General features: G+C 69.1%; 116 protein-coding genes and 2 pseudogenes (1 of these 118 cut by a window edge). 56 read left to right on the forward strand and 62 right to left on the reverse strand.

What is annotated here, in order from left to right; genetic code table 11:
• Window positions 1-382: 382 nt before the first annotated feature.
• Window positions 383-1612, forward strand: a complete 1230-nt coding sequence (locus tag EV192_RS26055; RefSeq protein WP_132119895.1) for an HNH endonuclease signature motif containing protein — start codon at window positions 383-385, stop codon at window positions 1610-1612.
• A gap of 396 nt (window positions 1613-2008) precedes the next feature.
• Here EV192_RS26055 and EV192_RS26060 read toward each other — a convergent pair whose 3' ends face one another.
• From EV192_RS26060 to EV192_RS26075, 4 genes are read right to left on the reverse strand one after another with little or no spacing between them, the layout of a single operon-like run.
• Complete coding sequence (locus tag EV192_RS26060) at window positions 2009-2572, reverse strand: GTP-binding protein (protein WP_132121382.1); 564 nt, start codon at window positions 2570-2572, stop codon at window positions 2009-2011.
• Window positions 2573-2600: 28 nt separating this feature from the next.
• The gene (locus tag EV192_RS26065; RefSeq protein WP_132119897.1) at window positions 2601-3101 is read right to left on the reverse strand and encodes a DUF742 domain-containing protein; all 501 of its coding nucleotides are present in this window, start codon (window positions 3099-3101) and stop codon (window positions 2601-2603) included.
• Between the two features lie 6 nt (window positions 3102-3107).
• Window positions 3108-3575, reverse strand: a complete 468-nt coding sequence (locus EV192_RS26070) for a roadblock/LC7 domain-containing protein (RefSeq protein WP_132119898.1) — start codon at window positions 3573-3575, stop codon at window positions 3108-3110.
• Complete coding sequence (locus EV192_RS26075) at window positions 3572-6475, reverse strand: sensor histidine kinase (RefSeq protein WP_165960614.1); 2904 nt, start codon at window positions 6473-6475, stop codon at window positions 3572-3574. Before EV192_RS26075 ends, EV192_RS26070 begins: the two co-directional genes overlap by 4 nt.
• A gap of 435 nt (window positions 6476-6910) precedes the next feature.
• Here EV192_RS26075 and EV192_RS26080 point away from each other — a divergent pair, with 435 nt between their 5' ends.
• Genes EV192_RS26080 through EV192_RS26090 form a run of 3 tightly spaced genes read left to right on the forward strand, consistent with a single transcriptional unit; the run spans window position 6911 to window position 9772 of the window.
• Complete coding sequence (locus EV192_RS26080) at window positions 6911-7309, forward strand: DUF485 domain-containing protein (RefSeq protein ID WP_132119902.1); 399 nt, start codon at window positions 6911-6913, stop codon at window positions 7307-7309.
• Window positions 7306-8874 (forward strand): solute symporter family protein, encoded by a 1569-nt coding sequence (locus EV192_RS26085; protein WP_132119905.1) that lies wholly within the window; start codon window positions 7306-7308, stop codon window positions 8872-8874. Before EV192_RS26080 ends, EV192_RS26085 begins: the two co-directional genes overlap by 4 nt.
• 49 nt (window positions 8875-8923) lie before the next feature.
• The gene (locus EV192_RS26090; protein ID WP_243727086.1) at window positions 8924-9772 is read left to right on the forward strand and encodes a class I SAM-dependent methyltransferase; all 849 of its coding nucleotides are present in this window, start codon (window positions 8924-8926) and stop codon (window positions 9770-9772) included.
• Here the strand turns inward: EV192_RS26090 and EV192_RS26095 are convergent.
• Together EV192_RS26095 and EV192_RS26100 are read right to left on the reverse strand one after the other, a co-directional pair.
• Window positions 9763-11109 (reverse strand): pyridoxal phosphate-dependent decarboxylase family protein, encoded by a 1347-nt coding sequence (locus EV192_RS26095; RefSeq protein ID WP_165960671.1) that lies wholly within the window; start codon window positions 11107-11109, stop codon window positions 9763-9765. The two genes, EV192_RS26090 and EV192_RS26095, sit on opposite strands and share 10 nt — an antisense overlap.
• Window positions 11066-12373, reverse strand: coding sequence for an MFS transporter (locus EV192_RS26100; RefSeq protein ID WP_132119911.1), 1308 nt, complete (start codon window positions 12371-12373; stop codon window positions 11066-11068). The genes EV192_RS26095 and EV192_RS26100 overlap by 44 nt, the downstream gene beginning before the upstream one ends.
• A gap of 100 nt (window positions 12374-12473) precedes the next feature.
• On the opposite strand from EV192_RS26100, the gene EV192_RS26105 reads away from it, so the two are divergent.
• The 6 genes and pseudogenes from EV192_RS26105 (at window position 12474) to EV192_RS26125 (ending at window position 17131) form a co-directional block, all read left to right on the forward strand.
• On the forward strand, window positions 12474-12944 hold the full coding sequence (locus EV192_RS26105) for an NADPH-dependent FMN reductase (RefSeq protein WP_132119913.1): 471 nt from the start codon (window positions 12474-12476) through the stop codon (window positions 12942-12944).
• On the forward strand, window positions 12941-13399 hold the full coding sequence (locus EV192_RS26110; RefSeq protein WP_132119915.1) for a flavin reductase family protein: 459 nt from the start codon (window positions 12941-12943) through the stop codon (window positions 13397-13399). Before EV192_RS26105 ends, EV192_RS26110 begins: the two co-directional genes overlap by 4 nt.
• 54 nt (window positions 13400-13453) lie before the next feature.
• Window positions 13454-14704 (forward strand): cytochrome P450, encoded by a 1251-nt coding sequence (locus tag EV192_RS26115; protein ID WP_132119917.1) that lies wholly within the window; start codon window positions 13454-13456, stop codon window positions 14702-14704.
• Window positions 14705-14735: 31 nt separating this feature from the next.
• Window positions 14736-15815: pseudogene (locus tag EV192_RS26120) on the forward strand (type III PLP-dependent enzyme); the annotation flags it as partial.
• A 60-nt stretch (window positions 15816-15875) separates the two neighbouring features.
• Window positions 15876-16268, forward strand: a complete 393-nt coding sequence (speD, locus tag EV192_RS56010; RefSeq protein ID WP_243727151.1) for an adenosylmethionine decarboxylase — start codon at window positions 15876-15878, stop codon at window positions 16266-16268.
• Window positions 16265-17131: a spermidine synthase gene (locus EV192_RS26125; RefSeq protein ID WP_132119921.1), complete on the forward strand. Its 867-nt coding sequence runs from the start codon at window positions 16265-16267 to the stop codon at window positions 17129-17131. The genes speD and EV192_RS26125 overlap by 4 nt, the downstream gene beginning before the upstream one ends.
• On the opposite strand, the gene EV192_RS26130 is transcribed toward EV192_RS26125, so the two are convergent.
• The 5 genes from EV192_RS26130 to EV192_RS54045 all read right to left on the reverse strand — a co-directional run bounded on the left by EV192_RS26130 (window position 17115) and on the right by EV192_RS54045 (window position 19534).
• Entirely contained in the window at window positions 17115-17465 is a 351-nt protein-coding gene (locus EV192_RS26130) for a DUF3817 domain-containing protein (protein WP_132119923.1), read from the reverse strand. The genes EV192_RS26125 and EV192_RS26130 overlap by 17 nt on opposite strands.
• Window positions 17465-17815, reverse strand: a complete 351-nt coding sequence (locus tag EV192_RS26135; RefSeq protein ID WP_424923383.1) for a hypothetical protein — start codon at window positions 17813-17815, stop codon at window positions 17465-17467. The genes EV192_RS26130 and EV192_RS26135 overlap by 1 nt, the downstream gene beginning before the upstream one ends.
• A gap of 63 nt (window positions 17816-17878) precedes the next feature.
• Window positions 17879-18661, reverse strand: coding sequence for a lytic transglycosylase domain-containing protein (locus EV192_RS26140; RefSeq protein ID WP_424923384.1), 783 nt, complete (start codon window positions 18659-18661; stop codon window positions 17879-17881).
• Window positions 18662-18703: 42 nt separating this feature from the next.
• Window positions 18704-19198 carry a helix-turn-helix transcriptional regulator gene (locus EV192_RS26145; RefSeq protein WP_132119927.1) on the reverse strand — a complete coding sequence of 165 codons (495 nt, stop codon included), beginning with the start codon at window positions 19196-19198 and terminating at the stop codon, window positions 18704-18706.
• 174 nt (window positions 19199-19372) lie between these two features.
• Window positions 19373-19534: a hypothetical protein gene (locus tag EV192_RS54045; RefSeq protein WP_165960615.1), complete on the reverse strand. Its 162-nt coding sequence runs from the start codon at window positions 19532-19534 to the stop codon at window positions 19373-19375.
• 295 nt (window positions 19535-19829) lie between these two features.
• Between EV192_RS54045 and EV192_RS26150 the strand changes: the two genes are divergently transcribed.
• Window positions 19830-21290: an alpha/beta hydrolase gene (locus tag EV192_RS26150; protein WP_341770899.1), complete on the forward strand. Its 1461-nt coding sequence runs from the start codon at window positions 19830-19832 to the stop codon at window positions 21288-21290.
• Here the strand turns inward: EV192_RS26150 and EV192_RS26155 are convergent.
• Complete coding sequence (locus tag EV192_RS26155; RefSeq protein WP_132119929.1) at window positions 21271-22404, reverse strand: acyl-CoA dehydrogenase family protein; 1134 nt, start codon at window positions 22402-22404, stop codon at window positions 21271-21273. The two genes, EV192_RS26150 and EV192_RS26155, sit on opposite strands and share 20 nt — an antisense overlap.
• Window positions 22405-22449: 45 nt before the next feature.
• Between EV192_RS26155 and EV192_RS26160 the strand changes: the two genes are divergently transcribed.
• From EV192_RS26160 to EV192_RS26190, 7 genes are all read left to right on the forward strand, one after another.
• The gene (locus EV192_RS26160; protein WP_132119931.1) at window positions 22450-23115 is read left to right on the forward strand and encodes a TetR/AcrR family transcriptional regulator; all 666 of its coding nucleotides are present in this window, start codon (window positions 22450-22452) and stop codon (window positions 23113-23115) included.
• A 170-nt stretch (window positions 23116-23285) separates the two neighbouring features.
• On the forward strand, window positions 23286-23906 hold the full coding sequence (locus EV192_RS26165) for a hypothetical protein (protein WP_165960616.1): 621 nt from the start codon (window positions 23286-23288) through the stop codon (window positions 23904-23906).
• Window positions 23903-24502 carry a hypothetical protein gene (locus tag EV192_RS26170; RefSeq protein WP_132119935.1) on the forward strand — a complete coding sequence of 200 codons (600 nt, stop codon included), beginning with the start codon at window positions 23903-23905 and terminating at the stop codon, window positions 24500-24502. Before EV192_RS26165 ends, EV192_RS26170 begins: the two co-directional genes overlap by 4 nt.
• A 51-nt stretch (window positions 24503-24553) precedes the next feature.
• On the forward strand, window positions 24554-26815 hold the full coding sequence (locus EV192_RS56015; RefSeq protein ID WP_132119937.1) for a sensor histidine kinase: 2262 nt from the start codon (window positions 24554-24556) through the stop codon (window positions 26813-26815).
• 44 nt (window positions 26816-26859) lie between these two features.
• Window positions 26860-27483: a response regulator gene (locus EV192_RS26180; RefSeq protein WP_132121388.1), complete on the forward strand. Its 624-nt coding sequence runs from the start codon at window positions 26860-26862 to the stop codon at window positions 27481-27483.
• 356 nt (window positions 27484-27839) lie between these two features.
• Window positions 27840-28472: a response regulator transcription factor gene (locus tag EV192_RS26185; protein ID WP_132119939.1), complete on the forward strand. Its 633-nt coding sequence runs from the start codon at window positions 27840-27842 to the stop codon at window positions 28470-28472.
• 153 nt (window positions 28473-28625) lie between these two features.
• Window positions 28626-29114, forward strand: a complete 489-nt coding sequence (locus tag EV192_RS26190; RefSeq protein WP_132119941.1) for a Pvc16 family protein — start codon at window positions 28626-28628, stop codon at window positions 29112-29114.
• 1 nt (window position 29115) lies between these two features.
• Here the strand turns inward: EV192_RS26190 and EV192_RS26195 are convergent, their stop codons facing one another.
• On the reverse strand, window positions 29116-29601 hold the full coding sequence (locus EV192_RS26195) for a hypothetical protein (RefSeq protein WP_132119943.1): 486 nt from the start codon (window positions 29599-29601) through the stop codon (window positions 29116-29118).
• 175 nt (window positions 29602-29776) lie between these two features.
• Here EV192_RS26195 and EV192_RS26200 point away from each other — a divergent pair, with 175 nt between their 5' ends.
• Together EV192_RS26200 and EV192_RS26205 are read left to right on the forward strand one after the other, a co-directional pair.
• Window positions 29777-30838, forward strand: a complete 1062-nt coding sequence (locus EV192_RS26200; RefSeq protein WP_132119945.1) for a GNAT family N-acetyltransferase — start codon at window positions 29777-29779, stop codon at window positions 30836-30838.
• 75 nt (window positions 30839-30913) lie between these two features.
• Window positions 30914-31942 (forward strand): LacI family DNA-binding transcriptional regulator, encoded by a 1029-nt coding sequence (locus tag EV192_RS26205; RefSeq protein ID WP_132119947.1) that lies wholly within the window; start codon window positions 30914-30916, stop codon window positions 31940-31942.
• Here the strand turns inward: EV192_RS26205 and EV192_RS26210 are convergent.
• Both EV192_RS26210 and EV192_RS26215 read right to left on the reverse strand, forming a co-directional pair.
• Complete coding sequence (locus tag EV192_RS26210; RefSeq protein WP_132119949.1) at window positions 31939-32370, reverse strand: ABC transporter permease; 432 nt, start codon at window positions 32368-32370, stop codon at window positions 31939-31941. The two genes, EV192_RS26205 and EV192_RS26210, sit on opposite strands and share 4 nt — an antisense overlap.
• The gene (locus tag EV192_RS26215) at window positions 32367-33068 is read right to left on the reverse strand and encodes an ABC transporter ATP-binding protein (RefSeq protein ID WP_132119951.1); all 702 of its coding nucleotides are present in this window, start codon (window positions 33066-33068) and stop codon (window positions 32367-32369) included. The genes EV192_RS26210 and EV192_RS26215 overlap by 4 nt, the downstream gene beginning before the upstream one ends.
• Window positions 33069-33261: 193 nt before the next feature.
• Between EV192_RS26215 and EV192_RS26220 the strand changes: the two genes are divergently transcribed.
• The gene (locus EV192_RS26220; protein ID WP_132119953.1) at window positions 33262-33642 is read left to right on the forward strand and encodes a VOC family protein; all 381 of its coding nucleotides are present in this window, start codon (window positions 33262-33264) and stop codon (window positions 33640-33642) included.
• Window positions 33643-33649: 7 nt separating this feature from the next.
• Here the strand turns inward: EV192_RS26220 and EV192_RS26225 are convergent, their stop codons facing one another.
• The 4 genes from EV192_RS26225 to EV192_RS26240 all read right to left on the reverse strand — a co-directional run bounded on the left by EV192_RS26225 (window position 33650) and on the right by EV192_RS26240 (window position 38338).
• Entirely contained in the window at window positions 33650-36661 is a 3012-nt protein-coding gene (locus EV192_RS26225) for a helix-turn-helix transcriptional regulator (protein ID WP_132119955.1), read from the reverse strand.
• Window positions 36662-36672: 11 nt separating this feature from the next.
• A complete protein-coding gene (locus EV192_RS26230) occupies window positions 36673-36852 on the reverse strand; it encodes a hypothetical protein (RefSeq protein ID WP_132119957.1) in 180 nt (59 codons plus the stop codon).
• A 426-nt stretch (window positions 36853-37278) separates the two neighbouring features.
• On the reverse strand, window positions 37279-37470 hold the full coding sequence (locus EV192_RS26235) for a DUF397 domain-containing protein (RefSeq protein ID WP_132119959.1): 192 nt from the start codon (window positions 37468-37470) through the stop codon (window positions 37279-37281).
• Window positions 37471-37474: 4 nt separating this feature from the next.
• Complete coding sequence (locus tag EV192_RS26240) at window positions 37475-38338, reverse strand: helix-turn-helix domain-containing protein (RefSeq protein WP_132119961.1); 864 nt, start codon at window positions 38336-38338, stop codon at window positions 37475-37477.
• A 133-nt stretch (window positions 38339-38471) separates the two neighbouring features.
• Between EV192_RS26240 and EV192_RS26245 the strand changes: the two genes are divergently transcribed.
• The 4 genes from EV192_RS26245 (at window position 38472) to EV192_RS26260 (ending at window position 43109) form a co-directional block, all read left to right on the forward strand.
• Window positions 38472-38792 (forward strand): hypothetical protein, encoded by a 321-nt coding sequence (locus EV192_RS26245; protein WP_132119962.1) that lies wholly within the window; start codon window positions 38472-38474, stop codon window positions 38790-38792.
• Between the two features lie 482 nt (window positions 38793-39274).
• On the forward strand, window positions 39275-41407 hold the full coding sequence (locus EV192_RS26250) for a SulP family inorganic anion transporter (protein WP_132119964.1): 2133 nt from the start codon (window positions 39275-39277) through the stop codon (window positions 41405-41407).
• A 66-nt stretch (window positions 41408-41473) separates the two neighbouring features.
• Window positions 41474-42100, forward strand: coding sequence for a DUF3558 domain-containing protein (locus EV192_RS26255; RefSeq protein WP_132119966.1), 627 nt, complete (start codon window positions 41474-41476; stop codon window positions 42098-42100).
• A gap of 25 nt (window positions 42101-42125) precedes the next feature.
• On the forward strand, window positions 42126-43109 hold the full coding sequence (locus EV192_RS26260; protein ID WP_132119968.1) for a hypothetical protein: 984 nt from the start codon (window positions 42126-42128) through the stop codon (window positions 43107-43109).
• 81 nt (window positions 43110-43190) lie between these two features.
• Here the strand turns inward: EV192_RS26260 and EV192_RS26265 are convergent, their stop codons facing one another.
• From EV192_RS26265 to gndA, 3 genes are read right to left on the reverse strand one after another with little or no spacing between them, the layout of a single operon-like run.
• Window positions 43191-43373: a YegP family protein gene (locus EV192_RS26265; protein ID WP_132119970.1), complete on the reverse strand. Its 183-nt coding sequence runs from the start codon at window positions 43371-43373 to the stop codon at window positions 43191-43193.
• A 37-nt stretch (window positions 43374-43410) separates the two neighbouring features.
• The gene (locus EV192_RS26270) at window positions 43411-45072 is read right to left on the reverse strand and encodes a bifunctional lysylphosphatidylglycerol flippase/synthetase MprF (protein ID WP_132119972.1); all 1662 of its coding nucleotides are present in this window, start codon (window positions 45070-45072) and stop codon (window positions 43411-43413) included.
• On the reverse strand, window positions 44990-46423 hold the full coding sequence (gndA, locus tag EV192_RS26275; protein ID WP_165960617.1) for an NADP-dependent phosphogluconate dehydrogenase: 1434 nt from the start codon (window positions 46421-46423) through the stop codon (window positions 44990-44992). Before gndA ends, EV192_RS26270 begins: the two co-directional genes overlap by 83 nt.
• A gap of 186 nt (window positions 46424-46609) precedes the next feature.
• Between gndA and EV192_RS26280 the strand changes: the two genes are divergently transcribed.
• Genes EV192_RS26280 through EV192_RS26320 form a run of 9 tightly spaced genes read left to right on the forward strand, consistent with a single transcriptional unit; the run spans window position 46610 to window position 56482 of the window.
• Window positions 46610-46786: a thiazolylpeptide-type bacteriocin gene (locus EV192_RS26280; RefSeq protein WP_132119974.1), complete on the forward strand. Its 177-nt coding sequence runs from the start codon at window positions 46610-46612 to the stop codon at window positions 46784-46786.
• Between the two features lie 11 nt (window positions 46787-46797).
• Window positions 46798-46992, forward strand: coding sequence for a thiazolylpeptide-type bacteriocin (locus EV192_RS26285; protein WP_132119976.1), 195 nt, complete (start codon window positions 46798-46800; stop codon window positions 46990-46992).
• A gap of 56 nt (window positions 46993-47048) precedes the next feature.
• Window positions 47049-49442, forward strand: coding sequence for a lantibiotic dehydratase (locus EV192_RS26290; protein WP_165960618.1), 2394 nt, complete (start codon window positions 47049-47051; stop codon window positions 49440-49442).
• Complete coding sequence (locus EV192_RS26295; RefSeq protein ID WP_132119980.1) at window positions 49442-50539, forward strand: lantibiotic dehydratase C-terminal domain-containing protein; 1098 nt, start codon at window positions 49442-49444, stop codon at window positions 50537-50539. The genes EV192_RS26290 and EV192_RS26295 overlap by 1 nt, the downstream gene beginning before the upstream one ends.
• Window positions 50540-50546: 7 nt before the next feature.
• Complete coding sequence (locus EV192_RS26300; protein ID WP_132119982.1) at window positions 50547-51998, forward strand: hypothetical protein; 1452 nt, start codon at window positions 50547-50549, stop codon at window positions 51996-51998.
• On the forward strand, window positions 51995-52210 hold the full coding sequence (locus EV192_RS26305; protein WP_132119984.1) for a hypothetical protein: 216 nt from the start codon (window positions 51995-51997) through the stop codon (window positions 52208-52210). Before EV192_RS26300 ends, EV192_RS26305 begins: the two co-directional genes overlap by 4 nt.
• A complete protein-coding gene (locus EV192_RS26310; protein WP_132119986.1) occupies window positions 52207-53931 on the forward strand; it encodes a YcaO-like family protein in 1725 nt (574 codons plus the stop codon). Before EV192_RS26305 ends, EV192_RS26310 begins: the two co-directional genes overlap by 4 nt.
• Complete coding sequence (locus tag EV192_RS26315; protein WP_132119988.1) at window positions 53928-54929, forward strand: nitroreductase family protein; 1002 nt, start codon at window positions 53928-53930, stop codon at window positions 54927-54929. The genes EV192_RS26310 and EV192_RS26315 overlap by 4 nt, the downstream gene beginning before the upstream one ends.
• Window positions 54926-56482: a thiopeptide-type bacteriocin biosynthesis protein gene (locus EV192_RS26320; RefSeq protein WP_132119990.1), complete on the forward strand. Its 1557-nt coding sequence runs from the start codon at window positions 54926-54928 to the stop codon at window positions 56480-56482. The genes EV192_RS26315 and EV192_RS26320 overlap by 4 nt, the downstream gene beginning before the upstream one ends.
• On the opposite strand, the gene EV192_RS26325 is transcribed toward EV192_RS26320, so the two are convergent.
• The 7 genes from EV192_RS26325 to EV192_RS26355 form a co-directional block, all read right to left on the reverse strand.
• Window positions 56479-57075, reverse strand: a complete 597-nt coding sequence (locus tag EV192_RS26325) for a hypothetical protein (protein ID WP_132119992.1) — start codon at window positions 57073-57075, stop codon at window positions 56479-56481. The two genes, EV192_RS26320 and EV192_RS26325, sit on opposite strands and share 4 nt — an antisense overlap.
• Window positions 57072-57974: an acyl-CoA thioesterase II gene (gene tesB / locus EV192_RS26330; RefSeq protein WP_132119994.1), complete on the reverse strand. Its 903-nt coding sequence runs from the start codon at window positions 57972-57974 to the stop codon at window positions 57072-57074. Before tesB ends, EV192_RS26325 begins: the two co-directional genes overlap by 4 nt.
• A 9-nt stretch (window positions 57975-57983) precedes the next feature.
• The gene (gene pyk, locus EV192_RS26335; protein WP_132119996.1) at window positions 57984-59408 is read right to left on the reverse strand and encodes a pyruvate kinase; all 1425 of its coding nucleotides are present in this window, start codon (window positions 59406-59408) and stop codon (window positions 57984-57986) included.
• 91 nt (window positions 59409-59499) lie between these two features.
• Entirely contained in the window at window positions 59500-60834 is a 1335-nt protein-coding gene (locus tag EV192_RS26340; RefSeq protein ID WP_132119998.1) for a pentapeptide repeat-containing protein, read from the reverse strand.
• Window positions 60835-60884: 50 nt separating this feature from the next.
• The gene (locus EV192_RS26345) at window positions 60885-61547 is read right to left on the reverse strand and encodes a DUF2461 domain-containing protein (protein ID WP_132120000.1); all 663 of its coding nucleotides are present in this window, start codon (window positions 61545-61547) and stop codon (window positions 60885-60887) included.
• Between the two features lie 13 nt (window positions 61548-61560).
• Complete coding sequence (locus EV192_RS26350; RefSeq protein ID WP_132120002.1) at window positions 61561-62145, reverse strand: GNAT family N-acetyltransferase; 585 nt, start codon at window positions 62143-62145, stop codon at window positions 61561-61563.
• Window positions 62142-63584 carry an APC family permease gene (locus tag EV192_RS26355; protein ID WP_132120004.1) on the reverse strand — a complete coding sequence of 481 codons (1443 nt, stop codon included), beginning with the start codon at window positions 63582-63584 and terminating at the stop codon, window positions 62142-62144. Before EV192_RS26355 ends, EV192_RS26350 begins: the two co-directional genes overlap by 4 nt.
• Window positions 63585-63693: 109 nt before the next feature.
• On the opposite strand from EV192_RS26355, the gene EV192_RS26360 reads away from it, so the two are divergent.
• Window positions 63694-64341, forward strand: a complete 648-nt coding sequence (locus EV192_RS26360) for a GOLPH3/VPS74 family protein (RefSeq protein WP_132120006.1) — start codon at window positions 63694-63696, stop codon at window positions 64339-64341.
• On the opposite strand, the gene EV192_RS26365 is transcribed toward EV192_RS26360, so the two are convergent.
• The 3 genes from EV192_RS26365 to gltB all read right to left on the reverse strand — a co-directional run bounded on the left by EV192_RS26365 (window position 64338) and on the right by gltB (window position 72140).
• Window positions 64338-65783 (reverse strand): aromatic amino acid ammonia-lyase, encoded by a 1446-nt coding sequence (locus EV192_RS26365; RefSeq protein ID WP_132120008.1) that lies wholly within the window; start codon window positions 65781-65783, stop codon window positions 64338-64340. The genes EV192_RS26360 and EV192_RS26365 overlap by 4 nt on opposite strands.
• Window positions 65784-66082: 299 nt before the next feature.
• Window positions 66083-67594 (reverse strand): glutamate synthase subunit beta, encoded by a 1512-nt coding sequence (locus EV192_RS26370; protein WP_132120010.1) that lies wholly within the window; start codon window positions 67592-67594, stop codon window positions 66083-66085.
• Window positions 67587-72140, reverse strand: a complete 4554-nt coding sequence (gene gltB, locus EV192_RS26375; RefSeq protein ID WP_132120012.1) for a glutamate synthase large subunit — start codon at window positions 72138-72140, stop codon at window positions 67587-67589. Before gltB ends, EV192_RS26370 begins: the two co-directional genes overlap by 8 nt.
• Before the next feature lie 353 nt (window positions 72141-72493).
• On the opposite strand from gltB, the gene EV192_RS26380 reads away from it, so the two are divergent.
• Together EV192_RS26380 and EV192_RS26385 are read left to right on the forward strand one after the other, a co-directional pair.
• Complete coding sequence (locus tag EV192_RS26380) at window positions 72494-73282, forward strand: SDR family oxidoreductase (protein WP_132120014.1); 789 nt, start codon at window positions 72494-72496, stop codon at window positions 73280-73282.
• A complete protein-coding gene (locus tag EV192_RS26385; protein WP_132120016.1) occupies window positions 73279-74337 on the forward strand; it encodes an NAD(P)H-dependent amine dehydrogenase family protein in 1059 nt (352 codons plus the stop codon). Before EV192_RS26380 ends, EV192_RS26385 begins: the two co-directional genes overlap by 4 nt.
• A gap of 42 nt (window positions 74338-74379) precedes the next feature.
• Here EV192_RS26385 and lgt read toward each other — a convergent pair whose 3' ends face one another.
• The 5 genes from lgt to EV192_RS26410 all read right to left on the reverse strand — a co-directional run bounded on the left by lgt (window position 74380) and on the right by EV192_RS26410 (window position 78846).
• Window positions 74380-75420 (reverse strand): prolipoprotein diacylglyceryl transferase, encoded by a 1041-nt coding sequence (gene lgt, locus EV192_RS26390; RefSeq protein WP_132120018.1) that lies wholly within the window; start codon window positions 75418-75420, stop codon window positions 74380-74382.
• A 49-nt stretch (window positions 75421-75469) separates the two neighbouring features.
• Window positions 75470-76267 (reverse strand): tryptophan synthase subunit alpha, encoded by a 798-nt coding sequence (gene trpA, locus EV192_RS26395; RefSeq protein ID WP_132120020.1) that lies wholly within the window; start codon window positions 76265-76267, stop codon window positions 75470-75472.
• Entirely contained in the window at window positions 76267-77502 is a 1236-nt protein-coding gene (trpB, locus tag EV192_RS26400; protein WP_132120022.1) for a tryptophan synthase subunit beta, read from the reverse strand. Before trpB ends, trpA begins: the two co-directional genes overlap by 1 nt.
• Window positions 77499-78308: an indole-3-glycerol phosphate synthase TrpC gene (trpC, locus tag EV192_RS26405; RefSeq protein WP_132120024.1), complete on the reverse strand. Its 810-nt coding sequence runs from the start codon at window positions 78306-78308 to the stop codon at window positions 77499-77501. The genes trpB and trpC overlap by 4 nt, the downstream gene beginning before the upstream one ends.
• A gap of 115 nt (window positions 78309-78423) precedes the next feature.
• Window positions 78424-78846: a Trp biosynthesis-associated membrane protein gene (locus EV192_RS26410; RefSeq protein WP_341770900.1), complete on the reverse strand. Its 423-nt coding sequence runs from the start codon at window positions 78844-78846 to the stop codon at window positions 78424-78426.
• Between the two features lie 69 nt (window positions 78847-78915).
• Here EV192_RS26410 and EV192_RS56020 point away from each other — a divergent pair, with 69 nt between their 5' ends.
• On the forward strand, window positions 78916-79392 hold the full coding sequence (locus tag EV192_RS56020; protein WP_243727088.1) for a hypothetical protein: 477 nt from the start codon (window positions 78916-78918) through the stop codon (window positions 79390-79392).
• Here EV192_RS56020 and EV192_RS26415 read toward each other — a convergent pair.
• Window positions 79323-80864, reverse strand: coding sequence for an anthranilate synthase component I (locus tag EV192_RS26415; protein ID WP_132120026.1), 1542 nt, complete (start codon window positions 80862-80864; stop codon window positions 79323-79325). The two genes, EV192_RS56020 and EV192_RS26415, sit on opposite strands and share 70 nt — an antisense overlap.
• A 99-nt stretch (window positions 80865-80963) precedes the next feature.
• On the opposite strand from EV192_RS26415, the gene EV192_RS26420 reads away from it, so the two are divergent.
• A complete protein-coding gene (locus EV192_RS26420; protein ID WP_341770901.1) occupies window positions 80964-81563 on the forward strand; it encodes a TetR/AcrR family transcriptional regulator in 600 nt (199 codons plus the stop codon).
• A 6-nt stretch (window positions 81564-81569) separates the two neighbouring features.
• On the opposite strand, the gene hisI is transcribed toward EV192_RS26420, so the two are convergent.
• The 3 genes from hisI to hisF form a co-directional block, all read right to left on the reverse strand.
• Entirely contained in the window at window positions 81570-81914 is a 345-nt protein-coding gene (hisI, locus tag EV192_RS26425) for a phosphoribosyl-AMP cyclohydrolase (protein WP_132120028.1), read from the reverse strand.
• Window positions 81911-82243, reverse strand: a complete 333-nt coding sequence (locus EV192_RS26430; RefSeq protein WP_132120030.1) for a hypothetical protein — start codon at window positions 82241-82243, stop codon at window positions 81911-81913. The genes hisI and EV192_RS26430 overlap by 4 nt, the downstream gene beginning before the upstream one ends.
• A 685-nt stretch (window positions 82244-82928) precedes the next feature.
• A complete protein-coding gene (gene hisF, locus EV192_RS26435) occupies window positions 82929-83690 on the reverse strand; it encodes an imidazole glycerol phosphate synthase subunit HisF (RefSeq protein WP_132120039.1) in 762 nt (253 codons plus the stop codon).
• 30 nt (window positions 83691-83720) lie between these two features.
• Here hisF and EV192_RS26440 point away from each other — a divergent pair, with 30 nt between their 5' ends.
• From EV192_RS26440 to EV192_RS26475, 8 genes and pseudogenes are all read left to right on the forward strand, one after another.
• Window positions 83721-84293, forward strand: coding sequence for a TetR/AcrR family transcriptional regulator (locus tag EV192_RS26440; RefSeq protein WP_132120041.1), 573 nt, complete (start codon window positions 83721-83723; stop codon window positions 84291-84293).
• A 51-nt stretch (window positions 84294-84344) separates the two neighbouring features.
• Entirely contained in the window at window positions 84345-85058 is a 714-nt protein-coding gene (locus EV192_RS26445; RefSeq protein ID WP_132120043.1) for an ABC transporter ATP-binding protein, read from the forward strand.
• 68 nt (window positions 85059-85126) lie between these two features.
• Window positions 85127-85852 (forward strand): ABC transporter permease, encoded by a 726-nt coding sequence (locus EV192_RS26450; protein ID WP_132120045.1) that lies wholly within the window; start codon window positions 85127-85129, stop codon window positions 85850-85852.
• Between the two features lie 14 nt (window positions 85853-85866).
• Entirely contained in the window at window positions 85867-86412 is a 546-nt protein-coding gene (locus EV192_RS56025; protein ID WP_165960619.1) for an MOSC domain-containing protein, read from the forward strand.
• A gap of 1 nt (window position 86413) precedes the next feature.
• Window positions 86414-86800 (forward strand): PPOX class F420-dependent oxidoreductase, encoded by a 387-nt coding sequence (locus EV192_RS26460; RefSeq protein ID WP_165960620.1) that lies wholly within the window; start codon window positions 86414-86416, stop codon window positions 86798-86800.
• Window positions 86801-86832: 32 nt separating this feature from the next.
• Window positions 86833-87582, forward strand: coding sequence for a Clp protease N-terminal domain-containing protein (locus EV192_RS26465; protein ID WP_132120047.1), 750 nt, complete (start codon window positions 86833-86835; stop codon window positions 87580-87582).
• A gap of 101 nt (window positions 87583-87683) precedes the next feature.
• A pseudogene (locus tag EV192_RS56030) lies at window positions 87684-87934 on the forward strand (IS256 family transposase); the annotation flags it as partial.
• Window positions 87931-88170 (forward strand): hypothetical protein, encoded by a 240-nt coding sequence (locus EV192_RS26475; protein WP_132120049.1) that lies wholly within the window; start codon window positions 87931-87933, stop codon window positions 88168-88170. The pseudogene EV192_RS56030 and the gene EV192_RS26475, both read left to right, overlap by 4 nt.
• Window positions 88171-88658: 488 nt before the next feature.
• Here the strand turns inward: EV192_RS26475 and priA are convergent, their stop codons facing one another.
• The 12 genes from priA to nadA form a co-directional block, all read right to left on the reverse strand.
• Window positions 88659-89390 carry a bifunctional 1-(5-phosphoribosyl)-5-((5-phosphoribosylamino)methylideneamino)imidazole-4-carboxamide isomerase/phosphoribosylanthranilate isomerase PriA gene (priA, locus tag EV192_RS26480; protein ID WP_132120051.1) on the reverse strand — a complete coding sequence of 244 codons (732 nt, stop codon included), beginning with the start codon at window positions 89388-89390 and terminating at the stop codon, window positions 88659-88661.
• Window positions 89391-89600: 210 nt separating this feature from the next.
• Window positions 89601-90230, reverse strand: a complete 630-nt coding sequence (gene hisH, locus EV192_RS26485) for an imidazole glycerol phosphate synthase subunit HisH (RefSeq protein WP_132120053.1) — start codon at window positions 90228-90230, stop codon at window positions 89601-89603.
• Window positions 90231-90623: 393 nt separating this feature from the next.
• Window positions 90624-91070, reverse strand: coding sequence for an SRPBCC family protein (locus EV192_RS26490; protein ID WP_132120055.1), 447 nt, complete (start codon window positions 91068-91070; stop codon window positions 90624-90626).
• Window positions 91071-91104: 34 nt separating this feature from the next.
• Complete coding sequence (locus EV192_RS54050; RefSeq protein ID WP_165960621.1) at window positions 91105-91260, reverse strand: hypothetical protein; 156 nt, start codon at window positions 91258-91260, stop codon at window positions 91105-91107.
• Window positions 91260-91859 carry an imidazoleglycerol-phosphate dehydratase HisB gene (gene hisB, locus EV192_RS26495; RefSeq protein ID WP_132120057.1) on the reverse strand — a complete coding sequence of 200 codons (600 nt, stop codon included), beginning with the start codon at window positions 91857-91859 and terminating at the stop codon, window positions 91260-91262. Before hisB ends, EV192_RS54050 begins: the two co-directional genes overlap by 1 nt.
• Entirely contained in the window at window positions 91856-92941 is a 1086-nt protein-coding gene (locus EV192_RS26500) for a histidinol-phosphate transaminase (protein WP_132120059.1), read from the reverse strand. Before EV192_RS26500 ends, hisB begins: the two co-directional genes overlap by 4 nt.
• The gene (gene hisD / locus EV192_RS26505) at window positions 92938-94263 is read right to left on the reverse strand and encodes a histidinol dehydrogenase (RefSeq protein WP_132120061.1); all 1326 of its coding nucleotides are present in this window, start codon (window positions 94261-94263) and stop codon (window positions 92938-92940) included. Before hisD ends, EV192_RS26500 begins: the two co-directional genes overlap by 4 nt.
• Before the next feature lie 66 nt (window positions 94264-94329).
• Complete coding sequence (locus EV192_RS26510) at window positions 94330-95466, reverse strand: aminotransferase class V-fold PLP-dependent enzyme (RefSeq protein WP_132120063.1); 1137 nt, start codon at window positions 95464-95466, stop codon at window positions 94330-94332.
• Between the two features lie 10 nt (window positions 95467-95476).
• Window positions 95477-97084: an ABC transporter substrate-binding protein gene (locus tag EV192_RS26515; protein ID WP_132120065.1), complete on the reverse strand. Its 1608-nt coding sequence runs from the start codon at window positions 97082-97084 to the stop codon at window positions 95477-95479.
• A gap of 10 nt (window positions 97085-97094) precedes the next feature.
• Window positions 97095-97973 carry a carboxylating nicotinate-nucleotide diphosphorylase gene (gene nadC / locus EV192_RS26520; RefSeq protein WP_132120067.1) on the reverse strand — a complete coding sequence of 293 codons (879 nt, stop codon included), beginning with the start codon at window positions 97971-97973 and terminating at the stop codon, window positions 97095-97097.
• The gene (locus tag EV192_RS26525; protein ID WP_132120069.1) at window positions 97970-99586 is read right to left on the reverse strand and encodes an L-aspartate oxidase; all 1617 of its coding nucleotides are present in this window, start codon (window positions 99584-99586) and stop codon (window positions 97970-97972) included. The genes nadC and EV192_RS26525 overlap by 4 nt, the downstream gene beginning before the upstream one ends.
• Window positions 99583-100581 (reverse strand): quinolinate synthase NadA, encoded by a 999-nt coding sequence (gene nadA / locus EV192_RS26530; RefSeq protein ID WP_132120071.1) that lies wholly within the window; start codon window positions 100579-100581, stop codon window positions 99583-99585. Before nadA ends, EV192_RS26525 begins: the two co-directional genes overlap by 4 nt.
• A gap of 57 nt (window positions 100582-100638) precedes the next feature.
• Here nadA and EV192_RS26535 point away from each other — a divergent pair, with 57 nt between their 5' ends.
• From EV192_RS26535 to EV192_RS26545, 3 genes are all read left to right on the forward strand, one after another.
• Complete coding sequence (locus EV192_RS26535) at window positions 100639-101343, forward strand: NUDIX hydrolase (RefSeq protein ID WP_132120073.1); 705 nt, start codon at window positions 100639-100641, stop codon at window positions 101341-101343.
• An 18-nt stretch (window positions 101344-101361) separates the two neighbouring features.
• Window positions 101362-102042 carry an LON peptidase substrate-binding domain-containing protein gene (locus EV192_RS26540; protein ID WP_132120075.1) on the forward strand — a complete coding sequence of 227 codons (681 nt, stop codon included), beginning with the start codon at window positions 101362-101364 and terminating at the stop codon, window positions 102040-102042.
• 66 nt (window positions 102043-102108) lie between these two features.
• Entirely contained in the window at window positions 102109-102966 is an 858-nt protein-coding gene (locus EV192_RS26545; protein WP_132120077.1) for a WD40 repeat domain-containing protein, read from the forward strand.
• Here EV192_RS26545 and EV192_RS26550 read toward each other — a convergent pair.
• The 7 genes from EV192_RS26550 to EV192_RS26580 all read right to left on the reverse strand — a co-directional run bounded on the left by EV192_RS26550 (window position 102958) and on the right by EV192_RS26580 (window position 107430).
• The gene (locus tag EV192_RS26550) at window positions 102958-103563 is read right to left on the reverse strand and encodes a DUF2567 domain-containing protein (RefSeq protein ID WP_132120079.1); all 606 of its coding nucleotides are present in this window, start codon (window positions 103561-103563) and stop codon (window positions 102958-102960) included. The genes EV192_RS26545 and EV192_RS26550 overlap by 9 nt on opposite strands.
• Window positions 103564-103600: 37 nt before the next feature.
• Entirely contained in the window at window positions 103601-103798 is a 198-nt protein-coding gene (bsaP, locus tag EV192_RS57690) for a biotin synthase auxiliary protein BsaP (protein ID WP_132120081.1), read from the reverse strand.
• Window positions 103795-104811, reverse strand: coding sequence for a biotin synthase BioB (gene bioB / locus EV192_RS26560; RefSeq protein WP_132120083.1), 1017 nt, complete (start codon window positions 104809-104811; stop codon window positions 103795-103797). Before bioB ends, bsaP begins: the two co-directional genes overlap by 4 nt.
• Before the next feature lie 85 nt (window positions 104812-104896).
• Window positions 104897-105241 carry a type II toxin-antitoxin system PemK/MazF family toxin gene (locus EV192_RS26565; protein ID WP_207926241.1) on the reverse strand — a complete coding sequence of 115 codons (345 nt, stop codon included), beginning with the start codon at window positions 105239-105241 and terminating at the stop codon, window positions 104897-104899.
• Window positions 105238-105543 carry a hypothetical protein gene (locus tag EV192_RS26570; RefSeq protein WP_132120087.1) on the reverse strand — a complete coding sequence of 102 codons (306 nt, stop codon included), beginning with the start codon at window positions 105541-105543 and terminating at the stop codon, window positions 105238-105240. The genes EV192_RS26565 and EV192_RS26570 overlap by 4 nt, the downstream gene beginning before the upstream one ends.
• A gap of 39 nt (window positions 105544-105582) precedes the next feature.
• A complete protein-coding gene (bioD, locus tag EV192_RS26575) occupies window positions 105583-106302 on the reverse strand; it encodes a dethiobiotin synthase (RefSeq protein ID WP_132120089.1) in 720 nt (239 codons plus the stop codon).
• 108 nt (window positions 106303-106410) lie between these two features.
• Window positions 106411-107430 carry a LacI family DNA-binding transcriptional regulator gene (locus EV192_RS26580; protein WP_132120091.1) on the reverse strand — a complete coding sequence of 340 codons (1020 nt, stop codon included), beginning with the start codon at window positions 107428-107430 and terminating at the stop codon, window positions 106411-106413.
• Window positions 107431-107513: 83 nt separating this feature from the next.
• On the opposite strand from EV192_RS26580, the gene EV192_RS26585 reads away from it, so the two are divergent.
• From EV192_RS26585 to EV192_RS26605, 5 genes are read left to right on the forward strand one after another with little or no spacing between them, the layout of a single operon-like run.
• Window positions 107514-108560: a Gfo/Idh/MocA family protein gene (locus EV192_RS26585; protein ID WP_243727089.1), complete on the forward strand. Its 1047-nt coding sequence runs from the start codon at window positions 107514-107516 to the stop codon at window positions 108558-108560.
• Entirely contained in the window at window positions 108557-109705 is a 1149-nt protein-coding gene (locus EV192_RS26590; protein ID WP_132120093.1) for a Gfo/Idh/MocA family protein, read from the forward strand. Before EV192_RS26585 ends, EV192_RS26590 begins: the two co-directional genes overlap by 4 nt.
• Window positions 109702-110820: a dihydrodipicolinate synthase family protein gene (locus EV192_RS26595; protein ID WP_132120095.1), complete on the forward strand. Its 1119-nt coding sequence runs from the start codon at window positions 109702-109704 to the stop codon at window positions 110818-110820. Before EV192_RS26590 ends, EV192_RS26595 begins: the two co-directional genes overlap by 4 nt.
• On the forward strand, window positions 110817-111635 hold the full coding sequence (locus tag EV192_RS26600) for a sugar phosphate isomerase/epimerase family protein (RefSeq protein ID WP_207926242.1): 819 nt from the start codon (window positions 110817-110819) through the stop codon (window positions 111633-111635). The genes EV192_RS26595 and EV192_RS26600 overlap by 4 nt, the downstream gene beginning before the upstream one ends.
• 19 nt (window positions 111636-111654) lie before the next feature.
• Entirely contained in the window at window positions 111655-112251 is a 597-nt protein-coding gene (locus tag EV192_RS26605; protein ID WP_132120097.1) for a Uma2 family endonuclease, read from the forward strand.
• A gap of 1 nt (window position 112252) precedes the next feature.
• On the opposite strand, the gene EV192_RS26610 is transcribed toward EV192_RS26605, so the two are convergent.
• Together EV192_RS26610 and EV192_RS26615 are read right to left on the reverse strand one after the other, a co-directional pair.
• Window positions 112253-113563, reverse strand: a complete 1311-nt coding sequence (locus tag EV192_RS26610; RefSeq protein ID WP_132120099.1) for an adenosylmethionine--8-amino-7-oxononanoate transaminase — start codon at window positions 113561-113563, stop codon at window positions 112253-112255.
• A 20-nt stretch (window positions 113564-113583) separates the two neighbouring features.
• The gene (locus tag EV192_RS26615) at window positions 113584-114783 is read right to left on the reverse strand and encodes a cytochrome P450 family protein (protein ID WP_132120101.1); all 1200 of its coding nucleotides are present in this window, start codon (window positions 114781-114783) and stop codon (window positions 113584-113586) included.
• Window positions 114784-114963: 180 nt separating this feature from the next.
• Between EV192_RS26615 and EV192_RS26620 the strand changes: the two genes are divergently transcribed.
• On the forward strand, window positions 114964-115048 hold the 5' end (the start) of the coding sequence (locus tag EV192_RS26620) for a hypothetical protein (RefSeq protein ID WP_132120103.1). 605 nt of this gene lie beyond the right edge of the window; the window shows 85 of its 690 coding nt (coding positions 1-85); it begins with the start codon at window positions 114964-114966; its stop codon lies off the right edge, out of view.

Genomic DNA, 115048 nt, shown 5'->3' on the forward strand with positions numbered 1-115048 from the left:
AACCAGCCACACAGCGAGTCAGACCACGCCAGGAACAACCACCAACAACATCCTCACAGATGCAACCCCATCCTCACTGCCACACGGGAGGGAGAACCCACTCCAGCCACAGGTGTGCTGCGCGGGCACGCGCTTAAGGCCTCTTTGCCGCTACAGCCAGCAGGCCGATCGGCAGGTCCGCCGCGACGTCCTCCTCCTTTCCGTTGCAGCTCCTTGCGCTTCACGTTCTCTGCCCGGCTTCACGCCCCGGTTGCTGCTTCACGCTCACGGTCCTGGGCGTGATGAGCGGATTCCCTTACTTTGACTTGGTTTCTTTGTTCGCTGATAGCTAAAAGACTTATACTCCAACACATCTAGCCTCGAAGTTCGATAGAATTGCCGCATGGACACCACAGTGCTATGGCAGACCAGCGATGCCGAGCTGGTCGATGCCCACACCGCTGTGGTCCAACGCCGACGCCAAATATACGCCGAAGAACTCCGCCTCGTAGCCGAGATGGAGAGTCGTGGCGTCGCCACCAAACTCGGCTACAGCAACACCGCCGCATTGCTCATGCACACTGCTCGGCTCAGTCGCACCGAAGCCCGCCACCAACTCGCCCAAGCCGCAGATCTCCACGCCACCACCACACCGACCGGGTCGGTGATCGACCCAGCGCTGCCCCAGACCGCCGAAGCGTTGGCGCGCGGCGAAGTCGACTCCGAACACGTGGACGCCATCCGCAAAACCCTCGCCGACCTGCCGCACCTGGACGCCGAACAACGCGCCACAGCCGAGCACGTCATGCTCACCCGCGCCGCCGAAGACGACCCGAAAGCCCTACTCCGATTCGGCGCCCGAGTCCGCGACATCGTCGACCCGGATGGGCCGCCACCACCGGAGGAAGAGCCGACCCGGCCAGAGCGGATGCTGCGCAGGCACACCCGCCGAGACGGCAGCATGGAGTTCAAAGGTCACCTCGACCTCGAATCAGCCCAACTATTCGAAAACCTACTCAAGCCCTTCGAAAAGCCACACCCAGAAGGCAACGACACCCGAGGGTACGCCGAACGAGCCGGGGACGCCTTCGCCGATGTGCTGCGGATGGCCGCCAACTGCCCGGACGTGCCCGCCCACAACGGAGTGCGCACCGAAGTAGCCGTCACCATCTCCTTCGAACAACTACAGCAGTCCCTGGACGACGTGCTGCTCTCCAGCGACCCACGAATGACCGCCCGCGAAGCCCGCCGCCTCGCCTGCGATGCGCACATCCTGCCCGCCGTCCTCGACGGCGATTCGAAACCATTGGATGTGGCCGTCCCCGCCTATGCCGCCCCAGCCCACATCCGACGCGGACTCTACCTACGAGACAAAGGATGCGCCTTCCCCGGATGCGAACGACCAGGCAGCGTCTGCGACGCCCACCATGTCGCGCACTGGGCACAAGGTGGACCGACCACAATGGACAACATGGCGCTACTCTGCCCCCAACATCACCGGTTGGTGCACAACAGCGACTGGGCGGTGAAGATGATCGACGAGAGACCATGGTTCATCCCACCAACCTATGTGGACGCATCGCGAACCCCGAGACGCAACCATATCCACACCCCCATACCCAGCGCGGCATGACCAGCTGCGCCGGGGAAGTGCGCCCTGCAAGCCGAAGCGCGTGCCCGCGCAGCACACCTGTGGCTGGAGTGGTGTCTCCTTCCCGTGTGGCCTGGGCGCAGCCAATCACATCTGGCCCGTGGTGTCCGAACCACGGTAGCCGTCCGGTCCGCCCACGCAACCCGACACACAGCGAGAGCGATACGGACCGAAACCCAAGCCGGACACCACGGGCCAGATGTGATTCCCTTGGGCAGGCCACACGGGAAGGAGACACCACGACCCCACCAAAAGACAACCAAACCAGCACCACCCAACAAAGGAAACTCCTTCTTGGCGGCCTGCCCGAGCGGCGAGCGAACAATCTTTAAACCGACATGCCACGGCAAGCGAGATCTTTGGTCAAAGCCCATGAACCTAGTGCACGGCCATGTCATTGGCCGCGATCCAGCGCTCCACTGAGTACTCCACCAACGTGATCAGGGTTTGCTTGGTGGATTCCCGGTCGCGGGCGTCGCATCGGACGATCGGCACTTGGGGGTCCACTGCGAGGGCTTCGCGGACGTCGTCGAGTTTGTGGTGCAGTTCGCCGTTGAAGCAGTTCACGCCGACGATGTAGGGTAGGCCGCGCTCTTCGAAGAAGTCCACTGGGGAGAAGGAATCCGCCAGGCGTCGGGTGTCGGCGAGGACTACCGCGCCGATCGCGCCGCGGACCAGGTCGTCCCACATGAACCAGAACCGTTGCTGGCCCGGGGTGCCGAACAGGTACAGGATCAGGTCGGTGTCCAGGGAGACCCGGCCGAAGTCCATGGCGACCGTGGTGGTCGTCTTGTCCGGCAACGCTTCCAGGTCGTCCACGCCCACGCTGGCCTCGGTCATCACCGCCTCGGTGGTCAGCGGCGTGATCTCGGAGACCGAGCCGACGAATGTCGTCTTCCCGGCGCCGAAGCCGCCTGCCACCACGATCTTCACCGACGTCATGGTCGGGATCACTGCCTGCTGCGGGGAGTCAAAGCCGGCGGAGTCCACCCAACACCCTTTCCATCAACTGTAGATGAGATGAACCGCCGGACAGGCCGGTCGTCCGGTGGACGACGACCAGTCCGGTCTCGACCATGTCCCCGAGTACGATCTTGGCTACCTGCAACGGAATCTCCAGCTCGGCCGAGATCTCCGCGACCGACTTCGGCACGCGGCACAGCCGGGCGATCGAACAGTGCTCCACCTGGGTCAGCGCCGAGTCGTCCAGCTCCGGCTGGGTGGAGATCATCGCTTCCACCCGGATCTCGTTCTCCGGCTTGGTGCGGCCGCCCGTCCACGCGTACGGACGGACCATCGCCGGGTCGTCGTCGGGCATCTCGACCAGCACCGGCTGCGGTGACTCGGTCCGCGGGTTCGGCGTCGGTTTGGTCGCCGGCGCCGGTTCCTCGGCCGGCCGGGCACCGAAGGTCACTCCGTTGAGGACGTCGGCGAAGGTCGGACCCGGTGGGGCGTCCTCATGGATCGTCATGGCCCCTCACAGTGTGTCCATCGCCGATCCCCTGCCCACCCCCACCGGGGGCCCGGTCATTCCACGCGATCCGTGCAGTGCCGCGCGAAGCTCGGGGGTGAGCATCTGGCCGACCCGGTCGACCAGCATGGTCATCTCGTACGCGATCTGGCCGATGTCACACACGGGCGACGCCAACACCGCGAGGGACGAGCCGTCACTGATCGACATCAGCAGCAGCACGCCCCGTTCCATCTCGACCACGGTCTCCTTCACCGTGCCGCCGGCGAAACATCTCGCCGCGCCCTGGGTGAGGCTCACCAAGCCGGAGGACACCGCGGCGAGTTGGTCGGCACGGTCCATCGGCAGCCGCTCCGACGAGGTGAGCAGCAGCCCGTCCGCGGACACGACGACCGCGTGCGCGACCCCGGCGACGCGGTCGGCGAAGTCGTTGACCAACCAGCCGAACTGGTGTGGGGTTTGGGGGGCGCTCATGAAGACTCCTGTCCGTTCTCGGCTAGGTCGTGTCTCGACGTCCCCGTTCGATGAGAGTCGGGATCGGTGCGGTTCCTGGCGTCGCCGCCGGGACGCCGCGAATACTGGTTGTCTTTGGGTGTGCCGGCGGCGGCGTCAGGGACCGCATCCGGCCCGGCTATCGCGGACGGGGACGTCGAGACACGGCCTAGATCCCGCCGGCCGTTGGTCAATCCGCGCGAGAGTTCGTCCAACCGGCCCCGAACTTCCTCTGCCCCACGCTCACCGCGCACCAGGCCCTCGCCGAAGCCGGGCGGCGGGGTGATGCTCCCCGGTACGAGCTTCTCCCGGGGAACGCGCTGCGGCAAGCCCGCCGGCGTGACACCTTCGGGGGACTTCGCGGCTGATTCCGCTGCCAGGAAACCGATCTCGGCCGGCGTGGCCGGCACGTCCTCGACCGGACCACGGGCCCGCAACAGGCCGCGCTGCAGGCCGCCGAGGCGTTCCCTGGTGACCTCCGCGTCGCGCTGGCCGACTGGTTCAACCGGCGGTGGTGGCGGCGCGGAAACGCTGCCAGGGACGAGCTTTTCCTTCGGCACGCGCTGTGGTAGCCCGGCCGCGGTGACGCCGAGCGGGACCTCTGTGACCGCCTGGGCCGCCTCGAAACCCTTGTCCGCGGCGAACTCCCACGTCTCGGTCGGCGCTTCCGGTTTGTCCGCGGTGAACCAGGCGGAGATCATCTCGTCGAAGATCGGGGTGGTCTCGTGGATTCCGCGTTCCGCGGGCGGTGGTGGCGTGGCCGGCTCCCACCAGCCGGTGTCCGCCTGCACGTTGGCGAACAGGTCGCCGCGCACCCCCGCCTGCGGGGCGGACAGCTCCATCCTGGTCACCGGGACCGAGTCGCCCATCCGCCGCACCAGGTCCACCTGGCCGAGCCGCGGCCCGCCGAACGGGTCTTCGACGGTACCGCTGTGGCCGTTGACGTGGGGTTCGTCCGGCTGGCCGGCCAGCAGGTCGGCCGGGATGGTCACGGTGGCCCGGATCCCGGCGATGTCCTTGCCGCCGTGCAGTTCCACCCGCACGTGGTGCCGGCCGGCGAGCCGGCCGACCACGAACAGGCCCATCCGGCGGGACGCCGAGGCGTCGAGATGGCCGCCGTCGGCGAGCCGCGCGTTGACCTCCGCGATCTCCTCGTCCCGCATGCCGATGCCGGTGTCCAGCACGTCCACCGCGACGGTCCCGTCGTCGGCCAGCCGGCTGGCGATGGTCACCCGGGTCTCCGGCGCGGAGAACTGGGTCGCGTTGTCCAGCAGTTCGGCGGTCAGCCGGACCAGGTCCCTGGCCGCGTAGCCGAGCACGGTCAGATCGGGCGGCGGCTGCACCGACACCCGTTGGTACTGCTCGATCTCGGACACGGCCGCGCGCAGCAGGTCGGCCAGCGGCACCGGCCGGCCCGCGCGCATGGCCAGCTCGCTGCCGGCCGACAGCACCATCAGGTTCTCGTTGTTGCGCCGCATCCGGGTGGCGAGGTGGTCCAGCTGGAACAGCTTGGCCAGCTGGTCGGGGTCCTCCTCGTCGCGCTCCAGCCGGTCCAGCAGGTGCAGCTGGCGCTGGACGAGCCCCTGGCTGCGCCGGGACAGGTTGACGAACACGTCGCCGTAGCTGGCCCGCAGGTGCGCCTGCTCGGCCGCCAGCCGCAGCGCCTGGTCCTGCACGGCGTCGAACGCCCGCGCGACCTGGCCCAGCTCGTCCTGGGTGGTCACCGCGACCGGCGCGACCTCGGGCGGGATCAGCGCGCCGGCCCGGAGCCCCGCGACCGCGTCCGGCAGCTTGTGGTCGGCGACCTCCAGCGCGCTGCGCCGCAACACCCGCAGCGAACCCACCAGCTGACGGCCGATCAGGATCATCACCGCCGCCGCGAGGAGCAGGGCGGCGAACAGCACCACCGCGATGACGCCGGCGGTGTCGCTGGCGGCGTTCTTCAGGCTGTCCGCCTGGTCGCCCAGTTGCCGGCCGACGGCCTGGGTGAAGGTGGCCACCAGGCCGGTGACCAGGTCGGAGCCGGTCTTCCAGTCGGTCGGGTCGACCACCGGGCCGGCCGGCCGGGTGGTCGGCTGCGCCAGGATCTGGTCGAGCAGACGGTCCCGGCCGGCGGTGGCGTCCATGCCGACCGTGCGGTCGTAGAGCGCCTGTTGGTCCGGGGCGGCCACGGCACGGAAGTCCGCCATCCGGGCGGTCAGCCGGGCCACCGAGTCGCGCACCGCGCCGAGGTCCGCCACGGACAGGGAGCCCCGGGCCAGGCCGGTCGCGACCAGGGCCTGCTGGAGGTAGATCTCCTCACCGGCCAGCTGGACGTCGTGCAGCGCGTTCGCGGCCGCGGACAGCTCGGGGTCGGCGATCTCGCCGGCCAACGCCCGGTCGAAGCCCAGCAGCACGGCGACCAGCTCGGTGTACCTGGTCTGCGCGGCGCGGCCGTCCAGTTCGCGGTCGGTGACCTCGCCACGCAGGCGCGACAGCTGAGGCGGCAACGCGGACACCTCGGTGGCCCGGGTGGCCGTGGCCGGCATCGCGAACGACACCACCCCGGCCGCCTTGCTCATCGCGTTCCACGCCGTGTCCGTGGCCTGGAACTCCTGGTGCAGTTCGGTGCCGATGTCGGCCGGGCCCGAGGCGCCGGTCAGCAGGTGGGCGGACTCGGCCCGCTCGGCCTGCAGGCCGCCGATGGTCCTGCGCACCTGGTCGGCCAGTGCCACCAGCCGGTCCACCCGGTCGAACGACTCGGCCCGCGCCACCTGGTCGTGGATCTGCGCGACGCCGACGGCGACGGCGAACATCAACGGGACCAGCGTGACCGCGGCGAGCTTCGTGCGCACGCGCCAGTCCCGCCAACGGAACAGCCGCGCCCGTGCTGTGCTGCTCACTGTCAAAACACTCCCAATGCGCGCTGTATCGATGCCGACCTGGTGGATCTTCACGTCCTCGGCCGATTGTCCGCCGATCAATTCGCGCTCTAGCCGTGGTGGGGAGCCCCGACTGTACATCAGGAAAACGATCAATCAATGGGCCTGTTTGCGGGGGTGACGATTTTGCTACCTTGGGCAGGTGTGAATCAGGACTTTATTCCACGATCGGGTGAAGTTTGGCCGGCGACAAAACTCGGACACGGTCGCCGAAACCCAAAAAGTCACTCGTCGTGATGCGATCACCGGCTGTGAACACCCAGTTCACACAGGTGCGACAGGTCCACGCAGTGCAACGGCTATGTTCACTCGTAAGTGTGACGACTACCCCTCAAGGCGTTGCCCGGACGTGGCCGATGTAGTGATCAGGCCGATCCCCGTACCGGGAAGGTACATATGACGCACTGGTCCGGCCGAACCCCATCGGCCAGCTTCGGAACAATCACGGAAACCATCGAAAAAGACCCTGAGGACGGACCTGACTTCATCCGGATACAAGAGAGTCGGGAATTCACGGAACTGCGTTCCCGACTCCGGCGGTTCGTGTTCCCGGTAAGCCTGCTGTTCCTCGTCTGGTACCTGAGTTTCGTGGTGCTCGCCGCGTACGCGACCGACTTCATGGGCCGCCGCGTGGTCGGCTCGGTGAACGTCGGCCTGCTGCTCGGGCTGGGCCAGTTCGCCAGCACCGTGCTGATCACGTTGTGGTACCGGTGGTACGCGCGCCGGCGGATCGATCCCCAGGTGATCGCCGTGGACGTCGAACAGAACCACGCAGCGGCGGGAGGCTCGCGATGAGCGTAGGCAGCCCCGCGCTCAACATGGTCGTGTTCGGCGCGTTCGTGCTGGTCACGCTGGTGATCGTGACCAAGGTGAACCGCCGCAAGGGCTCGGCCGCGGACTACTTCACCGCGGGCGCCGCGTTCGGCGGCGGCAAGAACGGCCTCGCGCTGTCCGGCGACTTCCTGTCCGCCGCGTCGTTCCTGGGCATCGCCGGGGCCATCGCGATCCACGGGTACGACGGGTTCCTGTACTCCATCGGGTTCCTGGTCGCGTGGCTGGTGAACCTGCTGCTGATCGCCGAACTGGTCCGCAACACCGGCCGGTTCACCATGGGCGACGTGCTCAGCTACCGGATGCGGGCCCGGCCGGTGCGCGCCGCCGCGGCCACGTCCACCCTGGTCATCTCGTTCTTCTACATGCTCGCCCAGATGGCCGGCGCGGGCAGCGTGGTCGCGCTCCTGCTGGACGTCCGCGACCGGACCGGACAGTCGGTCGTGATCGGCGTCGTCGGTGTGGTGATGATGCTGTACGTGCTGGTCGGCGGCATGCGCGGGACCACGTGGGTGCAGATCATCAAGGCCGCGATCCTGGTGGTGTGCGCGGTGCTGATGAGCGTGTTCCTGCTCGGCAAGTTCGGGTTCGACTTCACCGCGCTGCTCGACCAGGCCGCGCACAACAACGTCCGCGGCGACCACGTGCTCGCCCCCGGCGGGATGTTCGGCCAGAGCCCGACCAGCAAGCTCGACTTCGTGTCCCTCGCCCTGGCCCTCGTGCTGGGCGCGGCCGGGCTGCCGCACGTGCTGATGCGGTTCTACACCGTGCCCAACGCGGTGCAGGCCCGTCGCTCGGTGATCTGGGCGGTGTGCACGATGACCGTGTTCTACCTGGCCACGCTCATCATCGGCTACGGCGCGTCCGCCCTGGTCGGATCCGAGCGGATCCTGGCCGCGACCGGCGGGGAGAACTCGGCCGCGCCGCTGCTGGCGTACGAGATCGGTGGCACTTTGCTGCTCGGTGTCGTGTCCGCGGTCGCGTTCGCCACGATCCTGGCTGTGGTCGCGGGGCTGACATTGACCGCGGCGGCGTCGTTCGCGCATGACGTGTACGCCAACATCTTCCGCAACGGCCGGACCGATCCCGCGGCCGAGGTCCGGGTGGCGCGGCTGACCGCCGTGCTCGTCGGCGCCCTGGCCATCGCCGGCGGGATCCTGGCGAACGGCCAGAACGTCGCCTTCCTTGTCGGGCTGGCGTTCGCGTTCGCAGGATCGGCGAATCTGTCCACTTTGCTCTATTCGCTGTTCTGGCGCCGGTTCAACACCCGCGGCACGCTGTGGGGGATGTACGGCGGCCTGGTCTCGTGCCTGGTGCTGGTGTGCCTGTCCCCGGTGGTGTCCGGCACCCCCACGTCGATCCTTCCCGGTGTCGACTTCGCCGTGTTCCCGTTGAGCAACCCGGGAATCGTGTCGATCCCACTGTCCTTTGTGCTCGGTTTCCTGGGCACGGTCCTCAGCCGGGACCGTGGCGAGAAACGCAAGCAGGCCGAGATGGAGGTCCGTTCGCTGACCGGAATCGGTTCGTGACGGGTAGGGTGGTGCTGGGGGCATCCGTAGCGGACATTCGGGGGAGTCAGTGGTACGTATCGATCCGTCCAACAACGACCAGTTGAAGTCCTGGGACGGCGCGAGCGGCGACCTGTGGGTGCGGCGGGCCGAGCGGCTCGACCGCGGGGTCGCCGGCTACTGGGACAGGCTTTTCGACGCCGCCGCGATCAAGCCGGACGAACATGTGCTGGACATCGGCTGCGGCAGCGGGATCACGACCCGGGAGGCGGCCAGGCGGGCGTCGAGCGGGACCGCGCTCGGTGTCGACCTGTCGTCGCAGATGATCGACCTGGCCCGGCGGCGGACCGCCGAGGAGGGGTTGGCGAACGTCACGTTCGAGCAGGTCGACGCCCAGGTCCACAGTTTCCCGGACGCCCGGTTCGACCTGGTCGTGAGCCGCAACGGCGTGATGTTCTTCGGCGACCGGCAGGCCGCCTTCACGAACATCGCTCGGGCCACGCGGCCGGGCGGGCGGTTGGTGCTGATGGTGTGGGGGCCGTACGACGACAACGAGTGGATCCGGACGTTCCGCGACGTGCTGTCCGGCGGCAAACTCCCGCCGATCCCGTCGCACGGGCCGACCCCGTTCTCGCTGAGCGACCCCGGCACGGTCACGGACCTGCTCACGTCGGCCGGGTTCACCGAGGTCACTGTGACCGGGATGACCGCGCCGATGTACTACGGCGAGGACGTCGAAGACGCCGCCGACTACCTGCTCGACCACTACAGCGGGTTCATGACGGACCTGGACGACGAGGGCAGGGCCAAGGCCGCCGCGGACCTGCGGGCGGACCTGGCGAACCGGCTGACCGACGAAGGAGTGGTCTACCGCTCGTCCGCGTGGCTCGTCCAGGCGCGCCGGCCCGGTCAGGAATAGAGCCGGCCGAGGAACTCGATCAGCAGCCGCTCCCGCAGCTTCGCGGGAGCGGCTTCGAGCAACGTGTTCACCGCGGCCATCCCGGCGGACATGTCGACCGCCCCCATCAACGCGTCGAACTGTTCCGCGGTCAGGGTTTCCGGATCCAGACCATCCAGAATGGACGTGTCGACGGCGACCGGCGCGGTGTCCGCCAGCGACTCCCGCAAGGCGTCCAGGAACAGGTTTTCGTTGCCGTGGTTGGCCGCAGTCACGGTCAGGTGCAGGTTCGTCGGGGAGTTCTGGAACGCGAACTGGGGCTGCACGTACCAGCCACGCGCCCGCATCTTGTCGGCGAGCGCGAACGGGTCCACATCCGGTGAGGTGACTGCGAGCAGCGTGGACACCGGGTCGCCGAGGACCCGCAGGCCGAGGTCGTCGATGCCGATCCGCAACGCCCGGACGGCACACAAGGTGCGCCGGGCCAACTCCAGGTATCCCTCGTCGCCGACGTGCCGCAGGACCGCCCACGCCGCCGCGATCGGGCCGCCGGAGCGCGTCGACTGCATGGTCGAGTTGAGCATCGTGTAGCCGGGCCATGCCGCGCTCGCGAAATACTGCGTACGACGGAGTTCCGAGGAGGCGTGCAGCAACACCGATGTCCCTTTTGGACAGTACGCGTACTTGTGCAGGTCGACCGAGATGCTCGTGACACCGGGTACGGTGAAGTCGAACGGCTCGAACTCCACGCCGAGCCGGCCGAAGTACGGCAGCACCCAACCGCCGATGCACGCGTCGACGTGACATCGGATGCCACGGTCACCTGCGATGGCCGCGATGTCCGTCACGGGGTCGACGACGCCGTGTGCGTACGAGGGCGCGCTCGCGACGACCAACACCGTGTCGTCGTCGATGGCCGCCCGGACGTCGGCGGGGTCGACGCGGAAGTCGGCGCCGACCGGCACCGGAATCGTTCGAATCCCGAAGTAGTGCGCGGCTTTGTGGAACGCGGCGTGCGCGGTCACCGGGAGCACAATGGACGGTCGCTCAGCGTCGCCGCGGGCGGCGAGGACCGCGAGCATGCACGACTCGGTGCCGCCCGAGGTGACCTGGCCGACGCCGCCGTTCAGCAGCCGCGCGGCGGTCCCGACGATCTCGTTCTCCATCCGCAGCAGGCTGGGGAACGCGGTCGGGTCAAGGCCGTTGGTCGACGAGGCCAACGCGTGCGCCCGCGCGGCGAGGTCGTCGAGTTCGTCCAGCCCGCTGTCGTAGACGTACGCCATCGTGCGGCCGCCGTGGGTGGGCAGGTCGTGCTCACGCAACTTCCTGAGCTCGGTCAGCACCTGATCCACTGGTATCACGTGCGGCCTCCAGTTTCCTGTTCAGCAATGGCACCGCGGCCAAGGCGAACAGTGCAGGCACAATCGTGAACCCGAGCAGTGCGGCGACGACCGCGCTCTCCGGCTGGACCGCGGACCCGTCCGTACTGGACACGTATCCGCCAGCGGCGAGAACCAGACCGTACACCCCTGGGCCGAGCGCCAGTGCCAGGGTCTCTCCCGCGGTCCACACCCCGGCGAACAGCCCGGCGCGGCGCGCGCCGGTGCGCTCTTCCTCCTCGGTGGTGACGTCCGCGAGCATCGCGAAGGGGAACACCTGGATGCCGGAGTACCCGACGCCGGTGATCCCGGCGAACAGGATGACCGCCCAGAGCGGGGCCACCCGCGCCAGGACCGAAACGGTCAGCGCGCCCGCGAAGATCAGCGTGGCGACGAGGTAGCCGACCCGTTTACCGTGCCGGGCCGCGAGTCGTTGCCAGAACGGCATCACGATCATCGCGGGCGCGACGAACGCCACGAACAGCAACGGCTGCAGGCTCTTGTTCCCCAGCACGACCCGTGACATGTACTCGACACCGGCCAGGACCGTGCCGACGCCGATGGCCTGGAGGACGGACGCGGTCAGCAGGCGACGGAAGCGCGGCGAGTCACGGACCGCCCGCACCAGCGCGCCGAACCCGGCTCCTGTGTCGGCCTGGGTCTGGAAAGTCACCCCTCGGGTGCCGACGAACACCGCGATCGTGCCGAGCATGATCAACACGCCGACAGCGATACCCATGACCTGGTAGCCGCCGGTCGCGTCCCGCAACGCCGGCGCGCCGGCACCGCAGATGAGGATGGTCAACGCGAGGACCGCCATCCGCCACGTCATGAGCCGCGTTCGTTCGTGGTAGTCGGTGGTCAACTCGGCCAGCATCGCCACGTACGGCACCTGGTAGAACGCGTACGCCGTGGCGCACAGCAGGAACACGACCTCCACGTACCCCGCGCCCGCCGCGGGGAACGCGAACAGCAGCGCGAACAGGACGCCCACGATCAGGCCGCCGCGGAGAATGAACGGGCGGCGCGGGCCGGCCCGGTCGCTGATCCGGCCGGCGACGGGGTTGAGGAGCACGTCCCATGCCTTCGGGAACAGCACGAGCAGCCCCGCGGTGGCGGCGGGAATGCCGAGGGTGTCGGTGAGATACGGGAGGAGCAGCAGACCGGGCACAGTGCCGAAAGCTCCCGTGACCAAGGACCCGGTGCTGTAGCCCGCTCGCCGGGCGCGCGTGACGGGAGCCATCGTGTGGATTCCTATTCCGGTGGGGGTGTAAGTGTCTCAGACCGTGGACCGCGGCGCGGAATGATTGACTGCCGGGGTGGGGGTTTACATGCTCGTGGACATGACCGTTGTCGGGGTAGTCGTCGGCAATCCGCGGGCCGGGTCCCGCACGCTCCGGGCCGCATTGGCGGTTCGGGACGTCCTGGGCGGCACGGCCGGGCCGGTGATCGACCTGGCCGAGTTCGCCGGTGAGCTGTTCGACTACGGGAGCGAACGGGTGGCCCAGGCCGTCGAGGACGTCAAGGGGGTGGATGTCCTGGTGGTCGCGTCGCCGACATACAAGGCAAGCTACACAGGCCTGCTGAAGGCGTTCTTGGACCGGTTCGGCGCCGGGTCGCTGCGGGGTGTCACCGGGTATCCGCTGATGGTCGCCGCCGCCGACAGACACGCGTTGGCCGTCGAGGTGCACCTGAAGCCGGTGCTGGCCGAGTTGGGGCTCAGCGTGCCGGGGCCGGGGCTGTTCCTGAACGAGTCCGTCTTCGCCGGGGATCTCGCCCAGGAGGTCGCCAAGCTGCTGAAGGAGACGTCGTGAGTGAGCAACTCAGGCTGGCGCTGCGGCAGCATCCGGCCGCCGTCACGGTGGTCACCGCCGCCGGGCCGGTCGGGCTGACGGTCAGCTCGTTCGGGTCGGTGAGCATGCAGCCACCCCTGGTCGGGTTGTGGATCGGGACGGGCGCGTCGGCATACCCCGCGTTGTCGGTCGCCGACCGGTTCGCGGTGCATCTGCTGCACGCCGACCAGACCAGCCTGGCGGATCTGTTCGCACGGACCAACGCCGACCGGTTCGGCCGGGACACCCGCTGGGAGTCCGATGTGGACGGTCTGCCGAACCTGTTGGACAGCCCGGTGCGGCTGCGCTGCCGGACCGTGCGCCGGGTCGGTGTGGGCGACCACATCCTGCTGATCGGCGACCCGGTCGCGATCGAGCACCAGGCGCCGCCGCGGCCGTTGCTCCGGTTTCAGGGAAGGTACACGTCGGTCGCCTGAGTGGCTGCCCGAAAGGCCGGTCCCGCCGGTCTTGACCCGGGCTATGTTCGCCAGGTGCTGAACTTGGTGAGAGCGTTGGCGCGCAACCGTTTTGACGGTCTGGTCGAAGCGTACCGACGGCGCGGGCCGGTGTTCCGCCTCGGGCCGTACACCTACCTGCTCGGACCGGACGCCAACCGGTTCGTGATCACCAACCCCGGGCTGTTCCGCTGGAGCGACGCTTTCGAGCTGCTGAAACCCGTGGTCGGGACCACGTCGATGATCGTCAGTGACGGTGCCGACCACACCCGGCGACGGCGTCTGGTCCAGCCCGCGTTCCACCACCGGCACGTCAACGAGTACCTGGCGATCCTGGCCGCCGACTCGGACCGGATGATCGACGGCTGGGAGTCCGGCCGGGAACTGGACCTCTACGGGGAGTTTCGGCGCGCCCTGCGGCGGATGAACGTTCAGTCGTTGTTCGGCGCCAGGATCGGCGCGCGGGCGGACGAGTTCGGCGAGCAGCTGGAGCCGATGATGACGCTCATCGACCGGCTGCCGGCCGTGGTGAACACGCACCGGCGGTTCAGGACACCGTCGTGGCGCCGGGCGATGGCCGGGAAGGAAGCCACCGACCAGCAAATTCTCGCGGAGATCAGGCGACTGCGGAACACCGGCGACGAGGACGGGCGGGTGCTCGGCGCGCTGGTCGCCAGCGATCTCAGCGACGTGGAGATCCGGGACCAGGTGATCGGGCTGATCGCGGCCAGCTTCGAGACGACCAGCGCCGCGATGTCGTGGACCGTGCACGCCCTGCTGGCCAACGAAGGCACCTGGGACACCGCCAAGGCCGAAGTGGACCGCGTCCTGGGCGACCGGGCGCCGACCGCCGAGGACCTGCCCGACCTGGTCTACCTGCGCGGCGTCATCCAGGAGTCGTTGCGGATGTGGCCGCCGGCCTGGCTGAGCGTGCGGGTGCCCGCCGAGGACTTCACCTTCGAGGGCCACCGGATCAAGGCCGGCCGGCAGGTGTTCTACAGCCCGTACGTGACCCACCGGCTCGCCGAGATCTGGCCCGAGCCCGACCGGTTCCTGCCGGAACGCTGGGAGACCGCCAAGCCCGCGCCGCACGAGTTTCTTCCGTTCGGCGGCGGGCCGCACCGCTGCGTCGGGGCGACACTCGCCACCACCGAGCTGACCGTCATGCTGGCCCGGTTGCTCGCCCGGGTCGGCATCAAGACCGCGCCAGGGCCGGTCGTCCCCAGTGGCGTCACGACCATGCGACCTCGTGGCGGACTGCCGGCGGTGGTGACAAAGAACTCGTAAGGGGATTTCAGCCGGCGCCGGGTCTGGACCTATGCTGCCGGCTGTGATCGACGCCCTCCCGCAGGCGCCGGAACGCGGCCGAGCGTTCCTGGACGACCGCAGACCCCCGACCCCGTGCCTGGTGATAGATCTCGACACGGTGCGGGAAAGCCATACCAGGCTGCGGGAAGCGCTGCCGGAGGCCCGGCTCTACTACGCGGTCAAGGCGAATCCCGCGCCGGAGATCGTCAGGCAGCTGGCCCGCGCCGGCGCCGGCTTCGACGTGGCCGGCCGCGAGGAGATCGAACTGTGCCTCGACCAGGGCGCGCGCCCGGAGACGATCTCCTACGGCAACACCGTGAAGAAGGCCCGGGACGTGCTGTTCGCGTTCAAGGTCGGGGTGCGCCGGTTCACCTTCGACAGCGCGGCGGACCTGGCGAACCTGGCCGAGCACGCGCCTGGATCCACGGTGTCGTGCCGGATCCTGGTGGACAGCTCCGGCTCGCGGACACCGTTCGGCCAGAAGTTCGGATGTGTCCCCGACATGGCCGTCGAACTGCTCGTGCGCGCGGCCGAACTCGGGCTCGACCCGGAGGGTGTCGCGTTTCACGTCGGCTCCCAGCATCTTGACCCGCACGCATGGGACGCCGGGATCGCCGCCGCGGCCGAGGTCACCCGCGCGGTCGCCGAACGCGGGGTTTTGTTGCGTGGCCTCAACATCGGCGGCGGCCTGCCCGGCAGGTACCGGGACGAGCCGTTGCCGCTTTCGGCGTACGTGTCGGCCATCCGGGAGTCCGTCGGCCGGCACTTCGCGGTGCCGCCGGACCTGGCGTTCGAGCCGGGCCGGGCACTGGTGGCCGACGCGGGCGTGATCCGCAGCGAGGTCGTCCTGGTGTCCCGGAAGGCCGACACCGACGAGCGGCGCTGGGTGTACCTGGACATCGGGCGCTACGGCGGGATGGCGGAGACCGAGAACGAGGCGATCGCGTACCGGCTCGCGACCGCCCACGACGGCACCCCGGACGGCCCGGCGATCATCGCCGGCCCCACCTGCGACGGCGACGACGTGCTGTACCAACGAACCCCGTACCGGCTGCCGCTGGCGTTGCGAGCCGGTGACTACGTGGACATCCTCAGCACCGGCGCCTATACGCAGAGCTACTCCTCGGTGTCGTTCAACGGCTTCCCGCCGCTGAAGACGTACTTCGTCGGCGGTGAACCCGACGAGGTCGGCGAGTTCGCCGGACGGCACGTGCTCGCCGAGTTCTCCGGCGTCTCGCCGAAGTTGCTGAACGACGCGGCCTTCCTGTGCGAAAGCCTGGAACGAGCGCTCGACAAGGCCGGCGCGACCGTGTGCGACATGACGTTCAAACAGTTCGAACCGCAGGGTGTGACGGTGCTCGCACTGCTGTCCGAGTCGCACGCTTCGATCCACTCGTACCCGGAACGCGGCTCGGTGTTCGTGGACGTCTTCACGTGCGGCCGGCGTGCGGACCCGGAGCTCGCCGTGCAACTGTTGCGGGACATGCTCGGGGCGAGTGTGGCAATCACCAACACGATCCACAGAGGACAGGAAGACCGTTGAACATCGAAGAGCCGGTCGGCGCCGGCCTGACCCGCGTGTGGCAGGTCTCGGACGTGATCGCCGACACCCACACCGAGTACCAGCACGTGGTGATCGGCAAGACCGCCCAGGGCGTCTCGCTGTTCTGCGACAACGAACGGCAGAGCACCGAGGACAGCCAACTCGTCTACCACGAGGCCCTGCTCGTGCCGGCCCTCCTGCTGGCCGCGTGGGTGGACCGGGTGCTGGTGGTCGGGTCCAGCGAGGGCGTGGTCAGCCAGATCTCGGTGGCCGCGGGCGCCTCGGTCGTCGACCACGTGGACATCGACACCCAGGCCGTGAAGTTGTGCGCACAGCACCTGCCGTACGGCTACACGACCGACGAACTGGCCCAGGCGGAACGCGGCGAAGGCCCGATCCGGGTGCACTACACCGACGGTTGGGAGTTCATCCGCACCGCCACTGAGAAGTACGACATCGTCCTGGTCGACCTGCCGGACGAGCAGGATGGCACCGACGCCCAGCACAACCGCTTGTACGGCACCGAGTTCCTTCAGCTGTGCAAGGGTTTGCTCGCACCGGGCGGAGTGGTCGCGTACCAGGGTGGCTGCCCGACGCTGTGGCGCAACTCGACGCTGGTGAAATGCTGGCGGCGGTTCGAGGACACGTTCACGACCCCGGTGTACTTTGGCTCGGACGAGCACGAGTGGGCGTTCTTCTTCGGCGCCGAAGACCTGCTTGCAGGGTCGAGCATCGGCACAGTGCTGGAATCACCGCTGGAGACCATGGTCGCGCGCCTGGAAACGCTGCCGTACCGCCCGGAGACGATCGACGCGCTGACCCTGCGCGGCTCGACAGTGCCGCCGATCAGCCTGCGGAGGTGACCTTCGGGGCCAACTCGTGGGTGACCTTCCGTTCGGCGACGAAGGACACGAACGGGACCATGCCGGCGAGCAGGATCAGCCCGGTCTTCACGATCGGCCAGCGGACCTTCAGGCCGAGGTCGACCGTGATGACCAGGTACACGACGTAGAGGAACCCGTGCGCCGGGGCGACGATGGCGACGAACTGCTTCTGCTGGAAGCCGTACTCCAGGATCATCCCGGCGCACAGGGCGAGCAGACCCACGCCGACGATGTACGCGAACACCCGGTAGCGGGTGAGCGCGCCCTTCAGGCCGGGGCTTACGTCGTTGATCACAGGTTCTGGGGCGGTCATCAGGTGGCGTCCTTCGCGTTCAGCTCGGCCAGGTACCGGTTGTACGCGGCCAACTCGTCGTCGTCCTCGTGCGCCACGGGTGGTGGTTGCGGCCGTCGCGGCGGCGGCGCGGGTTCCGCCCGAACCTGCTCCGCCTGCCGCTCCTTGAGTCGTTTGACCCGCCAGACCATGAACGCCGGGAACAGCCCGAACAGGGGCCACTGCAGCACGTATCCGAGGTTCTGCCAGGTGCCGCTCGCGGACTCGTACCGGTTCCACTGCCACCACGCGAGCGCACAGGCACCGAGCAGGCTGACGACACAGGTCGCCACAATCAGCCACCTGCGAGCCATTGCCCGGTCGCCGCGCACGGCCTGACGCTAACACCAGGGTGCTGAGTGACACCGGTCACCCAGCGACGAGACCGTGTTCGTTCACGCGTGCTGGGCGTCGCGGGCGTACCCGTCGGCCAGGCCGAAGACCTTCTGGCCGTACGTCTCGGAGTTGTTGTACGACAGCACACCGGCCCACCAGCCGGACGCCGTCGCCAGATCGCGCCCGCCGGCGCACAGGTACCGGGCCGCGGCGAGGGCCGCGTCGTCGATCTGCTGCGGGTCGCCACGGCCGTCGCCGTTGCCGTCCGACGCCCACTTGGCCCAGGTCGACGGAATGAACTGCATCGGGCCGACCGCGCGGTCCAGCGTGGGGTCGCCGTCGTACTGGCCCCTGTCCGTGTCCCCGATCCTTTGCACACCCACGGATCCGTCCAGCGGAACGCCGACGATGGGCTTGGACGGCCGCCCGTCGGCACCGAGCACGGCCCCGCCGAACTGCCCGTGGTTCGACTCGATCCGGCCGATCCCGGCCAGCGTCGCCCACGACACGTGACAGCTCGGCGTGGTCGATCGCAGCACGAGTTCGGCGTTGCCGTACGCGACCAAGGCCCGCGCGGGGACCCCAGTGACTTTGGCCACACGGTCCGCCCACGCCACCAACGGGTCCTTGCCCTGAGCGGTGCCCTGCGGGATGACCTCGCTGGCCGGCGCCACCGCACCCGGCTGCACCTGCGCGGGCTGCACCTGCAGAGCCGGGATCTCGGTGGTGACCGGGCCGGCGGCCGGCGCGGACGTCGAGCTCAGCAGCCAGACGCCACCGCCCGCAGCCGCCAAAACCAGCACGACCAGCAGCAACCTGCCGAACAGCCCTCGCCCTCGCACAGGTATGTCAACGACCAGAGCGCGCGCCCGTTACGTTCTCGATCAGGCGACGCCGTCCTTGCGCTGCCGCTGCAACCGCGCCACACACCATGCGGGCGCGCTGCCCCGCCGCAGGTGCTCCAGGACCGTGAGCGGGCCGAGCCGGCGGCTCAGGTCGGACGGGACCAGACCGGCCGCCCGGTAGTCCAGCGCCCGCTGGTCGAGCGGGCTGATGCCGGCGTCCCACCACTGCTCGGCCTCGGCCAGCCCACCGACCATCTGCCAGTAGCCGGCGGCGGCGGACAGCAGCTCGAGCGGGACGTCCGGCAGGCGCCGGCGCATCGCGTCCAGGTAGACGGGGTCGGCCGACTGCACGGCCACCCACGACTTCGCCCCGCCCTTGGAACGCTGACCCGGGATCCCTGGTGAGGAAACGGTGGTCGGCCCCTCGGCCAGCCAGGTTGAGGCTATCCGACTGATCTCCTCCGCTTCCGCGTCGTTCGACCGCTCCTGTGTCCACTGCCGGACCAGTGCGTCGACCCCGTGGTCGTCGACCATCCGTGCCTCCTTCGGGGGCGATGATCAGCTCGTTGCCGAAGACCGTAGGGTGGCGTGCGGTCCGGCCGCTAGAGGAGAACCTTCATCAATCTCGCCACCTGGACTTTTTCTCAACAATCCACCCGGTCGGTCCAATATGGATGACCCAGCGGCAGGAACTGCCACGCTGTGTCACTAAGCGAACAGGCTCTTGACAAACGTGATGACGGCGTCCGCGCCGTCCTTGAGCCACCCGAGCACGCTGTGCACCGCGTTGGCCGACTGCTGGGGTTGGGTGACCAGGTAGAACACCAGCAGTGCGACCACTGCCAGCAGAACTATCTTCTTGACGTTCACCGACTCGACTCCATCCGCTCGCTCCCCCGCCAGGGCTCGCCGCCCGACAAGACCCGGCCCGGCCAGTACCCGCGCTGGCTGGTCTCACTCTACGGGGGCACCTCGATCCAGCACAGCCAAACACGCCCTGTAATCACTCTTTAGTGTCCGCCCGTCAGATGGACAGCGACCAACTGACCGGATACGCACAACAACGCATACATGCCCCAGAACGGACAGGGGTCGGGCCAGCCCCACCGAGAAGTCGGGGGCGGCTCCCAGTGATCATCCGAACCCGCGGCACCAGTCTTCACCCATGGTTATGTTCACTGTCGCCGCGCTCGCCGCGGCCTTGGTCCTGCCGGCCTCGCCGCCGGGGATCACCTGGGGTGACTGCGATTCCGGCCATACCGCGTACCGGTGTGCCAGTTTTCAGGTACCCATGTCGTACCGGGATCCAGGCGGGCCGAAGATCCAACTCGCGCTGAGCCTGCTGCCCGCGACCGACCAGCGGCACAAGATCGGCACGATCTTCTACAACCCTGGTGGGCCAGGCGCTTCCGGGCGGTTCGCGCCGCCGCTGACACCCACGATCCACGAACGTTTCGACATCGTCGGCTTCGACCCGCGCGGCGTCGGCGCCAGCACGACCGTCCAGTGCTTCAACGATCCGTCCGACCTGGCTCCGCTGGGCCGGGTCTTCGGCACGTTCCCCGCCAAGGACGCGGACATCCCCGCGTACCTCCAGGATGCCCGCGCCGTAACGGATATGTGCGCGAGGAATGCGGGACCGCTCCTCGGGCATCTCTCGACGGCGAATGTCGCCCGCGATCTCGACCGGATACGGGCGGCCATAGGGGAGCCGAAACTCCGCTACTACGGCCTGTCGTACGGGACTGTCCTCGGTGAGCAGTACGCGAACCTGTTCCCGCAACGGGTCGGGTCGATGACGTTGGACGCGGTCGACGACCCGGTCAACTGGGCCACCGGGTACCGGCCGCAGGACGCCGGCATCCCGCTCAGCGTCCGCCTCGGCGGCTACAAGGACGCCCAGCGGGCGCTCGACGGCTTCGTCGCCGCGTGCGACTGCGGGATCGACTTCGACCAGATTCTCGACCGGCTCGAACAAGGCCCGGTCACCGTCACCGACCCGGACACCGGCGCCCCGGAGACGTTCACGTACCAGAGCGCGCTCAACCGAGTGCACAGCTACCTGACCGACGCGGACGACTCGCCGAAGCTCGCCGCACTCCTGCACGCGCTGGCGAACCCGACAACCGTCCAGGCCAAAGCCGCAACGCCGACTCCGACATCGATCCCGACCCAGGTCGACTCGTTGCTGGGCGGCGGCGCGACGGTGTGCGAGGACACGGTCAACCCGACCGACCAGTCGGCGTGGCCGCGTGCCGCCGCGCGGGCGGACCAGGAAGTCCGCGGCTTCGGCAAGCGCGACACGTACATCACGATCCCGTGCGCCACTTGGCCGGCCAGTGACCCGGACGTCTACCGCGGCCCGTGGAACCGGCCGACGAAGCCGATCCTGTTGCTCAGCAACAAACAGGGCGACCCGGAGACGCCGTACGAAGGCGCGCGGCGGACCGAACGGCTGCTGGGCAACGCCCGGCTGCTGGCCCTGGACACGTTCGGACACGGGTCGCTGGGCAAGAGCGCGTGCGTGGACGCGGCCGTGGACAGCTACTTCCTCGGCGGGCATCTGCCACCGAAGAACGCCCTGTGCCAGCCCAATCACAAGCCGTTCACAGGGTCCGGGCGATGATCTCCTTCATGATCTCCGTTGTGCCGCCGAAGATCCGCTGCACGCGCGCGGCGGTCCACGCCTTCGCGATCGGGTACTCGTTCATGAAGCCGTAGCCGCCGAACAACTGCAGGCAGGAGTCGACGACCTTGCCGAGCCGCTCGGTGGTCCACATCTTCGCCATGGCGGCCCCGGTCACGTCGAGTTCGCCCTTGAGGTGGCGGTCGACGCACTGGTCCAGGAAGGCCTTGCTCACCGCCACCTCGGTGGCCGCGTCGGCCAGCACGAACTTGGTGTTCTGGAAGCCGAAGATCGGCCGGCCGAACGCCTCCCGCTCGCGGGTGTACTGGATCGTCTGCCGCACCACCAGGTCCATGGCGGCCACCGCGGTCACGGCGATGAGCAGGCGCTCCTGGGGCAGCTGCCGCATCAGCTGGACGAAGCCCTGGCCCTCCTGGCCGCCGAGCAGGTTCTCGGCCGGGACCGTGACGTTGTCGAAGAACAGCTCCGCCGTGTCCTGGCCCTTCATGCCGATCTTGTCGAGCACCCGGCCGCGCCGGAACCCCGGTGTCCCCTCGGTCTCCACCACGACCAGGGACACGCCGGACGCCTTCTCCTCCGGGTTGGTCTTGGCCGCGACGATGACCAGGCCGGCCTGGGCGCCGTTGGTGATGAACGTCTTGGCGCCGTTCACCACGTACGTGTCGCCGGTGCGGATCGCCTTGGTCTTGATGCTCTGCAGGTCCGACCCGGTGCCGGGCTCGGTCATCGCGATCGCCGCGACCAGCTCGCCGCTGGCCATCTTGGGCAGCCAGCGCAGCTTCTGCTCCTCGGTGCCGTACGCCCGGACGTAGTGCGCGACGATTCCATTGTGGACGGCCACCCCCCACGCGTCGTCCTGCGCCCTGGCCTGCTCCTGCAGCAGCACGGCCTCATGGGCGAACGTGCCGCCACCGCCGCCGTACTCCTCGGGGATGCTCAGGCACAGCAGACCCACCGCGCCGGCCTTGTTCCACAGCTCGCGGTCGACCTGCTTGGCCTCGGCCCACCGCTCCTGGTGCGGACTGAGCTCCTTCTCGCAGAACGAGCGGGCCAGCTCCCGGAAGGCGGTCAGGTCCTCGTCCAGCCACGTCATGTCGAGCCCTCTCCCCGATGGGAAAACAATCCGTCTGGAAGGTACATGCGTTCAGGACTGCATGTAAAGTACGTCGGCGTGACCCACCGAACCCAGCGCGAACGCCGGGAGCGCACCCGCGAGGCGCTGCTCGACGCGACCATCGACTGCCTGGTCGAACTGGGCTACTCGGGCACCACCGTGCACGAGATCTGCCGCCGCGCCGGCCTGTCCCGAGGTGCCCAGCAACACCACTTCACCACCAAGGCCGAACTGATGGCGGCGGCGGTCGAGCACCTGGTGCAGCGGCTGCGGGACGAGGTCGCCGGGAGCATCACGCTGCCGCCCGGCCCGGAAACTGTCGGCGTGGCGATCGACCTGCTCTGGTGCGGCTTCTCCGGGAAGCTCTCCACCGCCGCGCTCGAACTGTGGGTGGCGGCCCGGACCGACGAGGAACTGCGCCGCTCGATGCTGCCTGTGGACCGGGCGTTGGCTCGGTCGACCCTCGACCTCTACCGCGCGGCAGCCGGCGAGGACCTGCCCGCGGACCGCCTGGAGACCCTGTTCTGGCTGACCTTGAACGTCACCCGCGGCCTCGCGCTCGACGCCATGATCGGCGGCGACCCCGACCGGCGCGCCCGTCTGCTGGACGAATGGAAGGCGATGGCGACGGCGATGTTGACCGGCTCGGCCCTCGCTCGAGCCGGTCAACAAGGACTAAGAGAGCGTTAGGACCGAGTTATGACGCCTCGGTCGAAAAATCACACGAGTGCGTTCCGTGATGGCAGGATCGACGCATGCACCCCGGGGCACCAGCCAGCCCGTCGTACCCGTTCCCGCCGGCACCGCGACCGAGGCCGCCGCGACCGCCGGGACACCCGCTGGCCGGCGCGTTATGGCTGGTGACCACCGTTCTCGCGACCGTCGCCCTGTTCTCGGACATCAGCGTCCAGTCGTCCGCGGACGACAGCACCCACACCGAGTTCATCCTGAGCTTCTGGGGGCAGCGGATCCTCAGCGGCGGGCACGAGGAATCCCACAACCGACTGTTCATCGGGGTGACTGTCATCCTGGAGGTCGTGGTGCTGCTGGCCGCCGGGTTGCTCGCGATCGCCTCCCGGCGCAGGTGGGCGCCGGTGGTGGTGGGCGCGCTGGGCACCGGCCTGGTGATCACCGAGGCGCTGTCGTGGGCCGTCAACCCGCTGAGCCCGGACTCGAACATCACCAGCCTGCGGCTTGGCTGGTGGCTGATCATCGTCGCCGGAGTCGTCGCCCTCGCCGCGTTGGTCATCGCCCTTGTCGTGCGCCCGCGCCCACAGGGGTACGCACCGCCACCGCCCAGGTGGGAGCCGCCGACACCGCGGTACGGGATCCCGGTCCAACAGGCACCCGGCGCACCACCGCCAGCCCCAGGAACAGCGCCGCCGGTATCTCCGGGAACAACGCCATCTCCGAACCCGGCACCGGCACCGCCGTCGGACCCAGGCCAGGTCGCGCCGAAGCTTGACGGGGACAATCAGTGAGCACACCCGTACTCTGGCCGATCGCCCGGCTGCGCCAGTTCGGCGGCGGCGCGTGGATCATCGCGGCCGGCCTCATCGTCGGTGGCACGTTCGCCCCGCTGAGCGAGGAGCGCAGCCGCTCCGTCTCGGTCGCGTTCACCGCGTGGGGCGTCACCTCGGACCAGCCGACCACGTCCGACTACTTCCCGGACTTCGGTATCCCGCTCGTGATCGGCGCGGTGATCATGGTGGCCGCGGCGTTGCTGGCGGTCACCTCCACCAGGCTGCACCCGGCCAGCGGCGCGGTACTGGCCGCCCGCCTGCTCGGCACCGGCGCCGCCGGCGTCACCATCGGCTGCACGGTCACGCTGTACCTGCTCACCACGCTGATCGACCAGGCGAACAAGGGGCTCTCCAGCACCACCGTCGAGACCGGGCTGGGCACGTGGCTGCTGATCGCCGCGTCGGTGGTGGGGGTGGTCGGCTCGATCCTGATGCTGGTGCCCAAGATGGAGCAGCGGCTGGAGCCGGAGACGCCGCCGATGGGCATCCCGGTCGTGCGGGTCCTCGAACCCGAGTACGACGAACCCGCGCCGGAACCGGAACAGCGGGGGTAGTTCGGGGGACACATCTGGGCCGGGCGCCGGTGATGAGGAATGATCTGGGCCATGTCCGACTTGGCGGGCGCGTGGCGCGTGCCCGCCGTGTGCCTGGCGCTGGCGTTCACGCTGCTGGCGGCCTCCGGCTGGTGTGTCCTGAGCAGGGCGACCAGCCCGTCCGACGGCACTGTCGTCAACCTCGGTGACCAGGCCGTCCAGGCCCGTGCGGCGATCATCCAGCAGACCACGCCGGACGGGCTGTTCCGGGCCGGCGACGAGGTGATCGCCATCGACGGCGTGCGGATCCGGGACGCGGTCGCGGCCGGTGTCGGCGGCCGGCCGGTGAAGGTCGGCGACACCGCCACGTACGAGTTGCGCCGGGACGGTCAAGACGTCACCGTCACCAAGACGCTGCGGCTGTTCCCGCTCGCCGACGCGATCGACCGCAACTGGCCGACCCTGCTGGTGCTGGCGTTGATCCTGATCGTGTCGGCCGGGATCTTCACGGCCCGGCCGGGCGATCCCGCCGCGCAGGCCGCGTTGCTGAGTTCCGCCCTGGCGTTCATCACCACGAGCGGGTCGACGCACTTCCAGCTCGAGGCCATCGACCTGGTCGCTGGCGGCCAGTTCTGGCGGTGGTACACGGGCGAGTTCGGGTTCCTGCTGCTGTGGGCGTCGACGCTGCACATGGCGATCGCGTTCCCGTCGGTGCACGACCGGCGGGCGTATCGCCGGAAGGTCGCGGCCGGCTATCTCGGTGCGCTCGTGCTGTACGGGGTGATGGCCGGGTATGCGCTGCAGTTCGTCGACGACCCGCTCGGCCGGCTGAGCCTGCTCGGCTCGCCGGTGCTGCCCGTGCTGTTCAGCTACCCGGTGATCGTGATCGGGGTGCTGGTCTACCGGTTCCGCAACGTGCGCGACGACCTGGACCGCAACCGGATGGCGTGGCTGGTGTGGTCGCTCGGCGGCGGCGCCGTGATCTACGTCGTGCTGTTCGTCCTGCCGCAGGCGATCTTCGGGCATCCGTTGCTGCCGAACGAATACCACACGCTGGCGTTCCTGCCGGTGCCGATCGGGGTGGCCGCGGCGATCCTGCGCTACCGCGCGTTGAACATCGAGGTGGTGGTCAGCCGGTCACTGGTCTACGGCGCCCTGTCGGCCGGCACCATCGGCCTCTACATCGGACTGGTCAGCCTGCTGTCGCTGCTGTTCCCGCCGATCGACAAGCTCTGGCAGCAGGCCGCCGCCGCGGCCGGGGTGGCCGTGCTGGTGCAGCCGCTGCGGTCCCGGCTGCAGTCGTTGATCAACAAGCGGCTGTTCGGCGACCGGCACGACCCGTACCTGGTGGTGGCCACGCTCGCGGCCCGGCTGGAGCAGATCCGCACGCCGAGCGAGATGCTCCCGGCGCTGGTCGAGACGATCGGCACCGCGCTGCGGCTGCCGTACGCGGCCATCGAGATCCAGGGGACGTCCGGCGGCCAGAACGAGCAGGCCGCCAGCTTCGGCGAAGCCACCGGCGAACTGGTCCGGCTGCCACTGTCCTATCAGGGCGAGCAGGTCGGCCAGCTCGCTGTGGCGCCGCGTGGCCCCCGGGAGACCCTGGGCCGGCGGGACCAGCTCGTGCTGGCCGAGGTCGCCCGGCACGCCGGCGCCGCGGTGTACACCGTCCGTCTGACCCGGGACCTGCGCCGCAGCCGCGACAACGTGGTGCAGGCGCGTGAGGAGGAGCGCCGTCGGCTGTTGCACGACCTGCATGACGGGGTCGGGCCGTCGTTGGCCGCGATCTCGCTGGGCCTGCACGCCTGCCGCAAGGCCGTCGGCCCGGCCAGTTCCCAGGGCGAACTGCTGGGCACGTTGCACGAGGAGCTCGAGGGCGCGATCAACGAGATCCGCCGGCTCGCCCACGGTCTGCGACCGCCCGAACTGGACCGGATCGGTTTGGTAGGCGCCATCCGGGCGTATGCGAGTGCGCTGTCCGCACGAGCTGACGATCAGGGCGTCACGATCGCGCTGGATGTCCCGATAAGCATGCCGAGGCTGCCGGCGACCGTGGACGTCGCCGCGTACCGGATCGTGTCGGAGGCGCTCACGAACGTGACGCGTCACGCTTGCGCACGGTCCTGCGCGGTCCGCCTGTGGGTGGACGACGACCTGCACATCGAGGTCGTCGACGACGGAATCGGGTTGCCCGAGCAGCACGCGACCGGCGTCGGGCTATGGTCAATGCGCGAAAGGGCGACCGAGCTCGGCGGCAACTGCGTCGTATCAGCGGACGTGGGCGGCGGCACCACGGTCCGCGCCACGCTGCCGTTGCCGAAGGAAGGCGGGTAGGGACGGTGACACTCCAGCCCTCTGGCGGGGATCCGCTGCGGGTCATGGTCGTCGACGATCACCCGTTGTTCCGGTTCGGGCTGTGCACGGTCCTGGCCGAGGTGCCGCAGACCGAGGTGGTCGGCGAGGCCGCCACCGGGTTGGACGCGGTCAGCGCGGCCCGCGCGCTGCGGCCGGACGTGGTGGTGATGGACCTGCACCTGCCGGACGTCAGCGGGATCGAGGCGACCCGGCAGATCGTCACCGAACTGCCCGAGGTGGGCGTGCTCGTGCTGACCATGTTCGACGACAGCGAGTCGGTGTTCGCGGCGATGCGCGCGGGGGCGCGGGGGTATCTGCTGAAAGGCGCCGGGCAGGACCAGATCGTGCGCGCGGTGCACGGCGTCGGCCGGGGCGAGGCGATCTTCGGCCCGGACATCGCGACCCGGGTGCTCGGCTACTTCAACAGTCCGCCGCCCACGTCCGACCCGGTCTTCCCGGAACTGACCAGCCGGGAGCGCGAGGTGCTCGCGCTGATCGCCGAGGGCCAGTCGAACTCGATCATCGCGCGTGACCTGTCGTTGAGCCCGAAGACCGTGCGCAACCACGTCTCCAGCATCTTCACCAAGCTGCACGTGGCCGACCGCGCGCAGGCGATCGTGCGGGCCCGCAACGCGGGCCTCGGCTGACGCCGTCGCTCCACAGTGGACAGAGCCGGCCGAAGGTGACGAGCATCCCGGGCGGTACGTGAATGACCCCCGGCGCCCGGTGGCCGAAAACCCGCAATCACTCCACAGTGGACACCTGTGGGCGGCGGTCACAAGTCGGTCACGTCTTGGCCACCATTGGCAACCCTGATGTATCCCGCTGGTCGCGGCGCGCGGATCTAGGGTGCCGCCCCCGCCATTGCGGTGCCCGGTCGGGCAACAACGGGACATCGGTCCCATGTGGTCGGGACGCCCCTTCGGGCAGTCTGGGGACACGCAAGAAAGAGCCGACCGAACGAATTGGGGACGTTCGGACCAGAGAGCGGGGAGAGAAAGAAATGCACGAGCAGCGTCGCACTCCGGTCATCGTCCGCGCGACGGACCCGATTCTGCAGAACGGCGTGCACATGGCACTCCGGACCCGGCCAGAGGTCTGGCTGGTGGACGAGGACGCCGCGACGCCCGAGGCGGTCGCCCTGGTGGTGACCGACCGGTTCGACGAGCGCGGCAGCCAGTTGCTGCGCACGCTGCAGGTCCGCGGCTTCACGCGGATCGTGCTGATCGCGGGCGAACTGGAGGACACCGAGATCCTGACCGCGGTCGAAGGCGGCGTGTGCGCCGTGGCCCGCCGTTCGGAGACCACGCCGGATGTGTTGGTGCGCCTGGTGAAGGCCGCCGCGGCCGGCGAGGGCGCGCTGCCGCCGGACCTGCTCGGCCGGCTGCTCAACCGGGTGTCCCGGCTGCAGCGGCACGTGCTCGAGCCGCGTGGCCTGCACCTGGCCGGCATCACCAACCGGGAGACCGAGGTGCTCAAGCTGGTCGCGTCCGGACTGTCCACAAAGGAGATCGCGGACCAGCTGTGCTACTCGCAGCGAACCGTGAAGAGCATCCTGCACGACGTGACGAACCGGTTCCAGCTGCGCAACCGTTCGCACGCGGTCGCCTACGCACTGCGAGAAGGCCTGATCTGAGCGCCTGACTCGGCCCTACCCGACGTGCGCGCGCGTCGGGTAGGGCCTTTTTCACGCCGTCGACGACACCGCCTCTTTGGGCAGGGCGGACCTCCCCTTCAGGCGGGCTGGCAGCCCTTGGTGCGCGGGTGGGCTCGCGAGGAGGATCGGGGGGTGATCACGGAGGTCGATGACGCGCTGTGCCGACTGCTCGGCCGGAAGATGCCGGAGGGTACCGTCGTCCGGCTGGACCCGCCGAAGCCGACCTGGCAGACCGAGCGGCCGTCGAACACCATCGACCTGTTCCTGTTCGGCCTGCAGGACGACACCCCCGAAGCGGCCAAGAACGACTCGGTCCGGCGTTGTGAACTCTCCTACCTGGTGACCGCGCGGGCCGAGAAGATCCACGAGGAGCACCAGCTGCTGGACCGGGCGCTGCGGACCGCGATGTTCGCCGGCACCCTGCCCGCCGACTGCATGCCGGAGTCGCTGGCCGCCACCGGCCAGCCGGTGTACCTGCGGATCGCCGACTTCGGCCCGGGAGCGCTCTGGACCAGCCTGGGCATGCCCGCTCGGGCGGCCTTCGTGATGACCGTGAGCGTCCCGATGCTGCCCGACCCGGCCCCGCGCAAAGCACCCCGCCGGGTCTGGGAGACGCCGTAGCTCAGTCGAGTGCGGTGACCGCGCTCAGGCTGCGGCCGATCAGCACGATCGCGCCGATCGACGCCAGGGTTCCGCCGTTGCGGGCGAACCAGGTCTGCGCGTCCGCGTGGTTCTCCGGCTCCCGGTTGTGCGGCGCGACCGTCACCGCCAGCCGGTACGCCACGTCGCCGGTGATCTCGACCCCGTCCTGGGCGTAGTCGATCACGCTCGCCCCGGTGAACACCATGGTGGACGGGCCCATGAAGACCGTGCCGTCCTGGGTGAAGCTGTGCCGCACGGTCGACGTGACACTGGGCGACTCGGTGCCCAGGCCGCTGACGAACACGCCTTCGCTGATCCGGTCGAGCACCGGGCGGGCCTCGTCCAGCGACGGGGACACCACCAGCACGTCCCCGGCCAGGGTCAGGGCCAGCGAGACCGCCACGTGGCCGATGTCGGCCGACGCTGCCGCGATCGGTGCATCGGGCAGCGTGAAGCGGAACGACATGACCACCCCTAGCAAGCGGACAATATGTGACCCCCAATCACGTTATGGCCAACTGGAAGGTCGGCGAGTGGCCAAAAGGGCAGCACAAAGGGCGAGGCGGCGGACCGTGCCGCGCGGCCGCCGACTCTCACACATCGGAAACACCGTGGCAACAGCCACCCGCCAGCCTGGAGGTATGGCCAACACATCGGAGACCTGGCGGCTGCGGGTCGAACTGGACGACCACCCGGGGGTGCTCGCCCGGGTGACCACCCGGCTCGCCGCCCGGGACTGCAACGTCCTGGCGTTGAGCATCCTGCCCGTGCCCGGCGGCGTGGTCGACGAGCTCGTCGTCAAGGCCGCGCCCGGCGTGCCACCGGCCGAGCTGGTCCGCGAGATCCGCGCGGAAGGCGGCCGCTGCCTGGGGATCACCCATGCGAACGTCCGTGACCTGGTCGACCCGCCGACCGCCGCGCTGCGGGCGACCGCGATGGCGTTGGGCGACCCGTACGCGACACCCGAGGCGGTCCGGGTGCTGCTCGCGGCCGACTCGGTGAGCTTCGAGCAGGGCGAGCCGGGCGCGGTGACCGACGGCGGCCACAAGGTCTGTCTGTCGTTGGGCGACGGCACGACCGTGGCCGCGCGACGCGGCTGGGCGCCGTTCACGGACGTCGAACTGGCTCGGGCCGCGGTGTTCGCGGAGTTGCTGCAGGACAACGCGATCGACGCCGACCCGCCGTCGGCCGTGGTCACGCCGGACGGCGCCGGCGTGGTGCTGCGGCGCGGCGGCCAGGGGGACGTGGACGCGGTCGCGAGTCTGCACAGCCGTTGCTCAGCGCGGACGTTGTTCGCCCGGTACCACTCGGGCGTCCGCTCGTTGCCGCGCCGCCTGTTGCATCGGCTGCTGACGCCGCCGCGAGGCCGGACGCTGCTGGCGGTGTGTGGCCGGGAGGTGGTCGGGATCGGCCAGCTGATCCGGACCGCGCGGCCGGCCGAGGCGGAGGTCTCCCTGCTGGTCGAGGATTCCTGGCAGCACAACGGAATCGGTACAGCCCTGCTGGCCAGGCTCGCCGGAACCGCACGGGCCGAAGGACACAGCGAGCTGGTGGCGTGGTGCCTGCCCGGCGAGTCGGGGTTCGAGCGGACCGCGATCCGGGCCGGCATCCCGGTGGCCATCCGCACCGAGCAGGGCATGGTCCGGCTGGGCCTGCGGGTCGGACCGGATGAGAGCGCTCCCGTCCAGGCGGCCACACGCTGACGGCCTCTTCGCCAAGGTTCGCGACCGGTCAAGCTACCCTGACCGGAAGGTGAACTTTCGCGGGGAGGACGTACATTGGTCGGTCGACCGCTGTCCGGGGCACGCCCGACGCTGGAGGATGTCGCAGCGGTGGCAGGCGTGTCCCGAGCGACCGCGTCCCGTGTGCTCAACTCGTCACCGCGGGTGAGCCCGGAGGCGCACGAGGCTGTCACGGCCGCCGCGTTGCAGCTCGGTTACGCACCTAACCAGGCCGCGCGCACGCTCGTCACCCGACGGACGGGCGCGATCGCGATGCTCGTGTCCGAGCCCCAGTCGAAGGTCTTCGACGACCCGCACTTCGGCACGCTGGTGCGGGCGGCGGCCGGCGAGTTCGCCCGGATCGACACGCAACTCGTGCTGATGCTGGTGCACGGCGAGGGCGCGCACAGCCGGGCCGAACGGTTCCTGCGCGGCGGTCACGTCGACGGCGCGTTGCTTTTCACGCCGCACCAGAACGATCCCCTGCCGTCGACGGTTCGCAAGCTGGCGCTGCCGGTCGTGTTCGGCGGCCGGCCGTGGGGGTCGCTGCGCGGTCTGTACACAGTGGACAACGACAACGAGGGCGGCGCGGCCGTCGCCACCGAGCACCTGCTCAGCCTGGGCTGCAGGACCGTGGTCAGCGTGACCGGCCCGCAGGACGAACTGTCCGCGCGGGACCGGATCGCCGGCTGGGCGCGGGCCACCGCCGCGGACGCCGACCGGATCGCCAAACTCACCGAGGGCGGCGACTACACCCGGGAGGGCGGCTACCGCGCGACGAACAAACTGCTGCACCGCGTCCCGAAGCTGGACGGTGTCTTCGCGGCGAACGACCTGATGGCCGTCGGCGCGCTGCAGGCCCTCAAGGAACACGGCCGGCGCGTGCCGGAGGATGTCGCGGTGGTCGGCTTCGACGACAACCCGATGGTCGCGCCGCACTCCGAGCCGCCGTTGACCACGATCCGCCAGGACCTCGGCGACCAGGTCCGCAGGATGATCGCGAACCTGGCCACCCTGATCGACGGCGGCACGGTCCGCAAACGCGAAGTCCTCCCGGTGCAGCTCGTCCGGCGCGAGACGGCCTAGGTTTCAGGCCCGGCGGGAGGCACGCGGCTGGCTTGGAAGGCTGGCACCGCCGCGGCGATCACCGCGCCACCGACTCCCGCGAGCACCGCGAAGATGTAGAAGGCGCCGTGATGTTGCTCGAGCAGCACGCCACCGGCCATCCCTGCGATCGCGCCCAGCAACCCCACGGACGCCGCCTCGGCGAGCACCCCGCCGAAGATCTGGCCCCGGCTGGCGCCGAAGCACCGCAGCAGCGCGAGATCCCGTCGCCGCTGGGTCACCAGTCGCGTGAACGATTGGTAGACAACGATCTCAGCCACCAGGAACACGGCGAGCGCACCCCAGCCGCTGATCCGCACGGCGGCCAGCCAGAGGAACAGGGCCATCGAGCCGATGGTGAGGAACAGCCTGAGGAGGGTGAGCCGGGGCCCGGCGTGGATCGGGTTCACGACCGCTCCAGCGCGGCGCTGACAGTGCCGACGGTCGGCCGCTCGATCCGCCCCTCGATGCGCCCGGCGCGCAGCAGGAACACCTGGTCGGCGTGGGCGGCGACGCGTGGCTCGGAGGTGACCATGAGGATCGACTGGTCGAGCTTGCGCACCCACATCCGGAGGAACCCGAGCAGCTCACCGGCGTCCCGCTGGTCGAGTTCCCCGGTGGGCTCGTCGGCGAGGACGACATCCGGCCGGTTCATGAACGCCCGCGCGCACGCGACGCGTTGCCGTTCCAGCGTGGTCAGTGTCTCGGGCCGCGTCTTGAGCAGGTGCCGGAGTTCCAGCAGCCGGACGACCGTGTCGAACCAGCCCCGGTCCGGCCGGCGACCGGCGAGTTCGTGACCGATCAGGATGTTCTGCGCCACGCTCAACGGCAGCAGGCTGGACGTGGCGAAGACATAGCCGATCCGGTCCCGGCGCACCCTGGTGAGCGCCGCGTCACCCAGCCGGTGCAGCTGTTGCTGTCCGATGTAGACACTGCCGTGCGCCGGCCGGCTCAGCCCGCCGACACAGCTGACCAACGTGCTCTTGCCGCTCCCCGGCAGGCCCACCACGGCGGTCAGCTGCCCACCGGGTACCTCCAGGTCGACGCCCTGCAGCGGGCCCTTGACCAACCCCAGTACCCGTGCGACGGAATCGACTGCAACGGACATATCGTCAATCTACGAGCCGGAGGCCGTCCTCCGCATCGACTTGCGGACCCCTTGCGGATCAACCCGTGGGATGACCGGGCTCATCCCCGTGGGGGTCTGGTTCCCCCGGTCGGCACCATGTTTTTGGCCGGGTTCTCGGCCGGCCTGACGTCCCCGGCAGTGCCGGCGGGCCGGCTGGGGGTAGGTTTCGGTCATGGCGTGTCGGATCGGCGAGCTTGTGCTCGGTTGCCGCGACCCTGAGGTGCTGGCGCGGTTCTGGTGCGAGGTCCTGGACTTCGTCGTGCTCGGCCGCGAGGACGACGGCTCGATGGAGATCGGCCCGCGCGAAGGGTTCGGCGGTCCGCAGCCGACCCTCTTCCTCAGCCGCCGGGACGAGCCGGAGCCGGGGAAGTCCCGGCTGCACATCGACGTCAACGCCACCGACCGCGATCAGGACGAGGAGCTCGAACGCCTGCTGCGGCTCGGTGCCCGCCCGGCCGACATCGGTCAGACCGGGCAGGAGCAGTGGCACGTCCTGATGGACCCCGAAGGCAACGAGTTCTGCCTGCTCAAGGCCCGCCTCGACCCGCTGTGACAACGCACTAGTCCAGCAGGCCCCGGTCGTAGGCGATCGCCACCGCTTCGGCCCGTCGGCTCGCGCCGAGCTTCGCCATGATCCGGGAGAGGTGCACGCTCACCGTCTTCTCGCTGATGTACAGCTCCTCGCCCACCTGGCGGTTGGTCTGGCCCAGGGCCACCAGGCGCAGGACCGACTGTTCCCGAGGGGTGAAGAGGTCCACCGTGTCCCGGGGGACCGAGCCGTCTTCGGACAGGCTGACACGGCCCCGCCGGGCGAGCTGGGCGACGGCGTCGGCGAAGGGCCGCGCGCCGAGGTGGTCGGCCACTTGGTGGGCGGCCCGGAGTTCGCGCTGGGCTTCGTCCCGGCGGTCCGCGCCGAGGAGGGCCTCGCCGAACCGCCAGCGGGCCAGGGCCTGCTCGTAGACCGAGCCGTAGTCGAACCCGTCGACCACGGCTTTCCACGCGTCCGGGTCGCCGCGGCCGTGCAGGCGGGTCAGTTCGGCCTCCGCGCGGGCCAGCCAGGCGCGACCTTCCGGGCCGAGCACACCGTTGCGCGGGATACCCAGGTTCGCGGTGTTGCGGGCGTGCTCGACGAACTTCTCGCCTTCGGCGACCGCGGCCGCGGCGGCGGCCTCGTCGCGTTTCAGGGTGGCTTTGTGAGCGATGTCCGCGCAGGCCGCGGCACCGAGCGCGCCGAACTTGATGCCGGACATCAGCCAGGCACCGCCGACTTTCTTCGACCAGTTCACGGCCTCGGTCACGCGCTCGACGGCCAGTTCGGGCCGGCCCCGCCAGCAGGCCATGGCCGCACCGGCCGCGCCGCTGTTCAACGCGATCTGCAGTTCGAGCGGCCAGTGCGGCCGCAGGTTCGCGATCAGCCGTTCGGCGTCGGCGAACTGGCCGCGGCCGACCATCACGTGCAGTCCGGTCGCGGCCAGCCGGCCGGACACGATGTTCGACACCCGGCCGCGCGGCTGCTCGGCGGCCTCCTCGGCGGCGTCCCAGTCGCCGGTCTCGTAGTGCACCAGCACCTGCAGCACCCGAAGTTCCAGGCCGAAGTCCGACCAGGACAGGCCGGCGCTCTTGGCCCGCCGCACCCCGTCGTCGAACGCCTGCACGGCCTTGTCGAGCGCACCTTCCTCGTACTGGTTGAGCCCGAGATAGAACCGGGCCCGCAGTTCGACCGTGATCGCTTCCGCCCGGGCGGCCAGGTCCCTGGCCTCCATCAGCAGGTCGCTGGCTCGTTCGACGTCCCCCTTGGCCTCCGCGGTGATCGCCAGCGTGGCCAGCGCGTCCGCCTGGGCACCCAGGGCGCTGACGATCCGACCGTCCTCCACCGCCGTCCGGGCGCGCTCCTCGGCCAGCTCGAACTGGTGGTCCGCGCGCAGCATGCGGGCCTGGACCGCGAGCACCCACGCCCTGGTCTGGCTCGGCGGCAGGTCCGCGACCTCCTTCCAGGCCGCCTCGATCACGGTCCTGGCCTCGTCCTCGCCGCCGTCGACGGTCATCAGGCTCTGCGCCAGCCGCCGGCTGGCCTCGGCCCGCAGCAACGGGTCGGTCTGCTTGGCGGCCACCTTGACCGCGGACCGCGCGTACGCGATCGCCCGCTCCGGGTCGCCGGACGTGCCCGCCGCCCATGACGCCCTGCGCAGCAACGTCAGTTCGTCGGTGTCGGTCGGGCGGGCCTCCGGGTCGACCGAGTCCCACAGCCGCAGCGCCTGCTCCAGGTGACGCAACGCCTCACCGGGCGCGCCGAGACGGGTCGCCTCCTTGGAGGCCGTCACCGACGCCTTCAGCGCCGTGGGCAACGAGTTGCTTTCGATACTGTGGTATGCCAGCCCGGCCGCGTTCCCGCGTTCGTCCTGACGGGACCCCAGATACCGGGCGTACGCGGCGTGCATTCGCACGCGCTCGCCGGGCAGGAGGTCGCCGTACACCGCCTCACGCAACAAGGCGTGGCGGAACGAGTAGTGCGCCTGGTCGCCGCTGGTGACCATGACGTGGTGCTGGACGGCCTCCCGCAGGGCCTCCTCCAGCTCGATGTCGTCCAGCCCGCCGACCGTGCGGAGGGTCTCGTGCCGCACCGTCCGTCCGGCGGCCGACGCGAGCCGGATCACCTGCTGCGCGGGTTCGCCGAGGCGTTCCACCCGGGACAGCAGCACGTCCACGAGCGACGCGGGGATGCCACAGTCCGGATCCGACAACGTCGCCAGCAGTTCCTCGGCGAAGAACGCGTTTCCCTCGGACTGTTCGGCGACGCGGCGCACGGTGTCGTCGTCCACGCCACCCTCGCCGAGCGCGGCGACGAACGCCTTGGCGTCGGTCTTGTCGAACGGCGCCAGGTCCAGACGCTCCACCGCGGACAGCCGGACCAGCTCCACGAGCAACGGCCGCAGCGGATGCCGCCGGTGCAAGTCGTCACTGCGGTAGGTACACAAGATCAACAAACGCTGTGCGCGCAACCGGGACAGCAGGAACGACAGCAGTCCCCTGGTGGAGCTGTCGGCCCAGTGCAGGTCCTCGATCACGAGCACGACCAGGCTCGCCGCGGCCAACTCGGTCAGCGACGCGTAGACCGCGTCGAACAGCTGGAGCTGCCCCACGTCCTGTTCCCGCCGTGGCTCGGTGCCCGGGACCTTGCCGAAACTCGGCACGAACCGCTGCGGCTCCGAGAACGCGGCGTCCCGCGCGACCGGCGCGAGATCCGGCAGCAGCATCGACAGCGCCGGCTTCGCCAGCACCTCGTCGTGACCGCGGCCACGGACCTGAGCCAGTGCCTCGGCGAACGGGAGATAAGGAAGACCGGCCTCACCGACGTCCACACACCGGCCGGACAGCACGATCGCACCCCCAGTGGCGGCGATCCTGCCCACTTCCTCCACCAACCGGGTCTTGCCGACACCGGCGTCCCCGGCGATGACCACCGCGCCGGCCGAGCCGGCGGCCGCGTGGTCGATGGCCGCGCGCAGCCGGGACATCTCCCGGCCACGGGCGACCAACGGTATTCCCGATCCCAGTCTCGGCACGTCAGGCATAGTGACACACCTCAGGCTGCCGAGCGCTCACCATTTCCGTCGTCGACGTCGTGCTGCGACTTGTGTGACAGCAGCCGCTGCCACCACCGGGGCTGCGCGGTCCGTCGGGCCTCCTGGATCTGCCGGAGGGTGACGGGGTCGACGGTGCGGTAGGCGATCTCGGCCTTGATCGACTCGGGGGTCCATTCCATCTCTGGCTCACCTTCTCTGTTCGTGGTGATCCTGAGATTCGTCGTAAGGCGTACCACCGGGCATCGGGTGAACAACCACACCTGCGGGGCCCGGTCCTTACCCGGCGGGGTAAGGGACCCTCACGACGGCCTAAGGCGGGTAAGGGGCCACCTGAGTCCGTGAGGTAAGGCACTGTTCTCGCTGGTAGAGCCGATAAGGGCGGCACCGGACGGCGGAGCGTCCGAGATGCGGGGCGCGGGCCGTGTCGCCCACTGGTCGATCTTCCGGGTCGGGCGCGCATTATTTGATAACCGCGTAACAGTCGAGAATCGATATTCTCAGACTTCACCGACCGGAAGAAATTGTCGAACAATAGAGGTCCAGACCTAATGGGTCAATAGGTCTGGACCAGTCATCCCGCTAGGTGGTGCGCGTGACCAGGTCGATCAGTCCTGCTTGGTCACGGTGAGGAAGCTCGCCCACTGCTTGTCGGCGAAACGCAGCCGCGGGCCGTCCGGATTCTTGGAATCCCGTACCGCCGCACCGGTTACGACAAGGGCGATCTCGACACAGTCGTTGCCGGCGCCACTGTGACTACTCTTGCGCCACAGTGCGCCGGCGGGTTCGGAAACGGTCAATGCCCTACTCCTCTCGTTGACGAGACAACCTTTCGGCCGCCCCAGAGACCAGTTGCAGTGTGTCGTCCGGGCTCAGCGCGGACGCCCGCAAATGGTCGAACATCAACGTATACCTTTGAACGTCAGCCTGCTCCTCGAAGTAGACGCCCCCGGTTGTGGTGTCGACATAGACGACATCCGGGTCGGCCTGTTCCGGGAATCCCAGAATCAGGTAAGGACCCTCCATACTGGAGTGGGCACCCGCGTCGAACGGAACGACTTGGATGGTGACGTTAGGCAGCGCCGCCATGTCACACAACCGAAGCATCTGGTCACGCATCACACCCGTACCGCCGGTCACCCGAAGCAGTACCGCTTCGTCAATGATCGCCCAGTAGTTCGGTGGGTCCGGCACGGTCAGCAGCCGTTGCCGTTCCATCCGCGCGGCCACCCGACGCTCCACCTCGGCCTCGGTCCAACCTGGCCTTATCGACCGGATCACGGCACGGGTGTAGGCCTCGGTCTGCAAAAGACCCGGAACGAGCAGTGACTGAAACGCCCGAAGTGAGGACGCGTCCGTCTCCAGGCCGACGAAGGCGCCGGTGAAAACCTCGTGATAGGCGTGCCACCACCCCTTTTTGCGCGCCTCACGGGACAGTTGGACAAGTGCCTCGAGCTGGTCCGGCGGTACGTTGTAGAGCTGCAGCAGGTCACGGGTGTCGCGCGGGGTCACTCCGGTGTGTCCGGTCTCGATGCGACTGATCTTGGACGCGGAGCATTCGAGCTTCTCGCCGACCTCGTCAATGGTCAACCTGGCGGCCTCGCGCAACCGGCGCAGTTCACTGGCCAGCCGGCGGCGCCGCACCGTCGGGCTCTGCGCTCGCGCCATTTCCCGCTCCCTCTGTCACCCATTCGTGTACTGCAACTTGCAGAATGCCGATTGCAGTCGCAAGCTTCTTCCAGCCGCTTGGCGCGGCAGAAGGTCCAGACGGACACGAGGGACGTGGTGACGGGTGGTCGTCGTGAACAATTCAATCTTCGGCCACCTGGAGTCCTCCCTGAACGGCTACCTCGGTGATCTCACCCGCCGCGGGGAGACCGCGGACTCCGCGACCGCCCTGCGAATCGCGAACTCCGAACTGCCCCGAGTGGTCGCCGCCCTGCAAGGCGTGCTCGACGAGCACAAACCGGACGACCAAGGCCGGTGCCCCAGCTGCCGCAAGCGGGTCTTCGGGCACGCGCCGGCGCCGTGTCGCGCGTACCTCGCCGCGCACCTGTGCCTGCTGGTCACCGAGGACGACCAACCGTACGACTCGAACACCCCCGGGCTCAGCACCCGCTGAGCCACCCAGGCGAGCCGGCCACCCCTCCGGCTCGGACCGGGCGACGCGACAGCCCCAACCCCACGGCCAACCCTTCCCCCGGCCGCTCTTCGCGTCGTTCGGGCCCCATTCCAGCGGGGCCGGGATCGCGCCCCCCGACTGACCCGGTCCCGCTGGATCCCTCCCGAGTGAATGTCATTGCCCCGCAACACGGCCAGCCGCCATGATGGCGAAGGCGGACAGGTGTGGAAAGGACCGTCCGCGGTGCCGACAGTCCGCGCTCCGGCGCGGTGCCGACACGGAGGTGGCCAATGACTGGATCACGGTGTGCCCGGCGGACGATCGGACGTCCCCGCGGCGGCTTCGGCCGCGCGCGACGAGACCAGCCCCGGTTAACCCCACCCCGCTAACTCATCCCCGTCCCGCCCGCGTGTCACGCGTTCCGGGACGGTGTGTCGCGCGTTCCGGGGTCGATCCGTCCACCATCGCTTTGGGGGTCACGTATGTCCACCCTTCGATTCGACGTGCCCGCGTCCTTCGTCGTCTTCCTGGTCAGCGTCCCGCTGTCGCTCGGTGTCGCGGCCGTCGCGGGCGCGCCGCTGATCGCGGGGTTGATCGCCGCTGTCGTCGGCGGGGTCGTCGCCGGAGCCCTTGGCGGGTCCCGGTTCCAGGTCAGCGGGGCCGCCACCGGGCTGCCGGTGGTCGTGGCCGGGCTGGTCGACCAGTTCGGCTGGCCGGCCACCGCGGCCATCACCGCGGCCGCCGGGGTGCTGCAGATCCTGTTCGGGGTGGGCAAGATGGGGCGGCTCGCGCTGTCGCTCTCGCCCGCGGTGGTGCGTGGCATGCTCGCCGGGATCGGGTTGACGATCGTGTTCGGCCAGTTGCACGTGGTTCTGGGTGGTACGGCCGATGGCGAGGTGCTGGTGAACCTCGGCCAGCTGCCGCGGCAGTTGGTCAATCCCGTCTGGGGCGCAGTTCTGGTCGGCGCGGTCACCGTCGCCGTCATGGTGCTGTGGCCGAAAGTGCCACGCGGCAACATGATTCCCGCGCCGCTGGTAGCGGTGGTCGCCGCGACCGCGGTGTCCGCAGTGTCCATGACGGTCGCGATTCCGACAGTCTCCCTGCCGGACAACCCGCTTTCCGGACTGTCACTTCCGCAGATCCCGAGCGGCGGAGTGGCCGCGATCGGACTCGCGGTGCTGACCGTCGCACTGGTCGCGAGCATGGAGTCGGTGCTGTCCGCGGTCGCGATAGACAAGATGCACACCGGGCCGCGCGCGGATCTCGACCGCGAACTGATCGGGCAGGGCGCCGCGAACATCGTGTCCGGCGCACTGGGCGGGTTCCCGATCAGCGGCGGCATCGCGCGTGGGTCGACCAACATCGCCGCGGGCGCGCGCAGCCGGGCGAGCGTGATCCTGCAGGGGATCTGGACGGCGTTGTTCGTGCTGCTGCTGGCCAACGTCCTCGAACTGATCCCGATGGCCGCACTGGCGGGTGTGCTGATCGTGGTCGGCGCCCGGCTCGTACACGCCGGACAGCTGCGGAACCTGAAGCTGCACGGCGAGTTGGCGGTCTACGGCGCGACTGTGCTGGGTGTGGTCGCGTTCGGGCTGCTCGAAGGTGTGGCGATCGGACTCGCGGTGGCGATGGTCCGCGCCCTGTACCGGTTGACGCACACGACCGTGCACGTCAAGCAGTGGCCGGACGGGTGGCGGGTGGACGTCGGCGGTTCACTGGTGTTCCTGGGTGTGGGCAAGCTCGTCCGCGCACTCCGGCAGATCCCGCCGGGGGAACAGGTTTCGCTGCGGCTGCACATCGACTTCATGGACCACGCGGCTTTCGAAGCCATCGACGACTGGCGGGCCGGGTACGAGAACCGCGGCGGCCTCGTCGAAGTGGACGAGGTGCACGACACGTTCTACAGCCGTGCGCGCAAGGGCGAACCCGGTCGGCGTAAGACTGTTCTGCTTCGAACACCCCCGTTCCGGCGGTGGCGGGACTGGCTCCCCGAGCCGCGCAAGCCGGTCGTGGACGGCGCGCTGGAGTACGAACGGATGACCGCGCCGCTGGTCCGGCCGTTCCTCGCGGAACTGGCCGAGCAGGGCCAACGGCCGCAACAGCTGTTCATCACGTGCGCGGACTCGCGGGTCCTGCCGAACCTGATCACGTCGACCGGTCCGGGCGACCAGTTCTGTGTCCGGAACATCGGCAACCTCGTCCCCGTGCACGGTCGGTCCGAAGAGGACAGTTCGGTGGGCGCGGCCATCGAGTTCGCCGTCGACGTGCTGGCGATCCCGACCATCGTGGTGTGCGGCCACTCACACTGCGGCGCGATGAAAGCGGTGCTGGCCGGGTCCAGCGAGCCGGGCTCGCGGCTGCACTCGTGGCTGCGGAACGCCACGTCCAGTCTGGCCCGGGTGGACGGCACGGACGACGTCGAACGCCTCGCCGTGACCAACGTCGTCGAACAGTTGGGGAACCTGCGCACGTATCCGAGCGTGCGACTGGCCGAGCGGCAGGGTCGGCTGCGGCTGGTCGGCATGTACTTCAACCTGTCGGAAGCTCGTGTCTACCTGGTGGACCCGGTAGGTTGCGTGCTGGTGCCACTACAGAGCCTCGAATCGATCGGGTGACTTTCCCGGGCCGGTCGGGGCGCGAGTCCCTGCCGGCCGGGAACGTCCACAAGTGAGCATCGAGCCATGCGGAAGACGATCGCGGCGGTCGCCGTCGCGCTGGCGATGGCCGGCTGCTCGAGCAACGGCAACGGCCAGGCTGGTGGGGACGCGTCGAAGGGCGGCAAGGACGCCTGCGGGCTGCTCACCGACGAGCAGATCAACCAGGCCACCGAGCTCGGGCCCAAGGCGCACGCGCCGATCCCGGACTGGCCGGTGCCCAGCTGCCGCTGGGACCTCAACGGCGAGAACAACTTCGTCAAGATCTACACCGGCGACGCGAAGATGTTCACGGCGCCGCACGGGGAGGAACTGCCCGGCCTGGGGGACAAGGCCGCGTGGGAGCCGGTCGGCGAGAAGGTGCAGGCGACCAAGGGCGGCACGGCGTTCGAACTCTGGATCGTGCTGACCAACCAGAAGGACATGCAGAAGCGGGCCGCGGTGCGGATGGCCAACGACGTGGCGGCCAAGCTCGGCTGGGGCGGCGGCGCCCAGGTACCCACGGGCACCGGTTCGGCCAGCACCACCAGCTCCTCGAAGTCCAGCACCACCGAGACCTCGACGGCCAAGTCGAGCAAGACGTCGGAGACCAAGGAGTCCGAGCCGGACTCCTCGGAGCCCGAGACCAACGAGACCGAGCCGTCGAGCAACTGATCCGCGAACGAGGGGACGAGAACCGGTGCGGAAACAACTGATCACGGCCGCCGGCATCCTGGCCTGCGGGCTCACGCTCGCCGCGTGCAACGACGGCCCGGCGGCGGCCCCGGCCGGATCGACGGGAGCGACGCCGGCGACGAAACCGACCGGCACGTCCGGCCGGAAGACGCCTGGCAAGCCGGTGGAGGTCCCGGTCCGGTTCGTCATACTGATCGACGGCCCAGGCGGCGACCTGGTGATCACGCCACCCAGGTCGGGCTTCACCACCAACGGCAGCGGCAAGGCCTCCGCGTCGGCCGACGCCTCGGAGCCGGCGGATCCGACGCCGGCCGAGGACGACTCGGGCACCAAGCCAACGGAGACCAACCAGACGGGCACCCCGCAGGCCGACACCGAATCGCCCGACCCGTCGGCCTCGGCGGACCCGTCGGACAGTGGCACCGCGAAACCGGACGCCGGCCAGAAGGTGCCGCCCGGCGAGGTCACCCAGTACATCCCGGTGAAGTCGGGCAGTGTGGTGTCCATCGGGGACACCCGGCTGCTGGACGTTCCGACATCGGTGACCGCGGGCGAGCGGGCGACGGTCGCGATCGGCACCAACGCCGACGGCAAGCTGGAGGCCACCGGTTTCCTGGAGAAGGACGGGAAGGTCACCGGCGAGTTCGGCACCAGCAAACTGGTGGACAGCCCGGCCCCGAAGGACGACAAGGCCACGGTGTTCGGCAGCGGGATCGGCCTGGGCACGGACAAGGACCACAAGTCGGTGCACCTGGGTGTCGCGGACAAGGGCTGCCTGAGCGACAAGGAAGTGTCGCCGAAGAACCACGCGGCCTTCCCGGCCACCCCGGGCGACGTGGATCTGGGCTGGTACAGCGACAGCAGCTGCAAAACGGCGATCGGTGACAGCAAGTCGGTGTCGTTGAAAGCGGGTCAGCAGGCGTACGCCTTCGCCTGGTCCAGCAACGCCGGCGACCCCAAACTCGTCTTCATCCCGATCGAGAGGTAACCCGGGGGCGCACCCGCATGTCTCGCGTTCCCGTCCCGGAACGCGCGACACGGGGTCCGGGAACGCGAGACACGCCGGGGGTCATGCGGTCTGGTCGACGACCTCGGCCTCGGGGGCGTTCTTCTTGATCGACTCGATGCCGTTGAGCGCTCCGGCCTTGGACTCGTAGGCCTCGCCCACCGCGATGATCTCGCCGTTGCCGGCCTTCAGGCGGAAGCGGTACTTGTCGGCCGCGTCCTTGTACACCTCGAACTTGCCTGCCATCGCTGAACTCCCTACGTCGGTTGCCCTCGATCGGGGGTCACCGTATCGGGTGAGGGGTGGGCAGGTGCTGCCGGTCCGGCAACAGCACCGGCTCGGGTGGCCGGCGCCGGTCGTAGCCCAGGCCGAACTCCATCCCGACCATGGCCGCGGCCACCACCGGCACCGACAGCCACGACGGGAACGCCACTCCCCTGGGCAGGTAGGTGGGCCGGAACTTGGCGTTGAACAGGTAGAGCGACTCCAGCTGGATCAGCGGGTCCAGGACGTGCAGCGCCCGGTAGCCCACCCGTTCCACCCGGCCGCGTTCGTCGCCCGCGTCCATCAGCGGGCGGAACGCGGCGAAGTTGAGGGAGATCAGGTCGATCGACCGCGACCGCGCGTAGTCGACCAGGTCCACGATCATTCGCTCGTTCAGGCCGTTGGGCCCGTGCCGGTCGCGACGCATCGTGTCCAGCGACAGGGCCGGCCCGATCGGCGCGTACCGCTGGAAGCCGACGACCGCGCCGGCCGAGTCCCGGGCGATCACCAGCACACAGTCCGGGTGGGCCCGGGTCAACAGGCCGTCCAGGATCATCGAGAACCCACGTTCCCGCGACCCGTTCAGCCACCGCGCGGACAGTTCGGCCAGGTCACGGCGAAGCCCCTCCGGGATGTCCCCCTCCCGGACGACGGCCGTGGTCACCCCCATGTTGTGGGTGCGCTGGACGGCTTGCCGGACGTTCCGCATCGAGCGTCCGGACAGTGAGAACTTGTCCACCGGCAGCAGCACCTCGTCGCCGATGCCGACGACGCGCAGCCCGTGCCCTCGCCACAGCGGTTGCAGGTCCGCGCGCACGCCGAGGACGGACACCCGCCAGCCGGCCCGGTCGCAGACCCGGACGAACGAGTCCACGGCGTCGGGGAAACTGCCCGGCTCCCCCACCGGGTCGCCGCCGACGACCGCGACACCCAACAGCACCCGGTACCCGACCGCGGCCCGGCCGTCCGAGCTGAACACGTACGTCTTGTCGTGCCGCAACACGAACGGCGCCAACGTGTCCGACGACGGGTCTTTGACCAGTTCACCGACGCGGAGTCGGGTGCACACGTCCGCGGGCGGCGGTGGCGCCGCGGGAGCGAGGAGCACGACCAAAGCCACGCTCACGCCGAGCAGCGTCAGGGACCCTATGTCGACGCGTAGCTCCTCGCGGCCTTGAAGTAACGCGTCGTACAGAACACCTATCCCGAGCACCGCCAGACCGCTGAGCGCGGCGATCCTGATCCGCGCGGGCCGCGGCACGGCCGGGAACTCCGCGCGCCGCACGGCGAGCACGACCCCGCACGCCACCAGGAGCAGCGCGAGCAGACTGCGGCCGGCCATCAGCACGCCGAGGCCCGCCACGCCCAACGCCACCCAGTACGCGGTCTGACGTCGGCGCAGCAGGCCGTGCGCCAGCACCAGCAGGGCCACCGCGAACAGGCCGCCGTGCATCCGGCCGTACGGGCCATGGCTGAGCAGGTGCGCCGCGGGTCGCACCCAGCCAGGGAGGGCGACCCGCAGCGCCGTCAGCGCCGCCACGACCGCGAAGCCGGCGGTGACCAGGCCGAACGGCCAAACCCGTCGCTTGGCCCGCAGGTCAGGCGTCCACTTCGGAGCGGTCCGCTCCCCAGAGGGTGTGGAAGCTCCCTTCGCGGTCCGTCCGCCGGTAGGTGTGCGCACCGAAGAAGTCTCGCAAACCCTGGATCAACGCCGCCGGGAGGCGGTTGGATCGGAGCGCGTCGTAGTACGCGAGCGCCGACGAGAAGCCCGGGACCGGGACGTTCGCCTGCACCGCGGTCACGACCACCCGGCGCCACGCGTCCACAGCGTTCTCCACCGCGGCCCGGAAGTAGTCGTCCACCAGCAGGGACGGCACGTCCGGCGCCTTCTCGTACGCCTCGCGGATGCGGTTGAGGAACACCGCACGGATGATGCAGCCGCCACGCCAGATGGTCGCCATCGCGCCCAGGTCGATGTCCCAGTCGTACTGTTCGCTCGCGGCGCGCATCTGGTCGAAGCCCTGGGCGTACGCGACGACCTTGGACGCGTACAGCGCCTCACGGACGTCGTCCACCAGCGTGTCCGGCACGGTCACGGACACGTCGGCCGTCGACTCAAGGGCGGCACGCTGGTCGACCCGGGACGACAGGGACCGCGCGAACACGGCCTCCGCGATGCCCGTGACCGGAATGCCCAGTTCCAGCGCCTCCTGCACGGTCCAGCGACCGGTGCCCTTCTGCTCGGCGCGGTCCTCGACGACGTCCACGAACGGCTTGCCGGTGGCCGCGTCGACGTGCCCGAGCACCTCGGCGGTGATCTCCACCAGGTACGACTCCAGGTCGCCGGAGTTCCAGGTCCGGAACACCTCGGCGATCTGGGCGGGGGTCATGCCGCCGGCGCGACGCAGCAGGTCGTACGACTCCGCGATGAGCTGCATGTCCGCGTACTCGATGCCGTTGTGCACCATCTTCACGAAGTGGCCGGCGCCGTCCGGGCCGACGTGCACACAGCACGGCTGGCCGTCGACGTTCGCCGCGATCGACTCCAGCACCGGGCCGAGGTGCTTGTAGGACTCCGGCGACCCGCCCGGCATGATGCTCGGCCCGTTGAGCGCGCCTTCCTCACCACCGGAGATGCCCGCGCCGACAAAGTGCAGGCCACGTTCACGCAGCGCGGCCTCGCGGCGGCGGGTGTCCACGAAGTGCGCGTTGCCGCCGTCGATGACCATGTCACCGGGTTCCATCAGGTCGGCCAGCTCGTCGATGACCGCGTCGGTCGGCGCGCCCGCCTTGACCATGATGATCACCTGACGTGGCTGCTGCAGGGACGCGACCAGGTCGGCCATGGTCTCGGCGGGCACGAACTCGCCTTCCTGCCCGTGCTGCTCGACCAGAGCCTTTGTCTTCGCGAAGGACCTGTTGTGCACAGCGACCTTGTACCCATGGCGGGCGAGGTTGCGCGCCAGGTTGCTGCCCATCACCGCGAGGCCGGTCACCGCGATGCGGGCCGTGCCGTCCGTGCTGTTCGCCATGTGTACCAGCCTGCCGTATCGGTTCTCGTATGGCTCAGAGGTATGTACCACACGAGCCTAACTGCCGCGAGAAACCGCCGTTGGACGTGTTCGTCCAGTTAGGAAGGCGATTCGCCTGTTGCGCCTCGCTTGCGTGTGACCAGCGACAGTAGTGCTCGTACCCGGTCGGGGAGGAGGTGGAAATCCATGAAGGAGCTCACCTTTGACGTCGAAGACCTGCGCCTTGACGACATTGCCGTGACGTCGATGCGCGACGCCGTCGCCCTGCCGGAGTCGGCCGCTTCCAGCTCGTGCAACTCGTGCTCGTGTGGCAGTTCGTCGTGTTGCTGCTGCCAGCAGGAGCTGCCCCCGCAACTCGCCTGAAGGAGATCGCCATGAAGGACCTCACGTTCGACATCGACGACCTGCGCCTGGACGACCTGGCCGTGACCTCGATGCGGGACGCCGTCGCGATCCCCGAGTCAGGCGCGTCCAATGTCGGATCTTCGTGTTCATGTGGCAGCTCGTCCTGCTGCTGCTGCCAGCACCCCACCAAAGACCCGGTGATCATCCCGCCGAACTGGGCATGAATCTCGCCGTCCGGTGGCGCCCGCGGTGCCACCGGACCCGATACCTGGGAGCAGTGATGTTCGTCGCACCGTTCGCGCTGGTCCGGTCGGCCGCCCTGGCCCATCCGGCACCGGTCGTGGGGACGTTCCGCGACAGTCTCCGCTCCCTGGTCATCCTTCAGTCCACTGTAGACGAACTGGGTCGTGAGCTGACCGACGCGCTGCACGACAGTGCCGTCGGACACCCCGCTGACTTCCACCGCCGAGTCGTGCTGCCGCTCCGCCGTGACGTCCACAATGGACGTGACCCGAAGCCGGCCGACTACGGCACCCTGCCGGACCGGGTCCCCCAGCTGCGGCCATGGCTCGCGGCACGTGCCCAACTGAGCGCCGCCGCTGAGGCCGTTGTAGCCGCGTGGCCGGACGCGTTGGCCGCGGAACGGGCCGTACTCGCCGAACTCTGTGCCAGCGAGCCGCTTCGCCGCGCGGCCGTCCTTACCGGCCGCGACCTCGTGCACGGCCTGGAACGGACCGCGCGCGGCGCCGCCGACCGGAAGGCCCGCAAGGCCGAGCCCACAATCCTGCGGTACGCGCTGCGGGCGACGTCGAAGACCAGCCCGTTGTCCTGGTACACGTACGTGGGTTGGGGCCGTTGGGACGACGTCGACGACGTCCAGTGGGGCGAACCGGAAGCGCACACCGACGTCAACCACTCGCTCCTGGCCCGCGTTGCCGCGCGGTTGCTGCAGGAGCACCGCGACACGCTGCCGCACCGGCTTGCGCCTGGGTTACGCGAGCACGACGGCCGGTTCTCGTTCCGCCGGGACGTCCCGGTGGAGGAGGCCAAGCGCGCGTACGTCAGCAAGGAGGAGTCGGTCGACGTCGCCGCGAACGGTCCGCTGCGGTTCCTCGTCGCGTCCGTTGGCGAAGGCGCCACTCCGGCCGAGCTGACCAACGCCTTGGCCGCACGTTTGCCCGCCGACCAGGCGGGTGCCGCCGCGAAGTACGTGACCACGATCCTGGACGCCGGCCTGCTGGTGCCGATCGCGCCGGTCGACCCGCAGCACCTGGATGCCGCGCAGGCCCTCGCCACGCGGTTCGACAACAAGGGACTGGCCGCCCTCGCGGAGCAGACCAAGCAGTTCGCCCGGCTGGACGCGGCCGCGCGGGTGACAGCAGTCGCCCAGCTCGACGCCGGGTGGCGGGAACTGGGTGTGGACACCACCGGTGTGACGCCGGTGGCGGAGGACGTCGTCCTACCTGGCGTGGCGCGGTTGGGTCCCGCGCACGGCCGGGCCGCCACCGGCACGCTGGCCCGGCTCACCCCGCTGATGATGGCGTTCGACCGGCAGCTGCTGATCCGCCGGCTGACCCGGGACCAGTTCGTCCGCCGGTACGGGCGGGGCGGCCGCGCGCACCCCGCCGACTGCGCCGAGCTGATCACGTCCGCCCTGGTCGAAGCCCTGGTCGGGACCGAAAGCGAGACCAGCGCCGAGGTCAGCACGATCCGGGCCAAGCTCGCCGGCATGCTCGGCGGGTCCACGGGCGACCGGGAGATCACCGACGACATGGTCGACACCGCCGAAACACTGTTGCCGCAGTGGATGAAGGCGCGCCCGGTGTCGTTCTCGTGGTTCGTCCAGCCACTGGCGGACGGGCTCGTGGTGAACCACGCGTACGCCGGGTTCGGCCGGTTCACCAGCCGTTTCCTGAACCGGTTGCCGGCCGAGGCGCACGCGGACGTGCGCGACTACCTGGCTGGGATCTTCCCGGCCGGGTTCGTCCAGTACCGGCCGGTCGGCGGCTTCAACCCGAACCTGCACCCGATGCTGACCACCACCGAGATCAGCGACGACATGCACTGGGCCGACCTCACCCTGGACGACCTGACCGTGCGGCACGACGTGACCACCGACGAGATCCGGCTGGTCGACCGGACCGGACAGTCGGTGGACGTGCTGTACCTCGGTTTCCTGATGCCGTTGATGCTGCCGGACCGGGTGACCGCGCTCTACACGGACCTGTCCTGCGGCTGGGCCGACCTCAGTGATCTGAGGTCCATAGTGGACCGTGGCGGCGTGCTCGAAAAGGGCCGGCTGCGTTACCGTGACGTGGTTCTGGAGCGTCGGTCCTGGGACTTCACGGGGGCCCAGGGCGACCGGCTGCGGACCGACTTCGCCGTCGGGGACGTCACGAACGCGTTGACGGCCGCGCGACTGCGGGCCCGGTACGGACTGCCTGAGCACGTCTTCGTCGGCGCCGGCGGGAGCATCTCGTCCATGGCGGACTTCGAGCAGCGACTGAACGCGCCGAAGCCGCAGTACGTCGACTTCGGCAACGCCCTGCATACCCGTTGCGCGCAACGGGTTTTCACCCGGCACACCGGTGACATCCAGGTCACCGAGGCGCTGCCGGTACCGGCCGGCCGGGTGGTCGAGCTGGTCGCGGAAACCTGGTGGAGGGGACAGTGATGACCAACAGCACGACCGACGTCATCTGCTACTACCACGACCCGGTCAAGGGGCCGTTGATCCGGCACGCCGTGCTGCCCGCGCTCGCCGCCGCGACCCGGCTCGGCGCCACCGGACACCTGGAACGGCACTGGCTGCACGGCCCGCACGTGCGGATCCGGCTGGACGGGCCGAGGGCCGCCGCCGAGGCCGCGGCCGAGGTGCTGCGGACGTACGTCGCCGACAATCCCTCCACAGTGGACATACCCAGGTCCGAACTGCTGGCCCAGGCCGAACGCAACGGGCTGGCCGAACTCATCCTGCCGCCGTACGAGCCGTTGTACCCCAACAACACCGTCCGGATCGAGCCGACCGACACCAGCCGGCTGAACGACATCCTGGGCTCGGACATCCTGGTCGACCTCCGCCGGACCGGCCTGCGCCTCGGCGTCGACGCGGTCCGCGAGTCGCTGGACGCGATCGCGGACACCACCCAGGAACGGGTCCAGCTGACCGTGACCGCGATGGCCGTGCACGCCAGCCGGTACCCGCCCGGCCTGGGCAACGGCTACCACTCGTTCCTGTCCCACCTGGAGGACTTCCTGTTGGCCAGCGACCCGGACGGGACCATCCGGGCGCGGTTCGACCGGATCTGGGAACGCAACAGCGACCAGGTGGTCGAAGCCGTCGAGCGGGTCGCCGCCGGGCACCCCACCAACCAGCTGGAGGCGGCCTGGCAGCACTGGACCATCGGGATGCGGCTGGCCGGCGAGGACGCCTACGACTGGGGCTACCTGAAGGCGGCGGTCAACCCGCGGCACGGCCAGATCGCTTACCAGACCGGCGATCCGGCCACCATCCAGCGGTACAACGCGGCCGAGCGGACGAAGTTCAGCGACTACCACACCCAGCTGTGGGAGGTCGACCTGGACCACCCGCTGGTCAAGCGTCCGCTCACGGTCTACCGGTTCGCCACCAACGTGCTGTACCAGCTGCTCGCGATCTGTGACGTGACACCGATGGAGCGCTACCTCGCGGCCGACCTGATGACCCGGGCCACCCAGCGGATCACCGGTGTCGCCTGGTCGGACCACCTGGCCGGCATGGAAAGGAAGTGAGGCACCGATGCTGGTGCGTCTCCGGCCGGTCGTGCACGCCTCGCCGACCCCGACCGGCCTGCACGTCCGGGGCTGGGCGTCGAGCTTCACGCTGACCGGCGGCAAGGGTCTGTGGACGGTCTGGCAGCGGATCGCGGTGTCGCTGGCCGACGGCGTCCCGCCGGCGGACCTGGTCGCCCCGGCGGGCGCGCCACCCGCGGTCGCCAAAGCGCTGGCGATGATCGTCGAACAGTTGCGCGCACACGACATGCTCGTCACCGTCGACCCGGACTGGGCCGGTCCGGCGGACGAGATCCGCACCTGGCTGGAGTCGGTCGCGCCGAACCCGGCGGAGACGTGGACGCGGCTACAGGCCAGCGAGATCACCATCACTGGTCCGAGCCCGCTGGCCGACTATGCCCTGCGCGCGATCACCTCCACGGGACTCGCGGCTTCGGTGGTCGCGGGCGAGGACCTCGTTCTGACCGCAGGTGACTTCGCGGTGGCCGCGGGGGCTTCGGACACTGTCGGGTTCGTTGTGCATCCAGGGACCTACGAGGACGCCGTCACGGACGCCAAGGCGGTCGCCCGCCGACTGGACATCCGGCCGGCCGAACCGCCGGACGTGCTCGCCGCACTGGTCGGCTCGGCCGCCGCGCATCGACTGCTGTGCGCGGTCGGCGGGCTGCCCGACCCCTCTGCGGAGTTCATCGTGCATTCCGAGGACGAACTGCCGCCGGTGGTCCCGCATCTCGGAGTGCTGGTCGCCCGGATCGACCCGTTCCGGGCGACCTATCACCCGTGGTTGTCGCCCGCGCGGACGTCACTGCCGCTGGAACCGTTGCGCGCCTTGGACGTTCTGGCGGACGCCGAGCTCGGGCCGGTACCTGAGCCGTCGATGGACCTGCCGCAGGTCCCGGCGAACCTCGCGGTCTGCGGGACGTCCCTCGGCATCGGCACGACCGCCGACGCGGCCCGGCTGGACGCGGTCGTCCGTGAACTGGGCGAGGCGATCGACCTGACCCAGTCGCACGGTGACACGTTGCGAACGGCCGTCCGGCGGCGACGTCTCGACGGCACCATACTGTCCGAAGTGGACTGGGCGGATGACCCGACCGCGCGACGCTGGTGGAAGGCGCTGACCCTGCGGTTCGGCGTCCCGGCCACGATCGAGGTGACCCGGCTCGCGGAACACGCCGTGTACGCCGAGATCCGCGCCGGCGAACGAGTTCTGTCGTGGGCGATCGAGGCGACACCCGCGGACGCCGTCGCCTTCGCCGCGTTGGCCGCGACCGGCGCCGAACAGGCGAGGCAGGCCGGGGTGGACGTGCCCGACGAGCCGTTCCACCTGAACGGCGCAGCGCCTTCAATGACCCACTCCGACACTTCCTGGGTGACCCGTGACTGGCACTGGCCCGCGGACGTCCGCGACCGCGAACCGGCTTTGCAGGCCGAACTGATGAGGTTGGTGGAACGATGATCGAGGTACTGACCGACTACACGCTCGATGAGCTGGAAGACGTCCAGCAGCCCGTCGTCCCGATGGGCCACGACGGCTCCCTGATGATGTTCCACGACCCCGACCGGCCCGCGTTCGGCCAGATCAAGTGGGCGAGCCGGCGGTGGCTGCCGCCGCGGGACGACCGCGACCAGGTGCTCGCCGCCAACGGGTTCAAACTGGTCCAACCATGATCCGGTCGTACACCCTGGTCGATCTGGCCACAGTGGACGGGCCGGCGGTGCCCGTGCGGCACGACGGCGCGCTCGTCCTGCTGGGGCCGGCCGTCGGGGGTGTGTGCGTGAGCTGCGCGGAGCACACACGGCTCGCCACACTCGGGCCGGGTGTCCCGCGTGGCAACTCGCACATGCGGCTCGGCGGGCTGCCGACACCGGCCATGCGGCCGTTGCTGGACAAGCTGATCGCCGAGATCACGGCCTCGCCGTCGAGCTACCGGGAGACGGTCGTGGCGGTACGGACCGACCTCGGAACCGTCACCCACCACCGGGTCCGTCCTCGGCCGGGTGGCTGCTCGACGTGCAACCCGCTGCCGGAGGACTTCGCCGCGGACGCGCCCAGCGCGCCCGTCTCCCCGGGTTCCTTGCGGGGGGACAATCCGTTGGCGGCCGGCCTGCGGGAGGAGTTGCTGGACATCAGGCACGGGCCGGTCGCCGGGGTGTTCCGGACCGGTCACCTGCCACTGGCCGTGGTGAGCGCGGAACTCGTCGGGGACCACGTCCCGCGCGAGGCCGGGTACGGGCGGACGATGGATTTCGCGGACGCGGAACGGGTCGCGTTGTTCGAGTCGGTGGAACGCCACAACGGCATGCGGCCGCAGCGGACCGGCACGTTCATCGAGGCGTCGTTCACCGAACTCGGCCCGGACCGGGCGGTCGACCCGGCCGGTCTCGGCCGCTACGACCCCGAGCACATCGACCACCCGGGGTTCGGCCTCACTCCGTACCGGCCGCACACCCGGCTGCGCTGGGTGCAGGGCTGGTCGTTCACCCGGCAACAGCCCGTCGCGGTGCCGAAGAACGTGGCGTACTGGGGTGCCGGTGGCGGCCCGCAGGTCATCGCCGAGACGTCCAACGGCTGCGGACTGGGCAACAGCCTCGCCGAAGCCGTGCTGCACGGGTTGTTCGAGGTCGCCGAGCGGGACGCGTTCCTGATGGCTTGGTACGCGAGGACCCCGTTGAACCGGCTCCGGGTACCCGAGGGGGACCTGCCCCATCTGGTCGACCGCCTGGCGGCCATCGGCTACGAGCTGATGTTCTTCGACGCCACCAACGACCTCGGCATCCCGGCCGTGATCAGCGTCGCCCGCTACCAGGGGACGAGTCCCGACGCCCCGCGGATCTTCTACGCGGCGGGCGCACATCCAGATCCCGCGCGCGCCATGCGGTCCGCGGCCGCCGAGGTGGTCGTGGACGTGGAGTCCATGGTGGACAGAGTCGCCGCCGACCCGGTGACGTACTCGCGGGACCGGCTGCTGCGGCTGCTGGAGTCGCCGGAACTGATCCGGACGATGGCCGAGCACGTCATGGTCAACGCGCTGCCCGAGGCCGCTGACCGGCACGAGTTCCTGTTCGGGCAGCCCACTGTCGCCCTGCCTGAAGTGGACGCTCACGAGTTCACGGATCTCCGCGATCTGCTCGACGACTACGTGGCCCGGTTCTGCCGGCTGAAGCTGGAGATCGTCGCGGTCGACCAGTCCGACCCGGTGACCGCGGCCCGGCTCGGACTGTACTCGGCGAAGGTGATCGTCCCCGGCACATTGCCGATGACGTTCGGCCACCTGCACCGGCGCACCCGCGGGCTACCCAGGCTGCTCGAAGTGCCGCAGAAACTCGGCCGGATCAGGACCCAGCTCGCCTACGAATCCCTTGCCCTACAACCACATCCCTTCCCATGAACGGCCTGGCGGCGGCCTACACCCACGGCCCTGGCAAGGTTATCAGCGTCGGCCCCACGCCGGTGCCGGTCCCTGTGCCGGGTCCCCGGCTGCCGTTGCCGAACAACCTGGTGGGCCGGTTGCTGGTGGATGTCCTGTCGCCGCAACGATGGGAGCCGTGGAACCAGTACAACGACCACCGCGCTTATCCGTCGCCGCGCGCGGCCTATCTGGTGGATGTCGACGTCGTCGTGGCCGGACGGCGGTGGCCGGTCGATCCCGTCCGGCGGGCGACCGTCGGCGCGTCGGCGCCTTCGTTGGACGGGCCGGTTCGTCTTGAGTTCATCCGGCGCACGGACCGGTTGTCCAGTGGGTACGGGTCGTTCGCCGACGCGCTCGTGGAGCTGGAGGTCGGCCACCTGACGTCGGCATTGGTCTCCCGAGCGCAAGCGTTGGGACTGCTGGCAACCACGGACGCCGATGGTGTTTCCGTTGCCCCAGGCGGAGTTGCGCGGCCGTGGACCACTGTTCGACGAAGTTCCGGAGTCGGGCCGCGTGGGTTGGGCGCCGACCCGCGACCGCTTCCCCACGCGGCGTTGGAGACTTTCGTCGCGGCCACCAAGGATGCTGACCCCGCGTTGCGCCTGTGGTTGGTGACGCGGAACGTTGTCGGTGTGCCCGATGGCCTGATGGACGAAGTGCAGCGGTACCACGGGCATCCGCAGGCGGTCATCGATCTGGCCGCGATGAACCTCGCGCTGATGGTCACCGCGGACATCCCCGCGCATCAGGACTCGTATTGGGCGTTGTTGCGCGCCGCCGGCGCTTTGGGACAACGGGTGTGCGACGCGGCCGCGTCGGTGGGGATGTTCTGCCGGCCGCTGCGCAGTTTCGACGACGTCGGGCTGGAGGCGGCGCTGGGGGCGCCTGTCTCGCACAGCCTGCTGTACGTGCTGGTGGCGGCGCGACCGCGGGCCACCGGTTTCTCGTACGACCTCACACCGCTGGAGTCGACATGACGTGGACCAGCCTGCATTGCCGACTGTCCTGGCAGCCCGAACACGTGGACGAGTTCATTGTCGCCCAACTGGTTCCGCTGCTGCGCGACCACGAATGGTTCTTCGTGCGGTACTGGGAGACCGGTCCACACCTGCGGATCCGCATCCGCGGCGAGGTGGACGTCGCCGCACGACTGCGTGACCTGATCGCCGCCCAGGACTATCCGGTGCAGGAGATCGACCCGGAGAAGTTCTACGCCAGCATCGGTGCGGCCAGCACGGCGTGGCTGCCCCACGGCGACGTCCGGGAAGTGCCGTACGAGCCGGAAACCGAACGCTACGGCGGCCGGTCAGCCGTGCCGGCCGCGGAGAACCTGTTCTGCCGCAGCACCGAGGTGGCCATCGCCGTCCTGAAGTCCACGTCCTCGGTGAGCGCGCGGCTGACCGCCGCCATGCAACTGGCCATGGCCACCACCCAGGCGCTTGGCCTGTCCCGGGCTGAGGCGGCGTCCTGGTTGCGGTTGATGGGCAACAGCTGGCGGTTCACCCAGGAACCCGCCGCCCCGCCGACGGTCGAGTCGCACGTCGCCGCCCATCAGGTGTTGGAACGGCACGGCAAGGAGTTGGCCGCGCGATGGGACCAGGAGCCGTCCGGCGCGACCGCCTACTGGCTCGCCGAGGTCCGCGCCTCCAAAGTGACGATGGCACGGGTGGTGGCGTCCCAGTTGCACATGCTGTTCAACCGGATCGGCGTCGGCTCGGACCAGGAGCGGATCGTGTGCTGGGTGGTCGCGGCCACCGCGCTGGCCGACGGGGTCGCCGAGTTCCACGGCGACGACCTGGACCTGAAGTACATGGAGGCCAGCAAGTTCCTGCCCGGCTTCCACTCCCAGCACCCGCTGCACAAACCGCGCCACAACGGCCCCAGGCAGCCGGGCATCCCGCTGCCCGAGCCGCAGGTGCTGCTGAACAGGCTGGTGAAGGTGCTGGTGGCCAGGGAGACCGGCCGCGGCGCGCAACTGGCCGGCCATCTGTACACAAAGGACCTTTCGACGCTGCTGTGGACGGCTCAGGGCGCCATCGGCTTCCGGCGGCCGTATCCCAGCGCCGGCGCCAAGTACGCGGCCCGGATCCGGGTGATCGCGCTGAACATCCCCGGCCTGTATCCCGGATGCTACGACGCCGACGAGGAGTCCCGCACCTTGCAGTGGGCGGCGCCGTGCCCGTCGGTGGAGGATCTGGAGACCACGTCGATGTGGCTCGGGCCGGAGACGACGCCGTTGGCCGAAACCCCTGCCGTGCTGGCGCTTTACGTCCGGCTTGGCGTGCTGCGGGAGACCTACGGCCTGCGGGGACTGCGGTTCGCGTTCATGGAAGCCGGGCACCTCGCCCAGAACCTCGGCCTGGTGGCCGCCGCGATGGGCCTCAACCTCGGCCTGATCGGCGGGATCTACGACGACCTCGCGCACGACCTGCTCAACCTGGACGGCGTGAACGACACGCTCGCGTACCTGATGCCGGTGGCGAGACTGGCCGCCTACGACAACCAGCAACAAGGCCCCCGGACGTTCTAGCGATAGGGCAGATGGCCAACGTGGTATCCGTGTTCGGCGATGAGGGCGACGAACCGGTCCGTCGCGACCAGCACGGCGCCGTCGTCCGCGTCGCGCACGACATGAGCGTCCTCGGGCAGGGGGATGAACCGTGTCACCGAGCGCAGGCGGACGGGACCCAGCTTTCGGTACTCGGACGCGTCGGCGTCGATGATCGGCAGGCGCCGCAGCGTCCGGGCCACGGCGAACTCGCGGGCGCCGTCCTCAAGGACGAGGCGCACCGGAACGAACTCGACGTCATCGCCGAGAGTCTCCTTCTGCTCCGCCACGAAACGGGGCGAGAACAGGGGAATCGCCTTGCTGGTCGTCTGGAGGTAGTCCGGTGCGACCTGGTCGAACCGCCGCGTTGTGGTGTCGATGTGGAACTCGATCGGTGCGATGGGCCGCTCCGCGGCCATGTCGCCGTGCAGGAAGGCGACAATGGCGGTCTCCGCGGCCAGTGCCCGGGTGTCCTGGCCGCCGCGCAGGGCGGCGTTCGAGGCGGCCACACCTTCCCGCAGGGCGATCCACCGTTCGCCGAGCGCCGTGGGTTCCAACAACCTGTGTGCTGTCACTGCCCGACGATCCGCAACAGTCCTTCTTGGACAACAGTGGCGATCAGCCGGCCGTCCTGGGCGAAGAACCTGCCCGTGGCCATCCCGCGCGCACCCGAGGCGCTCGGGGACTCGCAGTCGTACAGCACCCATTCGTCGGCCCGGAACGGACGGTGGAACCACATGGCGTGGTCCAGGGACGCGCCGATCACCTTGTCCGTCCACCAGTAGACGCCGTGCCGGGCCAGGGGCGCGTCCAGCAGGGTCATGTCCGAGGCATAGGCCAGCACGCAGACGTGCAGCAACGGGTCGTCCGCGAGTTTCCCGTCCGCGCGCATCCACACCTGGTTGCGGGCCTCACGCGGGCCCGTGTCCCGGGAGATCCAGGGCGGTTCGGTCACGTACCGGATGTCGATCGGCCGGGGCATGGACCGGAACGGCTCCAGCTTCTCCCCCGCCTTGGCCACCAGGTCCAGGTACGTGGGCAGGTCGTCCGGGCCGGGCACGTCCGGCATCGGGTCGGCGTGCTCCAGGCCCGGTTCAACCACCTGGAAGGACGCCGACAGCGAGAAAATGGCCTTGCCGCGTTGGATCGCGACCACCCGGCGGGTGGTGAACGACCGGCCGTCGCGGATCCGGTCCACCTCGTAGACGATCGGGATGCTGGGGTCGCCGCCGCGGATGAAGTAGGCGTGCAGGGAATGCACGTGCCGTTCGGGCGGGACGGTCCGGCCCGCCGCGATCAGGGCCTGGCCGGCGACCTGCCCGCCGAACACCCGGATCGGGCGGTCGGCGGGACTGACCCCGCGGAAGATGTTGTCCTCGATCACCTCGAGGTCGAGCAGGGCGACCAGGCGGTCCAACATCGGCTGCCCGGCCGCACCGGGATCCGCCGCCGCGGCCCGCGCGACCTCCGTCATGTGCTGCTCCTACGCGTGGTCTTCCTCGCCCAACCGGTGAACTCGGATGAGGTTAGTCGACCCGACCGTCCCGGGTGGCGACCCTGCGACGATCACCACCAGATCGCCCGGCTGGTAGCGGCCGATGGACAGCATCGAGATGTCCACCTGGCGGACCATCTGGTCGGTGGACTCGACCCGGGGGACCAGGAACGTCTCGGTGCCCCAGGTGAGCGCCAACTGGCTGCGCACGTCCTGTTCGGGCGTGAACGCCAGCAGCGGCAGGTGCGTGTGCAGCCGGGCCAGGCGACGGACCGTGTCCCCGGACTGGGTGAACGCGACGAGGGCCTTGGCGTTGAGCCGCTCGCCGATGTCGCGGGCCGCGTAGGACAGCACACCGCGCTTGGTCCGCGGCACGTGCGTGAGCGGCGGCACCACCACCGACTCGGTCTCCACCGCCTCCACGATCCGGCTCATCGTCTGGACCGACTCGATCGGGTACCGGCCCACGCTGGTCTCGCCGGACAGCATGACCGCGTCGGCGCCGTCGAGCACCGCGTTGGCCACGTCGGACGCCTCGGCGCGGGTCGGCCGGGAGTTGTTGATCATCGAGTCGAGCATCTGGGTGGCCACGATCACCGGCTTGGCGTTCTCCCTGGCGATCTGGATCGCCCGCTTCTGCACCAGCGGCACCTGCTCCAGCGGCAGCTCCACGCCCAGGTCACCGCGGGCGACCATGACGCCGTCGAACGCCAGCACGACGGCTTCCAGGTTGTCCACCGCCTCCGGCTTCTCCAGCTTGGCGATCACCGGCAGCCGGCCCCGGCCGACCCGGTCCATCACCTGGTGCACCAGGTCGATGTCGGCCGGCGACCGGACGAACGACAGCGCGATGAAGTCCACGCCCAACTGGAGCGCGAACTCCAGGTCCTCGATGTCCTTCTCGCTCATCGCCGGCACGGACACGTCCATACCGGGCAGCGACAGGCCCTTGTTGTTGCTGACCGGGCCGCCCTCGGTGACCTCGCAGACCACGTCCTGGCCCTCGATCGCGGTGACCACCAGGCCGACCTTGCCGTCGTCGACCAGCAGCCGGTCCCCCGCCTTGGCGTCCCTGGCCAGGCCCTCGTACGTGGTGGAGACGCGGTCGTGGGTGCCGACGACGTTGTCGACGGTGATCCGGACGGTCTCCCCGGTACGCCACTCGACCGGACCGGCGGCGAACGTGCCGAGGCGGATCTTCGGCCCCTGCAGGTCGCCCATGATCCCGACGGCGTGGCCCGTCTGGTCAGAGGCAGCGCGGACCAGGTCGTACACCTGCTTGTGGTCGCTGTGGCTGCCGTGGCTGAAATTCATTCTCGCGACATCCATACCCGCCTCTACGAGCTCCAGGACTCGTTCCGGGGTCGATGTCGCGGGCCCCAGGGTACAGACGATCTTTGCGCGTCGGCTCACATTGCCGCAGCCTAGCCCTTGGAGCTGAACCGATCCTGAACTACCCACCGGTAATTTGCCAACGTGGAACCGTATCGTGAAATACGCCAGGTCAGGGCGCGTTGGGTGGTGCGCCGCGGTCGGCCGCGACCGGCTTCTCCGGTGCGTTCAGCCTGATCAGGTACCCCCAGACCCCTTCCCGGTCGGCCAACCGTGAGTCCACTTCGTCCCGTGGCTCCCGGATCACCCAGCCGTTCGGCCAGATCGACAGGCTGCGGTCGGTGTCCACTCGCACCCGGCCACCGTCCAACATGGCCGTGGCGGCGAACCACGCCTCGGTGAAGTCGACGTTCCCGGCGAACCGGGACGCCCGCATGTCGCCGTTGCGGGTGAAGTACGCGCCCCGGAAGCTGCAGTGCGCCGCGAAGTACGCGCCGAGCGCCTCCACCTGGCCGTTGAACCGCACGCCGTTGAACATCGCGTCCTTGGCGAACGCGGCGCCGCTGAAGTCCGCGTCGCCGGCGAACCAGGCGCCCGGGAACTCCGCCCGGCCGACGAACATCACCGTCCGGAAATGCCCGGCACTGTTGAACGCGACCTGGGTGAAGTCGGCCGTCCCGGCGAACACGGCCTTGCCGAACAACGCGGGCGCGGTGAACTTCGAACCGACGAACTCGACGTCCCCGGCGAACCCGGCGCCGACGAAGTCGGCACTGCCGGCGAACCAGACACCCCTCAGGTCGGCGCGGCGGCTGACGAACCGCGCGTTGCCGAACTTCACGTCCGCGCCGAACTGCGTGCCGCTCAGCGAGATGTCGCCGGCGAAGTGGGCCCGCTCGAACGACGCCGCCCGGACCCGACAGCCGACCAGCGTGAAGTCGATCAGGGTGGCGCCGGCCAGGTCCAGGTCGACGTCCGGCCAGAACGTGTCCTCGTCGGTCGGCTTGAGGTGGGTGGCCAGCATCCGCTGCGCGGCCAGCCGGACACCGCGTTCGGCGACGTCACCGACGCTGTCCCCGGCCTGCTCGGGCGGGGCGTACGGCATCCGCAGGTACGAGCAGACGACGTTCACGATCGTCTGCCGGTACTGCTTGTCGACCTGCGCGAGCCGTTCCAACGCGTACAGGCCGGCCAGCCGGACCGGGGCCTTGTCAGAGCCGAGCTGGTCCGCGGCCCGCGCGTACGCGTCCGCCCCACGGCGCTCGTCGGCGTCGTGTTCCTTCGCGTTGGCGGCGTTCTCCACCCGCCAGAAATGCCGCCCGAGCAGGAGTAACCCCATCGCCCCGGCGGTCAGCGCGCCGACCAGCACGGCGGAGCGGGTGATCTCCGAGACCGTGTTGTCGGGCGACGCCATCAGCAGGACGGCCAGCGCGATGGCGGCCGCGCCGAACACCGGCGCGGTGATCAACGCAGCCATCCGCCACCAGGACCATGGGGTGCGTTCCATGTCGTGATGCTCTCTCAGCGACGCGGTGTTCACCAATTCGGGTGTAGCCACTATGCGGAGCGGACGCTGACACCGACGTGGTCACGGGCCCATTCGTTGAGCGTCCGCACGTCCCGCCACGCCTTGCGGACCCGGTCGAAGCACTTGCGTTCGTGCAGGAAGTCGCCGGGTTCCCAGACCCGGACCGCGTACAGCGACTTGTGCTTGAGCAGGTCGATCCGCGGGTGGTCCGCGTCGTACCCCTTGGGCCTGGTCTTCAGCTGGTCGCCGCGGATGTCCCAGCCGCCTTTGCGCAGCTTGGCGACGGTCTGTTCGAGGACGGTGCCGTGGATGTCCTCGGCGATCGCCGTCCGGAACCGGGCGACCTGGTCGGACTCCAGGTGGAAGCAGCCGCCGCCGACCCGCAGCCCGGCCGGGCTGACCTCCACGTAGTACGCGCCGCCGCCGCGGCCCTGCTCGATCACGCCGCCACAGTTGGTCTTGTACGGCGTCTTGTCCTTGGCGAACCGGACGTCCCGGTACGGCCGGAACACCTTGGCCGAGCCGAAGTCGCCGCCGAACTCGGCGGCCAGTTCGGCGAGCAACGCCTCCATCGGCGCCCGGACGTCTACGTTGTACACATCGCGGTTGTCGTCCCAGTACGCCTTGGTGTTGTCGGCTTCCAACCCGTCGTAGAAGTCGATCGCGTGCTCGCCGAATCCCTCGAACCTCACCCGGGGCAGCTTATTACCCGGCCGGTTCCCGCCACATCGGGTACATCTTGGCCCGGGTGCCGGGTCCGAACGGGGTGCCGATGTGCTCGAACCCGAGCCGCAGGTAGAGCGAGGTGCTCGTGGTCGAGCTGGCTTCGAGGTAGGCCGGCAGGCCCAGCTCGTCCAGCCGGGCCAGGTTCATCTTGAGCAGCTCGCCGCCGACGCCGGAGCGCTGGTGGTCCGGGTGCACGCCGATGAACTGCAGGTGCCGGTGGGTCCCCCGGGTCGGGTGGTGCTCGGCCATCTGCCCGGCGAGGGTGCCGAACAGGTCGGCCTCCTCCTGGGTGAGCATGTCGAACCGGGCCATGAAATCGCCCTCGTCGTCGTCCTCGTCGACGCTGGGGAACCAGACCGTGCAGGCGGTCCCGCTCTCGGTGAGGTAGATGGCCCCGCCGGTCTCCAGCGCGATCGCCGAGAATGTCTCGAAGAACAACGGCTGCACCTGCGCGCGACGCGTCCTGTCCGGGAACAGCCACGTGCTGATCGGATCCCGCTGGAACGCGGCACCCAGCAGGATCCCGACCTCCTTGAGATCGTCCGTACCGGCTTCGCGGATCATCGAACTCCCCCGACTTTGGCGTAGGTCTCCGGCTTCCGCGCGCGCAGGACCGCACTCCGCGCGTAACCCGCCAGCGCGGCGACCACCAGCAGTCCCGGCAGGAGCCACCGCAACACGGAGTCGGGGCCCGTGCCGACCAGCCGGTCGAAGTTGACGATGATCAGCACCAGCAACGCGACCAGCAGCAGGGCGGCGAGCGCGGGCGCGACCGTCCGCTGCCACACGGTCTCGTTGCCGGCCCGCCGACGGAAGAAGCCGAGCACGGACAACGACACCATGGCCATGATCCAGACCACGCCGGTGGACGCGGTGGTGCCCAGCCACGTGAACAGCTGCAGGATCGGGTCCGCGCCGGCGAAGGCGAACCCGAGGACCACGATCAGCGCGACCGCGGACTGGGCGAGCGACCCGGCGACCGGCGCGCCGGTCTTCCGGTTGGTCCGGCCGAGCATGTCCGGCAGCACCCCTTCCCGGCCCAGCGCGAAGAAGTAGCGGGCGACCGCGTTGTGGAAGCTGAGCAGGCAGGCGAACTGGCTGGTGAGGAACAGGATGTTGACGACGTCGGTGAACACCGTGCCCAGGTGCTGGCTGCTCAGCCCGAACCACAGCGCCGGCCCCTGCTGCTGGGTCTGCGCGACGACCTGGTCGGGGCCTGTCCCGACGGCCATCGCCAACGCGGACACCGCGTACAGCACCGCCGTCACGCCGACCGCGACATAGGTGGCCATCGCGATGGTTCGGCTGGGGTTGCGGGTTTCCTCGCCGTACGTCGCCGCGCCCTCGAATCCGGTGAACGCCGCGACAGAGAACGCGAACACAGCGCCGACACCGGCGACGAACAGGTTCGACGGGTTCATCGGCGCCAGTTCGTGACCACCGGGCGCCGCCGGGTTGCTCAACAGCGCCACGTCGATGATCACGATGACCGCGCATTCCAGCAACAAAAGGACACCGAGCACACGGGCGTTGATGTCCACTCGCAACGCGCCGAGCACACCGACGATCACGAGCATCGCGACCGCCCACAGCCACCACGGGCTGGTCGTGCCGGTCTTCTCCTGGATGTAGTTCGCGACCGACCATCCGAACAGGCCGTACACACTGATCTGGATCGCGTTGTACGCCAGCAGCGCCACGAACGACACCGAGATGCCCGCGCCTCTTGAGATCCCGTTCGCCACATAGGGATAGAACGCACCGGCGTTGGTGATATGTCGGCTCATCGCGGCGTAGCCGACGGTGAACAGCAGGAGTACCGGTGCCAACAGGACAAATGACAGTGGTACACCAATGATCCCGGTCACCGCGTACGTGGTGGACACCCCGCCGGCGATGGCGATCAGCGGGCCGGATGCGGCGACCACGAAGGAGACTATCTGCGTGGCACCCAGGCGTGGCCTGGCGAGACTGCGCGTGAAGCTCGGTGCTTCGGTCACCATGATTCTGTTGTCCTCCTGCGGAGCGGTCCCGAGGGTCGCGCGGCAGTATAGGATCAAGCGCCCGCGCAGATCTATTGGTTCCACCAATTTCCATCCACGGGAGTAAAGCGTGCCGTTCGCCGGCCTGTCGTTGTGCGAATGCCTGTTCTTCCTCGGTCATGATCCGTTCACCGGCCGGGCCAGAGTCGGCCGGAATCTGCTTGACATCGGTCTGTCCGGCGCTGTTCTCGCAGATCTGCTGTTCCACCAGCGAATCACGTTGGACCACGGCACTGTGGTACTGACCGGACGTTACGACATCGGCGAGCCCGTTGCCGACCGCGCGTTGGCACTGGTGGTGGGCGAAACGGACCAACACGGTGCCCGCGACTGGGTGGAGTACCTCCGGGAACTGATCTTCGACTCCGTGGTGGAGACGTTGGCCGTTCGGCAATTGGTTACTCCAAAAGAGAAACGCGGCATGTTCAAGCTGACGCTGAGTTACCAGCCGACCGAACTGCGGATCGCGTCCGAGCCCCGCGCGCGGGTCCGGTCGGCCATGCTCGGCCGCACCACCTGCGACCTGCCGACCGCGGTCCTCGCCCACCTCGCGTGGACGATCGGCCTGGACGACATCTGCGACCCGGACCTGACCCGCCGGGAGGCGGCGGACTGGATCGAGCAGTCCCGGGCGAAGATCGTCGATCCGATGGCCGGTGTGCTGTCCGCAGTGGAGTCCGCGGTCGCCGCCGACGTGTACGGCGGCAACCGCGGCTAGTCCACAGTGGACCGATCCAGGTCTTCCAGCAGGGCGGCTGCCCGTTCGACGTCGTCGGTCAGCGGCCGGTCGTCCAGCCGTGGGTCGAGGACGCTTTTCGCCAGCTCGTAAGCCGTTCGTACCGGCAGGTCCACCACGTTCGCCTTACGCATCCGCAGCGCGCGGACCGCGGCGACCAGCTCACAGCCCAGGACGATCCGGTAGGCGTTGGCGACCCGTTTGGCCTGACGCGCCGCTTGGGTGGAGAACGACGCGTGGTCCTCCAGTCCGCGTGACACCACCGCTGTTCCCAGCGTCACGGGCAAGGCCGCCTGCCGCAACGCGGCCAACGCGTCGTGCGCCACGTACTCCAGGATCATCACGCCCGAACTGCCCGCCGGGCCGGACGCGAGGAACGCCGGCAGGTCCGTTTGATCCGGTTCGACCAGATCGCCCAGGCGGGCCGCGGACAACTCGGCCACCGAGTGCACAGTCGCCCGCGCGGTGTCCAACGCGACGGCCACGTACGCGGTGTGGAAGTTGGCGTTGTGGTAGATGTCGTTGTCCGACACGGAGATCATCGGGTTCTCCGCACTAGCGTTGATCTCCGTCGTGAGCACCTTTTCCAGGTACGCCACGGCATCCAGCGCCGGTCCCTGTACCTGCGGGAACGCCCGCAGCCCGTACGGGTCCTGGATCCGCCGCCCTGGCAGGGGCACCGCGGTCATTCCCAGCAGGCGACGCATCTCCGCGGCACACTCCACCTGCCCTGGATGGGGTTTCGCGGCGTGCACGGTCCGCGCGTACGGCTCAGGCGAGCCGCCGAGGGCGATGTACGACAGCGCGGCGACGGTGTGACTGGCATGCAACAGGTTCCGCAGCTCCACGGTCACCAGGACGGCGTCAGCGAGCGTGGCCGCGTTGCTCGACATGAACCCCAGTGCCTCGCCGGCGCCGAAATCGACCGGCTCGACGCCGCCAGTCGCCCACGGCCGTTCACCGACCAACGTCAACGCCGTCTCCGCCAGCGCCGTCAGATCACTGGTGCCGATGGCCCCAATCCTGTGCACGGTAGGCAAGGAGTTCGTGTTCAGCGCCGCCGCGACAGCGTTCAACACCCGCGGATGGACGCCTGCCCGTCCTGCCATGAGCTGATTGAGTCGGACCAACAGCATGGCCCGGACGACCTCGGCCGTCATGAGCTCGCCGACGCCACCGGCATGACTGCGCATCAACCGCAGCCCGTCCTCCGCCGACCCCGCAGTGACAACGCTCTTGTTCGCCCCGACACCGGTCGTGCGACCGTACACCGCACGGCGCACCACAGCTTCAAGCCCGAGCCGCCACGCGTCCTCAACGTGCGCCAGCGCCCCAGGGTCGACAGCGACGTGGACCTTCCCAGCCGCGAACGTGACCACGTCGTCACAACGCAACGACCCACCATTGAGGACGATGTCAGCCATGACGCCATTGTGCGTCATAAGCGGCGCGCTCCGCCTCTATTCCCGCACTGTGCTTCGCGGTCCACTCGACCATGCCCGTTCATCAGGTCCAGCGCGGCCGCTCGCTTTCGCCGGCAGCGCACTGGCCGTTTTCCTCCTCGCGCCGTTCTGGTGGTTCCCGTCGGCCGGGGACAGGGAACTCGACTGGACCGCCGGGCAACAACTGCTCGGCAACTCGTACTTCTTCGTCGCCATCGCCCTGCTGGTCACGGCAGCGGTCAGCACCACCATGTGGGCAGTGTCCCGTGCGGACCAGAGCGTCAGTTCACCACTGCCAGTGGCAATGCTGTCGGATGAACCGGAGCGGGCAGGTCCGAGGCGCCCGTGAGGTACGCGTCGACAGCGTTCGCCACCGACCGTCCCTCCGCGATCGCCCAAACGACGAGCGAGGCGCCGCGATGGGCGTCGCCGCAGACGAACACGCCAGGAGCCGAGGTCTGCCAGTCCGAACCGCACGCCAACGTTCCGCGTTTGGTCAGTGACAGCCCAAGGCCGTCCAGCAAAGGCATGTGCTCGACGCCGTCGAACCCGATCGCCAGCAACACCATGTCCGCCGGGATCGTGTCGACCTCGTCGGAGACTGGTGTCACCACACGGTTACCGGTCTCCGGGTCCCGTTCCACCCGTACCTTCTGCAACTCGACGGACCGCACGTGCCCGTCTGCGCCGACGAAACGCTTGACAGCGACGGCGAATCGTCGCTCACCGGCCTCCTCGTGCGCCGGGTACGTCCGCAGCACGACCGGCCACACCGGCCACGGTGAACGCTCGTCGTCCCGGGCGTCAGGCGGCTTGGGGTACTGGTCGAGCTGCGTCACGCTCAACGCGCCCTGGCGGGTCGCCGTGCCGTAGCAGTCCGCGCCCGTGTCGCCGCCGCCGATGATCAGGACGTGCTTGCCCTTGGCCGAGATCGGCGTGGGTCCGTCGCCCTCGCACTCGCGGTTGGCCGGGACCAGGTGGTCCATGGCCATGTGCACGCCGTCCAGGTCACGGCCGGGAATGTCCGGCGCGTCCCGGCCACGCAACGCGCCCACCGCGAGGACAACTGAGTCGAAGGACGCCCGGAGTTCGGCCACGGACAGTCCGCTGCCGCCGACCTCACAGCCTGTGACGAACTTCGTGCCCTCGGCCCGCAGTTGCGCGAGCCGGCGGTCCAGGACCTTCTTCTCCATCTTGAACTCGGGGATGCCGTAACGCAGCAGGCCGCCGAGCCGGTCGTCCCGTTCGAACACCGTGACCTCGTGGCCCGCCCGGGTGAGCTGCTGGGCGGCGGCGAGCCCGGCCGGGCCGGAGCCGACCACCGCCACCCGCTTGCCGGAAGCCACAGTGGACACCCGGGCGGCGACGTCCGAGTTCTCCCAGGCGACCTCGGCGATGGTCTCCTCGATCCGCTTGATCGTCACCGACCCGCCGGACTCCGGCGAAATGGCCAGCACACAGGCGGCCTCGCACGGCGCCGGGCACAGCTTCCCGGTGAACTCGGGGAAGTTGTTGGTGGCGTGCAGGCGTTCGCCGGCCAGCCGCCAGTCGCCGCGGCGGACCAGGTCGTTCCACTCCGGGATCAGGTTCCCCAGCGGGCAGCCGGCCGAACCGGAGTGGCAGAACGGGATGCCGCAGTCCATGCAGCGGGTCGCCTGCTTGCGGACCTGAGTGTCGCGTTCGGACGATGTCAGGTGCGCGTACACCTCGTGCCAGTCGCCGAGACGTTCGTCAGTCGGCCGCTTCGGCGCGTCCTTGCGTGGGTGGGACAGGAAGCCGTTCGGGTCAGCCACGGGACGCCTCCATCACTGCCTCGTCGACGTCACGGCCTTCCGCGCGGGCGATCCGGATCGCTTCGAGGACCCGTTGGTAGTCCCGCGGCATGACCTTGGTGAACGACGCGGACCGCCGAGGCCAGTCGCCGAGCAGCGACGCGGCCACCGCCGAACCGGCCAGTCTCTGGTGCCGGCCCACGACATCCCGCAGCCACGCCAGGTCGTCGGCGTTCGGCCGCTGCAACTCGACCATGTCCAGGTTCACGAGCGCGGGCCGTAGGTCGAGCACGTACGCGACCCCACCGGACATGCCTGCTGCCAGGTTGCGGCCGGTCGGGCCGAGCACCACGGCCCGGCCGCCGGTCATGTACTCGAACGCGTGATCGCCGACGCCTTCGGCGACGATCAACGCGCCCGAGTTGCGCACGCCGAACCGTTCCCCGACCCGGCCGCGCAGGAATATCTCGCCTGATGTCGCCCCGTAGCCGATCACGTTGCCCGCGATCACCTGGGCTTCGGCCGCGAACAACGCAGCCGGGTCGGGACGCGCGACGATCCGGCCGCCGGACAGGCCTTTGCCGACGTAGTCGTTCGCGTCGCCGACGAGGTCGAGCGTGATGCCCCGGGGAAGGAACGCGCCGAGCGACTGGCCCGCGGACCCGGTGAGCTTGATGTTGATCGTGTTGTCCGGCAGCCCGTCGCCGCCGTACCGCCGCGTCACCTCGGAGCCCAACAGCGTGCCCACGGTCCGGTTCACGTTGCGGACCGGCAGTTCCAGGCACAGCGGATGCGCGTCCTCCAGCGCCGCCTCGGACAGCTGGATCAGGGTGCGGTCCAGGGCGTGTTCAAGTCCATGGTCCTGTTCGCGGACCTTGCGGCGCGCGGTGTCGTACGGGTTTGCCGCCACCTCGAACACAGGTGTCAGGTCCAGCCCCTGGGCCTTCCAGTGCTTGACCGCGTGGTCGACGTCCAGCACCTCGGCGTGCCCGATCGCCTCGTCCAGCGTCCGGAACCCCAGCGCCGCCATGAGTTCCCGGACCTCGTTCGCGACGAAGTGGAAGTAGTTGACCACGTGCTCGGCCTGGCCGGTGTACCGCTTGCGCAACTCCGGGTTCTGCGTCGCCACGCCGACCGGACACGTGTCCAGATGGCACACCCGCATCATCACGCAGCCCATGACGATCAACGGTTCGGTGGCGAACCCGTACTCCTCGGCGCCGAGCAGCGCGGCGACCAGCACATCCCGGCCGGTCTTCATGCCGCCGTCGACCTGCACGGTGATCCGGTCCCGCAACCCGTTGAGCATCAGGGTCTGGTGGGTCTCGGCCAGGCCGATCTCCCACGGGGTACCCGCGTGCTTCAACGAGTTCAGCGGCGACGCGCCTGTCCCGCCGTCGTGCCCGGAGATCAGTACCACGTCCGCGTGCGCCTTGGCGACCCCGGCCGCGACCGTGCCGACGCCCAGTTCGCTGACCAGCTTGACGTGGATCCGGGCCTGCTCGTTGGCGTTCTTGAGGTCGTGGATCAGCTGCGCCAGATCCTCGATCGAGTAGATGTCGTGGTGCGGCGGCGGCGAGATGAGCCCGACGCCGGCGGTCGAGTGCCGGGTGCGGGCGATCCACGGGTACACCTTGTTCGGCGGCAACTGGCCGCCCTCGCCGGGTTTCGCGCCCTGCGCCATCTTGATCTGGATGTCGTCCGCGTTCACCAGGTACTCGCTGGTGACGCCGAACCGGCCGCTGGCGACCTGCTTGATCGCCGACCGGCGCTCACGGTCGTACAGGCGCTGCGCGTCCTCGCCGCCCTCACCGGTGTTCGAGCGGCCGCCGATCCGGTTCATCGCGATCGCGAGGGTCTCGTGCGCCTCGGCGGAGATCGAGCCGTACGACATCGCGCCCGTGTTGAACCGTTTGAGAATGGCCTCGATCGGCTCGACCTCGGCCAACGGCACCGGGGTGCGTTCGCCGATCCGCAGCCGGAACAGGCCGCGCAGCGCGCCGCCCTCCCGGTTGAGCCGTTCGACCTCGGCCACATACTGCTGGTAGACGGTGTCCTGGCGGGTCTTTGTGGCGTGCTGCAACAGGAACACCGTCTCCGGCGTGAACAGGTGCAGCTCGCCGTCACGGCGGTAGGCGTACTCGCCGCCGCTGTCCAGGCGCCGGTGGACGCGGTCGGTCGGGTTCTCCGGATGCGCCCGCCGGTGCCGCCACGCGGCCTCCTCGGCGATCACATCCAGGCCGACACCGCCCAGTTTGGACGACGTGCCGGTGAAGTACTCGGCCAGTACTTCGTTGGACAGGCCGAGAGCCTCGAAGACCTGGGCGGCGGTGTACGCGCCCACGGTCGAGATGCCCATCTTGGACATGATCTTCAGCACGCCCTTGACCAGGGCGGCGACGTAGTTGCGGATCGCCGTGCGGGATTCCAGCCCGGTGATCGCGCCCCGGTTGATCAGGTCCTCGATCGACTCGAACGCCAGGTACGGGTTGACCGCGGCGGCGCCGTACCCCAGCAGGAGCGCCACATGGTGGACCTCGCGCGCGTCGCCGCTCTCGACCACCAGCGCCACCCGCAGGCGCTCCTTCGTGCGCACCAAGTGGTGGTGCACGGCGGACACCAGCAGCAGCGACGGGATCGGCGCCATCCGGTGGTCCGAGTCGCGGTCCGACAGCACGAGCGTGCGCGCGCCGGCCGCGATGGCCTCGGACGCCTCCCGGCGGACCCGTTCGATCGCGTCGGCCAGCGCCGCACCGCCGCCGTCCACCTCGTACAGTCCGGAAAGGACGGTGCAGGCGAAGCCCGGCAGGTCGCCGTCGTCGTTGATGTGGATCAGCTTGGCGAGCTCGTCGTTGTCGATCACCGGGTACGGCAGCTGGATGTGCCGGCAGGACCGCGGGCCCGGGTCGAGCAGGTTCTGCTCCGGCCCCATGATCCGGGACACCGACGTGACGATCTCTTCCCGGATCGCGTCCAGCGGCGGGTTGGTGACCTGCGCGAAGTTCTGCTTGAAGTAGTCGTACAGCAGCCGGGAGCGCTGCGACAGCGCGGCCGGCGGTGTGTCCGTGCCCATCGAGCCGATCGGCTCGGCGCCCTTCGTCGCCATCGGGCCGAGCAGGATCTTCAGCTCCTCCTCGGTGTACCCGAAGGTCAGCTGGCGGCGCAGCACCGACTCGTGCGTCTGCACGACGTGCTCCCGGTTGGGCAGGTCGGCCAGCTCCAGCAGGCCCGCGTGCAGCCACTCGTCGTACGGCAGCTGCGCGGCCAGCTCGGACTTGATCTCGTCGTCGCCGACGATCCGGCCGGCCTCGGTGTCCACCAGGAACATCCGGCCGGGCTGCAGCCGGCCCTTGGCGATGATCTCGCCCGGCGGCACGTCCAGCACACCCGCCTCGCTGGCCAGCACCACCCGGTCGTCCGTGGTCCGCCACCAGCGGGCCGGACGCAGGCCGTTGCGGTCAAGGACCGCGCCGACGACCGTGCCGTCGGTGAACGTGACGCACGCCGGGCCGTCCCACGGCTCCATCAGGCTCGCGTGGAACTGGTAGAACGCGCGGCGGGCGGGGTCCATTGTGGTGTGGTTCTCCCACGCCTCCGGGATCATCATCAGCACCGCGTGCGGCAGCGCCCGGCCACCCAGGTGCAGCAGCTCCAGGACCTCGTCGAAGGACGCCGAGTCCGAGCCGTCCGGGTCGACGACCGGGTACAGCCTGGTCAGGTCGCCGGGCACCAGGTCGCTCGCCAGCAGGGCCTCACGGGCCCGCATCCGGTTGCGGTTGCCGCGAACCGTGTTGATCTCGCCGTTGTGGGCGACGTACCGGAACGGATGCGCCAGTGGCCACGACGGGAACGTGTTCGTGGAGAACCTGCTGTGCACCAACGCGATCGCGCTCTCCAACCGCTTGTCGGTGAGGTCGGGGAAGAACCTGGGCAGCTGCGTGGTGGTGAGCATCCCCTTGTACACCAAGGTCCGCGCGGACAACGACGGGAAGTACACGCCGATCCCGGCCGCCCGCGACTCGTGCTCGACGCGTTTGCGCAGGCAGAACGCCAACCGGTCCAGTTCCACCCCGACCGGGACGCGGCCGCCCTGGTCGGGCTGGCCGGCCACGAACAGCATGGCGAAATGCGGCATCACCGACCGCGCGGTCGGGCCCACGTCGGCCGCGTCCGGCGCCACCGGCACGTCCCGCCAGCCCAGCACGTCCAGGCTCTCCTCGGCGGCGATCCGCCCGACCAGCTCGACCGCCCGCTCCCGGGTCGCCGAATCCCTTGGCAGGAAAGCGATCCCGGCCGCGTACTCGCCGAACTCGGGCAGCTCGAACCCGGTCACCGCGCGCAGCAGCCGGTCCGGCAGGCCGACCAGGATCCCAGCGCCGTCGCCGCTGGTCGGCTCGGCCCCGGCGGCACCGCGGTGCTCCAGGTTGGCCAACGCCGTCAGACCATCCGAGACGATCCCGTGCGACCGGTGGCCCCGGATGTCGGCGACCATCGCCACACCACAAGAGTCCCGCTCTTCGGCAGGGTCGTACAGGCCACGCGGGCCTGGGATGGCGGAGAAGATCATGAGCAGACCTCCCTCGTCGTCCTCGCGCTCAGCTTTTTGCTTCTCTGGGCGCGGGACTCCGATGGCCCGCTGTTGTTGACGTGACCTTAACAGTCGAGAAACGCAAAGAACACTCTTGTCGAGTGAAATCGGGCGACCTAGGTAACGATTTGACTGATCGACACGATAAGGCGCCCTACGTCGTCGACTGCCCCGTCAGGCCAAGGATAACCGACGTACGGCTAACCTCGAAACAACACAAACCGCCTGGTAGACAGCCTGCCGTCGGGGGAACCCCGCGATGGTGACGCGCTGCAGGAGAGTCTCCGGCCGGACCTGCCCGACGTCAACTAGAACGTGTTACATTTTTCCGTATGATCCTTGATCGTTTCCAGCTCGACGGGAAGGTCGCGGTCGTCACCGGGTCCGGCCGCGGGATCGGCGCGGCGACCGCGGTGGCCCTCGCCCAAGCGGGCGCGAACGTGGTCATCTCGTCCCGGACAGCAACGCAGCTCGAGGACGTGGCGGCGCAAGTGTCCGCGACCGGCAGGGAGGCCGTCGCCGTGACCGCGGACCTCAGCGATCTCTCCGCGCCGGCCACACTCGTGGCGGCCGCCAGGGACACGTTCGGCCGGCTGGACATCGTGGTCAACAACGTGGGCGGCTCGATGCCCGCCCCGTTCCTGCACACCTCGGTCGCCGCCCTGGTCGAGGCGTTCCAGTTCAACGTGGCCACGGCACACGCCCTGAACCTGGCGGCGGTGCCGGTGCTGCTTGAGGGCGGCGGCGGGTCCATTGTGAACATCTCGTCCGCGATGGGACGCCTGACCGGACGCGGCTTTCTGGCGTACGGCACGGCAAAGGCGGCACTGGTCCACTACACGCGACTGGCCGCGATCGACCTGGCGCCACGGATCCGGGTGAACGCCATCGCGGTCGGCTCGGTGGCGACGTCCGCTTTGGACATCGTGCTGGGGAACGCGGAAATCAAGGCACGCATGGAACAGGCGACACCCATGAAGGTCATCGGCGAACCCGCGGACATCGCCGCAGCAATCGTGTACCTGACCAGCGACGCGGGGAAGTACGTCACCGGCAAGGTGCTTGAAGTCGACGGCGGCACCGAGCGTCCCACCCTGGACCTCGGCCTGGAGGACCTGTGACTCACCGGGTTGTATTGTGGAGCACGGGAAATGTGGGCCGGCACGCCCTCGCCGGCATCGCCGCGCACCCCTCGCTTGAACTTGTCGGTGTGTGGACGTCGACCCCATCGAAGGTGGGTGTGGACGCGGGTGAATTGGCGGGCATCGCGCCGGTCGGCGTCGCCGCGACGGACTCGGCCGCCGTGTTGATCGACCTGAAGCCGGACTGTGTCGTCTACACGGCCATGGCCGACGACCGGCTGTCCGAAGCGATCGAGGACCTATGCGGCTTCCTGCGCGCCGGTATCAACGTCGTTTCGAGCTGCCCGGTGTTCCTCCAGTTCCCCACCGACGTAGTGCCCGCCTCAGTGACCGATCCGATCGTCGCAGCGGCCCGGTCCGGCGGCGCGTCCCTGTGGGTGAACGGAATCGACCCGGGCTTCGCCAACGACATCCTGCCGCTCACCCTCACCTCGGTGAGCGAACGGATCGACGAGGTCCGCTGCCAGGAAATCCTGGACTACTCCACGTACGACAACGAAAAGGTCATCTTCGACATCATGGGCTTCGGCCGCCCCGGCACCCCACTGCTGCTGCAACCGGGGGTCCTGGCACTGGCCTGGGGCAGCGTCGTCCGCCAACTGGCCGCCGGCCTGGGCATCGACCTCGACACCGTCGAAGCCACCCACACCCAGGTCCCGGCACCGGAGACCTTCGCCATCGCTTCCGGCGTGATCCCCGAAGGCACACCGGCGGCCCTGCGTTTCGAGGTCGCCGGGATGTACCGAGGACGCCCGGTCTGCGTCCTGGAACACATCACCCGGCTCCGTCCCGACCTCGCCCCCGACTGGCCCCAACCGACCGGCCAAGGCTGCTACCGCGTCACAGTCACCGGAGAGCCCAACCTGACCCTGGACCTACAACTGATGGCATCCGACGGCGACCACAACACAGCCGGCCTGAAAGCCACGGCCATGCGCCTGGTGAACGCGATCCCCGCAGTCGTCGCTGCCCCACCCGGCCTACTCACCACCCTCGACCTCCCCCTGATCACCGGTCGCGGGCTCGTCTCATGACAAAGGCCGGGTCGTGGCGACCCGGCCTCTATTGTCCGAAACTCAGTCTTTCTTGGTCTCGGGCTTGGGTTCTTCCTCGTCCTTCGGTTCCTCTGGTTCGGGCGCGGTCGGGACCTTGGGCCGCTCCTCCGCGTCCTCAGCCTTGTCCTCGGCTTTGTCTTCCGCGGACCCACCAGGGAAGGGGACGAGTTGTTCGGCGTCCGGGATGCCTCGGAGTGCCACCAGATCCTCTCGGTCGCCCTTCTTGCGAGCCACCACGAAGTAGACGACCGCGCCGACGAACACCAGGATCGACACCCACACGTTGATGCGGACACCGAAGACCTGCGTGGCGTCGTCGCGGCGCATCAGCTCGATCCACGTCCGGCCGAGCGTGTAGCCGGCGACGTACAAGGCGAACGCGCGACCGTGACCAAGGCGCAGCCTGCGGTCCATGAGCACCACGAACAGGGCGACCAGCAGGTTCCAGATCAGCTCGTACAGGAACGTGGGGTGCACCGGGCTCTCCGGCAGCGGCACACCGGTCGAGATGCCGTTCAGCTGATCGGGCTGGCCGGTGTCCGGGTTGACCCGCTGGAACACCTCCATGCCCCATGGCAGGTCCGTGTGCGCGCCGTAGAGCTCCTGGTTGAAGTAGTTGCCGATGCGGCCGATCGCCTGGGCCACGACGATGCCCGGGGCGACCGCGTCCGCGAAGACCGGCAGCGGGATGCCTTTGCGACGGCAGCCCAGCAGGGCGCCGACCCCACCGAGCGCGATCGCGCCCCAGATGCCCAGGCCGCCCTGCCAGATGTACAGCGCCTCGACCGGGTTCTTGCCTGGCCCGAAGTAGCGCTGCCAGTCCGTGGCCACGTGGTAAAGGCGACCGCCCACCAGGCCGAACGGGACCGCGTACACCGCGATGTCGATGACTTCACCGGCTCGGCCACCCCTGGCCTGCAGGCGTTTCTCGCCCCACCAGATCGCCAGGATGATCCCGACGATGATGAACAGCGCGTACGCGCGAATCGGGACGGGCCCGATTTCCCACACGCCCCGGCTGGGGCTCGGGAAGCTGGCCAGAAAGGCTGTCGCTCCGGTCACAGGCGACACGGTAACGCTCCCCTCGAACGCACCTGCGACCGGTCCGGCCCTATGTCCCTTGGCCTGCCGGAACGGCCCGCACACCGGCAGCGAGTTCAGCGGTCAACGCACGTACTTCGTCGAGCCCCTGCGCGGCCTTCGTGACGAAGGCGGAGCCCACGATCACGGCGTCCGCGTACGCGGCCAACTCCGCGGCCTGCGCGCCTGAACGGACACCCAGGCCGACGCCGATCGGCAGCGATGTGTGCACACGCGCGCGTCGCACCAGGTCAGGCGCCATGGAGCCGACGGCGTCGCGTGCGCCCGTCACGCCCATCACCGACGCGGCGTACACGAATCCGCTGGCGGCCTCGACGGTCCGTACAATCCGCTCCTCGGTGGACGAGGGCGCGATCAGGAAGATCCGGTCCAGGTCGTGCGCGGTCGACGCCGCCGTCCACTCGTCGGCCTCGTCCGGAATCAGGTCCGGCGTGATGATGCCCAGGCCACCGGCCGCGGCCAGGTCACGAGCGAACGCGTCCACCCCGTAGCGGTAGACCGGGTTCCAGTACGTCATCACGACCGCGCGGCCACCCGCGGACGCGACCGACTCGACCACGCCGAACAGGTCCCGCAGCCGGAACCCGCCCTTCAGGGTCTGTTCGGCGGCGGCCTGGATGGTCGGTCCGTCCATCACCGGATCGGAGAACGGCACACCGACTTCGACCAGGTCACAGCCGGCGTCGACCATCGCGGCCAGAGCGTCCTTGGAGCCGTCCAGGGTGGGGTAGCCGGCGGGCAGGTAGCCGACGAGCGCGGCCCGGCCCTCGGCCCTGGTGCTCGCGAACAGCGGATCCAGCCGGCCCATCAGGCGTCCCCCTCCACCAGACCGAAGTACGCGGCCGCGGTGTCCATGTCCTTGTCGCCCCGACCGGACAGGCTGACCAGGATCACGCCGTCCTCGCCCAGCTCGTGACCGAGTTTGATGGCGCCGGCCAGCGCGTGCGCGGACTCGATCGCCGGGATGATGCCCTCGGTCCGGGACAGCAGCCGGAACGCCTGCATGGCCTCGTCGTCCGTGACCGACCGGTACTCGGCGCGGCCGGAGTCCTTCAGGAACGCGTGCTCCGGGCCGACACCGGGGTAGTCCAGGCCCGCGGAGATCGAGTACGCCTCGATGATCTGGCCGTCGTCGTCCTGCAGCAGGTACGACCGTGACCCGTGCAGCAGGCCGGGGGTGCCCTCGGACAGCGTGGCGCCGTGCTCACCGGACTCCACGCCGTGCCCGGCGGGCTCGAAGCCGACGAGCCGGACGGACGGGTCGTCGATGAAGCCGTGGAAGATGCCAATGGCGTTCGACCCGCCGCCGACACACGCGACGACGGCGTCCGGCAGCCGCCCGGCCTTCGCCAGCATCTGCTCACGTGCCTCGATGCCGATGATCCGGTGCAGGTTGCGCACCATCACCGGGAACGGGTGGGACGCGGCGGCCGTGCCGAGCAGGTAGTGCGTGGTGTCCACATTGGTCACCCAGTCGCGCAGGGCCTCGTTGATGGCGTCCTTCAGCGTCCGCGACCCGGTCTTCACCGGGATCACCTCGGCGCCGAGCAGCCGCATCCGGGCCACGTTCAACGCTTGGCGCTCGGTGTCGACCTCGCCCATGTAGACGACGCAGTCGAGACCGAGCAGGGCGCACGCGGTCGCGGTCGCCACGCCGTGCTGGCCCGCGCCGGTCTCCGCGATGACCCGCTTCTTGCCCATCCGTTTGGTGAGCAACGCCTGGCCCAGCACATTGTTGATCTTGTGTGACCCGGTGTGGTTGAGGTCCTCGCGCTTCAGCCAGATCCGTGCCCCACCGGCGTGCTCGGCGAACCTGGGGGCCTCGGTGAGCAGCGACGGCCGGCCGGCGAAGTCCCGCAGCAGGCGCTTCAACTCGGCCATGAACTCGGGATCCAGCCGGGCCTTGTCGTACTCGGCCGACAGTTCGTCCAGGGCCGGGATCAACGCCTCCGGGATGAACCGCCCGCCGTACGCGCCGAAGTAGCCGCGCGCGTCCGGGTCGTGCTCGTCGTGCTCGTGCCCGGTCACCTGGTCGGCAGTCATCGACTCGGCCTCGGGCACGCGGGGTGCGAACCGGCGGTCACCAACTTGGTCAGTGCCGCCTTCGGGTCGCCGCTGGTCACCAGGCTCTCGCCGACCAGCACGGCGTCCGCGCCGGCCCCCGCGTACGTCATCAGGTCGCCCGGACCGGTCACCCCGGACTCCGCGATCTTGACCGTCTCGAACGGCAGGCCCTGCGCCACCCGGGGGAACACCTCCCGGTCCACCTCAAGAGTGTGCAGGTCACGGGCGTTGACACCGATCACCGAGGCACCGGCCACGAGCGCCCGGTCGGCCTCTTCGATGGTGTGCACCTCCACCAGCGCGGTCATGCCCAGCGACTCGACCCGGTCCAACAGGCCGACCAGGGTGTTCTGGTCCAACGCGGCCACGATCAGCAGCACCAGGTCCGCGCCGTGCAGCCGAGCCTCGTGCACCTGGTACGGACTGACAATGAAGTCCTTGCGCAGCAACGGAATGTCCACAGCCGCGCGGACCGCGTCGAAGTCCGCGAGCGAGCCGCCGAACCGGCGCTGCTCAGTCAGCACACTGATCACCTTGGCGCCCGCCGCCTCGTAGTCCGCCGCGAGCACAGCGGGATCCGGGATCTCCGCCAACGTCCCCCTGGACGGACTGCGCCGCTTGACCTCCGCGATCACGCCGACGTCCGACGAACGCAGCGCGCTCATCACATCCTTGGGTGGAGCCACCTTCGCGGCCTGCTCCTTGAGGACGTCGAACGGAAGCAATGCCTCGCGGGCCGCGAGATCCTCACGAACACCGTCGATTATCGACTCGAGAACGCTCACCGCGTATGCCCCTTCCCGCCGCGTTGATGCTAACCCCGCACTGATACACAGCGGGGCACCGGGTCGGCCGTACACGCACAGCATGCGCGCGACAACGCAACGCCCGCGCGACACATCACTCCATCGTCGGGTCCTGTCCTTCGGACAGGGCACGCCACAACTCCTTCTCCGGGGTCTCGTTCGCCCTGGCCGCGGCCGGCGTCTGGTACCGAGCGCCCAACCTGGGCATCCGGTGCCCTGACCTGACCAGCACCACACCGGCCACCACCAGCGCCAACGCCGCCAACAGCGCCACCACACGAGCCCACAACCCGTGGCCGAGCCCGCCGTCCAGCCCAGCCCAACCGGCGGCCACCCCAGCCAGCACCACCACCCCGCCGACCACCCGCCGCGCCCAACCCGAAGTGGCCAACACCCCAGCGATCCCGGCCAACGCCAGCAGCGCCAACGGCACCAACGAGGTCGGCACCCCCCCACCCCACGACAGCCGCGACGAGCCCCACAACGCGGCCGAACCCACCAGCAACAACGCCGTCACGATCCACAGTGGACGCCGCCGATCCGCCACCCCACGCCGGCCGCCGACCCCACCCTGATCGGTCGTCCCGTGCTGATCGCTCACCCCGACCTGAGCCGCCACCTGACCCTGGCCGCCGATCCTGCGCCGATCAGGCACCCCGCCTTGGTCCGCCACTCCACGCTGGTCGCCGGTCGCACTCTGACCGGTCGTCTCTGGTTGGTCAGCCATCCGGCGCTGGTCGCCGACCCCGCCCTGATCCCCGGTCCCACGCTGTCCAGTCATCCCGCTCTGGCCGCTGACCCCAGTGTGGTCCGCCGCCCCACGCCGGTCGCCGCTCTCACTCTGACCGGCCACCCCACTCTGGCCGCTCACCCCACTCTGGGCCGCCACCCCACGCCGGTCGCCGCTCTCACTCTGACCGGCCACCCCACTCTGGCCGCTCACCCCATCCTGGGCCGCCACCTCGCGCTGGTCGTTCGCCTGGCTGCGGTCGCTCATCCGGAGGCCGGCTTGATCGTTCCCGCCATCGCGATCGCCGACAGCACCGCGCCCGCCTTGTTCTGACACTCGTCGTCCTCCGACGCCGGGTTGGAGTCCGCCACGATCCCGGCCCCGGCCTGCACGTATGCCACGCCGTCCCGGATCAGCGCGGTTCGGATGGCGATCGCGGTGTCGGCGTCCCCGGCGAAGTCGATGTAGCCGACGACACCGCCGTAGAGCCCACGCCGGGTCGGCTCCAACTCCTCGATCAGTTCCATCGCGCGCGGCTTGGGCGCGCCGGACAGCGTCCCGGCCGGGAAGCATGCCGTGACCGCGTCGAACGCCGTCTTGCCCGGCGCCAGCTTGCCGGTCACGGTCGACACGATGTGCATGACGTGGCTGTACCGCTCGACCCGGAAGAAGTCCACCACGTGCACCGACCCCGGCAGGCACACCCGGCCGAGGTCGTTGCGGCCCAGGTCGACGAGCATCACGTGCTCGGCGCGTTCCTTCTCGTCGGACAGCAGGTCCTTCTCCAGGATCGCGTCCTCGTCCGCGTCCACCCCGCGCCAGCGCGTGCCCGCGATCGGGTGCGTGGTCGCGACCCCGTCCCGGACCGTGACCAGGGATTCCGGGCTGGATCCGACGATGTCGAACCCGTCCATCCGCAGCAGGTACATGTACGGGCTGGGGTTGGTGGTCCGCAGGATCCGGTACACGTCCAGCGAATCGGCCTCGGTGTTCATCTCGAACCGTTGGGACACCACGACCTGGAACGCCTCACCGGCGCGGATCGCTTCCTTGGCGGTCTCGACGGCCTGGCCGAAGTCCTCCCTGGTACGTCGCCGGGTGATCTCCGGGCGGGGCCGATCGAAGATCATCGCGGTCGGTTCGGCCGTGGTGCACAGCTGTGCCGTCATCCGGTTCAGGCGTTCGACCGCGTCGTCGTACGCCTCGTCCTGGCGCTCCAGCGAGTCGTCCCAGTTGATCGCGTTGGCGATCAGGGTGATCGTGCCCTCGTGGTGGTCCAGGGCGGCGAGGTCGGTCGCCATCATCATGACCAGCTCGGGGATCTGCAGGTCGTCCGTTGTCAACTCGGGCAGTCGCTCCAGGCGCCGGACCGTGTCGTACCCGATGTAGCCGACCATGCCCCCGGTCAGCGGCGGCAGGCCGGGCAGGGGCTCGGTGTGCAGGGTCTTGAACGTGTGCCGGAGCACTTCCAGCGGGTCGCCGTTGCCGTGCAGGTCGTGCGGGATCGTGCCGCTCCACGTGGCTTTGCCGCCGAAAGACGTGAGCCAGGACGCACAGCGAGCGCCCACGAACGACCACCGCGACCACGAACGGCCGTTCTCCGCCGACTCGAACAGGAACGTGCCCGTCCGGTCGCCGGCGAGCTTGCGGTACACCCCGACCGGGGTCTCCGCGTCCGCGAGCACCTTGCGAACCACGGGAATCACCCGGCGGTCCGGCGCAAGGGCGTGGAACTGCTCACGCGTGGGGCTGATCTCCCCCATTCCGGTCGACACCGGGATCTCGGATCCAATCACGCTGGCCATAGAGTCATTCTGCCGGGAATGTTCGGCATGCCCGCACCCGGGACAATTCATCAGATGTTGAAAAGTTTTTCGCGACGGGTGATGATGCACCCTGTGACAATGCGGGAGAGCAAGCGGCGTGGCCGTCGGCCGGCCGGCGCGGACACCAAGTCCGCCCTGGTCGCGGCCGCCATGGAGGTGTTCACCGAGCAGGGGTACGAAGGCGCAACGGTCCGGGCGATCGCCAAGCGCGCCGGCGTCGACCCGGCCATGGTGAACCACTGGTTCGGCGGCAAGGACGGCCTGTTCGCCAAGGCCGTCCTACAGTTGCCGATCGACCCCGAGGAGATCATCGCCGAGGTCACCGGCGGCGACCTGGACTCGGTGGGGGAACGTGTGGTGCGCCGTTTCCTGATCACGTGGGACAGCAACGGCGGCGGCCAGTTCGCGGCACTGGTGCGCAGCGTCGCCAGCCACGAGATGGCCCTGACCGGCCTGCGCGAACTGTTCATCACCAAGATCTTCAAACCCGTGACCGAGTACGCCGGCGGTGACGGCGATCCGATGTTCCGCGCCAACCTGGTCGCCAGCCAACTGATCGGCCTGGGAGTGATCCGTTACGTGGCCGAGTTCGACCCCATGGCGACCGCCGACATCGAGACGATCGTGGCCGCGGTCGCGCCGACGATCCAGCGCTACCTGACCGGAAAGATCACCTGACCCCGGTCATGGCGCGGACATCAGCACGTCGGCGTCAAAGCAGGTGTGGTCACCGGTGTGGCACGCCCCGTCAACCTGGTCGACGGTGAGCAGGACGGTGTCACCATCGCAGTCCAACCGGACTTCATGCACGTACTGCACGTGCCCGGAAGTCTCGCCCTTGACCCACAACTCCTGCCGGCTGCGCGAAAAGTAAGTGCCTCGCCGGGTGGCCAGCGTCAACGCGAGCGCCTTATCGTTCATCCACGCCACCATCAGGACGTCCCTGGTGGTCCGTTCCTGAACGACCGCACACACCAGCCCTTCGGCATCGCGCTTGAGGCGGCCGGCGATCTTCGGATCCAAGCTCACTTCGGCTCCAGGTACTGGCGGGCGGGCAGCGTGTTCAACAGCACAGCGCAATAGACGTACCCAGCGGTCAACACCCCGGACACCAGCCGAACCCACCAAGGCCCATCCGACATGGCGATGAGCAAATGCACCACAGCCAACACGAACACGGCACCAATGGCGATCACCCGAACAAACCGCAACCTCACCACCAACCCAACACACACAGCGGCCGCCAGAATCGCGGCCCCGACCGGCAACTTCAGAGTGTCCGCACCCCTGGCCAAAGCCACCGCCACGAACACCAACGCCCCCAGGGCGACAACCCCGGTGGCAATCCGTACCTCCATCGGCCCTCTCACCGACTCACCGCCTCCCACTCAAGACCCGCTGCACCAACGACCCCGCCCCCGCCTCACCCCCAAACCCAACCACCTACAACCCCACCATCCCAAGGCACCACCCCGCTGAATCTCCCATCAGCGCCGCGCCGAACCTCGCCCGCTCAGACCCTCCACACCGCCACCTCGCCGCGCCGTGACCCGGTCTCGTCCCCTCACCTTGCCTCCCCGCCCATCACCTCTCTCGCCGCGACGTGTCCCATCGCCCCGCCTCGCTGTGTCCCTGCCTCATCGCCTCGCCGCACCGTCTCATCGCCTCGCCGCACCATGGCCTGTCTCATCCCATCGCGCCGCACCGAGGCCCTGTCCCATCGCCGCGCCGTGGCCTGTCTCATCCCACCGCAGCACCGAGGCCCTGTCTCGTCTCGTCGCCTCGCGGCGCCGAAGCCCTGTCTCGCACCATCGCCTCGCTCGCCGCCCCAACGCCTGGCTCGCCGCACCGAAGCCCTGTCTCGTCCCATTGCCTCGCTCGCCGCACCGTGGCTCGGTCTCGCCCCATCGCCTCACCGACCGCTTCACTGGCCCCATGCCCTCGTGCCAAGCCCCAGCCTCGCCCCAACATCCCCGCCCACTGCTGGCCCCTGGTCCCAGCTCTGGTTGTCGCGGGCCGCGCGGAACTGTGGTCGGTCGGGAGTCACCGGACCTCGATTCCTTCGGCTCGCATGGCGTCCTTGACCTCGCCGATCCGGAGTTGTCCAAAGTGGAAGACGCTGGCCGCGAGGACCGCGTCGGCACCGGCGTGGACAGCGGGCGCGAAGTGGTCGACCGCGCCCGCGCCGCCGCTGGCGATCAGGGGGACGTCCACGACCTTTCGGACACGTTGGATCAGCTCGATGTCGAAGCCGGCTTTGGTGCCGTCGGCGTCCATCGAGTTGAGCAGGATCTCACCCACGCCAAGTTCCTGGCCCCGGCCGGCCCACTCGACCGCGTCGATTCCGGTGCCCCGGCGGCCGCCGTGGGTGGTCACCTCGAAGCCGGAGGGGGTGCCGCCGCCGCGGCGGGCGTCCACGGACAACACCACACATTGCGCACCGAATCGCTGGGACGCCTCATGGAGCAGTTCAGGCCGCAGGATCGCGGCGGTGTTGATGCTCACCTTGTCCGCCCCAGCGCGGAGCAGGCGGTTGATGTCCTCGACAGCTCGCACGCCGCCGCCGACAGTCAACGGGATGAACACCTGCTCGGCCGTTCGCCGGACGACGTCGAATGTGGTCTCGCGGTCCGAAGAGGACGCCGTGACGTCGAGGAACGTCAGTTCGTCCGCGCCTTCGGCGTCGTAGGCGGCGGCCAGTTCGACCGGGTCGCCCGCGTCCACCAGGTCCGTGAAGTTGACGCCCTTCACCACCCGCCCGGCGTCCACGTCCAGGCAGGGGATCACACGTACCGCGACAGCCATGGCGAGAGCCTACGTGGCACGCTGGTGACCATGGCACGTGCCGGACGCCGCCCAGGGCAGACCGAGACCCGCGAGCAGATCCTCACGGCCGCGCGTGCCCAGTTCGCCGCCTTGGGCTACGACGGGGCCACCATCCGCGGGATCGCCGCGGAGGCCTCGGTCAACCCCGCCCTCGTGCATCATTTCTTCGGCACGAAAGAGCAGGTGTTCGTGGCCGCGATGCAGCTGCCCGTCGACCCGGCGCTGATGGTGCCCACCTTGTTGGACGGACCTCGCGCCCAGTTCGGTGAACGAATGGTCCGGTTCTTCCTCACGGTGTGGGGCAATCCGGACACCCGCGAGCCCTTCCTGGCGTTGATGCGTTCGGTCATGTCCAACGAGCAGGCCGTGCGCATGCTTCGTCAGTTCATCAGCCGCACGGTCCTCGCCAAGGTGGCGGACGGCCTGGGCGTCCCGCGCCTGCGGATGGCCGCGGCCGCGTCCCATCTGATCGGTTTGGCGATCGTCCGGTACATCGTTGCTGTCGAGCCCCTCGCCAGCGCCGACGACGACGAGATCGTGGCCCTTGTTGGCCCGGTAGTGCAGCACTACGTCGACGGCTAACACCCACGCCAGGGGTTGACGGGGCAATTCCACGAGCGCAGAATTAAACGCATGATTAATTCTGTTGTGTCGGTGGAGGGGCTCACGGTCCGACGAGGCGGCCGCCCGGTGCTCCGAGGTATCGACTTTGAAGTTGTGCAAGGTTCCGTGACGGGCCTCCTCGGTCCGAGTGGATGTGGCAAGACCACGTTGATGCGTTCAGTTGTGGGCGTGCAGTTGGTCGACGGCGGCGCTGTGCGGGTACTCGGCCGCCCCGCGGGCCACCGGGACCTGCGCGACAAGATCGGTTACGCCACCCAGAATCCCGCGCTCTACAGCGACCTGACAGTCACGGAAGCGTTGCGCTACTTCTCATCCGTGCTCCGCGCCCCTGCCGGCGACGTGCGGCGAGTCATCCGGGAGGTCGGCCTCGAGTCCCACAAGGACGCCATGGTCGGCCAGCTGTCGGGCGGCCAACGCTCGCGTGCGAGCCTCGCCGTGGCCCTGCTCGGCACTCCGAAACTACTCGTCCTCGACGAGCCGACGGTGGGTTTGGACCCCGTCCTCCGCGAAGAACTCTGGAGCCTGTTCCATCGCTTGGCCGACACCGGCGTGACGCTCCTCGTGTCCAGTCACGTGATGGACGAAGCTGCTCGCTGCCAACGTCTTCTGCTGATGCGCGAAGGTCTGATCCTGGCCGACGACACACCGAGTGGTCTCCAGCGGAAGACCAACACAAAGGACGTCGAACAGGCATTCCTTCATCTCATCAAACAAGCCGCGTGAGCCGTCGACGACAGGTGCGTCCGTACCTCCCGGCCGGTGGGCCGGGACCGCCACCGATGGGAGTTCTGATGAATGCCTTGGCCACCGCGCGCCGACTGTTGGCGCAGTTGCGGCACGATCCCCGAACCATTGCCATGTTGCTCCTCCTTCCCACGCTGTTGATGGCATTGCTTCGGTTTGTGTTCAACGACGAACGTGCCTTCAGCCACGCGGCGCCTGCCATGCTCGGCGTGTTCCCGTTCGTCATCATGTTCATGATCACGTCCATCACCACGCTCCGAGAGCGCACGAGTGGCACGCTCGAGCGCCTGATGACCACACCGATCGGCAAGCTAGATCTTCTGTTCGGCTATGCGCTCGCGTTCGGCGTCGTCGCGACCGCTCAGGTCATCATCGCCACGTTCGTCTCGGTCTGGTGGCTGGGGCTGGACCTCGTAGGTCCACTATGGATTCTTCTGGTCATCACCGTGCTGGACGCGCTGTTGGGAATGGCGATCGGGCTGTTCGTGAGCGCGTTCGCCCGAACGGAGTTCCAGGCCGTGCAGTTCATGCCTGTGTTCGTGTTGCCTCAGGTCCTCCTGTGCGGTCTGTTCGTGCCACGGGGTTCGATGGCACAGTTGCTGAACTGGTTGTCAGATGTGATGCCGTTGTCCTACGCGGTGGACGCGTTGCTGCACGTGACCGCGTCCGACGAATTCACTGGCACGTTGCTCCGGAACCTTGTGATCATCGCCTGCTGCGCGCTGCTTGCACTGGTCCTTGGCGCGATGACTTTGCGTCGCCGCACACCGTGACTATTCTGTTAACAGTGACGACTGGGGTAGTGACGGCCGTGAGCCGCAGCAATGAGTACACGTTCAGCAAGCCGAACGAGGCCAGTATCACGCTGGTCGCGGGCCTCGGGGTGGAGGGCGACGCCCACCAGGGTGCGACGGTGAAGCATCGGTCAAGGATGGCCCGCGACCCAAGTCAGCCCAATCTGCGCCAGGTGCACCTTGTCCACCAAGAGCTGCACGACGAGTTGCGCGACAAGGGGTTCGCGGTCGGGCCGGGTGACATCGGCGAAAACGTGACCACCAGCGGGATCGACCTGCTCGCACTGCCGGCGGGCACCCGGCTGCACTTGGGCGCGCTGGCCGTCGTCGAGGTCACTGGCCTGCGCAACCCTTGTCTCCAGTTGGACGGTTTCCAGCGCGGCCTGCAGAAAGCCGTGCTTGATCGCGACGCGGCGGGCAGACTGGTCCGTAAAGCAGGGATCATGTCGATCGTGGTGGCCGGTGGCGAAGTACGACCCGGCGACCCGATCACGGTCGTGGTCCCGCCCGAGCCGCACACGCCATTGGAGCCGGTCTAGAGTGGACACCGAGCTGGCCAGGCTGGCCGACGGAAAGTACGTGCTGGTCACCACCTTTCGCCGGGACGGTACGCCGGTCGGCACACCCGTCTGGGTCTGCCGGGACGGCGAGTCCCTCGTGTTCTCGAGCGGACGGTCGACCGGCAAGGTCAAACGCCTCCGCAGGGACAACTCCGTCGAACTCGCGGCATGCGACATCCGGGGCATGTCCACAGGCGCGGTCGTGAAAGCCAAGGCGGAGTTGCTCGACGCGACGGACGCGGGGCGCATCCACAGGTTGCTGGCTCGGAAGTACGGATTCATCGCTCGTCTCACTTTCTGGGGTAGCAGGTTGCGACGTGGCCGGGAAGGCACAGTCTGCTTCGCTGTGACGTCAACTCTAGGTTGACGGCAGCGCTGAGTCAACCTAGAGTTGACGGCATGCGGAACACACCACGCCTCGGCGACCTGATCGACGTGATAGACGGTCTCCATCCGAACGGCGACCCATTGAAGAAGCTCAGTGACGCCGTCCATCTGGCCCAGCACATGAACGAGCTGGCCGACCACCTGATCGGCCATTTCGTCGACCGCGCGCGGCACTCGGGCGCCTCCTGGACCGAGATCGGCCAGAACATGGGGGTGACCAAGCAGGCCGCCCAGAAGAGGTTCACCTCGAACGCCCCAGAACAGCTGGATCTCTCCCAGTTCGCCCGGTTCACCAACTACGCTCGCGAGGCCACAGTGGCAGCGCAGGGCGAGGCGCGTACCGGCGGACAAGCGACCATCGAACCCGGCCACATCCTCCTCGGGCTGTTGCACCAGCCGGAAGCCTTGGCCGCCAAGGCAATGGCCACGCTCGGGGCATCACCCGAAGCGGTCCGCGCCGCTGTCACGGCCAAGCTCGGCCCGCCCGCCGAGAACCCCCCGGGCGAACACATCCCCTTCTCCGGCGCGTCCAAGAAGGTCCTGGAACTGACGGTCCGCGAAGCCCTCAGATTGGGGCACAACCATGTCGGCACAGAACACATCCTGTTGGGGTTACTCGCCTTAGGCACCAACGTGGCCGGCCCTGACGCCCTGGCCGCGCTCGACATCACCACTCCGCGCGTCGAGGCGGAGATCTCGGTGCACATCGCCAAGCACTCACCGGAAAGGGAACCCGCAGAAAAGCAAGAGTCTTCAGCGTGAGCAACGGGCACATGCCGAAACATCGACCAACCTTTATCCGGCACTGTCCGGAGGATTGGAGGAGGAGCTTCGACGTCGCGGATGACGACTTGTGCCACGTGGCTGAGCATTGGGTTCGCTTGCGCAGAACCAACCTGATCGAGTCGACGTTCGCCACTCAACCGGCACGCACCAAGGTCACCCAAGGCCCGGGATCCCGCGTGGCCGAGCTGGCGATGGCGTTCGACTCATCGACGGCACGCAAGCCCGCTGGCGCGCGGTGAACGCATCACACCTCGTCGCGCTCGTCCGCGTCGACGCCCGCTTCGACAATGGCCGACTCGTCGAGCGGGGAGCGGCGGTGGCCTCGTGAGCACGCCAGCTCACCCGACCGGCGGCACCCGGGAATGGCCCACCGACACGTTGACCGCGTTGCGGCTCGGTCAGCGACTGGTCACTGAGATACGAGCCTCTCGACCCGGCCGGCGGGCTTTCGTCGACATCACCCCGCTCATCACCCCTGCGGACGTCGAAGCCCGCAGCCAGGGCTGGGATACGAGCCGACTACGCCCGCACCTTCACACTGCAGTACTGGGACTACGACGGTGACCGGCTCGACGGCCTCGACCACAACATCGGAGCAGTCCTGATCAAGTCCGCGACCGCCGCCGGTGAATCGGAACTGGTCGCCATCCTCGAAGCGTGGGACCTACATCCCGAACAGTTTCGTTACCCGTGACGAACCAGCGATCCGAAATAGCCACCCAGGCCGAGGAGAACAAACAATCATCCACAGGTTGTTTGCTATCTCCCGCGACTGGACCACACGAGCCACACCCCGCCTGGGCATCTGCCTGAGCAGGCCGATCCTGGCGTCCGGAGTCGTGGTTGCGAATGGAGGCGGTTGGATGGAATGTGCTGGGCCCGCACCTCACCCGTGTTTCGCTGTCGGGTGGGCCGCTGCGGCGTTTGCCCCTCGATGGCTTGGGTAGCTCGGTCACGGTTGCCTCGGCCTGGCTGAGGGCAAGCCCCGGAGCCTGGCAGCTGGCTCGGGCGCGCGCGGCTCGGACTCGGGGCCTCGGTGATGGTAGTGGGTGTCAGCGGGTGGCGGCGAGAGCGTCGGGCAGGGTGAATGCTCCCGCGTACAAGGCCTTTCCGATGATCGCGCCTTCCAGGCCGTCGGGGACCAGCGTGGCGAGGGTGCGCAGGTCGTCCACACTGGACACGCCGCCGGAGGCGATGACGGGGGCGTCGGTCCGGGCGCAGACTTCGCTCAGCAGGTCGATGTTGGGGCCGCGGAGGGTGCCGTCCTTGCTGACGTCGGTGACCACGTAGCGGGCGCAGCCGTCCCGGTCAAGGCGGTCGAGGACGTCCCAGAGGTCGCCGCCGTCCTCGGTCCAGCCGCGGGTGGCGAGACGGTGGCCAGCTTCGGTGATGCGCACGTCGAGGCCGACGGCGATCTTCTCGCCGTATTCACTGATGGCCTCGGCGCACCAGGTCGGGTTCTCCAGAGCGGCAGTGCCCAGGTTGACACGAGCGCAGCCGGTGCCGAGGGCGGCTTTCAAGGAGGTGTCGTCGCGGATGCCGCCGGACAGTTCGACCTGGATGTCCAGTTCGCCGACCAGGCGGGCCAGCAGTTCGCGGTTGGTGCCCCGGCCGAACGCGGCGTCCAAGTCGACCACGTGGATCCACTCGGCGCCGTCCCGCTGCCACGCGCGGGCGGCCTCGATCGGGTCGCCATATCCGGTCTCGGTGCCGGCTTCGCCCTGGACCAGCCGGACAGCCCGGCCGTCGACAACATCAACTGCGGGAAGGAGCGTGAACGTCACGGCGGACACTCTACGTGCCGACCGCGGCGGCGAGGGCAGCCAGACCAGCTAAGCGTTCCAGGAACTTGGGTGAGGATATTCGCGCTGTCCACTGCCTAGGAAGAATTCCGACGATGTGCGCTGTCTCCCAACTGAACACAATGGAGTGTTGGCCCGGCATACGGACAGTCACGGCCGACGTTGGCCGCGGGTCGTTGTGACCACGCGGGTTCATCGCAGGGAGTTCAACCAGTTGTCCAGGACGTGCGCGCCCGCGTCCCCGGACTTCTCCGGGTGGAACTGGGTCGCGGACAGGGCACCGTTCTCCACCGCTGCGACGAAGTCACAGCCGTGGTTCGCCCAGGTCACCAGGGGTGCCGCGAGCGTTTCGTCGGGTTCGAGCTCCCACTTGCGGACACCGTACGAGTGGACGAAGTAGAACCGCGAGTCCGTGGGCAGTCCGTCGAACAACGTCGTGCCATCAGGGATCCGGACAGTGTTCCATCCCATGTGCGGCACCACGTCCGCTTCGAGCCGTTCGACCGTGCCAGGCCACTCGTCACAACCGTCGGTCTCGGCACCGTGCTCGATACCCCGGCTGAACAGGATCTGCATCCCCACACAGATCCCCAGCACCGGCCGCCCACCAGCAAGGCGCGTGCCGATGATCCGTTCACCCCGCACGGCTTTCAACTGAGCCATGCACGCGGCGAACGCACCCACACCTGGCACCACCAAACCGTCCGCGTCGAGCGCCGCACGATGGTCAGCCGTCACCTCGACGTCCGCGCCAACACGCTTGAGGGCGCGTTCGGCGGAGCGAAGGTTCCCCGACCCATAGTCCAACACGACAACTCGCACGCCCTGAGTCTACTGGGCAAGCCCCGTCAGCCCCCGCACCGGATTCGGAGCCCCGAAATTGTCGGTGCCCTCCGCTAACGTTGAAATCGGGGGTCCCCCTCGAAGGGGACGCCTGTCGCGGCGTGGAACGACGGGAGTGCGGATCGACGGACCAACCGGACAGTGCACCAGCGAACAACGCCACCAGCTAACCGTGCCATCAACTGACGGCCGGCTGGGGTTACGGCCGGCCGGGGTTACGGCGGTCGGAATGACGGCGGTCGGAAATGACGGGTGCAGCGACGGAATGGGGTCGGGCGGGGCGTTGGGTTGGGCTGGTTGAGTTGGGCTGGTTGAGTTGGGTTGAGTTGGGTGAGGCGGCGGATTGGGTGGGTGGGTGGGTGGGTGGGTGGGTCAGGATGATTCGACTGCGGTTTTGATTCGTTGGGCGAAGGCTGGGGCGTCTTTCTTTGCTTGGCTGAGGGCTATGCCTACCAGCAGTTTGCCGATTCCGTGGCCTTCCAGGGCGTTGAAGATTCTCAGGCGGGTCTTTCCTTCTCCCGCGGATTCCAGGTCGTAGCCGCCTTCGCGGGAGGTGACGATGTTCTTGGAGGTTTCCGACCAGCGGATTTTTTGGTTCGGTTCCAGTTCGGTGATTCGGATTTCTCGGTTTGTCTTCATTCCGGCGTCTTTTACCGTGCTGGTGAAGACCGTTCCTACTTGGGTGGGGCCGTCCGGGGTTTTCTCGATGGTCAGCACTCGGGGGCTGAAGTCGGGGTCGTTCGTGCCTTCGGACAGGTAGACGAAGACTTCCTCGACTGGGCGATCGATTTCCACGGTGGCTTCGAACTGGCCGGTCATGCCCGCTCCTTCCGGTCCGCCCCTGGCCCGCCTATTAGAGCATCCAGGCGACCGCCCCGCCGAGGGCCAACGCCGCCAGGAGGCCGAGCAGGAGTGCGAACACCTTCGCTGTCTTCCAGGCCGCGTACACCCCGCCGGCGAGGAATCCGGCGACCACGATCAGGCCGATGACGGCGACTTCCTTGGGCACTACAGGACACCCTTCGTGGAGGGGACGCCGCTGGCCCGCGGGTCCGGTTCCACCGCCGCCCGCAGGGCCCTGGCCACCGCTTTGAACTGGGCTTCGGTGATGTGATGTGGGTCCCGGCCGTGGATCACCCGGATGTGCAGCGCGATCCCGGCGTGGAAGGCCAGTGAGTCGAACACGTGCCGGTTCAGCACGAACGGGTAGTTCCCGCCGATCGTGAACGTGTCGAACTGCGGCGGTTCGCCGACGTGGACGCAGTAGGGGCGGCCGGAGACGTCCACGGCGGCGTGGGCGAGTGTCTCGTCCATGGGGATCCAGGCGTCGCCGAAGCGGCGGATGCCGGCTTTGGTGCCGAGGGCTTCGCGGATGGCCTGGCCGAGGACGATCGCGGTGTCCTCCACGGTGTGGTGGGCGTCGATCTCGATGTCGCCGGTGGCGCGGGCGACCAGGTCGAACGAGCCGTGCGCGCCGAACGCGGTGAGCATGTGGTCGTAGAACGGCACTCCGGTGCCGACGTCGAGTTTGCCGGTGCCGTCCAGGTCGATCTCGACCCGGACGGACGACTCCTTCGTGGTCCGCTCGACCTTGCCGATCCGATTCACCCGATGATCTCCTTACTGGCCGCCAGGAAGGCGTCGTTCTCGTCCGGTGCCCCGATCGTCACGCGCAGGTGCCCCTTGATGCCCACGTCCCGGATCAGCACCCCGCGGTCCAGGTAGGCCTGCCAGGCGTCCGGCGAGAACGGTCCGAACAGGACGAAGTTGGCGTCGCTCGGCACCACTGTGAAGCCCATGCCGGCAAGCGCGGCCACCACACGTTCGCGCTCGGCGACGAGTTGCGCTACCGAGGCGAGGGTCGCGTCCGCGTGCCGCAGGGCGGCTCGCGCGGCGGCCTGGGTGAGGACCGACAGGTGATAGGGCAAGCGCACGAGTTGCAGGGCGTCGACCACCGCAGGGGCCGCGATCAGGTAGCCGAGCCGGCCGCCGGCGAAGGCGAAGGCTTTGCTCATCGTGCGGGTCACGATCAGCTTGTCCGCGTACTCGTCCAGTAGGGACACCGCGCTGGGGCGGCTGGAGAACTCCGCGTACGCCTCGTCCACGACGACCATGCCGGGCGCCCCGGACACGAGCTCGCGCAGGTCGTCCAGGGGCACGGACTGGCCGGTCGGGTTGTTGGGGCTGGTCACGAACGTCAGGTCCGGCTGTCGGTCCCGCAGGATCGCCATGGCCTGGTCGACGTCCAGGGAGAAGTCCGGGCGACGCGGCGTGGGCGCCCACTCCGTGCGGGTGCCGGCCGCGATGATCGGGTGCATCGAGTAGGACGGTTCGAACCCCAACGCGACCCGGCCGGGCCCGCCGAACGCCTGCAGGATTTCCTGCAGGATCTCGTTCGAACCGTTGGCGGCCCATACATCCGCGCCGCTGACCGAAAATCCTGCGCTCTGGGAGATGTACGCCGCAAGATCCGCACGGAGGTCCACCGCGTCCCGGTCCGGGTAGCGGTGCAGGTCACGGGCCACGACAGCGATCGACCGGGTCACGTCGTCGACGAGTGCGGGCGGTGGCGGATACGGGTTCTCGTTGGTGTTCAGCCGGACTGCCACGTCCAGTTGCGGCGCGCCGTACGGTGTGCGGCCGCGCAGGTCGTCGCGGAGCGGCAGGTCTGCGAGCTTGACGTCTTTCACGGGGTTTCGTCCTGGAATCGGGCGGCCACAGCCTGGCCGTGCGCGGGCAGGTCCTCGGCGTTCGCGAGCGCGATCACCTTGCTCGCGACCTCCCGGAGCGCGTCCTTCGAGTAGTCCACCACGTGGATGCCCTTCAGGAACGTCTGCACCGAGAGGCCCGACGAATGTCGGGCACAGCCGCCCGTCGGCAGCACATGGTTCGAACCCGCACAGTAATCCCCAAGGGACACAGGCGAATGAGCGCCGACGAACACCGCGCCGGCATTCCGCACCCGCGCGGCCACCGAACGCGCCGAAGCGGTCTGGATCTCCAGGTGCTCGGCGGCGTACGCGTCGACGACTGTCAACCCGTCGTCCACAGTGGACACCAGGACGCAGCCGGACTGCTTGCCTGTCAACGCGGTCAGCACCCGCTCGTTGTGCTTGGTCGCGTTCACCTGGCGACTCAGCTCGACGTCCACCGCGTCCGCCAGCTCCGGTGACGTGGTGACGAGGACGCTCGCCGCCAAGGTGTCGTGTTCGGCCTGGCTGATCAGGTCCGCGGCCACGTGCACCGGGTCGGCCGAGCCGTCCGCGAGGATCGCGATCTCGGTCGGGCCGGCCTCCGAGTCGATCCCGATCAGCCCCCTGAGCAGGCGTTTCGCCGCTGTCAAGTAGATGTTCCCCGGGCCGGTGACCATGTCGACCGACTCCAGCACAGCACCGTCGGTGTCCGTCCCGCCGTACGCCAGCAACGCGACGGCCTGCGCGCCGCCCACGGCCCACACCTCTTCGACGCCCAACAGTGCGCACGCGGCGAGCACAGTCGGGTGCGGCAGGCCGTTGTAGTCCTTCTGCGGCGGCGAACACACGACGAGCGACTCGACACCCGCGGTCTGCGCGGGAACGACGTTCATGACGACGCTCGACGGATACACCGCGAGGCCACCCGGCGCGTACAAGCCCACACGACGCACCGGAACCCAGCGTTCGGTCACCGTGCCACCGTCCACGACCGTCGTCGTGGTGTCCGCACGGCGCTGGTCGGCGTGCACCACCCGAGCCCGTTTGATGGACTCCAGCAGCGCCTCCCGGACCGCTGGGTCCAACGACGCCTCAGCCTCGGCCAACGACGCCGCCGGCACACGCACCGAAGCGGGCCGGACCTGGTCGAACTGCTCGGTGTACGCCAGCACGGCCTCGACCCCGCGATGACGGACCGCGTCGACCACCGGACGGACGCGGTCGAGCACCGCGTCCACGTCCATTTCCGCCCGGGGCAGGGCGGCCCGCAGCTCGGCGGGCGACGGGACACGTCCACGCAGGTCGATACGGCTGAGCATGGCTCAAGGGTAAGGGTCCGCGCCGAGAAGCATGTCGATGCCTGGCCCGCCGGCCCGCGAAACGGCTCACAAGGTGGCCAGAACCTCGGCGAACCTGGCGATCTGGTCGGGTGACACGAAATAGTGCGGCGACGCGCGGACCAGTTTCTTCAGGCCGCGCCGGGTCATGTCGAACAAAGTGGACGAATCGTAGGTGACCGACACCGCCACCCCGTTGTCCCACAGAAAGTCACGGACCTCCTCGGCCTCGTGACCGGCCACCGAGAAACTGACTATTCCGCACTGCTCGGCGCCGAGGTCGCACACGGACACACCGGGGATCTCGGAAAGCAACGTCCGGGTCATCGAGGCACGCGCGGACACCTCGGCGGCGATTTCCGCGATTCCCAGCGACAGCGCGTACCGGGCCGCGGCGATGAAGCCGAGACGGTCGGCGACGCTGTATTCCCACAGTTCGAACGCCTTGGCGTTGTTCGCGACGGTGAACCGGTCGGCCGACTCCCAGAGGGCCGCGCGGCCGTCGATCAGTCGCGGCGAGAGCCCTCGGACCGCGAGCACGCCTGTCCCGCGCGGCCCACGCAGCCATTTGCGGCCGGACGCGGTGACCGCGTGGACGGACTCCAGCGAGACGGGCAGTTGACCGAGTGACTGGCAGGCGTCCAACACGACCACGGCACCCACTGAACGAGCCGCCTCGGCGACCTCATGGACCGGGTTGACGAGGCCGCCGTTCGTGGGCACATGCACCAACGACACGAGCTTGACGCGTGAGTCCAGCATGTCGCGTAACGCGGTCACGTCCACCGCGCCGGTGGCGTCCGACGGGATCGGCTCGATCTGGACCCCCAGGTTCAGCAGGGCGAGCGCGTTGCTGTGGTACTCCACCTCGGTCACCAGCGCCCGGTCGCCGGGTTCCAGTCGCAGGCTGTCCAACGCCGCCAGCCAGGAGCGGCTGGCGCTGTCGGTGAACGCGACCTCGTCCGGGGAACAGGCCAGCAGGGAGGCGAGCACGTCATAGCCCGCGCGCAGGTCGTCCGCGCGTTCCGCGGCGGCCCGGTAGCCGCCGATCTCGGCCTCCCGACGCAGGTGGTCCTGGATTTCGTGGAGAACCGGGGTGGGCGGCAGGGACGAGCCCGCGTTGTCCAGGAAGATCAGGTCTCGGCAACCAGGGGTGTCCGCGCGTACCGCGTCGAGATCGATCACAGTTCAGAAACTACCTGGGTTTCCACTGTTGCAGGTTCCACCAGGGACCCCAGGTGGCGTCCTGGCCGGCGCCGTCCACGACCGGCTGGTACCCGGTCCAGTTGCGGCGCAGCAGGTACGTGTGGTCGACACCGGCGAGGACGACCATCGTCGGGCCTTCGATGTACGTCCGCTGCAACTGCCGGTACGCGACCGCGCGCTGCGCCGGGTCGGTGGTCGCACGGGCCGCGTCCAGCGGGACGGCGAGCTTCGGGTCGCCGTGCAGCAGCGGGTACAGCGCCAGGTCCGGGTCGAACGGTTCGCCGACGGTTCGCACGGTCGCGTCCGTGGGCGCGGGGGCGCCGATCTTGGTCAGCACCTGGACGCCGACCGCGTCCGCGTCCGCGGCGAACGCGGTGGCCAGGTCACGGGCCACGGTGTCGCCGGCCGGGTAGGCGATGGTGAACTGGGCCTGCGTGGGGCCCTTCATCCGGATGCCGTTCGAGCCGGCGACCCAGCCGCCCGCGTCCAGCAGGGCCTTGGCGGTCTTCACGTCGTACGCGAACTTCGCGGACGGCTCGAAGAACTCGGCCAGCACCGGCGAGACCGGCGTGGACGCCGGCGTGCCGCGGCCGGCCAGCGGGCCGTCGACCATGTTCTGCCGGTTCATCGCGTAGTTCAGCGCCAACCGGATCGTCGGGTCCGCGGTGACCGGGTTGCCAGCGGGCATGAAGACGGCCTCGACACCGGCGCTGTGCTGCGGCAGAACGGCGAACGCGTCGGCCTTGTCGAACGTCTTGGCCAACGCGGGCGGCAGCACGGCACTGTCGAGCTTGCCGTCCCGGATCAGCCTGGCCCGGGTCTCGTCGTCCGGGACGAACTGGATGGTCACGCGCGCCACTGTTGGCGCGCCGCCGAAGTAGGACGTGTTGGCACGTAACGTCATGCTCTCGCCGTGCTTCCACTCCTGCAGCTGGTACGGGCCGGTGCCGACCGGTGCCTGCGCGCCCGGCTGGTTCACCGGCGCCGGCTGCGCGAACGCCTCGCTCGGCAGGATGCCGAGTACCAGCAGGTCCGGGAAGGGCGCGTACGGCTGGGCCAGGTCGAACCGCACGACCGAGCCCTTCGGCGGGGTGGTCGCGCTGGTCGGCGGCCGGCTGCTGGTGGGCGGTGCGGTGGTGGCTGAGGGTGTGGTGGTCGGGACCTCGGTGACGTTGGTGATCATGCTGTAGCGGTCCCGCAACGGCGATTGGTACGCCGGGTCCAGCAACGCCTTGTACGTGGCGATCACGTCCTGGGCGTCGAACGCGCTCCCGTCCGCGAACTTCACGTCGCCGCGCAGTGGCACGCTCCACGACTTGCCGTCCGCCGACGGTGTCGGCAGGTCCGTAGCGAGCGTGGGGGCGAGGCTCAGATCCGCTTGGTGTTCGAGCAGGCCGTCGTACAGCTTCGCCGCGCCGTCCTCGCCGTAGCCCGCGAGCGGGTTGACCGACGTGGGCTCGTTCGGCACGGCCAGTACCAGCGCGGTGCTGTCCGTGCCGCCGGACGCGGTCGGGGTGGGTGCCGCGGTGCAGCCGACAACCGGTGCCAGCGCGACGATCAGCAGCGCACAGCGCAGGTTGAATCGGGGACGGGACACATCCGAGACCCTATCCGGATGAGCCCGCCCTCGCCTGGGAATTGGCTGAAACAAGATCCATCCCGAGGTCGAGTGCGGGCGCGGAGTGCGTCAAGGCGCCGACCGACACGTAGTCCACCCCGGTTTCGGCGTATGCCCTGGCCACATCCAGGGTCAGCCCGCCGGACGACTCCAGCTGGGTGATCCCGCCGGCGGCCCGGCTGCGGCGCACGGCTTCCGCGCACTGTTGCGGGGTGAAGTTGTCCAGCAGGACCAGTTCCGCGCGTAGCGCGAGGGCCTCGTCCAGTTGCTCCAGGCTGTCCACCTCCACCTCACACGGCAGATGCGGCGCACGGGCCCGCGCGGCGGCCAGCGCGTTGGTGATGGAACCGGCGGCCATGACGTGGTTGTCCTTGATGAGAACAGCGTCACCGAGGCCCAGCCGGTGGTTGACGCCACCGCCCTGCGTCACGGCGTACTTCTCCAACAACCGCAGTCCGGGCAGCGTCTTGCGCGTATCACGCACGGCACAGCCAGTTCCTGCGATCGCGTCGACCCACGCGGCGGTCGCGGTGGCGACGCCGGACAGGTGGCACAGCAGGTTCAGGACCGTGCGTTCGGCCGTGAGCAGGCCGCGCAACGAGCCGCGCACGATCAGCGCGGGCTCGCCGGGGACGAGGCGACTGCCGTCGGGAGCCTGCCGGATGACGGCGAAGTCGTCGAGTACACGGTCGAAGACCGCGAGCGCCACCGGTCCACCGGCCAGCACACCGGGTTTACGGGGCGTGATCTCGGCGATGCCGACCGCGTCCGCCGGGACCGTGGCCTCGGTCGTCACGTCGGGGCCGTACCGGAGATCTTCTTCCAACGCGCGTTCCACAACAGCTGTCATGTCAGCGATATCGATCATGCCGCACTCCTCAGCAGAGTGTCCGCGGCCAGGACGGGCTGGCCGGACGGGTTGAGCCGGACGGCGAGACTGCGTTGCCAGGACGTCCTGACCTCCGGCCAGTCGGTACGCACATGGCAGCCGCGGCTTTCGGTCCTGGCCGCCGCCGCCGCGATCAGGGCGCGGGCGACCAGGGTCAGCGCGGCGTCCTCCACCCGTTCCCGGGTCTTCAGCACCGTATCCACTGTGGACACGTCCAGCACCGAGCCGACCAGGGCGAGACCTTCGGCGTCCCGGCCGATCCCCGCGTACCGGCTCATCACGCGCTGCAGCATGTCCCGGTCCGCGACCGGAGCCGACGGCAGGATGCCGCGCACCCCGGCACGCGGATCCCCCAGCATCCCCGCGGCGAGATCCGCCGCGACGGCCTGCGCGGCCCGCGCGCCGACGACGAGACCCTCAAGCAAGCTGTTGGAGGCCAACCGGTTGGCCCCGTGCAGGCCGGTCCGGGCGACCTCGCCGGCCGCGTACAGGCCGGGCACCCCGGTCCGGCCATCCACAGTGGACACCACACCGCCGCAGGCGAAGTGGGCCGCCGGGGCGACCGGGATCGGCTCGGTCGTCGGGTCGACGCCGACCGACTCGCACGCGGCGAACACCGTCGGGAACCGGCGCCGGAACACGTCCGCGGCCAGGTGCGTGGCGTCCAGGAAGACGTGGTCGTCCACGCCGCCGGGCTGTTCGGCCATCCGGCGGGCGATCGCCGCCGCCACCACGTCCCGGGGCGCGAGGTCTTCGAGCGGGTGCACCCCTTGCATCACACGGCAACCCGTCGCGTCGACAAGCACCGCGCCCTCACCGCGCACAGCCTCGGTGACCAGCGGGCATCGGCCACGCGCACCCGGCCCCGTGTACAGCACAGTCGGATGGAACTGCACGAACTCGACGTCCGCGGCGGGCGCGCCGGCACGCAACGCCAACGCCAGGCCGTCGGCGGTCGCGACCTCGGGGTTCGATGTCGCCTGATACAGCTGGCCGACGCCGCCAGTGGCCAGCAGCACCGCCGGGGCACTCACCACGCCAGGCACGCCGTTCGGGTCCAGCACCTGCAGACCCACCACGGCGCCGGCAGGCGTTCGGATAGTGTCGACCGCGATGTGGTTTTCCAGCAACGGAACGCGCCCGTCCTGCGTGGCGGCCAGCAGCGCCCGCTCCACCTCGGCGCCGGTGGCGTCACCGCCCGCGTGCACGACCCGGAACGCGCTGTGTCCGCCTTCCCTTGTCCTGGCGAGCTTTCCGTCCGTCCCCGGGTCGAACACCGCACCCAGCTTGCGCAACCGCGTCACGGCCATCGCGCCGCCCGCGAGGATCGCCTCGACGGCGTCCTGCTCGCACAAGCCGACTCCGGCCACCAAAGTGTCCTGGACGTGCGCGGATACTGTGTCGCCTTCGTCGTGCTCGTTGGGCAGCACGACGGCGACGCCGCCCTGTGCCCAGCGGGTGTTGCCCGAACTGGCCGCGGCCTTGGTGATCACCAGGACACGTAACCCCAGCGCACGGGCTTCCAGGGCGGCGGTCAGCCCGGCCACCCCGGTGCCGGCGACGATCAGGTCCGCCCTGGCCTCCCAGTTCACTCGCCACCGCCTGGCTTGCCGACCTCGATCATCCGGCGCACCGAGGCCCGCGCCCGCTCGGCCGTCTGGGCGTCGACGTGCACCTCGTCCTTGACCAGTCGCAGGCTCCGCAGCAGCGCGGCCGGCGTGATCATCTTCATGTACTTGCAGGACGCGCGGTCGTTCACCGCCTGGAAGTCGATCTCCGGCGCGGCTTTGCGCAGCTGGTGCAGCATGCCGACCTCGGTCGCCACCAGCACCGAGGTGGCCCGGGTCGAGCGGGCCTGGGTGACCATGTCGCCGGTGGACAGGATCTTCACCTTGTCCGACGGCACAATCCCCTCGCCGGCCAGGTAGAGCGCCGACGTCGCGCAGCCGCATTCCGGGTGCACGAACAGGTCCGCGTCCGGGTTGGCCGCGGCCCGCTCGGCCAGCTCGGCGCCGTTGATGCCGGCGTGCACATGGCACTCACCGGCCCAGATGTGCATGTTCCGCCGGCCGGTGATCCGCTTGACGTGCGCGCCGAGGAACTGGTCCGGGCAGAACAGCACCTCGCGGTCCTCGGGAATCGAGGCGACCACGTCGACCGCGTTGGACGACGTGCAGCAGATGTCCGTCTCCGCCTTCACCTCGGCCGTTGTGTTCACATAGGACACAACGACGGCCCCAGGGTGTTCGGCCTTCCAGGCGCGCAGGTCGGCGCCGGTGATGGAGTCGGCGAGCGAACAGCCGGCGCGGGCGTCCGGGATCAGCACGGTCTTGTCCGGCGACAGGATCTTGGCCGTCTCCGCCATGAAGTGCACGCCGCAGAAGACGATCGTGGACTTGTCGCTCTCCGCCGCGATCCGGGACAGCGCCAGCGAGTCGCCGGTGACGTCGGCGATGTCCTGGATCGCCGGCAGCTGGTAGTTGTGCGCGAGCAGGACGGCGTCACGCTGGTCCACCAGGCGCCGTACTTCGTCCCGCCATGCCGCGTCCGGCTCCACCCCGGAATAGGGCTCCAGCAGTGCGGTCATTCGGTCCTCCTAGATCGAGGTTTCCGTTCCGGAGGTTTTCGCCTTAGGATCGAAAACATGGTCGATACTACCACCGACGCCCCACCGCTCGGCCACGAAGTCCTGGCGGCCGTGCTCCAGGTGAGAGCGGGATCACTCCAGGTCCTGCTGTGGGAACGCGCCATGGAGCCGCACGCGCACCGATGGTCACTGCCGGGTGGGCGGCTGCGCCTGGACGAGGACGTGGAGCACTCGATCCGCCGCCAGCTCAAGGAGAAGGTCGACGTCCGCCAGCTCGCGCACGTCGAACAGCTGGCCGTGTTCTCGGCGCCCAACCGCGTGCCCGGTCCCCGCTTGGTCGCCTCCGCGTTCCTCGGTCTCGTGCCGTCCGACAACGACCCCGAGCTGCCGTCCGACACCCGCTGGCACCCCGTCGATGACCTTCCGCTGACCGCGTTCGACCACGAGGCGATCGTGCTGCGGGCGCGCAACCGTTTGCGGGCGAAGTTGTCGTACACGAACATCGGGTTCGCGCTGGCCCCGCCGAGGTTCACGGTGTCCGCGCTGCGTGAGCTGTACTCGGCGGCGCTGGGCTACCGGGTGTCCGCGACCAACCTGCAACGCGTGCTTTCCCGGCGTGGCCTGCTCGAACCCACCGGCGACACGACCCGGCCAGGCCGCGCGGGCGGCCGGCCCGCGGCGCTGTTCCGGTTCACCGAGCCGAGCATGCAGGTGACCGATCCGTTCGCTGTCTTCCGCCCGCCCGCTGCGAAACCGTCGTGATGGTCGTAGCGTGGACACGTGCCCGAATCGCTGCCGCTGTTTCCGCTGCAGACGGTGTTGCTGCCGGGAGCCAACCTGCCGCTGCACATCTTCGAACCGCGCTACCGCCAGCTGACCGTCGACCTGGTCACCGGCTCGGTGCCGGACAAGCGCTTCGGCGTGCTCGCGGTCAAGGCGCCCGCCCTGACCGAGGTCGACAAGGTCGACCAGCTGCAGGCCATCGGCTGCACCGCGGTGTTACGCCACGCGACGCGTCTGCCCGACGGTCGCTACGACATCGTCACCACGGGAGAGCGTCGCTTCCGGCTGCTGGACCTGGACGCCACCAGCGCGCCCTATCTGCTGGGCACCGTCGAGTGGGTGCCGGACGCGCAGATCCCGTCGGCCGCCCTTGACCGGGTCCCCGCGCTGGCCGAGTCCGCACGCCGCGCGTACCGCCGATACTGCGAGGCGGCGTGGGAGCGCGGTGACTGGACCGAGCCAGGCCCGGAGACCACGCTGGAGAACCTCGCACACCTGCTGGCCGCGGACTGCCTGCTCCCGATTGAGGACAGGCAGCACCTGCTGACCGAGATACGCCCGTTGCACCGGCTGCGCATGGTCCACCGGTTCCTCACCCGCGAGGCCGGCATCATCTCCGCGCTGCACGCGGTGCCGGCACCGGCTTCGGCGTTCGCGGCCCCGATGAACCTGAACTGACTCCTCTTCGGGCCGTCCCTCGGGCAGGGCCGGGCCAGTCGGACCGCGCGTCGATAGCCTCCGCCTGTGATCTTGGAGACATACCGCGGCGACGCGGGGAACGGGCTCGCGCTGCACCCCGACGGCGACCGGTTCGTGTCGGCCGGCGGGAACGTGATCTCGGTGTGGAGCCGGCGGCAAGGTGAACGGCTCGGCCGGATCGGGACCGACCTGGCCGGCGGGATCTACCGGCTGGCGATCATGGGCGAGCACGTGTTCGCCGGGTGCCTGTCGGACGGCGACGAGTACGACGGCCGTGTCCTCGAACTGGATCTCGCGTCCGGCGAGGTGATAACGGCGTATCAGCCGGAACTCGACGCGCCCACCGGGTATTTCGTGGTGTCCGCGGACCACGTCGTGTCCGCGGGGTCGGAGTCGTTGCACCTGTGGGACATCGGCTCCGCGCGACCGCGGTGGTCACTCAAGGGGCAGTACTCAATCGCCGGCCTGCACGGCGACACGGTAGTCGCGTGGACGCCAGGCGTGATGGAGGTGCGCACCGCCGCGGACGGCGCGCCGATCCGGTCCTTCGAGGTCGACGCCGAGGACTTCGGGTACGTCACCCCGGTGTTCCTGGCCGACGGCCGGTCACTGTGGACGTTCGAGTCCGACAGTTTCGCCGTGATCGACCACGAGGCCGGCGCGGTGCTGCGCTGGTCACCGGAGCACGACGGCGAGATCACCTCGATCTCGGTGTCCGCGGACGAGTCCCGGATCCTGACCAGCAGCCAGGACGGCACGTTCCGGGTATGGGACGCCTCGACCTTCGAGTACACCGAGGTCCGGGTCGGGGACATCGCGTGGTCCGCCCGGTTCGTGGACGGCGACCAGCACGTGCTCGTGGCGACGTCCGAGGACCGGCTGGAAGTGCGTTCCCTACCCTAGGCGGCGGCCCAGGTCGTCCATGCCGTTCCAGGCGGCCAGCACGCCGTACGCCAGCGCGGTCGCCAACGGCTGGGCCATCACCGCCCACACCGACTCCAGTTTCGGCGCGAGCGACACGACGTCACCGAGCTTCGTCGCGGTCGGCGACGAGAAGATCCACCCAGTGAACATCCCGGTCAGCATCAACGCCAGGAACGCGGCGCCCAACGAACCGAGCACCGCCCCGATCATGACGACCGGTCCCCGGCGCTCCCGCATGAACCACACGGCCACACCGACCAGGAGACCGGCACCCAGGCCGAGCGCGACGAAGATCGCGATGGCGTCGAACCGGTGGTAGCTCTCCTCGGTCAACGGGATCAGCACCCCGTTCTGCGCGACCACCTTGAGCTGGCCCGGCGCGAGCCGCGACCACAGCCACCCGACCGGGATCCCCACCAGCGACACCAGCGAGAACACGCTGACCGCCGGCAGGATGTCGGCCTTGACCCGCACCTTCGGCCGCGGCACCGGCGGCAGCCGGAACGGGTAGGGCGCGTACTGCGGAACCTCCACCGGCGTGTCTGTCCGCTGCGCCTCCACCGGCGGCTCCGCCACGCCAAACCTCCACTTGTGGGTGTCCAGGCAGAAGAGCCTATCCCTTGCTCGCGGCTGAGGTGGACTCGCCGTGCCGGCTGCATGTGGCGCTCCACCCGCCCGGCGTCACCTGCACAACCATCCGACGTGCGCATTCCGGACAGAACCGCGGCGGGTCGATGAACCCGAGCCGCCGTTCGCACAACTCGTGGTCACCCTCAGCGGTGGGTTTCCCGCACCAGGCGCAGTACGTCACAGCGTCTCGTTGAGCGCTTTGATCGGCATCCTCAGCTCGGCCAACATCGCCAGGTCCTGGCTGGCCGGACGGCCCAGGTTGGTCAGGTAGTTGCCGACGATGATCGCGTTGATCCCGCCGAGCATGCCCTGCTCGGCGCCCAGGTCGCCGAGGGTCAGCTCGCGTCCGCCGGCGAACCGCAGCATGGTGCGCGGCATGGCCAACCGGAACGCGGCCACGGTCCTGAGCGCCTCGGCGCCCTCGACGACCGGGTAGTTCTCGTACGGCGTGCCCGGATTGGGGATCAGGAAGTTCATCGGCACCTCGTCCGGCTCCAGCTCGGCGAGCTGCACGGCGAACTCGGCGCGTTGCTCGACGCTCTCCCCCATGCCGATGATCCCGCCGCTGCACACCTCCATGCCGGCCGCGCGGACCATCTGCAGCGTCTCCCAGCGCTCCTCCCAGGCGTGCGTGGTCACCACGTTCGGGAAGTGCGACCGGGCGGTCTCCAGGTTGTGGTTGTACCGGTGGCAGCCCATGTCGACCAGCTCGTCCACCTGCTCCTGGGTGAGCATCCCCAGCGAGCACGCGATCTGGATGTCGTTGCCGTCGTCCCGGATCGCCTGGATACCCGCCCGCACCTGGTCCAGCAGCCGCTTGTCCGGGCCACGGACCGCGGCCACGACGCAGAACTCCGTCGCCCCGGTCGCCTTGGTCTGCCGGGCCGCCTTCACCAGGCCGGGAATGTCCAGCCAGGCACTGCGCACCGGGGTCGGGAACCGGCCGGACTGGGAACAGAAGTGGCAGTCCTCCGGGCAGCCGCCGGTCTTCAGGCTGACGATGCCCTCCACCTCGACCTCCGGGCCGCACCAGCGCATCCGGACCTCGTGGGCGAGCTGCAGCAGCTCGTCGAGCCGGTCGTCGCCGAGCCTGAGCACGTCGACGATCTGCTGCTCCGACAGTCCCTCGCCGCGCTCAAGCACTTGCTCACGGGCGGTGGTCAGGACGTCGGTTCGCTCGGCTGCGGCGGTCAATGTTCCTCCCGAAAAGAACGCGGTTCCCGACCGGTGAGTCTGCCTCAAGACACCCGGCCGCGAGCGGGACGTGGATCACGCCGGCTCACAACGCCAGCGCCGCCCGTAGCGCGTCATCCACCCGCCGCATCGTTGCCAGGGGCAAGGCCCCCAACTCACGGGTCACCTCATCTCGAAAAACCTCGGTGATGTCGTCGGCAAGCGCGGACCCGCACCAGGGGCCGTCACGATGGTCCAGATGGACGATGGTGTCCAACCGTGATTTCAGCGTCGTGGTCAACGGGATGGCCAAGAAGGACGACAGGACCCTGTTGCGCGGGTTGCTGGACACGGCGAGGTAGTACTTCTCCCCCAGTCGCTCCGACAACACCGCACCGTAGACCCGTCCTCGGGTGATCACCTTCGGTGGACCGGCATGGCTTCGAGTCACTCGCCACTCCATCGATCTGCGTCACGCTCACGGCGCGTCCTTGCCACCTCACGCCGCTCGGCCTCGTGGTCCGGGTACGACTCGGCGAATTCCACATACAGGGCTTCCTGTACGCCTGCCCGCACAACGTCGATGCCCACTGACAGCACCGCGTGCGCAGCCGCCGCACGCGAAGTTCCAAAGTCACCCACGAGATCCGTGAGCACACGCCTCTCAACGGAGTCCTTCAGCAGTAAAGCGAGGATGGACTGCTCTTCCTCGGTCACCGGCACGTTCTCGCGATGAACCTTGGCACTTGTCATGCCACTGAAGGTAGCACATATCGTGTGACACCGCTTGTCTCAACCGATGTTGTACGCCTTGGCGAACTGCTCGGGGTCGAAGTCGCCGCCGAACCACGGCGACAGGCCGGCCCGCGCGATCTCCAGGAACTCCGCTCCGTCCAGGCCACCGGCGCCTTCGGGCAGCGCGCCCAGCAGTGGCCCGCCCGCGGCGACCGGGAGGTCTTCCAGGTTGCACCTGGCCGCCAGGTCGGGGTCGGCCGGCCAACTGCCGACGATGACGCCGACCGACTCGATGCCGCGCCGCAGCAGGACCTCGGCGGTCAGCGCGGTCGCGTTGAGGGTGCCGAGGCCGGCCTGGGCGACGATCACCACCGGGACACCCAGGGCCCAGGCCACGTCGGCGAGGGTGGCGCCGGTGTCGTCGAACCGGACCAGCAGGCCGCCCGCGCCCTCGATCAGGACGAGGTCGTGGGTCTCGGACAGGTCGACCGCCGTGCCGGCGATCTGGGCGGGGGTGACGGTCGGGATGCCGCTGCGGCGCGCGGCCGTGGCGGGGGCCAGCGGTTCGAGGTAGCGGACCATCTCGCGGGTGGTCACGTCGCCGGCCAGACGACGAACGGTGTCCAGGTCGCCGGTGCCGTCCGGCTCGAGGCCCGCCTGGGCCGCCTTCACCACCGCCACCTTGCGGCCGGACGCTCCGGCCAGTGCGGCGATCGCCGAGGTCACGATCGTCTTTCCGACACCGGTACCCGTACCGGTGATCACGATCACGGTCACGTCGAACCAGACTACGGCCGTGGCCGAAGCCTCGACACGCCGGGGTTGGACACGCTGGCCGGACTCACCGGAATCCACCTGCGGGCAGAAAGCGCTTACCCGCTGTGGTCACGCGGGCGCGGAGACAGACTCCCGGACCATCAGTTCGGCCGGCATCCATAGCCGTGACAAGGATGTGACGGCCTCGGTGCCGCTCGCGATCCGGCCGGCCCGGCGGGCGCCCTGGTCCAACGGCAGCCGGACGGTGGTGAGCGCCGGGACGACGTCCACAGCTGCCGGCAGGTCGTCGAAACCGGCGACCGAGATGTCCTCGGGCACACGGACACCGCGCTGCCGCAGGGCCGCGATCACACCGAGCGCCATCAGGTCGTTTCCGGCGACGATCGCGGTCAGGTCGGGTGACGTGCGCAGCAGCTCAAGGGCGGCGTCGAAACCGGACGCCCGGGAGAAATCACCGTGCAGCACCACGGTGTCGTCCAAACCCTGCTCCTGGACGGCCTGGCGGTGGCCGGCGAGACGGGCCGTCGTGGTGGTGTTGCCAGGCGGTCCCGCGATGTAGCCGATCCGGGTGTGCCCCACGGAAAGCACGTGCCGGGTGAGCGTGCGCGCGCCGCCTTCGTTGTCGAACGTCACGCACGGGACATCCACTCCGGGCGGGGCCGGCCGGCCGCACATCACCACCCTGGTGCCGGCGGACAGGGCCTGGCCGAGGAGTTTCGCGATGGCCCGCACGTGTTCGGGCTCCTCCCGGCTGCCGCCGGTCAGCACCATGCCGCGGACCCGTTGGCGCAGCAGCATGCTGATGTACTTCAGCTCGTCCGACGGGGAGCCGGCCGTGTTGCAGATCACCGCGAGCAGGTCCGCGCTCGCCGCCTCCCACTGGGTGCCGCTGGCCTGGATGGAGAAGAACGGGTCAGACACGTCGTTCACGATCACGCCGATGACCTCGGACGTCGCCGCGGCCAGCGCCCGCGCCGGTCCGTTGACCACGTACTCCAGCTCGCCTAGTGCGCGGTGCACACGTTCCCTGGTCACCGCGGACACCGGGTAGTTGCCGTTGAGCACCCGGGACACGGTCGCGGTGGACACGCCCGCGCGGGCCGCGACGTCGGCCAGAGTCGCCGCCATCCCGCCACCTCCCTATTGACACCTTGCCCGACGGCTGCCTAGCTTACGCTGATAGTAAGCGCTTTCTACAACGAGGAGTTCCCGTGCCGGGTCGGGTGGCGGTGGTCGGTGCGGTCGGCTACGGCCGTTGGCATCTGGCCAATATCGCCCGGCTGGACCTGCGGCTGGTCGGGATCTGTGACGTGCGGCCGGTGGACGCGCCGGCGCCGGTGTACCAGGACCTCAACACCATGCTCGCCGAGTGCGCCCCGGACATCACGGTCGTCGCGACCCCCATCCACACGCACGCGGCCATCGCGGAGACGGTGTTGCGGGCCGGTTCGGCCGTGCTGCTGGAGAAGCCGCCGGTGACGTCATTGGCCGACCTGGACCGATTGCAGGCCGTGGCCGACAAGGCCGGTCTGCCTGTCGAAGTGGGGTTCCAGGCGATGGGTTCGGGGGCCGTACGCCAGGCCAGGACACTGGTCGGGAACGGCACCCGTGGCATCGGCGCGTTCGGTGCGTGGCAACGGACTTCGGCCTACTACGGCCGGGCGAGATGGGCCGGGAAACGGTCGTTGGACGGCGTTCCCGTGGTGGACGGCGCGCTGAGCAACCCCTTCGCGCACGCTCTGATGAACGCGTTGTGGATTGCCGGGGTGGCTGAGCGGGCCGCGCCGAAGATCGAGCTGGAACTGTTCCGTGCCAACGACATCGAGGCGGACGACACCTCGTGCGTACGGGTGACTTTCCCGGACGCGCCGACCGTGGTCGTCGCCGGAACCCTGTGCGCGGAGACGAACACGCCTGCCGCGATCCAGGCGCATGGCCCGCGCGGCACGGCCGATCTGCGTTACGAGCAGGACGTGCTGGACGGCGAGCGGTTCGACCGGGTGGACCAGCTGGCGAACCTCGCCGCCGGCGGCGACCCGCTCTGTCCACTCGCGACGACGCGGTGCTTCACCAGCGTCATCGAGGCGATCCGGGACGCACCCGACCCGACGCCGATCGATCCCCGTTACTGGCGCGAGGTGGCCGAGCCGGACGGCACCCGCCGGGTGGTGTCCGGTGTGGACGAAGCGGTCCGGCGGTCCGCGAACGAGCTAGTGCTGTTCACCGAACAGGGGATCGTGTGGAAGGGGAGGACATGAAGGAAACTGTGGGCGTCGTGATGAACGGTGTCACCGGGCGGATGGGCCTGCGGCAGCACCTGGTCCGGTCGGTGCTGGCCATCCGTGAGCAGGGCGGCATCCCGATCGGTGACGGCCGGGTGATCTGGCCGGAACCTGTCCTCGTCGGCCGTAACGAGCACAAGGTGAAGGCGATCGCCGACGAGTACGGCCTGCCGTGGACGACCGACCTGAGCGAGGCCCTCGCCGACCCGGCCGTCGACGTCTACTTCGACTCGCTGGTCACCGGCGAACGGGACAAGACCGTGCGCCAGGCGATCGCGGCCGGCAAGCACATCTACTGCGAGAAGCCGACCGCGCCGGACCTGGCCACCGCGCTCGAACTGGCCCGGCTGGCGACCGAGGCCGGGGTGAAGCACGGCGTGGTGCAGGACAAGATCTTCCTGCCTGGCCTGCTGAAGCTGAAACGCTTGGTGGACGGCGGTTTCTTCGGCCGGATCCTGTCCGTGCGGGGCGAGTTCGGCTACTGGGTGTTCGAGGGCGACTGGCAGCCGATCAACCGGCCGTCGTGGAACTACCGGGCCGAGGACGACGGCGGGATCGTGTTGGACATGTTCTGCCACTGGCAGTACGTGCTCGACCACATCTTCGGCCGGCCGACGTCCGTGCAGGCGCTCGCGGCCACGCACATCCCGCGCCGGGTGGACGAGCAGGGCGAGTGGTACGACGCCACCGCCGACGACGCGGCGTACGGGATCTTCGAGCTGGCGGGCGGGATCGTCGCCCAGATCAACTCGTCCTGGACGACCCGCGTGTTCCGGGACGAGCTCGTCGAGTTCCAGGTGGACGGCACGGAAGGCAGCGCGGTCGCGGGGCTGCGGCGGTGTCGCGCACAGCATCGGTCCGCCACCCCGATGCCTGTGTGGAACCCGGACATGCCCGCGCCGCACGACTTCCGGTCACAGTGGCAGGAAGTGCCGGACAACGCCGAGTTCGACAACGGTTTCAAGACCCAGTGGGAGCTGTTCCTCAAGCACGTCGTGCTGGACACGCCGTGGCAGTGGGATCTCCTGGCAGGCGCGCGCGGTGTGCAGCTGGCCGAGTTGGGCCTGCGGTCCTCGCGCGAAGGACGCCGGCTGGCGGTCCCTGAGTTGGAGCTGCCGTGATCGAGCTGCCTGACGGCCCGTACACGGTGACGTCCTCCGGCGGCTACCCGCCGGGTGAACCGCCGCGGAGCCGTGTTCTCTTCGCCGCCGCGCACGTGGTCGCCGACCCACTGGGCGACAACACCCCTGGCCGGCCGGCGGCGGTGGACTGGCCGGCCACCATGGCGTTCCGGCAGCACCTGTGGCGGCACGGCCTTGCCGTCGCCGAAGCGATGGACACCGCGCAACGCGGAATGGGCCTGGACTGGCAGGCGACTCAGGAGCTGATCCGCCGGACCGGAACGGAGGCAGCGGGACCGTTCGCCTGCGGCGCCGGCACGGACCAACTCGACGGTGTGTCCCACAAGGTCTCGGACGTGCTGGCGGCGTACGAGCGGCAAGTGGGGTTCGTGGAGGACACCGGCGGTCAAGTGATCCTGATGGCCTCCCGGGCTTTGGCGGCGTCGGCGGCCGGACCGGACGACTACCACCGGGTGTACGGGTCGTTGCTGGCGCAGGCCACGAAACCGGTGATCCTGCACTGGCTCGGGCCGATGTTCGACCCGGCCCTCGCCGGGTACTGGGGTTCGCCGGACCTGGACACCGCCACGGACACGTTCCTGGAGATCATCAAGGACAACAGCTCGTCGGTGGACGGCGTGAAGATCTCCTTGCTGGACGCGGACCGCGAGGTGGCGCTCCGGCGGCGCCTGCCGGCAGGCGTCCGTTGCTACACCGGTGACGACTTCAACTATCCGTCGTTGATCCTCGGCGACTCCGACGGATACAGCGACGCGTTGCTGGGCATCTTCGACGCCATCGCCCCTGCCGCAGCGGCCGCCGTGCGCGCGTTGGACTCCGGCGACACCGCGACCTACAACTCGATCCTCACGCCCACAGTCGCGTTGTCCCGGCACATCTTCTCGACGCCGACCTACTACTACAAGACCGGGATCGTGTTCCTGGCGTGGCTGGCCGGCCACCAGTCGCACTTCAAGATGGTCGGTGGCCTGGAGAACGCCCGAACCGTGCCGCACCTGGTCGAGGTGTTCCGGCTCGCCGACAAAGCCGGCCTGCTGCCCGACCCGGACCTGGCCGAACACCGGATGCGCGCGTTCCTGGCGGTGTCGACGTGATCCCCAGGCTGAGCCTGAACCAGGCGACAACCACCCAATGGACAGTTCCCCAGGCGGTCGCCGGCTGCGTCTCGGCCGGCGTCGCCGGCATCGGCCTCTGGCGCGCGCCGGTCGCCGAGTACGGCCTGGACCGTACGGCAAAGCTCGTCCGCGACGCGGGCCTGACCGTGACCTCGTTGTGCCGCGGCGGTTTCTTCGCCGACCCGGACGCCATCAACGACAACCGCCGCGCCATCGAAGAAGCCGCCACCCTCGGCACCGGGATCCTCATCCTGGTGTGCGGCGGAATGGCACCGGGCAGCCGTGACATCGACGGCGCCAGACAACACGTCGTCGACTCGATCGCGGAACTGGCGCCCTACGCCCAGGACCACGGGGTACAGCTGTCGATCGAGCCACTGCACCCGATGTTCTGCGCCGACCGGTCGGTAGTATCCACATTGGACCAAGCAGTCGACATGGCCTCGCGGTTCCCGGCCTCGCAGGTGGGCGTGTGCGTGGACACGTACCACATCTGGTGGGACCCGAACGTGTACCGGGCCATCGAACGGGCCGGCGACCGGATCTCGATCTTCCAGGTGTGCGACTGGATCACCCCGCTGCCCGAGGGTGTCCTGCTGGGCCGCGGAATGATGGGCGACGGCTGCATCGAACTCCGCCGCCTGCGCGAAGCCGTCGACGCCACCGGTTACGAGGGCCCGATCGAAGTGGAGATCTTCAACCAGACGATCTGGAACGCACCAGGTCAGACCGTGCTCACCCGCGTGGTCCGAACGTTCCAGGACCACGTCCTGCCGGACGACAGATCAGCATGACTGCGGTTACCCTGGCATCATGACGGTCGAACCTCACTGGCCCTATGTGCCGCGTGACGGGTGGACGGCGGCTGATCTTGACCTGATCAGTGCGGATGGCCCCAACGGAGAGATTGACGCGCTCAAGCACATCGAGCTGGTTGATGGAGAACTCATCATCATGAGTCCGCAGACTGAGTTTCACCGACGCGTGATCGAGCGTCTGCGTGACGAACTGGAGCGTCAGGCGCCTGCGGACCTGACCGCGACCAGGGAGATGGACATCCTGATCGGCGAGCGGCAGCGTCCGTGCCCGGATGTCTCCGTTGTCTCCGCGTCGGCGGCGGACGCCGACCTTGACCGCACTTACTATGTGCCGGCTGACGTGGTGCTCGTCGCGGAAGTGGTGTCCAAGTCCTCGGAGATCCGGGACCGGGAGCACAAGCCTCGACGGTACGCCGAAGCCGGGATTCGCCACTTCTGGCGGATCGAGAACGTTGATGGCCGACCGGTCGCCTACGTTTACGAACTCGACCCCGCCACCCGCACGTATGCCCTCACCGGGATCTTCCACGAACAGCTCAAGCTGCCGGCGCCCTACCCGATCGAACTGTCGTTGACTAATCTGTCGCGGTAAGTCAACCGGCGGCGACTGCGGCGCAGACGGCTTTGGTGATCAGGGCCAGGTCTTCGTCGCACGTGATGTACGGGGGCATGGTGTAGATCAGGTCGCGGAACGGGCGCAGCCACACGCCGGCGTCCACGCTGGCCTTGGTGGCTTGGGCGATGTCCACTTGGTGGTCGAGTTGGACGACGCCGATGCCGCCGAGGACCCGGACGTTCAGGACGCCGGGGAGGTCCAGGGCGGGTTCGAGGCCGGCCAGCAGGGCGCTTTCCAGGCGGCGGATGTCCGCTGGCCAGTCGCCTTCGAGCAGCAGGTCGATGGAGGCGTTGGCGACCGCCGCGGCCAGTGGGTTGCCCATGTAGGTGGGGCCGTGGGCCAGGACGGGCAGGTCGCCTTGGGCGATGCCGTCGGCGATCTGGCTGGTGCAGAGGGTGGCGGCCATGGTGAGGTAGCCGCCCGTGAGCGCTTTGCCCACGCACATCACGTCCGGGCTCACCGCCGCGTGGTCGGCGGCGAAGAGGGTGCCGGTGCGGCCGAACCCGGTGGCGATCTCGTCGAAGATCAAGAGCACGTCGTGCGCCAGGGTCAGTTCACGCAACACGTGGAGGTAGCGGGGGTCGAAGAAGCGCATGCCGCCCGCGCCCTGCACGACCGGCTCCACGATCACCGCGGCCAGTTCGTCCGCGTGCTGTTCGATGGTGTCCGCGAGTTGGGTGACGTAGTCGTAGTCCACACCGGCGTCGAAACCGGCCGGTGGCATCGGGACGAAGACCTGTTCGGGAAGCACACCACGCCACAGTGAGTGCATTCCGCCATCCGGGTCGCAGACGCTCATCGGGTGGAAGGTGTCGCCGTGGTAGCCGCCGCGCCACGTCATCAGGCGGCGTTTCTCCGGGCGGCCGACCGAGCGCCAGTACTGCAGGCACATCTTCACCGCGACCTCGACGGACACCGAGCCGGAGTCGCAGAGGAACACGTGCCGCAGCGGTGACGGTGTCAGCTGCACCAGCCGAGTCGCCAGCCGGACCGCCGGCTCGTGGGTGAGGCCACCGAACATCACGTGGCTCATCCGGCCGGCCTGGTCCACCATGGCCTGGTCGAGACGTGGATTGCGGTAGCCGTGAATCGCCGCCCACCACGACGACATGCCGTCCACAAGGTCCCGCCCGTCGGCCAGGTGCAACCGCACACCCGACGCCCCCTGCACCACCAGAGGTTCCCTGGTCCCCGGCATGGGCCCGTACGGATGCCAGACGTGGGCGCGGTCCAACGCGATCAACTCGGCGACATCCACGGAACGACAGTAGTGCCAATTGGACGACATGAGGTGCCTTTTGTCTTCATTCAGGTTTGGACGGTCAACGAGACGGGTAGTGCCTCCAGGCCGTGCATCAACGTGCTGAACCGCCACCGCATCGCGGCCGGGTCCGCGGCCAGTGCGAGCCCCGGGAACCGGTTGATCAGCTTGCCGATCGCCAGCTGGCCCTCCAGCCTGGCCAGCGGGGCACCCAGGCAGTAGTGGATGCCGTGCCCGAACGCCAGGTGTCCAGCCGCCTTTCGGCCCACGTCCAACTGGTCCGCCTGGCCGAATCTGGCCAGGTCGCGGTTGGCTGAGACCAGCGAGACCATGATCACCTCGTCCGCCGGCACCAGCACGGCACCGACCTTGACCGGCGCGGTGGTGATCCGCATCGTGGTCAGGTCGACCGGGCTGTCGAACCGCAGGAACTCCTCGACCGCGTTCGGCAGCAGCGACGGGTTCGCCCGCAGCCTGGCCAGCTGCTCCGGGTTGCGCAGCAGCGCGTAGACGGCGTTGCCGATCAGGTTCACGGTCGTCTCGTGCCCGGCGACCAGCAGCAGGAACGCCATGGCGACCAGCTCCTGCTCGCTGAGCCGGTCGCCCTCGTCGGACGCGTGGACCAGGTCGGTGAGCATGTCGCCGCCGGGTGTCGCGCGCTTGGCGGCGATCAGGTTCGCCAGGTAGGCGGTCATCGCGGTGGACGCGGGCGCGACCTTCTCCCACTGGTCGGCCGACAGCAGGGTGTTCGACCACTCGCGGAAGTCGTTGCGGTCGTCCCGCGGCACACCCAGCAGCTCGCAGATGACGGTGACCGGCAGCGGGAAGGCGTACGCGTCCAGCAGGTCCACCTGGTCGTGCTCGGCCATGGCGTCGAGCAGCTCGTCGGTGATCTGTTCGATCCGGGGCCGCAGCCGCTCCACTGTGCCCGGCGTGAACGCCTTCGTGACGAGTTTCCGCAGCCGCGTGTGGTCCGGCGGGTCGCTGTTGAGCATGTGGCCGACCAGCGCCCGGGAGTACATCTGCGGGGTGCTCGACGAGCCGGCGAACAACCGGTTGAAGTTGTTGGGCGCCTTGCTCACTGACGGGTCAGTGAGCACCGCACGGGCTTCGTCATATCGGGTGACGAGCCACAGTCTCATGCCACGCGGTGTGACCGCCTGGGTGATCGGGTCGTCCCGGCGAAGCCGGTCGTACAAGGCGTACGGGTTCTGGATGAAGTCATCGTCCAGGGCCACAGGCGACATTCGGACCTCCCCATGTGTTACTCGCGACGCTACTCGTATCGTGACCCGGTGAGCGACTGGGTAACGCTGCATCCCCTTGTTGACGCCGGAGACGCCGCGAACGTTGTGCGTGTTCTACGTCATCTTGACGCCGGGCAACGCAAGTCTCTCGCGGAACCACTGCGGGGGTACGAAAAATCCTTGCGAACAGCGGATTTCGTCAGCAAGCGGTTCTGGGCGCCGCGGCTGTGCGCGTTGACGGTCGCGGGCGCGGCGCTGCTGCCCG

The sequence above is a fragment of the Actinocrispum wychmicini genome (assembly GCF_004345645.1).
GTDB classification, from domain to species: Bacteria; Actinomycetota; Actinomycetes; order Mycobacteriales; family Pseudonocardiaceae; genus Kibdelosporangium; species Kibdelosporangium wychmicini.

Coding starts and splice junctions, on each gene's coding strand:
- EV192_RS26490 (WP_132120055.1), bottom strand. CDS start 91,070: ATGACCGGCCAGTTCGAAGCCACCGTGGAAATCGATCGCCCAGTCGAG.
- EV192_RS26080 (WP_132119902.1), top strand. CDS start 6,911: ATGACGCACTGGTCCGGCCGAACCCCATCGGCCAGCTTCGGAACAATC.
- EV192_RS26570 (WP_132120087.1), bottom strand. CDS start 105,543: ATGACAAGTGCCAAGGTTCATCGCGAGAACGTGCCGGTGACCGAGGAA.
- EV192_RS26215 (WP_132119951.1), bottom strand. CDS start 33,068: ATGTCCGTTGCAGTCGATTCCGTCGCACGGGTACTGGGGTTGGTCAAG.
- EV192_RS26305 (WP_132119984.1), top strand. CDS start 51,995: ATGATCGAGGTACTGACCGACTACACGCTCGATGAGCTGGAAGACGTC.
- EV192_RS26055 (WP_132119895.1), top strand. CDS start 383: ATGGACACCACAGTGCTATGGCAGACCAGCGATGCCGAGCTGGTCGAT.
- EV192_RS26350 (WP_132120002.1), bottom strand. CDS start 62,145: ATGATCCGCGAAGCCGGTACGGACGATCTCAAGGAGGTCGGGATCCTG.
- EV192_RS26605 (WP_132120097.1), top strand. CDS start 111,655: ATGACGGTCGAACCTCACTGGCCCTATGTGCCGCGTGACGGGTGGACG.
- EV192_RS26240 (WP_132119961.1), bottom strand. CDS start 38,338: ATGGCGCGAGCGCAGAGCCCGACGGTGCGGCGCCGCCGGCTGGCCAGT.
- nadA (WP_132120071.1), bottom strand. CDS start 100,581: ATGACCGCACTGCTGGAGCCCTATTCCGGGGTGGAGCCGGACGCGGCA.
- EV192_RS26060 (WP_132121382.1), bottom strand. CDS start 2,572: ATGACGTCGGTGAAGATCGTGGTGGCAGGCGGCTTCGGCGCCGGGAAG.
- EV192_RS26355 (WP_132120004.1), bottom strand. CDS start 63,584: ATGGTGACCGAAGCACCGAGCTTCACGCGCAGTCTCGCCAGGCCACGC.
- EV192_RS26150 (WP_341770899.1), top strand. CDS start 19,830: ATGGTTATGTTCACTGTCGCCGCGCTCGCCGCGGCCTTGGTCCTGCCG.
- EV192_RS26100 (WP_132119911.1), bottom strand. CDS start 12,373: ATGGCTCCCGTCACGCGCGCCCGGCGAGCGGGCTACAGCACCGGGTCC.
- EV192_RS26580 (WP_132120091.1), bottom strand. CDS start 107,430: ATGGCGGCGACTCTGGCCGACGTCGCGGCCCGCGCGGGCGTGTCCACC.
- EV192_RS26430 (WP_132120030.1), bottom strand. CDS start 82,243: ATGGAGGTACGGATTGCCACCGGGGTTGTCGCCCTGGGGGCGTTGGTG.
- EV192_RS26450 (WP_132120045.1), top strand. CDS start 85,127: ATGAATGCCTTGGCCACCGCGCGCCGACTGTTGGCGCAGTTGCGGCAC.
- EV192_RS26195 (WP_132119943.1), bottom strand. CDS start 29,601: ATGTCGTTCCGCTTCACGCTGCCCGATGCACCGATCGCGGCAGCGTCG.
- EV192_RS26320 (WP_132119990.1), top strand. CDS start 54,926: ATGACGTGGACCAGCCTGCATTGCCGACTGTCCTGGCAGCCCGAACAC.
- EV192_RS26180 (WP_132121388.1), top strand. CDS start 26,860: ATGGTCGTCGACGATCACCCGTTGTTCCGGTTCGGGCTGTGCACGGTC.
- EV192_RS26465 (WP_132120047.1), top strand. CDS start 86,833: ATGCGGAACACACCACGCCTCGGCGACCTGATCGACGTGATAGACGGT.
- EV192_RS26300 (WP_132119982.1), top strand. CDS start 50,547: ATGCTGGTGCGTCTCCGGCCGGTCGTGCACGCCTCGCCGACCCCGACC.
- EV192_RS26280 (WP_132119974.1), top strand. CDS start 46,610: ATGAAGGAGCTCACCTTTGACGTCGAAGACCTGCGCCTTGACGACATT.
- nadC (WP_132120067.1), bottom strand. CDS start 97,973: ATGATCGATATCGCTGACATGACAGCTGTTGTGGAACGCGCGTTGGAA.
- EV192_RS26225 (WP_132119955.1), bottom strand. CDS start 36,661: ATGCCTGACGTGCCGAGACTGGGATCGGGAATACCGTTGGTCGCCCGT.
- EV192_RS26130 (WP_132119923.1), bottom strand. CDS start 17,465: ATGACCGCCCCAGAACCTGTGATCAACGACGTAAGCCCCGGCCTGAAG.
- EV192_RS26065 (WP_132119897.1), bottom strand. CDS start 3,101: ATGACGATCCATGAGGACGCCCCACCGGGTCCGACCTTCGCCGACGTC.
- EV192_RS26340 (WP_132119998.1), bottom strand. CDS start 60,834: ATGGAACGCACCCCATGGTCCTGGTGGCGGATGGCTGCGTTGATCACC.
- tesB (WP_132119994.1), bottom strand. CDS start 57,974: ATGACGGAGGTCGCGCGGGCCGCGGCGGCGGATCCCGGTGCGGCCGGG.
- EV192_RS26155 (WP_132119929.1), bottom strand. CDS start 22,404: ATGACGTGGCTGGACGAGGACCTGACCGCCTTCCGGGAGCTGGCCCGC.
- gndA (WP_165960617.1), bottom strand. CDS start 46,423: ATGGCGAACAGCACGGACGGCACGGCCCGCATCGCGGTGACCGGCCTC.
- EV192_RS26105 (WP_132119913.1), top strand. CDS start 12,474: ATGACCGTTGTCGGGGTAGTCGTCGGCAATCCGCGGGCCGGGTCCCGC.
- EV192_RS26255 (WP_132119966.1), top strand. CDS start 41,474: ATGCGGAAGACGATCGCGGCGGTCGCCGTCGCGCTGGCGATGGCCGGC.
- EV192_RS26200 (WP_132119945.1), top strand. CDS start 29,777: ATGGCCAACACATCGGAGACCTGGCGGCTGCGGGTCGAACTGGACGAC.
- EV192_RS26610 (WP_132120099.1), bottom strand. CDS start 113,563: ATGTCGTCCAATTGGCACTACTGTCGTTCCGTGGATGTCGCCGAGTTG.
- hisF (WP_132120039.1), bottom strand. CDS start 83,690: ATGGCTGTCGCGGTACGTGTGATCCCCTGCCTGGACGTGGACGCCGGG.
- EV192_RS26290 (WP_165960618.1), top strand. CDS start 47,049: ATGTTCGTCGCACCGTTCGCGCTGGTCCGGTCGGCCGCCCTGGCCCAT.
- trpA (WP_132120020.1), bottom strand. CDS start 76,267: ATGGGCCGGCTGGATCCGCTGTTCGCGAGCACCAGGGCCGAGGGCCGG.
- hisD (WP_132120061.1), bottom strand. CDS start 94,263: ATGCTCAGCCGTATCGACCTGCGTGGACGTGTCCCGTCGCCCGCCGAG.
- EV192_RS26185 (WP_132119939.1), top strand. CDS start 27,840: ATGCACGAGCAGCGTCGCACTCCGGTCATCGTCCGCGCGACGGACCCG.
- EV192_RS26615 (WP_132120101.1), bottom strand. CDS start 114,783: ATGTCGCCTGTGGCCCTGGACGATGACTTCATCCAGAACCCGTACGCC.
- gltB (WP_132120012.1), bottom strand. CDS start 72,140: ATGATCTTCTCCGCCATCCCAGGCCCGCGTGGCCTGTACGACCCTGCC.
- EV192_RS26365 (WP_132120008.1), bottom strand. CDS start 65,783: ATGGCTGACATCGTCCTCAATGGTGGGTCGTTGCGTTGTGACGACGTG.
- EV192_RS26230 (WP_132119957.1), bottom strand. CDS start 36,852: ATGGAATGGACCCCCGAGTCGATCAAGGCCGAGATCGCCTACCGCACC.
- EV192_RS26250 (WP_132119964.1), top strand. CDS start 39,275: ATGTCCACCCTTCGATTCGACGTGCCCGCGTCCTTCGTCGTCTTCCTG.
- EV192_RS26415 (WP_132120026.1), bottom strand. CDS start 80,864: ATGGCCAGCGTGATTGGATCCGAGATCCCGGTGTCGACCGGAATGGGG.
- EV192_RS26145 (WP_132119927.1), bottom strand. CDS start 19,198: ATGGTCGACGACCACGGGGTCGACGCACTGGTCCGGCAGTGGACACAG.
- EV192_RS26285 (WP_132119976.1), top strand. CDS start 46,798: ATGAAGGACCTCACGTTCGACATCGACGACCTGCGCCTGGACGACCTG.
- EV192_RS26295 (WP_132119980.1), top strand. CDS start 49,442: ATGACCAACAGCACGACCGACGTCATCTGCTACTACCACGACCCGGTC.
- EV192_RS26440 (WP_132120041.1), top strand. CDS start 83,721: ATGGCACGTGCCGGACGCCGCCCAGGGCAGACCGAGACCCGCGAGCAG.
- EV192_RS26220 (WP_132119953.1), top strand. CDS start 33,262: ATGGCGTGTCGGATCGGCGAGCTTGTGCTCGGTTGCCGCGACCCTGAG.
- EV192_RS26265 (WP_132119970.1), bottom strand. CDS start 43,373: ATGGCAGGCAAGTTCGAGGTGTACAAGGACGCGGCCGACAAGTACCGC.
- EV192_RS26085 (WP_132119905.1), top strand. CDS start 7,306: ATGAGCGTAGGCAGCCCCGCGCTCAACATGGTCGTGTTCGGCGCGTTC.
- EV192_RS26420 (WP_341770901.1), top strand. CDS start 80,964: ATGCGGGAGAGCAAGCGGCGTGGCCGTCGGCCGGCCGGCGCGGACACC.
- EV192_RS26160 (WP_132119931.1), top strand. CDS start 22,450: ATGCGTTCAGGACTGCATGTAAAGTACGTCGGCGTGACCCACCGAACC.
- EV192_RS26070 (WP_132119898.1), bottom strand. CDS start 3,575: ATGAGCGCCCCCCAAACCCCACACCAGTTCGGCTGGTTGGTCAACGAC.
- EV192_RS26310 (WP_132119986.1), top strand. CDS start 52,207: ATGATCCGGTCGTACACCCTGGTCGATCTGGCCACAGTGGACGGGCCG.
- EV192_RS56015 (WP_132119937.1), top strand. CDS start 24,554: ATGTCCGACTTGGCGGGCGCGTGGCGCGTGCCCGCCGTGTGCCTGGCG.
- trpB (WP_132120022.1), bottom strand. CDS start 77,502: ATGACTGCCGACCAGGTGACCGGGCACGAGCACGACGAGCACGACCCG.
- EV192_RS26315 (WP_132119988.1), top strand. CDS start 53,928: ATGAACGGCCTGGCGGCGGCCTACACCCACGGCCCTGGCAAGGTTATC.
- EV192_RS26535 (WP_132120073.1), top strand. CDS start 100,639: ATGGTCGATACTACCACCGACGCCCCACCGCTCGGCCACGAAGTCCTG.
- EV192_RS26590 (WP_132120093.1), top strand. CDS start 108,557: ATGAAGGAAACTGTGGGCGTCGTGATGAACGGTGTCACCGGGCGGATG.
- EV192_RS26445 (WP_132120043.1), top strand. CDS start 84,345: ATGATTAATTCTGTTGTGTCGGTGGAGGGGCTCACGGTCCGACGAGGC.
- EV192_RS26380 (WP_132120014.1), top strand. CDS start 72,494: ATGATCCTTGATCGTTTCCAGCTCGACGGGAAGGTCGCGGTCGTCACC.